This is a genomic window from Methylobacterium sp. E-066, from assembly GCF_022829635.1.
GTDB lineage: Bacteria > Pseudomonadota > Alphaproteobacteria > Rhizobiales > Beijerinckiaceae > Methylobacterium.
Genome location: NZ_JAKSYO010000069.1, coordinates 1 through 86,456 on the forward strand (window position 1 = coordinate 1; position 86,456 = coordinate 86,456).

At 64.1% G+C, this 86,456-nt stretch carries 74 protein-coding genes and 2 pseudogenes; 40 read left to right on the top strand and 36 right to left on the bottom strand.

Going from position 1 to position 86,456, the window contains the following annotated elements; genetic code table 11:
• The 3 genes and pseudogenes from MKL20_RS07790 to MKL20_RS07800 form a co-directional block, all read left to right on the top strand.
• Positions 1 to 475 (top strand): annotated as a pseudogene (locus MKL20_RS07790) (sugar transporter); the annotation flags it as partial.
• Positions 476 to 753: 278 nt separating this feature from the next.
• Positions 754 to 1,041, top strand: a complete 288-nt coding sequence (locus MKL20_RS07795) for a DUF1778 domain-containing protein (protein WP_244036202.1) — start codon at positions 754 to 756, stop codon at positions 1,039 to 1,041.
• On the top strand, positions 1,038 to 1,553 hold the full coding sequence (locus MKL20_RS07800) for a GNAT family N-acetyltransferase (protein ID WP_244036203.1): 516 nt from the start codon (positions 1,038 to 1,040) through the stop codon (positions 1,551 to 1,553). The genes MKL20_RS07795 and MKL20_RS07800 overlap by 4 nt, the downstream gene beginning before the upstream one ends.
• 132 nt (positions 1,554 to 1,685) lie before the next feature.
• Here the strand turns inward: MKL20_RS07800 and MKL20_RS07805 are convergent, their stop codons facing one another.
• The 3 genes from MKL20_RS07805 to MKL20_RS07815 all read right to left on the bottom strand — a co-directional run bounded on the left by MKL20_RS07805 (position 1,686) and on the right by MKL20_RS07815 (position 12,217).
• Positions 1,686 to 3,053, bottom strand: coding sequence for an aminotransferase class I/II-fold pyridoxal phosphate-dependent enzyme (locus tag MKL20_RS07805; RefSeq protein WP_243968875.1), 1,368 nt, complete (start codon positions 3,051 to 3,053; stop codon positions 1,686 to 1,688).
• Positions 3,050 to 10,492: a type I polyketide synthase gene (locus MKL20_RS07810; RefSeq protein ID WP_244036204.1), complete on the bottom strand. Its 7,443-nt coding sequence runs from the start codon at positions 10,490 to 10,492 to the stop codon at positions 3,050 to 3,052. Before MKL20_RS07810 ends, MKL20_RS07805 begins: the two co-directional genes overlap by 4 nt.
• A gap of 369 nt (positions 10,493 to 10,861) precedes the next feature.
• Entirely contained in the window at positions 10,862 to 12,217 is a 1,356-nt protein-coding gene (locus tag MKL20_RS07815) for a UDP-glucose dehydrogenase family protein (protein ID WP_244036205.1), read from the bottom strand.
• A 310-nt stretch (positions 12,218 to 12,527) separates the two neighbouring features.
• Here MKL20_RS07815 and argB point away from each other — a divergent pair, with 310 nt between their 5' ends.
• The 3 genes from argB (at position 12,528) to rplS (ending at position 14,945) form a co-directional block, all read left to right on the top strand.
• On the top strand, positions 12,528 to 13,421 hold the full coding sequence (gene argB / locus MKL20_RS07820; protein WP_243968881.1) for an acetylglutamate kinase: 894 nt from the start codon (positions 12,528 to 12,530) through the stop codon (positions 13,419 to 13,421).
• Between the two features lie 243 nt (positions 13,422 to 13,664).
• Positions 13,665 to 14,420 carry a pyrimidine 5'-nucleotidase gene (locus MKL20_RS07825; protein WP_244036206.1) on the top strand — a complete coding sequence of 252 codons (756 nt, stop codon included), beginning with the start codon at positions 13,665 to 13,667 and terminating at the stop codon, positions 14,418 to 14,420.
• A gap of 135 nt (positions 14,421 to 14,555) precedes the next feature.
• A complete protein-coding gene (gene rplS / locus MKL20_RS07830; protein ID WP_092040614.1) occupies positions 14,556 to 14,945 on the top strand; it encodes a 50S ribosomal protein L19 in 390 nt (129 codons plus the stop codon).
• A 174-nt stretch (positions 14,946 to 15,119) separates the two neighbouring features.
• Here the strand turns inward: rplS and MKL20_RS07835 are convergent, their stop codons facing one another.
• Positions 15,120 to 16,691 carry a methyl-accepting chemotaxis protein gene (locus MKL20_RS07835; RefSeq protein WP_243968885.1) on the bottom strand — a complete coding sequence of 524 codons (1,572 nt, stop codon included), beginning with the start codon at positions 16,689 to 16,691 and terminating at the stop codon, positions 15,120 to 15,122.
• A 618-nt stretch (positions 16,692 to 17,309) separates the two neighbouring features.
• Positions 17,310 to 18,506, bottom strand: a complete 1,197-nt coding sequence (locus tag MKL20_RS07840) for a lytic murein transglycosylase (protein WP_244036207.1) — start codon at positions 18,504 to 18,506, stop codon at positions 17,310 to 17,312.
• Between the two features lie 396 nt (positions 18,507 to 18,902).
• Here MKL20_RS07840 and MKL20_RS07845 point away from each other — a divergent pair, with 396 nt between their 5' ends.
• Positions 18,903 to 20,585 (top strand): methyl-accepting chemotaxis protein, encoded by a 1,683-nt coding sequence (locus tag MKL20_RS07845; protein ID WP_279594604.1) that lies wholly within the window; start codon positions 18,903 to 18,905, stop codon positions 20,583 to 20,585.
• A gap of 81 nt (positions 20,586 to 20,666) precedes the next feature.
• Here the strand turns inward: MKL20_RS07845 and leuD are convergent, their stop codons facing one another.
• Positions 20,667 to 21,269, bottom strand: a complete 603-nt coding sequence (leuD, locus tag MKL20_RS07850; RefSeq protein ID WP_244036209.1) for a 3-isopropylmalate dehydratase small subunit — start codon at positions 21,267 to 21,269, stop codon at positions 20,667 to 20,669.
• A gap of 65 nt (positions 21,270 to 21,334) precedes the next feature.
• Complete coding sequence (locus MKL20_RS07855) at positions 21,335 to 22,048, bottom strand: HisA/HisF-related TIM barrel protein (protein WP_244036210.1); 714 nt, start codon at positions 22,046 to 22,048, stop codon at positions 21,335 to 21,337.
• A 27-nt stretch (positions 22,049 to 22,075) separates the two neighbouring features.
• Between MKL20_RS07855 and MKL20_RS07860 the strand changes: the two genes are divergently transcribed.
• From MKL20_RS07860 to MKL20_RS07880, 5 genes are all read left to right on the top strand, one after another.
• Positions 22,076 to 23,119 carry a hydantoinase/oxoprolinase family protein gene (locus MKL20_RS07860; RefSeq protein ID WP_409568132.1) on the top strand — a complete coding sequence of 348 codons (1,044 nt, stop codon included), beginning with the start codon at positions 22,076 to 22,078 and terminating at the stop codon, positions 23,117 to 23,119.
• Positions 23,116 to 23,316, top strand: coding sequence for a hypothetical protein (locus tag MKL20_RS07865; protein WP_243968902.1), 201 nt, complete (start codon positions 23,116 to 23,118; stop codon positions 23,314 to 23,316). Before MKL20_RS07860 ends, MKL20_RS07865 begins: the two co-directional genes overlap by 4 nt.
• 10 nt (positions 23,317 to 23,326) lie before the next feature.
• Positions 23,327 to 24,112, top strand: a complete 786-nt coding sequence (locus tag MKL20_RS07870) for a hypothetical protein (RefSeq protein ID WP_244036212.1) — start codon at positions 23,327 to 23,329, stop codon at positions 24,110 to 24,112.
• 105 nt (positions 24,113 to 24,217) lie between these two features.
• Positions 24,218 to 24,667, top strand: coding sequence for a hypothetical protein (locus tag MKL20_RS07875; RefSeq protein ID WP_244036213.1), 450 nt, complete (start codon positions 24,218 to 24,220; stop codon positions 24,665 to 24,667).
• Between the two features lie 23 nt (positions 24,668 to 24,690).
• A complete protein-coding gene (locus MKL20_RS07880; RefSeq protein WP_244036214.1) occupies positions 24,691 to 24,999 on the top strand; it encodes a type II toxin-antitoxin system RelE/ParE family toxin in 309 nt (102 codons plus the stop codon).
• 153 nt (positions 25,000 to 25,152) lie between these two features.
• On the opposite strand, the gene MKL20_RS07885 is transcribed toward MKL20_RS07880, so the two are convergent.
• Positions 25,153 to 25,938: a septal ring lytic transglycosylase RlpA family protein gene (locus tag MKL20_RS07885; RefSeq protein ID WP_244036215.1), complete on the bottom strand. Its 786-nt coding sequence runs from the start codon at positions 25,936 to 25,938 to the stop codon at positions 25,153 to 25,155.
• Positions 25,939 to 26,219: 281 nt separating this feature from the next.
• Positions 26,220 to 27,383 (bottom strand): adenosyl-hopene transferase HpnH, encoded by a 1,164-nt coding sequence (hpnH, locus tag MKL20_RS07890; protein WP_243968912.1) that lies wholly within the window; start codon positions 27,381 to 27,383, stop codon positions 26,220 to 26,222.
• A 618-nt stretch (positions 27,384 to 28,001) separates the two neighbouring features.
• Here hpnH and MKL20_RS07895 point away from each other — a divergent pair.
• A complete protein-coding gene (locus tag MKL20_RS07895; RefSeq protein ID WP_244036216.1) occupies positions 28,002 to 30,665 on the top strand; it encodes an MMPL family transporter in 2,664 nt (887 codons plus the stop codon).
• Between the two features lie 15 nt (positions 30,666 to 30,680).
• On the opposite strand, the gene MKL20_RS07900 is transcribed toward MKL20_RS07895, so the two are convergent.
• The 6 genes from MKL20_RS07900 to MKL20_RS07925 all read right to left on the bottom strand — a co-directional run bounded on the left by MKL20_RS07900 (position 30,681) and on the right by MKL20_RS07925 (position 37,102).
• Positions 30,681 to 31,556 (bottom strand): helix-turn-helix domain-containing GNAT family N-acetyltransferase, encoded by an 876-nt coding sequence (locus tag MKL20_RS07900; protein WP_244036217.1) that lies wholly within the window; start codon positions 31,554 to 31,556, stop codon positions 30,681 to 30,683.
• A 63-nt stretch (positions 31,557 to 31,619) separates the two neighbouring features.
• On the bottom strand, positions 31,620 to 32,462 hold the full coding sequence (hpnK, locus tag MKL20_RS07905; RefSeq protein WP_244036218.1) for a hopanoid biosynthesis-associated protein HpnK: 843 nt from the start codon (positions 32,460 to 32,462) through the stop codon (positions 31,620 to 31,622).
• A gap of 121 nt (positions 32,463 to 32,583) precedes the next feature.
• Positions 32,584 to 34,017: a hopanoid biosynthesis associated radical SAM protein HpnJ gene (gene hpnJ, locus MKL20_RS07910; RefSeq protein WP_243968924.1), complete on the bottom strand. Its 1,434-nt coding sequence runs from the start codon at positions 34,015 to 34,017 to the stop codon at positions 32,584 to 32,586.
• 56 nt (positions 34,018 to 34,073) lie between these two features.
• Positions 34,074 to 35,282 carry a bacteriohopanetetrol glucosamine biosynthesis glycosyltransferase HpnI gene (hpnI, locus tag MKL20_RS07915; protein ID WP_244036219.1) on the bottom strand — a complete coding sequence of 403 codons (1,209 nt, stop codon included), beginning with the start codon at positions 35,280 to 35,282 and terminating at the stop codon, positions 34,074 to 34,076.
• Between the two features lie 102 nt (positions 35,283 to 35,384).
• Positions 35,385 to 35,999 carry a phospholipid-binding protein MlaC gene (locus MKL20_RS07920; protein ID WP_244036220.1) on the bottom strand — a complete coding sequence of 205 codons (615 nt, stop codon included), beginning with the start codon at positions 35,997 to 35,999 and terminating at the stop codon, positions 35,385 to 35,387.
• Positions 35,990 to 37,102 (bottom strand): flippase-like domain-containing protein, encoded by a 1,113-nt coding sequence (locus MKL20_RS07925; RefSeq protein WP_243968930.1) that lies wholly within the window; start codon positions 37,100 to 37,102, stop codon positions 35,990 to 35,992. Before MKL20_RS07925 ends, MKL20_RS07920 begins: the two co-directional genes overlap by 10 nt.
• 210 nt (positions 37,103 to 37,312) lie before the next feature.
• On the opposite strand from MKL20_RS07925, the gene MKL20_RS07930 reads away from it, so the two are divergent.
• Entirely contained in the window at positions 37,313 to 38,488 is a 1,176-nt protein-coding gene (locus MKL20_RS07930) for an amidinotransferase (protein WP_243968932.1), read from the top strand.
• A 258-nt stretch (positions 38,489 to 38,746) separates the two neighbouring features.
• Here MKL20_RS07930 and MKL20_RS07935 read toward each other — a convergent pair whose 3' ends face one another.
• Entirely contained in the window at positions 38,747 to 39,757 is a 1,011-nt protein-coding gene (locus MKL20_RS07935; RefSeq protein ID WP_244036221.1) for an alpha/beta fold hydrolase, read from the bottom strand.
• Between the two features lie 171 nt (positions 39,758 to 39,928).
• On the opposite strand from MKL20_RS07935, the gene MKL20_RS07940 reads away from it, so the two are divergent.
• Both MKL20_RS07940 and kdsA read left to right on the top strand, forming a co-directional pair.
• The gene (locus MKL20_RS07940; protein ID WP_244036222.1) at positions 39,929 to 40,414 is read left to right on the top strand and encodes a hypothetical protein; all 486 of its coding nucleotides are present in this window, start codon (positions 39,929 to 39,931) and stop codon (positions 40,412 to 40,414) included.
• 10 nt (positions 40,415 to 40,424) lie between these two features.
• On the top strand, positions 40,425 to 41,279 hold the full coding sequence (gene kdsA, locus MKL20_RS07945; protein WP_244036223.1) for a 3-deoxy-8-phosphooctulonate synthase: 855 nt from the start codon (positions 40,425 to 40,427) through the stop codon (positions 41,277 to 41,279).
• Positions 41,280 to 41,285: 6 nt separating this feature from the next.
• On the opposite strand, the gene MKL20_RS07950 is transcribed toward kdsA, so the two are convergent.
• The gene (locus tag MKL20_RS07950) at positions 41,286 to 41,954 is read right to left on the bottom strand and encodes a class I SAM-dependent methyltransferase (RefSeq protein WP_244036224.1); all 669 of its coding nucleotides are present in this window, start codon (positions 41,952 to 41,954) and stop codon (positions 41,286 to 41,288) included.
• Between the two features lie 379 nt (positions 41,955 to 42,333).
• On the opposite strand from MKL20_RS07950, the gene MKL20_RS07955 reads away from it, so the two are divergent.
• The gene (locus MKL20_RS07955; RefSeq protein WP_243968941.1) at positions 42,334 to 42,675 is read left to right on the top strand and encodes a hypothetical protein; all 342 of its coding nucleotides are present in this window, start codon (positions 42,334 to 42,336) and stop codon (positions 42,673 to 42,675) included.
• A 64-nt stretch (positions 42,676 to 42,739) separates the two neighbouring features.
• Here the strand turns inward: MKL20_RS07955 and queF are convergent, their stop codons facing one another.
• Positions 42,740 to 43,192, bottom strand: coding sequence for a preQ(1) synthase (gene queF, locus MKL20_RS07960; protein WP_243968943.1), 453 nt, complete (start codon positions 43,190 to 43,192; stop codon positions 42,740 to 42,742).
• A 296-nt stretch (positions 43,193 to 43,488) separates the two neighbouring features.
• Here queF and eno point away from each other — a divergent pair, with 296 nt between their 5' ends.
• Positions 43,489 to 44,778 (top strand): phosphopyruvate hydratase, encoded by a 1,290-nt coding sequence (eno, locus tag MKL20_RS07965; RefSeq protein ID WP_243968945.1) that lies wholly within the window; start codon positions 43,489 to 43,491, stop codon positions 44,776 to 44,778.
• A gap of 226 nt (positions 44,779 to 45,004) precedes the next feature.
• On the opposite strand, the gene MKL20_RS07970 is transcribed toward eno, so the two are convergent.
• Positions 45,005 to 46,186 (bottom strand): adenylate/guanylate cyclase domain-containing protein, encoded by a 1,182-nt coding sequence (locus MKL20_RS07970; protein ID WP_244036225.1) that lies wholly within the window; start codon positions 46,184 to 46,186, stop codon positions 45,005 to 45,007.
• A 102-nt stretch (positions 46,187 to 46,288) separates the two neighbouring features.
• On the opposite strand from MKL20_RS07970, the gene MKL20_RS07975 reads away from it, so the two are divergent.
• The 12 genes from MKL20_RS07975 to MKL20_RS33250 all read left to right on the top strand — a co-directional run bounded on the left by MKL20_RS07975 (position 46,289) and on the right by MKL20_RS33250 (position 59,295).
• Positions 46,289 to 46,600: an FtsB family cell division protein gene (locus tag MKL20_RS07975; protein ID WP_243968950.1), complete on the top strand. Its 312-nt coding sequence runs from the start codon at positions 46,289 to 46,291 to the stop codon at positions 46,598 to 46,600.
• A 127-nt stretch (positions 46,601 to 46,727) separates the two neighbouring features.
• Positions 46,728 to 47,816 (top strand): pyruvate dehydrogenase (acetyl-transferring) E1 component subunit alpha, encoded by a 1,089-nt coding sequence (pdhA, locus tag MKL20_RS07980; protein WP_409568133.1) that lies wholly within the window; start codon positions 46,728 to 46,730, stop codon positions 47,814 to 47,816.
• A 54-nt stretch (positions 47,817 to 47,870) separates the two neighbouring features.
• Positions 47,871 to 49,316, top strand: a complete 1,446-nt coding sequence (locus tag MKL20_RS07985; protein WP_244036226.1) for a pyruvate dehydrogenase complex E1 component subunit beta — start codon at positions 47,871 to 47,873, stop codon at positions 49,314 to 49,316.
• Positions 49,317 to 49,386: 70 nt separating this feature from the next.
• Positions 49,387 to 49,674: a DUF5076 domain-containing protein gene (locus MKL20_RS07990; RefSeq protein ID WP_058191992.1), complete on the top strand. Its 288-nt coding sequence runs from the start codon at positions 49,387 to 49,389 to the stop codon at positions 49,672 to 49,674.
• A 77-nt stretch (positions 49,675 to 49,751) separates the two neighbouring features.
• On the top strand, positions 49,752 to 50,282 hold the full coding sequence (locus tag MKL20_RS07995) for a Uma2 family endonuclease (RefSeq protein ID WP_244036227.1): 531 nt from the start codon (positions 49,752 to 49,754) through the stop codon (positions 50,280 to 50,282).
• Positions 50,283 to 50,286: 4 nt separating this feature from the next.
• Positions 50,287 to 51,702: a pyruvate dehydrogenase complex dihydrolipoamide acetyltransferase gene (locus tag MKL20_RS08000; RefSeq protein WP_244036228.1), complete on the top strand. Its 1,416-nt coding sequence runs from the start codon at positions 50,287 to 50,289 to the stop codon at positions 51,700 to 51,702.
• A 13-nt stretch (positions 51,703 to 51,715) separates the two neighbouring features.
• Positions 51,716 to 53,155 (top strand): dihydrolipoyl dehydrogenase, encoded by a 1,440-nt coding sequence (gene lpdA / locus MKL20_RS08005; RefSeq protein WP_244036229.1) that lies wholly within the window; start codon positions 51,716 to 51,718, stop codon positions 53,153 to 53,155.
• A gap of 703 nt (positions 53,156 to 53,858) precedes the next feature.
• The gene (locus MKL20_RS08010; RefSeq protein WP_244036230.1) at positions 53,859 to 55,067 is read left to right on the top strand and encodes a hypothetical protein; all 1,209 of its coding nucleotides are present in this window, start codon (positions 53,859 to 53,861) and stop codon (positions 55,065 to 55,067) included.
• A 63-nt stretch (positions 55,068 to 55,130) separates the two neighbouring features.
• Entirely contained in the window at positions 55,131 to 55,667 is a 537-nt protein-coding gene (locus MKL20_RS08015) for a hypothetical protein (RefSeq protein WP_244036231.1), read from the top strand.
• A gap of 309 nt (positions 55,668 to 55,976) precedes the next feature.
• On the top strand, positions 55,977 to 56,309 hold the full coding sequence (locus MKL20_RS08020; RefSeq protein WP_279594609.1) for an acyl-CoA thioesterase: 333 nt from the start codon (positions 55,977 to 55,979) through the stop codon (positions 56,307 to 56,309).
• 202 nt (positions 56,310 to 56,511) lie between these two features.
• Positions 56,512 to 57,927, top strand: coding sequence for a hypothetical protein (locus tag MKL20_RS08025; protein WP_244036233.1), 1,416 nt, complete (start codon positions 56,512 to 56,514; stop codon positions 57,925 to 57,927).
• Between the two features lie 486 nt (positions 57,928 to 58,413).
• Positions 58,414 to 59,295 carry a DNA N-6-adenine-methyltransferase gene (locus MKL20_RS33250; protein WP_409568134.1) on the top strand — a complete coding sequence of 294 codons (882 nt, stop codon included), beginning with the start codon at positions 58,414 to 58,416 and terminating at the stop codon, positions 59,293 to 59,295.
• 305 nt (positions 59,296 to 59,600) lie between these two features.
• Here the strand turns inward: MKL20_RS33250 and MKL20_RS08030 are convergent, their stop codons facing one another.
• From MKL20_RS08030 to MKL20_RS08050, 5 genes are all read right to left on the bottom strand, one after another.
• Complete coding sequence (locus MKL20_RS08030; protein WP_244036234.1) at positions 59,601 to 59,813, bottom strand: hypothetical protein; 213 nt, start codon at positions 59,811 to 59,813, stop codon at positions 59,601 to 59,603.
• Positions 59,814 to 61,902: 2,089 nt separating this feature from the next.
• Positions 61,903 to 62,601, bottom strand: a complete 699-nt coding sequence (locus MKL20_RS08035; RefSeq protein WP_244036235.1) for a haloacid dehalogenase type II — start codon at positions 62,599 to 62,601, stop codon at positions 61,903 to 61,905.
• A 97-nt stretch (positions 62,602 to 62,698) separates the two neighbouring features.
• Positions 62,699 to 63,805: a hypothetical protein gene (locus tag MKL20_RS08040; protein WP_244036236.1), complete on the bottom strand. Its 1,107-nt coding sequence runs from the start codon at positions 63,803 to 63,805 to the stop codon at positions 62,699 to 62,701.
• 394 nt (positions 63,806 to 64,199) lie between these two features.
• Complete coding sequence (locus tag MKL20_RS32935) at positions 64,200 to 64,799, bottom strand: ComEA family DNA-binding protein (RefSeq protein WP_313902710.1); 600 nt, start codon at positions 64,797 to 64,799, stop codon at positions 64,200 to 64,202.
• A gap of 491 nt (positions 64,800 to 65,290) precedes the next feature.
• The gene (locus MKL20_RS08050) at positions 65,291 to 67,756 is read right to left on the bottom strand and encodes a primase-helicase family protein (protein WP_244036237.1); all 2,466 of its coding nucleotides are present in this window, start codon (positions 67,754 to 67,756) and stop codon (positions 65,291 to 65,293) included.
• A gap of 1,447 nt (positions 67,757 to 69,203) precedes the next feature.
• Here MKL20_RS08050 and MKL20_RS08055 point away from each other — a divergent pair.
• From MKL20_RS08055 to MKL20_RS08070, 4 genes are all read left to right on the top strand, one after another.
• Positions 69,204 to 69,905, top strand: coding sequence for a GAF domain-containing protein (locus MKL20_RS08055; protein ID WP_244036238.1), 702 nt, complete (start codon positions 69,204 to 69,206; stop codon positions 69,903 to 69,905).
• 33 nt (positions 69,906 to 69,938) lie between these two features.
• Positions 69,939 to 70,169 carry a hypothetical protein gene (locus tag MKL20_RS08060; RefSeq protein ID WP_244036239.1) on the top strand — a complete coding sequence of 77 codons (231 nt, stop codon included), beginning with the start codon at positions 69,939 to 69,941 and terminating at the stop codon, positions 70,167 to 70,169.
• A 153-nt stretch (positions 70,170 to 70,322) separates the two neighbouring features.
• A complete protein-coding gene (locus MKL20_RS08065; RefSeq protein WP_244036240.1) occupies positions 70,323 to 70,586 on the top strand; it encodes a DUF6894 family protein in 264 nt (87 codons plus the stop codon).
• 72 nt (positions 70,587 to 70,658) lie between these two features.
• Entirely contained in the window at positions 70,659 to 70,901 is a 243-nt protein-coding gene (locus MKL20_RS08070) for a hypothetical protein (protein ID WP_244036241.1), read from the top strand.
• 35 nt (positions 70,902 to 70,936) lie between these two features.
• Here MKL20_RS08070 and MKL20_RS08075 read toward each other — a convergent pair whose 3' ends face one another.
• Together MKL20_RS08075 and MKL20_RS08080 are read right to left on the bottom strand one after the other, a co-directional pair.
• Complete coding sequence (locus MKL20_RS08075; protein WP_244036242.1) at positions 70,937 to 71,350, bottom strand: SRPBCC family protein; 414 nt, start codon at positions 71,348 to 71,350, stop codon at positions 70,937 to 70,939.
• 488 nt (positions 71,351 to 71,838) lie between these two features.
• Positions 71,839 to 72,390, bottom strand: a complete 552-nt coding sequence (locus MKL20_RS08080) for a PAS domain-containing protein (protein WP_244036243.1) — start codon at positions 72,388 to 72,390, stop codon at positions 71,839 to 71,841.
• 196 nt (positions 72,391 to 72,586) lie between these two features.
• Here MKL20_RS08080 and MKL20_RS08085 point away from each other — a divergent pair, with 196 nt between their 5' ends.
• Complete coding sequence (locus MKL20_RS08085; protein ID WP_244036244.1) at positions 72,587 to 72,817, top strand: hypothetical protein; 231 nt, start codon at positions 72,587 to 72,589, stop codon at positions 72,815 to 72,817.
• Between the two features lie 53 nt (positions 72,818 to 72,870).
• Here MKL20_RS08085 and MKL20_RS08090 read toward each other — a convergent pair whose 3' ends face one another.
• Positions 72,871 to 73,449 (bottom strand): recombinase family protein, encoded by a 579-nt coding sequence (locus MKL20_RS08090; protein WP_244036245.1) that lies wholly within the window; start codon positions 73,447 to 73,449, stop codon positions 72,871 to 72,873.
• Between the two features lie 326 nt (positions 73,450 to 73,775).
• On the opposite strand from MKL20_RS08090, the gene MKL20_RS08095 reads away from it, so the two are divergent.
• Positions 73,776 to 74,504, top strand: coding sequence for a substrate-binding periplasmic protein (locus tag MKL20_RS08095; RefSeq protein ID WP_244036246.1), 729 nt, complete (start codon positions 73,776 to 73,778; stop codon positions 74,502 to 74,504).
• 567 nt (positions 74,505 to 75,071) lie between these two features.
• On the opposite strand, the gene MKL20_RS08100 is transcribed toward MKL20_RS08095, so the two are convergent.
• The 5 genes from MKL20_RS08100 to MKL20_RS08120 all read right to left on the bottom strand — a co-directional run bounded on the left by MKL20_RS08100 (position 75,072) and on the right by MKL20_RS08120 (position 78,968).
• Positions 75,072 to 75,422 (bottom strand): MmcQ/YjbR family DNA-binding protein, encoded by a 351-nt coding sequence (locus tag MKL20_RS08100; RefSeq protein WP_244036247.1) that lies wholly within the window; start codon positions 75,420 to 75,422, stop codon positions 75,072 to 75,074.
• Positions 75,423 to 75,517: 95 nt separating this feature from the next.
• Positions 75,518 to 76,555 carry a YihY/virulence factor BrkB family protein gene (locus tag MKL20_RS08105; RefSeq protein ID WP_244036248.1) on the bottom strand — a complete coding sequence of 346 codons (1,038 nt, stop codon included), beginning with the start codon at positions 76,553 to 76,555 and terminating at the stop codon, positions 75,518 to 75,520.
• A gap of 193 nt (positions 76,556 to 76,748) precedes the next feature.
• Positions 76,749 to 77,741: a site-specific integrase gene (locus tag MKL20_RS08110; RefSeq protein WP_244036249.1), complete on the bottom strand. Its 993-nt coding sequence runs from the start codon at positions 77,739 to 77,741 to the stop codon at positions 76,749 to 76,751.
• Between the two features lie 544 nt (positions 77,742 to 78,285).
• Complete coding sequence (locus MKL20_RS08115) at positions 78,286 to 78,471, bottom strand: hypothetical protein (protein ID WP_244036250.1); 186 nt, start codon at positions 78,469 to 78,471, stop codon at positions 78,286 to 78,288.
• A gap of 284 nt (positions 78,472 to 78,755) precedes the next feature.
• Positions 78,756 to 78,968, bottom strand: a complete 213-nt coding sequence (locus tag MKL20_RS08120) for a hypothetical protein (RefSeq protein WP_244036251.1) — start codon at positions 78,966 to 78,968, stop codon at positions 78,756 to 78,758.
• A 262-nt stretch (positions 78,969 to 79,230) separates the two neighbouring features.
• Between MKL20_RS08120 and MKL20_RS08125 the strand changes: the two genes are divergently transcribed.
• Both MKL20_RS08125 and MKL20_RS08130 read left to right on the top strand, forming a co-directional pair.
• Positions 79,231 to 80,217 carry a threo-3-hydroxy-L-aspartate ammonia-lyase gene (locus MKL20_RS08125; RefSeq protein WP_244036252.1) on the top strand — a complete coding sequence of 329 codons (987 nt, stop codon included), beginning with the start codon at positions 79,231 to 79,233 and terminating at the stop codon, positions 80,215 to 80,217.
• Between the two features lie 131 nt (positions 80,218 to 80,348).
• A complete protein-coding gene (locus MKL20_RS08130; RefSeq protein WP_244036253.1) occupies positions 80,349 to 80,726 on the top strand; it encodes a HesB/IscA family protein in 378 nt (125 codons plus the stop codon).
• 9 nt (positions 80,727 to 80,735) lie between these two features.
• On the opposite strand, the gene MKL20_RS08135 is transcribed toward MKL20_RS08130, so the two are convergent.
• From MKL20_RS08135 to MKL20_RS08145, 3 genes are all read right to left on the bottom strand, one after another.
• Complete coding sequence (locus MKL20_RS08135; protein ID WP_244036254.1) at positions 80,736 to 81,797, bottom strand: sensor domain-containing diguanylate cyclase; 1,062 nt, start codon at positions 81,795 to 81,797, stop codon at positions 80,736 to 80,738.
• 94 nt (positions 81,798 to 81,891) lie between these two features.
• Positions 81,892 to 83,499, bottom strand: a complete 1,608-nt coding sequence (locus tag MKL20_RS08140) for a DEAD/DEAH box helicase (protein ID WP_244036255.1) — start codon at positions 83,497 to 83,499, stop codon at positions 81,892 to 81,894.
• A gap of 185 nt (positions 83,500 to 83,684) precedes the next feature.
• Complete coding sequence (locus MKL20_RS08145) at positions 83,685 to 84,056, bottom strand: hypothetical protein (protein WP_244036256.1); 372 nt, start codon at positions 84,054 to 84,056, stop codon at positions 83,685 to 83,687.
• A gap of 420 nt (positions 84,057 to 84,476) precedes the next feature.
• Here MKL20_RS08145 and MKL20_RS08150 point away from each other — a divergent pair, with 420 nt between their 5' ends.
• On the top strand, positions 84,477 to 85,343 hold the full coding sequence (locus tag MKL20_RS08150) for an outer membrane protein (RefSeq protein ID WP_244036257.1): 867 nt from the start codon (positions 84,477 to 84,479) through the stop codon (positions 85,341 to 85,343).
• A gap of 176 nt (positions 85,344 to 85,519) precedes the next feature.
• Complete coding sequence (locus MKL20_RS08155; RefSeq protein ID WP_244036258.1) at positions 85,520 to 86,011, top strand: PRC-barrel domain-containing protein; 492 nt, start codon at positions 85,520 to 85,522, stop codon at positions 86,009 to 86,011.
• Positions 86,012 to 86,209: 198 nt separating this feature from the next.
• On the opposite strand, the pseudogene MKL20_RS08160 reads toward MKL20_RS08155, so the two are convergent.
• Positions 86,210 to 86,456: pseudogene (locus MKL20_RS08160) on the bottom strand (DNA topoisomerase IV subunit B); the annotation flags it as partial.

Sequence of the window (86,456 nt, forward strand, 5' to 3'; positions counted from 1 at the left end):
GACCGTGGTGTCGAACCCGAAGGAAAACATCTACCTGCGGCCCAACGACGTGCTGACCCTGGTGCGCGATCCGCAGACCTTCCTGGCGGTGGGCGCGCTCGGCCAGGCGACCGAGCTGCCGTTCCAGGCCGACGGCATCACCCTGGCCCAGGCGCTGGCCAAGGCGCGCGGCCTGTCGGACTTCGCCGCCGACCCGGCCGGGACGTTCATCTTCCGGTTCGAGCCCGCCAGCGTGGTGCGCCGCCTGAACCCGGCCACGAAGCTGACCGGCACGCCGCTGGTCCCGGTGGTCTACCGGATCAACATGCGCGACCCCAACAGCCTGTTCACCACCCAGGCGTTCCGCATGCGCAACCGCGACCTGATCTACGTCTCGAACGCCCCGTTCACCGAAGTCCAGAAGGTGTTGACCGCCTTCAGCGGCGTCACCGGACCGCTCAGCTCGGCAGCCACCGCCTACGCCTACGCGAAGTAGGCCGGGCGAGCAGCCGAGCCGGCCTCCGGGCCGGCGGACCGGATTCCTGAAAACGAAACAGGGCGCGGATGCCATCCGCGCCCTGTTTCGTTTCGCGTGTCGGGATCCCGGCAGGGCATGTCGCACAGGCAGGGCCGGGCTATCGAACCGATCGATCAAACCCATCGAAAGACGTGAACCGGGATCGCCACATCCTGTTCGACAATGATGGCCCCGATCGTCGAGTCTTTGCGTTTTACGGCATTCTGCCGTACATCGGGAGGCCACGGAGGTGCTCCATGGCGGCGAGACGCGACGACGGAATGGCACGGCTGGAGGCCAGGGTCCCAGTGCCGGTCTACGACACGCTGCAACGCGCGGCGCAGCTGCGCGGCATGACCCTGACCAGCTACCTGATCGCAACGGCCGGCGAGGATGCAAGGCGCGTGGTCGAGGAGGCCGAGATCCTGCGGCTGGCCCGCGCCGACCAAGTGCGGTTCGCGGAAGCCTTGATCGACCCGCCTAAGCCAACCGATCGTCTGAAGCGCGCCGCCGAGCGCCATGCGGCTCTGATCCAGCCTCGGTGACGGCGCCGTTCGTTATCGAGCCGTTGTCCAAGGCCCACGACCGGAGCGGCTTTGCCAGCGGCAACGACCGTGTCGATGCCTATTTCCGCCAGACCGTCTCCCAGGACGTGAAGCGCCGATATGCGGCCTGCTTCGTGGCCCGCGAGGTGGCGACCGGGCGGGTCGGGGGATTCTACACCCTGTCTTCGAACAGCGTGCCGCTGACGGACCTCCTCGACGTGCTCGCCAAGAAGCTGCCGCGCTACCCGACCGTGCCGGCCGCCTTGCTGGGCTGGATGGGACGGGACGAAGCCTTCCGTGGGCAGGGGCTGGGGGAGGTACTGGTGTTCGATGCGATCCGCACCGTGGCCTCGGCCGCCATCGCCAGCCACGCGATCTTTGCGGACGCCATCGATGAACGCGCCGCGACGTTCTACGCGGACCTCGGCTTCATGCCGCTGATCGACAAGCCGATGCGGCTGTTCCTGCCGATCGCGACCGGCCTCACCGTGCTGAACCGAGGCGGGGCATGACGGGCGTTCAGCACACCATGCTTACGGCATCATGGCTTACAGCATCATGCCGGCAAACCGATCCGGCCTGATGCTCACGTTTGAGCTCGTCGAACGTGTGCGACGAACCCTTCCGGCGCAGCCCGAAGAAACTCAGCCGCGTTTGGCCAGCAGCTGCTCGATCAGCGAGCCGCCCTTGTCGATCGCCGCCATCTCCTCGGCCACCGCGTTCACGGTGTCGCGGATCTGGTCGGCGGTGTGCTCGGAGGTCAGGAAGAAGCGCAGGCGCGAGGCTCGCTCCGGCACCGCCGGGTGGATGATCGGCTGGACGTTGATGCCGCGGCGGAAGAGCCGGTCCGACAGGGTCACGGCCTTCAGCGAATCGCCCACGATGATCGGCACCACCGCAAGGCCGAGGCTGAAGCCGGTATCGAGGCCGAGCTTCTTGGCGGTGGCCAGGAACAGCGTGCCGTTCTGGCGCAGGCGCTCGACCCGCTCCGGTTCGGCCTGCATCACCGCAAGCGCCGCCTCGGCGGCGGCGGCCAGCGGCGGCGACATGCCGACGCTGTACACGAAGCCGCCGGCCGTGTGCTTGAGGTACTCGATCAGGGCGATCGGGCCGCAGATGTAGCCGCCGCAGGTCGAGAGCGTCTTCGACAGCGTGCCCATCCAGATGTCGACCTCGTTCGGGTCGACACCGCAATGCTCGAACAGGCCGGCGCCGGTGCGTCCGGTGACGCCGAGGCCGTGGGCCTCGTCCACCATCAGCCAGGCATCGTAGCGCTTCTTGAGGGCGACGAGCCCGGCCAGGTCCGGCGCGTCGCCGTCCATGCTGTAGAGGCCCTCGACCACGATCAGCGCCCGGCGGTGCTCGTGGCGGGTGTTCTGGAGCAGGCTCTCCAGGGCATCGAGGTCGTTATGCGCGAAGGAGCGCCGCTGGGCACCGGAGAGCTGCGCGCCGGTGACGATGCTGTTGTGGGACAGCGCATCGTGGAAGATCACGTCGCCGGCTTCCAGCAGGGCGCCGATGGTCGTGACGTTGGTGGCGTGCCCGCTCACCATCACGATGCAGCCCTCGGTGCGGTAATGCTTGGCCAGCGCCTGCTCTAGGCTGATGTGCCCCGGCCGCTCGCCCGCCACCACGCGGCTCGCCGACGCCGAGGTGCCGTAGGCCTCGATCGCCTCCCGGGCCGCGTTGCTGACCCGGGGATGGCCGTTCAGGCCGAGATAGTCATAGGACGAGAAGTTGGTGAAGCTCTTCTGGTCGATCCGGGTGGTCGCGCCGGCCTTGGCGTCGTGGACGCGGAAGAACGGGTTGCCCAGTCCGATCAGCTGCGCCGCCTGGCGCTGCAGCTGCAACTCGCGGTAGCCGGGCAGGTTCTCGAAGTTCTGCGCGGCCGATTTCCCGGCCGGGGACGCCGCCTTGGCGGGCGCCGGGCGCGGCGTCGCGCGTCCGAGGCGGTTCGTCACGAAGCCGGCGAGCGCCGCGCGCCCACCGTCAGGCCGTGCCGTATCGGTCATGGGTTGGTCTCTTTGATCTCGCTGGAAGTCTGCGCGATGAGTTCCCGGAGCGGCGCCATCATCTGCGCGTCGATCTCACCACCGATATGCTTCGAGACGAGGCTCATCGCGACACCGGCGGCCTCATCCATGGGGGCCGAAACCGCCTGAATTAAGGACTCCGACAGTTCGTTGACCGTCATGCCGGACGAGAGACCGGCCGGCGGTGCATCGAGGGCGAAGCGCTCCTGCAGGCTGGCGCCCAGCTCGACGCCCATCAGCGAATCAAGGCCGATCTCGGAGAGCTGGCGGACCCGGCTGATATCGTCTTTGGGCAGGCGCAGGATGCGGGCGATGTCCTCGACGATCGCGTCCGACACGGTCTTGCGGACCGCATCCACGTCGCCGCCCTTGAGCAGGGCGCCGATGTTGATCGCCTGGACGCCGCCGGCCTCCACCTGCTGATCCGACCCGAGGTCGGCGTAGCTCGGCGAGCGCATGGTGGCGAGCCGCTCGCGCGCCTTACCCCAGTGCATCGCCGCGATGGCGATCACCGCCTCGTCCGGCGACGCGCCCTGAGCCTCCAGCGCATCGGCCATCAGCTCGAGGCAGCGACGCGCCTCCATCGGGGTGACGCCGACGCGGCCGGCGAGCCCTTCCATGACCGCCTTGTTGCGGGCGAGCATGCCGACATCGCCGATCGCGCCCCAGGCCACCGCCAAAGCGGGCAGGCCGCGGCGGCGGCGCTGCCGGGCCAGACCTTCCATGAAGCCGTTGGCGGCGACGTAGGAGCCCTGGCCGGGATTGCCGATGAACGTGGTCGCCGAGGAGAACATGACGAAGTAGTCGAGGCTCCGGTCCCGGGTCGCGGCATCCAGGTGCTGGGCGCCGATCACCTTCGGGCCGATCACCGCGTCGAGCGCAGCCGCGTCGATGTTGGCGATCAGGCCGTCCTGGAGCACCGCCGCGGCGTGGAGCACGCCGGCGAGTGTCTTGCCGCCCTGCTCGATCTCCGCGATCAGGCGGTCCACCGCCGAGCGGCTGGTGATGTCCACCGCCTTGGCTTCGACCTTGACGCCACGCCCGGCGAGCTCGGCGACGATCGCCTTGGCCTCGTCGGTGGTCGCGCCCTTGCGGCCGGCGAGCACGAGATGCTTGGCGCCCTTGTCGACGAGCCAGCGCGCCGCCTCCAGGCCGAAGCCGCCGAGGCCGCCGGTCACCAGGTGGACGCCCTCGGTCGAGACCGTAAACGGCCGCTTCGTGTCCTTGAGGATCGTGCCGGCCTTGGGCGGGCTGATCACGATCTTCCCGATGTGACCCGATTGCTGCATCAGCCGGAACGCGTCCGAGGTCTCGGCCGCCGTGAACGGCTGGTAGGGCAGGGGCTTGAGGCCGCCATCGTTGAACAGCGCCATGACCTCGCGGAACATCCGCGCGCCGTCGTCGCCCTGATGCTGGATCACCTGATCGAGGTCGACGCCGAAATAGCTGAGGTTCCGCCGGAACGGGCGCAGGCCGATATGGGTGTTGGCGACGTAGTCGCGCTTGCCCAGCTCAACGAAGCGACCGAACGGCCGCAGGGCGTTGAGCGAGCGCTCCATCGCCTCGCCGAACAGGCTGTTCAGGACGATGTCGACGCCGTCGCCGGTGATCGCCCGAACCTCGTCCACGAAGGCGAGGGAACGGGAATCGAGCACGTGCTCGGCGCCCAGCGCCTTCACCAGGGCCCGCTTCTCGCGGGAGCCGGCGGTGGCGATGACCCGCGCGCCCTTCAGCTTGGCGATCTGCAGCGCGGCGAGGCCGACGCCACCCGCGCCGCCATGGACCAGCACCCACTCGCCGCGCCGCATCCGGGCACAGGAGACGAGGCCGTAATAGGCGGTGAGGAACGCCACCGGGACGGTCGCCGCCGCCATCGGGTCGAGACCCTGCGGCATCGGCGCGACCACGAGCTCGGGCACGACGATGTGGGTGGCGAAGCCCGACTGGGCGAAGGCGACGACGGGATCGCCGGCCTTGAAGCCCTTGACGCCCGGACCGACGGCCGTGACCCGGCCGGCGCATTCGAGGCCGAGGCGGGGGCCGGCGAAGCCGTCCTCCAGGATCTCCTCGGGGAGCATCGAGAGCGCCCAGAGCACATCGCGGAAGTTGAGGCCGGTGGCCTCGACCGCGATCTCGATCTCGCCCTCGCCAGGGGTGCGGCGCTCGGCCGGACCCCAGACCATCTCGTTGAGGCCGCCGGTGTTGCTGCGCTCCAGGCGCGCGGCCTCGGCCGGGACGGCATCTGCCGGATCCCGATGCTTCGGCCGGCCGGCATGGAAGCGCACGACCTGCGTCCGCTCGTCGTCGAGCACGATCTCGGTCTCCGGCGTGCCGGAGAGGATGAGGTCGCGCAGGCGCTCGGAGGCGCGCTTCGACGACATCTCGGGCGAGAGGTCGATGCGGCGCACGTCGAGATTCGGGGCCTCGTTGGCCAGGGTGCGCGAGAACGCCCACACGCCGGCCTCGATGTTGGTGGTCTGGCCGCCGCGGTCGCGGGTGGCACCGGGTGCCACGACCCACAGGCGGGTCTGGCGGGCACCGAGATGCTCGATGCAGCGCTTCAGGCTGAGGCAGCGGTCGCGTAGCCGCTCGGCCGCCTCGCCGCCGCGGGTGAAGGCGCCGGCCAGGAACACCACCGTGTCGGGGGTCTCCTTCTCCAGCTCCATCAGCGAGGTCTCGGAGTCGAGGATGATCGAGACATGCACGCCGCCCGCGACCAGCAGGGTCGCCAGGGAGGAGGCGGTCTCGGCCGCGAACTCGTCGTCCGAACCGATCACGAAGGCGAAGCTCTGGGCCGGGGCCGGGCCCGGACGCACCGGGGCCTCGGCGACCAGCAGCAGGTCGTCGCCATTGGCCGACGCCGCGCGCTCGACCGCGACCTTGACTAGGCCGTGGGCGCTGAGCGTGCGCTGCCAGCCCTCGATATCCTCGAGGCGTCCGACCGGCATGCCGCCGACGGCTTCCTCGAACCAGCCGCCCGTGAGGCCGAATACGAGGTCGCGGAACAGGGACGCGCCCGGCTCCACGGCCACCAGCAGGCCGCCGGTGGCGAGCGCCCCGGCGAGCTGACCCGGGAGGGCGCGCTCACCGCGATGCAGGCTGCCGGCCGCCAGGATCAGGTCGAAGCTGCCGGGGGCGAGTTCGTCGGCCGCCTCGACGATAGTGGCGCCGTGGGTGAGCGACAGGCGGGCGCGCTCGGCGAGCCGGCGGTCGGTCTCGAACACGGTGAGCCGGGCCTCGGCGGCGGCAGAGAAGGCTGCGGCCTGGGCCGAGAGCGGGCCGAAGCCGACCTGCAGCACCCGCAGGGCGCGCTCCTTCGGGAGCTGGCCGCGGCTCTTCTCGATCAGGTCGGCGACCAGATCGGCGGTGTGGCGCGCGGTGGCCGAGCGCATCACGAAGGCGTCGATGGCGCCCTGCGGCAGGGCCGGGGCGTCGCTCAGCTTGCCCGCGAGCAGGCGGTCGACCATGGCACCGACATCGGCGATCAGCACCAGCTCGGCGGAGAGATCGGGATGGTCGCCGGCGATCCAGCGCATGATCTCGTCGGGGGCCGGCAGCGCGGAGCCGTCGCCCAGGGTCCAATTCGGACCGGCGCGCTCGGCGAGCCCGCTGCTCTCCAGGGCGTAGAGGGCGTTCAGCAGCCAGGGGCGCAGGGCCTCCGGCACGCGCCGGTCGGTGACCGAAACGGTCTCGCCCTCCGCCAGCCCGGAGGCGAGACGGTAGGCCAGCGAGGTCGCCCAGCCTTCCAGCAGAAGGTGGCCCGGCGACAGGGCGGCGTCGGCCGGCCCCTTCGCCTCGGCGGTGAGCGGCCGCAGGCGCGCGGCCACGCTCGGCCGGCGCTCCATCGGGATCGCGGTCGGCTCGGTGGCGAGTTCCGGCACCTGCGAGATCGCGAAAGCCGAGAGGTCGCCGCCTCCCTTGGCGCGCAGGGCCTGGAAGCGGCCCTCGCGGATCGTGGCGACCACCGCGCCGTCGGCGTCGAGCAGGGTGAAATCGGCCAGGATCGAGCGCTCGTTGCAGCGGCGCGTCCGGATCACCGAGCGGGTGATCACCGCGCCGGGGCGCAGCAGCCGGACCTCGCCGAAGCGCACCGGGATGTAGGCCTTGCCGGCATTCTCGCCGAGCAGGTCCGCGAACAGCAGGATCAGCCCGTGGAAGCAGGCATCGAGCCGCGCGGGCACCAGCGTGAAGCGGGCGTCGGCCTCGGCCGGCAGCAGGTCGGACACGATCGTCGCGTCATCGAGGCGGGCGCTCATGGCGACCTGCCGGAAGCTCGGGCCGAACGCCAGGCCGGAGGCCCGGGCGCGGGCGTAGAGCGCCTCGCCGGTCAGGACCTGCTCGCCGGCGCTGTCGAAATCGAACCCGTTCAGATCCGGCGCCTTGGGGGCCGTGAACGTGCCGTCGACGATCTTGGCCTGGGCGTGGAGCTGCCAGGGGGTCTGGGTCAGGCGCGGACGGCTGAGGACCTGGATGCCGTTGCCGGTGCCCGAGAGGCGCACCGCGACCTCGCGCAGGGCCTCCTCGGCGAACACCATCGGCGACAGGATCTCGAAATCCGCCAGCACCACCTCGTCGTGGCGCATCGCCTCGCGAACGCAGGCCAGCGCCATCTCGACGAAGCCGGCGCCGGGCATGATCACCTGGCCTTCGACGCTGTGGTCCTCGAGTTCCGGCAGGGTCGCCGGATCGACGAAGCCGTTCCACTCCAGACCGTCGAAGGTGGTCCGCGAGCCGATCAGCGGGTGGTAGGGGCGGGCGCTCATGGCGCCGACGCTCTCGGGGGTGTCGGCCAGGCGGAACGGGCGCCGCTGCCAGGGATAAGTCGGCAGGCGCACATCGCCCCGGGGCGCGTCACCGAAGAGCAGCGCCTCGTCGACCTGCGCGCCCTGGACGAGGGCGGCGCTGACCGCCTTGGCGATCGGGTCGCCGCCGGATGCCTTGCGGTGCATGACGCCGACCGTGGCGGTCTCGATGCCGAGCGGCTCGACCGCGTCGCCGACATGGGACATCAGGGTCGCGCGCGGGCCGACCTCCACGAACACGCGGGCGCCGCGACGGGTGGCATCCTGCACGGCCTCGCTGAAGCGCACCGGCTCGCGGATGTTGCGCCACCAGTAGCCGGCGCCGAAATTGTCGCCGTCCAGCACGCTGCCGGTGACGGTCGAGACCATCGCGGTGGTGCCGGCGCGGGCCTTCAGCCCTGCGAGATCGCGCAGCAGCGGCTTCTCGGTCGGGTCCATCAGCCGGCCGTGGAAGGCGTAGGCGAGGTCGAGCTTGCGGCCGCGGCGGCGCTTGCGCGACAGAGCCTTCAAGGCAGCGTCGATATCGGCCACCGGCCCGGCGACCGTGACGGCCTTGGGGCTGTTGTAGGCGGCGATGTCGAGGGACGGGTAGTCCTTGAGGAAGGGCTCCACCTCCTCGGCCGGCATCAGCAGCACCGCCATGGTGCCCTGGCCGTGCGTCGTCTCCTGGTGGTGGCTGCGGTAGTAAATGACCCGGACCGCATCCTCGAGGGTGAGGATGCCGGCCGCCTCGGCGGCGGCGATCTCGCCGACGCTGTGGCCGAGCACGTAGGCCGGGATCAGGCCCTTGGCCCGGAGTGCGGCCGTGGAGGCGCTCTCGATGGCGAAGATCAGCGGCTGCGAGACGCTGGTGAGCGCCAGGCGCTCGTCCAGATCCTCGGCGTAGAGGGCCTGCTTCAACGACCAGTCAGCGTAGGTCTGGAACAGGGTGTCGACCCGGTCGAAAGCGGCCCGGAAGGTCGGGTTCTCCTCGTAGGCCTCGCGGCCCATGCCGGCCCACTGGCTGCCGTTGCCGGAATAGACGAACGCGACCTCAGCGGCGCGGTCGACCGCGGTGCCGGTGAAGGCGTCCTGGGCGTCCTCGCCCTCGCCGACGGCGCGCAGAGCCGCGGCCACGTCGGTCTTGCCGTCGAGCGCGATCGCCAGGCGGGCGGGCAGGCGCTCGCGCCGATGCGCGACGGCGGCTGCCACCGTGACGACCCGCTCGGGCTCGGCCTCGAGGCGCTCGGCATAGTCGAGGGCGAGCTCGTTCAGCGCGGCGCGGGTCTGGGCCGAGAGCAGCAGAACCTGAGCGGACGGCGCCGGGGCGACGGTGTCCGACTGCGACCCGGAATTCCCGTCGGTGATCACGACGTGCGCGTTGGTGCCGCCGAAGCCGAAGGAATTCACGCCGGCGTAGCGCTCGCGCGGGCCGCGGGTGATCGGCAGGGCCTCGCGGACGACGCGCAGGTTGAGCTCGTCGAACGGGATGTCGGGATTCAGCTCGGCCGCGTGCAGCGACGGCGGCACGAGGTCGTGCTCCAGCGCCAGCGTCGCCTTCATCAGGCCGGCGAGGCCCGAAACCGGCTCGGTATGGCCGATGTTGGTCTTGATCGAGCCGATCGGCAGCGGCGCCTGGCGGCCGACGCCGAGCTTGGTCCCGATGGCCGAGGCCTCGATCGGATCACCCACCGGCGTACCGGTGCCGTGCGCTTCCATGAAGGCGAGGTCGTCGAGGCTGATGCCCGCGTCGCGGTACACCCGCTCCAGCAGGGCGCCCTGGGCGTAGCCCGAGGGCAGGGAGATGCCGGTGGTGCGTCCGTCGGAATTGATGCCCGAGGCCACGATCCGGGCGCGCACGGTGGCGCCGTTGCGCCGCGCGGCCTCGGCCGATTGCAGCACGAACACCACGCCGCCCTCCGAGCGCACGTAGCCGTCGGCGTTCTTCGAGAACGCCTGGCACAGGCCGGTGCGCGAGAGCATCTGCGCGGTGGAGAAGCAGATGAAGTTGAACGGGCTCGCCAGCACGTTGACGCCGGCCACGACCGCCGTGTCCACGCGGCCGGACTGGATCGCCTGCACGGCGTTGTCGAAGGCGACGAGCGAGGACGAGCAGGCGGTGTCGACCGTGAAGCTCGGGCCCTTCAGATCGAAGATGTACGAGATGCGGTTCGAGATGATCGAGAGCGTGTTGCCGGTCGCCGCGTAGGCGTCGCCCGAGGCCGCATCGAGGATGCGCAGGTTGCCGTAATCGAGCGAGGAGGCGCCGACGAACACGCCGATGTTGCTGCCGGCCACGCTCGACGGGCGCAGGCCCGCATCCTCGAGGGCTTCCCAGGTCAGCTCCAGCAGCATCCGCTGCTGCGGATCCATCTGCTCGGCCTCGCGCGGCGAGATGCCGAACACGGCGGGGTCGAACGACCAGATGTCGTCGATGATGCCGGCGGCCCAGGTGTAGCTCTTCCCGCGCTCCTGGGCGCGCGGATGCGCGAACCGGTCGAGGGAGAAGCGGTCACTGGGGACCTTGCTGACGGCGCAGCGGCCCTCCGACAGGAGTTGCCATAGCCCGTCGACGCTGGGGGCCCCGGGCAGTCGGCATGCGCGTCCGACGATCGCAATGTCTGTACGTTGTGTCACGTTCGGTTCGCACACGCTCGTTATCGGAAGTCGGCTCGGCTCGCGACGAGTGAGTACCGTCTCACCCCTTACTGTGGCACCATTGCGGTGTCCAACCTGCCCCCAGGCAAGGTCATCCCTGCCCGGCCAGATTGCGCTGGGCTGTGACATGTATTCATCAGACCGCAGTCCAATGACGACGGCCGAAATGCCAAGTCTGCACCATTTGACCGCCTGTTGAGACGGTCAAGCGACCATCGAAATGCCACAGTTGCGCACCGGCGAACGGAGCCCGTCTAGCGGTGCCGCCAGGGTTTTCCAAAGAGATCTTTGCCGCAGCCTGCAGATCTAAGACCGCAATGCGGCGGCTCGACGCCGTCCGGCCGACGGTCAAGACGCGGCCGGACCAACCTTATCCTTGGCACTATCCTTGGATCGTCCGATGCCGCGATAGGTGAAACCGTGGCGCTCGGCGGTCTCGGGATCGTAGATGTTGCGCAGATCGACCAGCACGGGCGCGGGCCCCGCGGACGCCATGGTCTGGCGCAGCCGGTCGAGATCCAGCGCCCGGAACGCGTTCCACTCGGTGACAATCACCAGGGCGTCGGCGCCCTCCGCGCAGGCATAGGCGTTCTCGGCATAATCCACCTCCGGCATCAGCGCACGCGCCTGCTCCATGCCTTCGGGATCGTAGGCGCGCACCTTCGCGCCGGCATCCTGGAGCCCGGCCACGATCGACAGGGATGGCGCCTCGCGCATGTCGTCGGTATCCGGTTTGAAGGTTAGGCCGAGCAGCGCCACGGTCTTGCCCCGGACGCTGCCGCCGCAGGCCTTGATCACCTTGCGGGCCATCGCCCGCTTCCTCTGGTCGTTGACCGCCACCACGGTCTCGACGAGCCGCAGCGGCACCCCGGCATCCTGGGCGGTCTTCACCAGCGCCAGCGTGTCCTTCGGGAAGCAGGAACCGCCGTAGCCGGGGCCGGCATGCAGGAACTTGCCGCCGATGCGGTTGTCGAGGCCGATGCCCCGGGCGACCTGCTGGACGTCGGCGCCGACCTCCTCGCACAGGTCGGCGATCTCGTTGATGAAGGTGATCTTGGCCGCCAGGAACGCATTGGCGGCGTATTTGGTCAGTTCCGCGGTGCGTCGGCTCGTCACCACGATCGGCGCGGCGTTGAGATAGAGCGGCCGGTAGACCTCGCGCATCACCGCCTCGGCCCGGGGATCCTCGCTGCCGACCACGATCCGGTCGGGACGCTTGAAGTCCGAGATCGCCGCGCCCTCGCGCAGGAATTCCGGGTTTGAGGCCACGGCGACGTCCGCCTCGGGGCGGATCTCGCGGATGATGCGCTCGACCTCGTCGCCGGTGCCCACCGGCACGGTCGATTTGGTCACAACCACGGTGAAGCCCGACAATGCGCCGGCGATTTCCCGGGCGGCGTCGAACACGAAGGACAGGTCTGCGAAGCCGTCGCCCCGGCGCGAGGGCGTGCCCACTGCGATGAACACCGCGTCGGCCTCGGCCACCGCGTCCCGCAGGCTCGTCCCGAAGGCGAGCCGGCCTTGGCGGACGTTCTCGGCGACCAGCGCGTCGAGGCCGGGCTCGTAGATCGGCATCGTTCCGGCGTTCAGGCTGGCGATCTTGGTCGGGTCGCGGTCGATGCAGACCACGCTGTGGCCGAAATCGGCGAGGCACGCCCCGGATACCAGGCCGACATACCCGGCCCCAATCATCGCAATCCGCATCCGGCCCTCCCGGCAGCAAGCCGCGCGGCTTGCTGCAATGCAGCATGATCCGAGACCGGCACTGATGCAACCGGGGCCGCTCGGCAGCGCCCTATTCTGTCGCGACGATGCAACACCGCGGAAACGCGACTGTTTTTTGACAGCTCCCCGGGATCAGCTTGACGACGGCCGGATCCTGTCGCCGTAGCGACACCGAAAACATGTCCCTTGGCGGCTTCGCAGCGCGGGCGGCTTCCTGTAGAAGCGCGGCCGCCGGCCGGGCGAGGCCGGGCGCCGCGAAGCCCATTCCAAGGATCGGCGAAGGACTGCGATGACCGAACTGCCGAACGTGCACGTGCGCGCCGAAGTCCTGGCGCAGGCGCTGCCCCACATGCAGCGCTACGACCAGGAGATCGTGGTCATCAAGTATGGCGGCCACGCCATGGGCGACCGCGCCGCCGCCGAGGATTTCGCCGAGGACATCGTCCTCCTGGAGCAATCCGGCCTGAAGCCGATCGTCGTGCATGGCGGCGGACCGCAGATCGGCAAGATGCTCGACCGGCTCGGCATCCAGTCCGAGTTCCGCGGCGGCCTGCGGGTCACCGACGAGGCCACCGTCGAGGTAGTCGAGATGGTCCTGGCCGGCTCGATCAACAAGCAGATCGTCGGCTGGATCTCGGCCGAGGGCGGCCGGGCGATCGGCCTGTGCGGCAAGGACGGCAACATGGTCCGCGCCAAGCGGGCGATGAAGACCGTGGTCGATCCCGAGAACAACACCGAGCAGGCGATCGACCTCGGCCTGGTCGGCGAGCCGGAGCATGTCGAGCGCGGCGTCCTCGACGCGGTGCTGAAGGCGGAGCTGATCCCGGTTCTGGCTCCGGTGGCCTACGGGGCGGACGGGCAGACCTACAACGTCAACGCCGACACCTTCGCGGGTGCCATCGCGGGGGCGCTGCGGGCCAAGCGCCTGCTGCTGCTCACCGACGTTCCGGGCGTGCTCGACAAGGACAAGAAGCTGATTCCCGAGCTAACCGTGGAGGATTGCCGCCGCCTGATCGCCGACGGCACCATCACGGGCGGCATGATCCCCAAGATCGAGACCTGTATGTACGCGATCGAGCGCGGCGTGGAGGCGGTCGTCATCCTGGACGGCAAGGTCAACCACGCGGTGCTGCTGGAGCTGTTCACCGATTACGGGGCCGGCACCCTGATCCGCCGGGGCTGATCCCCGGCGGGACGACGGTGGGCGGATCGGACGCGGCAACGCCCGCTCCGCTCGCGCATTGTCGTCGTCCCGGCTCAGCCTGGCGCAAGCCTGGCTTGCCAGCTTGACCGTTCCACGCCGTCGATTCCGCAAGGGATCGGCGGACGAGGCCGCGTCGCACCACGGGTTCGGGGCCGCATCCGATTGCAACGCGATCGGTCATGGCCCTAGAATCCCGCGGTTTCAGGATTTCAAAGGGACACGGTGCACCACCCGGAGAAAGCCCAGTTCACCACGCCCGCGTCCCGTGGGTTTGCCGATGTCGACACCTGGGTGTTCGACCTCGACAACACGCTCTATCCGAGCGACGCGCAGGTCTGGCCGCAGGTGGACGAGCGCATCACCCTCTACGTCATGCGGCTCTACGGGCTCGACGGGATCTCGGCCCGCGCCCTGCAGAAGTATTTCTACCACCGCTACGGCACGACCCTGACGGCGCTGCTGACGGAGGAGGGGGTCGACCCGCACGACTTCCTCGATTTCGCCCACGACATCGATCACTCGACGATCAAGCTCGACCCAAGTCTCGGCGACGCGATCGAGCGGCTGCCCGGCCGCAAGCTGATTCTCACCAACGGCTCGCGCCGCCACGCCGAGAACGTCGCGGCCAAGCTCGGGATCCTCGACCATTTCGAGGACGTGTTCGACATCGCCGCCGCCAATTTCGTCCCCAAGCCCGAGCGCTCCACCTACGAGCGCTTCCTCGAGACCCACGGCGTCGAGCCGACCCGGGCGGTGCTGTTCGAGGACATCGCCCGCAACCTCACGGTGCCGCACGATCTCGGCATGGCGACCGTGCTGGTCGTCCCGAAGGTCATCGACCCCTATCGCGAGGCCTTCGAGCAGGAGGCGGTGCGCGAGCCGCATATCGACCACATCACCGACGATCTCGCCGCCTTCCTGTCGGCCTGCGTGCTACCCGAGACGAAACGGGGTGCGATGGGCGCGACGCGGCCCTGACGCGGGCACGCGCATCCGCAATCGACAAGCCGGCGGCGATCCTGTAGAGAGCCGCCCAACTCACAACAGGATCGCCGAAATCCTGGTGCCGGACGCCCATGAGGGGCGACACGGCGCAACGGCTGGAGCTATGCCATGAACATCATCGAGCAGCTGGAGCGCGAGGAAGTCGCGCGCCTGGCCAAGACCATTCCCGATTTCGAGCCGGGCGACACGCTCATCGTCAACGTCCGCGTGAAGGAAGGCGAGCGCACCCGCGTTCAGGCCTACGAGGGCGTCTGCATCGGCCGCCAGGGCGGCGGCCTCAACGAGAGCTTCACGGTCCGCAAGATCTCCTACGGCGAGGGCGTCGAGCGCGTCTTCCCGGTGCACTCGCCGATGATCGATTCGATCAAGGTCGTCCGCCGCGGCAAGGTGCGCCGGGCCAAGCTGTACTACCTGCGCGACCGTCGCGGGAAGTCGGCCCGCATCGTCGAGCGTACCGACCGCTATAAGGCCAAGGAAGCCCCGGCCGCGGCCGAGTAAGCGTCCGGGTTTTCAGAGGGCTCGCAGCCCTTCGGCGGGTCGTCAGGGCGGAGCCCTGATGAAGAAGCGGGCCCTGCCCGCACCCGCAAAAGGTCCCGGACCTTTTGAAACCAGACTTTGACCGAGAATCGACCGGTCCGGCTCAGCCCGGACCGGTTTTTTTGTGCGGGCTGGTCAGGCGGCCCGGACCCGGTCGAGGAAGTGGGTAATCTCCGCGGAGAGCCGCCCGGATTTCTGCGACAGCTCGGCCGCGGCACCGAGCACCTGCTCGGCTGCGTCTCCGGACTCCTTCGCGGCGGTCGAGACGTCGGCGATGTTGCCCGTCACCGTGCTGGTGCCGTCCGCCGCCTGCGCGACGCTGCGCACGATCTCGCCGGTGGTCGCCTCCTGCTCCTCGATCGCGGCGGCGACGCTGGTGGCGAGGGTATTCACATCGGTGACCGTGCGGCCGATCTCCTGGATCGCCTCGACGGCCTGCCGGGTGGAGGCCTGCACCGCTTCGACCCGGGTCGAGATCTCCGCCGTCGCCTGCGCGGTCTGGTTGGCGAGTTCCTTCACCTCCGCGGCCACGACGGCGAAGCCGCGCCCGGCCTCGCCGGCCCGCGCCGCCTCGATCGTGGCGTTGAGCGCGAGCAGGTTCGTCTGGCTGGCGATCGCCGCGATCATGCTCGCCACCGCGCCGATCTTCTCCGCGCCCTCGGCGAGGTCGCGCACGATCGCATCGGTGCGCTGCGCTTCCGTCGCCGCCTGCCCGATCATGGCCGACGAGCGCGCCATCTGGCCGGAAATCTCCCGGATGGTGGTCGACATCTCCTCGGTCGCGGCGGCCACGGTCTGCACGCTGGCCGAGGTCTCCTGCGCGGCCTCCGAAACCTGGGCCGAGCGCGCGCTCGTCCGCGCCGCCGTCTGCGCCATCCGGGCGGCATTGGCCTGCATCGCCGTGGCGGCGGAGGTCAGGCCCTGCATCAGGGTCCCGGCATTGCCCTCGAACTGCCGGGTGAGGGCGTCGAGGGCCTGCGCCCGCTCGATCTTGGCCTCGGCGTCCCGTGCGGCGGCGACGTCCATTTCGCCCTTGGCGACCAAGGCCTGGCGGAACACCTCCACGGTGCCGGCCATCCGGCCGATCTCGTCGCCCCGCTCGGTATCGGAGACCGGGCTCGCGATGTCGCCCTCCGCGAGCGCCTGCATCCGCCGGTGGAGGCGGCCGAGCGGCCGGGTAATGCTGCGCCCGATCAACAGGGATCCGAGCACCGAGACGCCGACGATGCCCAGAAGCAGGCCCAGCACCGTGATCGCCAGCGACCGGAACGACGCCGCGATATCGTCGGTATAGGCGCCGGTGACGATGAACAGATCCCAGGGCTTGAACCGGACCGCGATGGACACCTTCGGGTAGACGCCCTCCCGCCCGGGACGGAGATAGGCGTATTCCAGCATCGCCGTATCAGATGTCTTCAGGAGATCGATGAACGAGCGGATGATCGGCAGGCCGTTGACCGTGAGATCCAGTTGGCTCGTACCGATGATCTGGCGGTTCGGCACGGCGACGGCGACACCGTCCATCGTGTAGATCGAGATGTAGTTGGTTCCGCCGCTGTAGCGCATCGCCATGGTCGCCTCGGCCAGCTGGGACAGGGCGGCCTGCTTGGTCAGGGCGCCGGCCTTGACCCGTTCATCGAGCGCCTGGGCATGCGACTGGACCAGCTCGACCATGGCGTGCAGAGACTGGACACGCTCATCGAGCATTTCACGGTAGTATAGTTTTAATCCGACGCCGCCAATCAATGCAATAATAAAGCAGGTCAACAACGTAAGAAGCGAAAGCTTACGTGATAATGTCAAATTCGCGAGTGAGATGCGCATATCAATCTCAACTTAAAGAGCTGGCGCATCTCCATAACTCGTCATCACTACAAAACTCAAGATTATATTCCAGGAAAGCGTAATACCGTAGTAAAAATTTCTTCCTATTGAGAATTTCGATTTGACTTCATATTATATCAAAATACTCGAAAATTTCATATTTATCATATGGTTTTTAACATCCATCGATAAATTGTATTAATGAATACGACATTTTGGATACGGTGCATCGGATCCATTTCATCGCTGCATGGCAGATCTGCGGGCGGGGCGGATACAGGAATGCCTGCTCGGATCGGGTCGCGCAGAACCGTCTGCGCGAACAGCACCATAGGGATCGAATCCGAGGAGGTGCTCCGGATCGGCGAGGAACGCCCAAGCCGAAGCGATGATCGGGGCCGCGATCGACGGAGCCGGCAGCCGCGATCGCCATGCGGCCGACCATCGTCCCCGCCGCGCAGAAAGCGCTGACCGCCCGCAGGAACCGCGCGCGGCCCGGGCTCAGCCCCCGCGCAGGGCCTCGAGAACCTTGCCGCCGGGGCGGCCGGTGGGGGTCATGCCGAGCTTGCGCTCCACATCCTTGATCGCGTCCCGGGTCTTCTGGCCGACCTTGCCGTCCGGCTCGCCGACATCGTAGCCGCGGGCGGCGAGGCGAGTCTGGAGATCGCGCCGCTCGGCCCGGGACAGGGGCGGATCGTCGGTCGGCCAGGCGGCCTGGACGCCCGTCTTGCCGCGCAGGCGGTCGGACAGGACCGCGATGGCGAGCCCGTAGGATTCGGCCGCGTTGTACGAGTAGATCGCGTCGAAGTTCTTGGTGACCAGGAAAGCCGGCCCGTCGATGCCGGCGGGCGCGATGATGCCGGCCGCGCCCTCGCCCGAGAGCGGGCGCCCGTCCACCCGGGTCACGCCGAGGGAGGCCCAATGGGCGATCGGCTTCTTGTTCTTGCGCCCGGCCGCGCCGACGCTGAAGCTGCGGGGCAACTTCACCTCGTAGCCCCAGACCTGGCCGTTCTGCCACTTGGCCACGTGCAGGAAGTTGGCCGTGGAGCCGACCGCATCGGCCACCGAATCAACCACGTCGCGCCGCCCGTCGCCGTCGCCGTCGACCGCGAGCCGGTGATAGGTGGTCGGCATGAACTGGGTCTGGCCGAAGGCGCCGGCCCAGGAGCCGGTGAGCCGCTCCGGCGCGATGTCGCCGCGCTCGATGATCCGCAGAGTCGCGATCAGCTCGGACCGGAAGAAGTCGCGGCGGCGGTTGTTCGAGCAGGCGAGCGTCGCCAGCGACTGCACCAGCGGCATCTTGCCGAGGTTCTTGCCGAAATTCGATTCGACGCCCCACACCGCCGCGATCGTGTAGCGGTCGACCCCGTAGCGCGACTCGGCCTGGGCCAGGGCGGACGCGTTCTGCCGCATGGCCGCGCGCCCGTCCTCGACCCGCTCGTCGTCCACGAGTGCCGCCATGTAGTCCCAGATCGGCGTCTTGAACTCGGGCTGCGCCTGCGAGAGTTCGATCACCTTGTCGTCGAAGCTGATGCCGCGGGTGGCCGCCTGGAAGGTCTGGGCCGACACCCCGGCCGCCGCCGCCTGCCCCTGGATACCGGCGAGGCAGGAGTCGAAATCCGCGCGCGCCGGCACCGCAGCGAGGCCCGCGAGCAGACCGAACCCGAGCGCGACGCCCGATCCGAGGTGATTCCGCATCCTGGCGTTCCCGTTCGACGTCCGTTGTATGGGGGTCGAATCAGGCAATACCAGGGTTAAGGACCGGTTAGGCCGCACCGAATCCACCGGCCTGGCTGACTGGCCGGACGCCGCGGCGCGGCTCCCGTAGTCCGTGCCGTGAAATTCAGTCGTCCGGTCGCGGCCTCGCAACGGAATGAGATTTGACGGCAGATTTAGTTTGCGAATGATCGATATATTGATTGTTGCAAATTTCTCTCGACGAATACTTTTTCAAAGTGCCAATAAAGTAAAATATCGACCATTGTGTAATCGGGGATCCGGTCGGATTGCGCCGATTCTTGACGGCAACTTATTAATCCACGACTGTCTATATGAAAGAGAATCAATTTCGGACATTGGGAGGAAATCTGGACCATGCGCCTTGCAGATCTATCGATTGCGAAGAAAGTCGTTGGCGCATTCGCGATATTGATCATCATCGCCCTTGGAGGTGGGATTATCAACCACCGAAAACTATCCTTCATCCAATCCTCGATCGGATGGTCGAAGCATACTTACGACGTCCTGAACGTGAACGCGTCCCTGATCACCACGATGGTCGATCGGGAGACCGGCCTGCGGGGCTATCTGGTGACCGCCGACCCGGCGTTCCTCGCGCCGTATCGCAGCGGCACGCAGGCCTTCGACGCGACCCTGCAGCGGCTCCGGACGCTGACATCGGACAATCCGGCGCAGCAGGCCCGCATCGCCGAGGTCGAGACCCTGGCGAAGCGCTGGCAGGCCGACATCGCCGAGCCGGAGATCGCCCTGATGGGTGAGCCGAGTACCCAGGCGGAGGCCCGCGCACGCGTGGGTGCCGGCGCCGGCCGGGCGCTCATGGACGCCATTCGCGCCAAGGGTGGGGAGATCGAGGCGACCGAGCGCACCCTGCTGACGGCCCGGCAGGCCGACGAGGCCGACGCCTTCTCGACATCCTACGCGGCGACGCTGCTGTCCCTCGTCGCCCTCCTGGCGACCGCCATCGCGGGCGCCCTCCTGCTGACCCGGCTCATCGCTATCCCGACGCGCGCGATGACGCTGGTGATGGGGGAGCTCGCCCGGGACAATCTCGACATCACCGTCCCGAGCAGCGAACGCCGCGACGAGATCGGCCGGATGGCCGCGGCGGTCGAGGTGTTCAAGCAGGCGCTGATCGCCAAGCGCGCCGGCGACGTGGCGGCCGCGCAGGAAGCCGACGCCAAGACCCGCCGCGCCGCCCATCTTGACGCGGTGGTGCACCGCTTCGAGACTGAAGTGTCCGGATTGACGCAAGCGCTGGCGGGCGCCGCCACGGAACTCGAGGCGACCGCGCAGTCGATGACCGGCATCGCCGAGGAGACCGACGCGCAGGCGCAGACGGTGGCGGGCGCCGCCGAGCAGGCCTCCTCAAACGTGCAGACCGTGGCCGCCGCGACGGAGGAGTTGTCGATCTCGATCCAGGAGATCAACAGCCAGGTCACCCGGGCGGCCCAGGCCGCGAGCGCGGCCTCGGACGAGGCGATCCAGACCGACGGCGCCGTGCAGGTTCTGGCCGAGAGCGCCGAGAAGATCGGCAGCGTGATCGCCCTGATCTCGCAGATCGCCGGACAGACGAACCTGCTGGCCCTCAATGCCACGATCGAGGCGGCCCGGGCCGGCGAGGCCGGGCGCGGCTTCGCGGTGGTGGCGAGCGAGGTCAAGGAACTGGCCGGCCAGACCACCCGCGCCACGGAGGAGATCGGCGCGCAGATCGGCGCGATCCAGACGGCGACCGGCCACGCGGTCTCGGCGATCCGGTCGATCGCCCGCATCGTCGGCGAGATCGCCACCAGCTCGACCGCGATCGCGGCCGCGATCGAGGAGCAGGGTGCGGCGACCCAGGAGATCGCCCGCAACGTGCAGCAGGCTTCCTCCGGGACGGACCGGGTCACCGGCAACATCGTCGAGGTCCAGCGTGCCGCCGGCGAGACGGGCTCCGCGGCCTCTCAGGTCCTCGACGCGGCCCAGGGTCTCTCGCAGAACTCGAACGACCTCAGCCGTGTCGTCGCCACCTTCCTGGCGGACGTGAAGGCGGCCTGAGCGGCGTGCACTGGATCGAGCCGGAAATCGCCCGATCGCACAGCGATCGGGCGAAGCTCTATTGACCCTGGACTGGCCCGATCAGGCCCATTCCCGCGCCGCAAGCTTCTGCTCGTAGGCGTCGATCGCCGCGCCGCGCTGCAGGGTCAGGCCGATCTCGTCGAGGCCGTTCAGCAGGGTGTGCTTGCGGCCGCTGTCGATGTCGAAATGCAGGGTGCCGCCATCCGGCCCCTTGATCGTCTGGGCCGCCAGATCCACCGACAAGGTCGCGTTCGAGCCGCGCTCGGCATCCTCGAACAGCTTCTCCAGATCCTCCGGCGAGACCGTGATCGCCAGGATGCCGTTCTTCGCGCAATTGTTGAAGAAGATGTCGGCGAAGCTGGTGGAGATCACGCAGCGGATGCCGAAATCGGTGAGCGCCCAGGGGGCGTGCTCCCGGGAGGAGCCGCAGCCGAAATTGTCGCCGCAGACCAGGATCCTGGCGTTCCGGTAGGCCGACTTGTTGAGCACGAAGTCCGGGTTCTCGGAGCCGTCGTCCTTGTAGCGCATCTCGGCGAACAGGCCTTTGCCGAGCCCGGTGCGCTTGATCGTCTTGAGGTACTGTTTGGGGATGATCCGGTCGGTGTCGACGTTGATGATCCGCATGGGCGCCGCGACGCCCTCCAGCGTGGTGAATTTTTCCATCGTTCGAGGCTCTTGGAGGCTGGGTCTGGCGCCGGTTTAGCAGCCTCGGGGGCGGCCCGGAAGCGTCAGGCCAGATCCCCGGCCTCGGCGCGGCGCAGGGTGCCGTCGTGGAGCGCGGAGGCGACCAGCGCCCCGGCGATCCCGGCCGCGCGCAACGCCCGCAGGTCGTCCGGCCCGCGCACGCCCCCGGCCGCGTAGACCCGGCGGCCCGGCGCCCGCAGGGCCTGAAGGGCGTCGAGATCGGGGCCGGCCCCGGCACCGACCCGGGCGAGCGTCATCGCGATCACGTCCGGCGGCCAGAGGGACGGATCCTCGTGCAGCGCCGCCGGGCCGAGGCGCTCGGCGCCGCGCGTGTCGAGGGACAGAACGGCGCGATCCCCGAGACCGACGACCAGCCCGGTATCCGTCTGGCTCTCGCTGCCGATCACCGGCCGCCCCAGGCCGGCTGCGAGGAACGCCGCGATGCCGTCCTGTTCGGAAAACCCCGCATCCATCCAGAGGCCGACTCCCGGGCAGGCCCGGGCGATGGCCTCCAGCGCTGCCAGATTTGGCGCGGCACCGTCCATAATCGCGTCGAGATCCGCGACGTAGAGCGTCTGGGCCGGCCACGCATCGAGCAGCCCGCGCGCCACGGCGGCGGGCTCGGATCCCTTTGCCAAGGGCGTCTCGATCGGGGCATAGGAAGTTCGCTCGCCCCGGCGCGCCCGCACCACGCGGCCGCCGCGCAGGTCGAGCACCGGGATCACCGCAAAGCCGGGGCGCCCGATTCCGTCATTCATTGAGGCGCTCGTCGCGGTCATATGCGTATGCCAGGGGCAAAGACGATCGGGTGGGACCTCGGCGGGGTCCACGTCAAGGCCGCTTTGGTCGAGGATGGCCGGGTGGTCGCGGCGGCCCAGGTCCCGTGCCCGCTCTGGCAGGGCATCGCCGCCCTCGACGGGTCCCTGGCGGCCCTGCCGGACTGGGCGCGCGGCGCAGCGCAGCACGCCGTGACCATGACGGGGGAGCTGACGGATTGCTTCGCCGACCGGCGCGAAGGCGTCGCGGCGCTCTCGGGCTGGGCGGACACGCACCTGGCCGGCGGCGTGCGGATCTATGCCGGCCGCTCCGGCCTCGTCGCCCCGGAGGCCGCCGCGGCGGTGTTCGCGGACGTAGCCTCGGCCAATTGGCACGCCACCGCGGCGCTCGCCGGGCGGCACGCCCCGGACGCGCTGCTCATCGATATCGGCTCCACCACCGCCGACCTGATCCCGATCGTCCACGGCCACCCGGCCGCCACCGGCTACAGCGACGCCGAGCGGCTGGAGACGGGGGAGCTGGTCTATACCGGGATCGTGCGCACGCCGGTGATCGCGCTCGCCGACCACGCCCCGTTCGCGGGCCGCCGCACCCGGCTGATGACCGAGACCTTCGCGCATATGGCGGATGTGTACCGGATCCTCGGCCTGCTCCCCGAGGGCGCCGACCAGCAGGCCAGCGGCGACCGCAAGGGCAAGTCGGTCCCCGAGAGCGAGACCCGGCTCGCCCGGATCGTCGGGCGCGACCGGGGGGAGGGCACGCCTGAGGCCTGGGCGCTGCTGGCGGCCTACTTCGCCGAAGCGCAACTGCGGCTGCTGCACGACGCCGCCGCCACCCTGCTCAGCCGGCCCGAACTGGCCCCGGGGGCGCCGCTCATCGTCTGCGGTGCCGGCGCCTTTCTCGGGCCGCGCCTGGCCGAACGGCTGGGGCGCGAGGCCGTCCGGCTCGTGAGCCTGCTGCACGACCGGATCGCCGGGGAGCCCGACTGGATCTCGACCTGCGGGCCGGCCGTCGCCGTCGGCCTCATTGCCTCGGAGGACGCATTCGCATGAGCGCCATCAAGATCCTGGCCCGAGTCCTGACGACCCGGGTCGGGCCGCATATCGAGCTGGCCGTGGAGACCGAAACCGGCGAGGTCCTGAAGGTGCTCGCCACCGAGGACCAGATCGACCGGCTCGTGGACGAGTTGGAGGACATGCTGAATTCGCCCGCCGAGCCGGATGACGGGGAGCCGCCGGAAGCGGCCTGAGAGTTGGGGCATGAGCCTGATCGCCGCCAAGATCGCCATCACGCCGACGCTGATGTGGGCGGTGTCGGCGGCGTCACGCCGCTGGGGCAGCCTGGTCGGCGGCCTGCTCTCGGGCCTGCCGCTCACCTCGGCACCGATCTCGATCTACCTCGCCGTCGAGCAGGGCGAGGGCTTCGCCGCCGACGCCGCCATCGGCTCGGTGGAGGGGCTCGGGGCGGTGACCCTCTGCTACCTCGCCTACGCCCTCTGCGCCCCGCGAATGGGGCCGGTCGCGTCCCTCAGCGCCGCTTTGTCAGCCTTCGTGCTGAGCGGGATCGTGTTGCACGGGCTGATCCGGCCCGGCCTGTGGCTCGCCACAGCGATCGACGTTCCGGCCATGGCGCTCGTGGTGGCGCTGTGCCCGCGGGCGGCCGACCCCGATGCGCCGCGCCAGCGACCGCGACCGCCGCGCTGGGACATGCCGGCGCGCCTGGCGGCGGCGACCGCCCTCGTCCTGATGGTCTCCGGGCTCGCACCCTATCTCGGCTCGGGCCTCAGCGGGCTTTTGGCGCCGATCCCGATCATCTCCTGGCCGCTCATCGCCTTCGCCCGGTTCCAGGACGGCGTCCGCGCCTCCCTCGACGTGGTGCGCGGCAGCGCTCAAGGCGCGTTCGGCGTGCTGGCCTTCTACGTGTGCATCCACCTGTTGCTCGGGCAGACCGACATGATCACCGCCTACGCCGTGTCGATCGCCCTGTCGGCGGCCTGCGTGCTGCCGTGGCTGTTCGTGGGGCGACGCATCCGGGCAGCAGGGTGAGGTTGGCAAAGGGTGGCCTGCGTTCAACCCGCGGTCAGTTGCACGTGTCCTAGGAAACATGCGTAGCTGTCCTCCATCGAGAGGATCGTTTCGGGAGCGCGACTCATGCGGAGCATGACCATCGAGCAGCTCCGCGCCACCAAAGTTGCAGGCGGGGTGGCGGGCGTGACGCTGAAAGGCGAGGGTGGGACGTTCCTCGTGGAGATTGCCACACGCAGCGGAAAAGCCGCCGTGCTGGCAAAGGCTCGTAGCAACGAGCCGCGCCGCTTCGGCAATCCGCTCGCGGCCTTGAACGTGCTGCGCGGCCTCGGCATTACCGTCGGCCATTTCGATGCCAGCGCCTGGAACCCGGCCGAGAAAGTACCAGCACCCGGCAATCGGGGCCGGGCCGAGGCCATGCGCAAAGCCCACCAAGCCGCCGCCTATTCGGACTGGCTCGCCGCCGAAATTCAGGACTCCATCGACGACCCGCGGCCGAACCTCTCGCACAATGAGCTCATGGCCGAGCTGCGCGACGACCTGGCCGAGCTTGCGGCCGAGTCCGGGCGGACCTGAAGAATCGCCGCCGGGCCTGACCGATGCCGCCCGCGAAGGCGTCCTACCGGATCGCGTGGCGACCGAAGGCCCGCGAGGATCTGCGCGGCATCGTTCGGTACATCGGCCAAGACGATCCGGCCAAAGCCCGAGCCTTTGCGCAATCGCTCCACGACAAGACCTTGCCGCTGGCACGACACCCAAATCTCGGCCGACCGGGGCGGTCTGGTCTGCCGGACGCCGTGCGCGAGCTGATCGCGCATCGGAATTACATCGTCTTCTATCGGGTGCTTCCCGAAGCGCGCATCGTGGAGATCCTGCGCGTGAAACACAGGGCGCAGCAGGCGCCGTGACATGAGACGAGGCCAGAGTCCCTTCGTTCGAGATCCGGGCGAGCGCGACCCGGGCACCTGGCATGATCATCGCCGACTCGGTCTCAGTCGCCCGGGCAGCGGGATCACAGGCTCGACATCACCCCAGTGTCCGGTTGAAGAACGCGGTCCGCTTCAATCGACCTGGTACAGGGCGACGCGGCCGATACCCTCGATGCCGAGCTTCTGAGCGCTCGCGCGCGACAGATCGATCATATAGTTCCGCTTGGCCTTGGTGTGCTCGTTGGTCCGATCCGTGATCTGAACGATGACCGAGCGGCCGTTACGGGTGTTGACGACCTTCACCTTCGTCCCGAAGGGCAGGGTGTGGTGCGCGGCCGTCAGCTTGTTCGGGTCGTAGGTCTCGCCGCTGGCAGTCCGGCCGGAGTGCTTGTACCAACTCGCCCGGCCGCTCCCGAGAAGTTTCGGCTTGGCCGTTGCCGCATCGTGTCCGGTCTGAGGATCGGGCGGTGCCGGCTGCTCCGCGACGGCTGCCGTGGTCGACGGCTCGGCACTGGAAGGCTCGGCGCTCGAAGGCTCCGATCGCGCTCCGGCAAGCCCATCCTGTGCCGACACCGGATCCACAGTCTGGCCGAAGCGCCCCATGAGACCTGCCTGTTCCTGGCCAGCCGGATGAACCGAGGCCGGAAACGTCGGCTGTGCCGGCAGGCTGAAGGACGACGCCTCCGGCGGATCCGTATCCTCGAGCGATGAAGACAGGGAAGGCAGCTGCGTGGTGAACTGGCGGTACGTGAAGACCGGTGCTTCCCGCTTCAGGACGTTCACCTGTTCCAGGCCTGATCGGCTTTCCATGCCCGGCGATGGATCAGCCCGAGCCTCGGCGACGGGAACCGAGAGGATCGAAGCTAAGATCAGGACGCGAGCGACGCTTCGTCTGTTTTCGCCGCCAGGCCCGATCATAGCATTCACCCGTGATTATTGATAATCGACGGACGCATAAATCGTTTCAGTCGCCTGAGTTCCACACAACTGCTAAAACCGCCGTTTGAGCGGCATCATCCTTCGGACGTAGCCCATCGGCCGAGCTTCCCGATCGGACAGCCGGACGTTCGCCCCCGTGTCGACCGCACCCCATACGGTGTGCTCGACCGATGTAGCCGCCTGTCGCGATCGAGTCGCGCAAAGAAAAACCCGCGGCCATGAGGCCGCGGGTTTTTCCCAACACATCCGATGCGCGTGGATCAGGCCGCTGTGCGCTTGCGGGCTTCCTGCTTGGTGTCGACGCCGGCCGCTTTGATCTCGGACAGCTTCTGGGCGACGTTGCGCGAGAACACGAACTCGGCCGGGCGCTGGTTCTCCAGGCTGACCTCGGGCGCCATCGCGCCGTCGGTCTTGATGCCGCGGATCGCGTGGACCAGCGGCTTCCACGGCTTGCGGACCGAATCGACCACCGAGGAGGCCTCGTAGCCCGAATGGACCATGCAGTCGGCGCACTTCTCGTAGTTGCCGGTGCCGTAGGAATCCCAATCGGTCTCTTCCATCAGCTCCTTGAAGGTCGCCGCGTAGCCCTCGCCGAGCAGGTAGCAGGGCTTCTGCCAGCCGAACACGGTGCGGGTCGGGTTACCCCAGGGGGTGCAATGGTAGGTCTGGTTGCCGGCCAGGAAGTCGAGGAACAGGCCCGACTGCTGGAAGGTCCACTTCTCGCGACCTTTTTCCTTCCCGTGACGGAAGACGCCGCGGAACAGCTCCTTGGTCGCCTTGCGGTTCAGGAAGTGCTTCTGGTCGGGGGCGCGCTCGTAGGCGTAGCCGGGGGAGACGGTGATGCCGTCGATGCCCATCCGGGTCACGCTGTCGAAGAAGTCGGCGATCTTCTCCGGCGCGGAGTTGTTGAAGAAGGTGCAGTTGATGGTGACCCGGAAGCCCATCTCCTTGGCCTTGGCGATGGCCGCGACGGCCTTGTCGTAGACGCCGCGCTGGCACACCGACTGGTCGTGCATCGACTGGTCGCCATCCAGGTGGATCGACCAGGTGAAGTACGGGCTCGGCTTGTAGTCCTTGATCTTCTTCTCGAGAAGCAGCGCGTTCGTGCAGACGATCGCGAACTTCTTCTGATCGATGATGCCCTGGACGATCTGCGGCAGATCCTTGTGCAGCAGCGGCTCGCCGCCGGCGATCACCACCACGGGGGCGCCGCACTCGCGCACCGATTCGAGCGCGTCGGCGACCGGAAGCCGCTTGTTGAGGATCTCGTCCGGGTAATCGATCTTACCGCAGCCGGCGCAGGCGAGATTACAGCGGAACAGGGGTTCCATCATCATCACCAGCGGGTAGCGCTTGCGGCCCGTGAGGTGCTGCTTGAGGATGTAGCCGCCGATCTTCGCGACGTACCGGAGGGGGATACCCAAGATTGCGGCTCCTTACTGCGTCGGCCCCGGGGCGTCGGGGTGCTTACCGCGAAAAACACGCGAATTCCAGCACTCTAGCTTGGAACTCATCTGAACCGGCCCCGTTTCGCCGAGGCCATGACGACTTATTCCGCTCCTGACGTAACCGCGCCACATGGCTTGTCTGCAGCGGGGCGGGCGGATCAGATCGCCTGACGGTTGAGGACAGCACGTGCATTGCGTCCGCAATGCGACCGAAATCCCAAGATTTTGGTGCCCATCCCGGGATTGCCGTGCGCCATCGCACATCCGCCTAGGCAACGACCCAGCCGGGGCCATCGCGTTGCAATCTGAGACCACGCTCTTTACTGAGCCCTGTGGCCGCGATGCAAGGGGTGGCCTGCGGCGGGCGATCCCGCTTCGGACAGATCCGGCTTGCGCATGCGCGCCGCGCGACCAGATTGGGCGGGGCGGCGTTCCCAGACACCGAAGGGCGCACGCGCGGATTAGCGGAGCGGCCTTCCCGCGCGCATTCGAGCGCCGCTCGCGCCGATCCGGCCGGGATGGATTGCCGGCCGGGATGGATTGGATGAGCCGGTCGCGCATGGGGCGCGTCCGGGGCGAACAGGCAGGGTGCTCGTGATCGAAGGTCTCGTCGCGTTCTCGGTGCGGTATCGGTGGATCGTGATCGCCCTGATGGCGTTCGTCACGGTCGCGAGCCTCGGAGTCGCGGCGCATCTGTTCCGCATCAACACCGATGTCGAGCGGTTGATCGATCCCAAGGAGCCCTGGCGCCAGGACGAGATCAATTTCGAGAAGGCGTTCCCGCAGCGCGGCAACACTCTCGTGGCGGTGATCAACGGCGAGACGCCTGAGGAGACCGAGGAGGCCGCCGCCAACCTCGCCAAGGCGCTGACCGCCCACAAGAACCTGATCGAGACCGTCTACCGGCCCGACGGCGGTCCGTTCTTCGACAAGAACGGCCTGCTGCTGATGCCTCAGGCCCAGCTCGACAAGACGCTGGAAGAACTCACCCAGCAGCAGGGCCTGCTCGGGCCGCTGGCCGCCGATCCGTCCCTGCGCGGCGTGATGCGGGTGCTGTCGCTCGGTGCGCGCGGCGTGAAGACCGGCGACGCCAAGCTCGAAGACCTCGACAAGCCCATGGGGCAGATCGATGCCACCCTGCAGAAGGTGCTGGCCGGCAAGCCCGCGCGCATGTCCTGGCAGGAATTGCTGGCCAACGGCGAGAGCAGCGTCACGGACAAGATGAAGTTCGTGATGATCCAGCCGGTGCTGGACTTCAACGCCCTCGAGCCCGGCTACCAGGCGACCAAGCTGATCCGCAACGTCGCGCAGGACCTCAAGATCGACGCCGAGCACGGCCTGCGCATGCGGCTGACCGGCACGGTGGCGGTGGCGGACGAGGAGTTCGCGACCCTCTCGGAGGATGCAGGCCTCAACAACAGCATCATCGTCGGCGCGATCGTGCTGTTCCTGTGGCTGGCGCTCCGCTCCGGCAAGCTCGTCGGCGCGGTGCTGATCACCACCTTCGCGGGCCTCATCGTCACGGCCGCCCTCGGCCTGATCATGGTCAAGGAGCTGAACCCGATCTCGGTGGCCTTCGCGGCCCTGTTCGTCGGGCTCGGCATCGATTTCGGCATCCAGTTCTCCGTGCGCTACCGGGCAGACCGCTACGAGCAGCCGACCCTCCAGAGCGCGATCCGGGCCGCCGCCCGCGGGGTCGGCTGGTCGCTGACGCTCGCCGCCGTGTCCCTGGTGGCCGGCTTCTTCGCTTTCCTGCCCACCGCCTTCAGGGGCGTCTCGGAGCTGGGCCTGATCGCCGGCGTCGGCATGGTCGTGGCCTTCCTGTTCGCCCTGACCCTGCTGCCGGCGCTGATCGCGGTGTTCAAGCCGGGCGGCGAGAAGGCGGCGGTGCAGACCGAGTGGCTGGTCGGCGTCGACCCGTGGATCATCCGCAACCGCAAGCCGATCCTGATCGCGGTCGGCCTGGTGACCCTGGCCGGCGCGCCGCTGCTCTGGCACCTGCCGTTCGATTCCAACCCGATGCACCTGCGCAGCACGAAGACGGAATCGATCGCCACCTATCTCGACCTGATCAAGAATCCCGAGACCAGCCCGAACCTGATCGACGTGCTGGCCCCCAGCGTCGACGCGGTTCCGGCCCTGTCGAAGACCCTGGCGGCACTGCCGGTGACCTCCTCGGTCAACAGCATCGACACCTTCGTGCCGCGGGACCAGGACAAGAAGCTCGCGGCCATCGCCGATACGGCGCAGCTCCTCGATCCGGTGCTCAATCCCGGCCGCAAGCCGCCGCCGCCGACCGATGCCGAGAACGTCAAGGCGCTCAAGGATGCCGCCATGGCGCTGAACGGCGTCGCGGGCGACGGCAAGGAAGCCGCGGCCGCGCAGACCGCCAAGCAGCTGGCCGGAACTCTCGACAAGCTCGCCGGCGGTCCGGTGCAACTGCGCGAGGCGGCCTCGGTCGCCCTGACCAAGGATCTCGTGCCGCTGCTGCAGCGCCTGCGCGACCTGCTCCACCCGGAGAAGATCACGCTCGATAACCTGCCGCCGCAGCTGAAGGCCGATTGGGTCGCGGCGGACGGGCGCGCCCGCATCGAGGTTCATCCCAAGGGCAATTCGAACGACGACGAGGTGCTGCGCACCTTCTCGGACGAGGTTCTGAAGGTCGCGCCCCACGCCACCGGTGCACCCGTGGCCACGACGCAATCGACCTACACGATCCTGGGCGCCTTCGTGCAGGCGGCCGTGACCGCCTTCGTGCTGATCTTCGTCATCCTGTCGGTGGCCCTGCGCAAGCCCTGGGATGTGGCGATGACGCTGGGCCCGCTGGTCATCGCGACCCTGTGGACCCTGATGGCCCTGCGCATCATCGACATGCCGTTGAACTTCGCCAACATCATCGCATTGCCGCTGATGCTCGCGGTCGGCGTCGCGTTCCACATCTACTACGTGATCGCGTGGCGGGCGGGGGTGACCGACATGCTCGCCTCCAGCCTGACCCGGGCGATCTTCTTCTCGGCGCTGACCACCGGCAGCGCCTTCGGCTCCCTGGTCTTGTCGAGCCACCCGGGCACGGCCAGCATGGGCAAGCTGCTCGCGCTGTCGCTGTTCTTCACCCTGATCGCGGCGTTCTTCGTCGTGCCGGCGACCCTGGGCGAGCCGCCCACGCAGGCCGACGACGACCGCCCGGAGGGTGAGAAGGCCGCCGCGGCCGCACTGCGGAAGAGCACCGCCCCGGCGGATCCAGTGCTGGCCAAGTAGGCCGGCCCGGACCCTTCAGAGAACCTTCTCGAAGAAGTGGTCGGGGTAGGGGTCGTCGTTGAAGCGATCGATCTCGACCCAGCCTGCCTTGCGGTAGAGTGCCAGGGCTTCCGGCAGGGCGCTGTTGGTGTCGAGGCGCAGCACCGCGATCGACAGGTCGCGGGCGGCGGCCTCGACGGCCTCCATCAGGCGCCGGGCGAGGCCGAAGCCCCGGGCGGCGGGGTCGATCCAGAGCCGCTTGATTTCGGCAACCGGGCCGCCGCTGCCCTTCAGGCCGACGCACCCCACGGGCAGCCCGTCCGCGATGGCGAGCAGGAACGCGCCGCGCGGCCGGATCATGGCCTCCGCCTCCGGATCGCAGGACAGCTTGACGTCGAACCCGGTCTTCAACCGGCGCGCGAGTTCGGCATAATACGCCTCCAGGCAGGCCCGGGCGGGCTCGCTGCGCGGATCGACCACCTCGATCGCGATCCGGTCGCGGCCGAGGCTCAAGGCAACGAGATCCATGGCGCGAAGCAACGCGTCCGCGTTCGGCGAACGCGCCAGCAGCGACGCGGCACGCGCGTCGGAGATCTCCTCGTAGGCCGAGAATTCTCGTCGTCCCGCCTCCGTCAGGCGCGCCACCCGGCGGCGGGCATCGTCGGGATGGGGCTCGGTGGTGATTAGGCCCTCCTCTTCGAGGCTCCGGAGCAGGCGGCTCATCAGACCGGAATCGAGGCCGAGATAGGCGCGGATCTCGGCCACATCGGTTCGCCCCGCACCGATCGCGTTCACCACGCGGGCCGCCCCGAGGGGCCGGCCCCGGCCGAGGAACGAGCTGTCGAGGGCGCCGACCTCCGCGGTGACGGCCCGGGCGAAGCGGCGGAAACGGGCGGTGGAATCAGGCGTCATAATAGCTGACTTTAGTCAGACATTATGAGCGGTCAATGGCAGGGGCCGAACCAGGCTCGGCCGCTATCCGACGAAATCGGAAAACCCACCCCTGACCGCGCCAGACGCGTCCGCCGCCGCCCGGGAGGCTGGGTCGATCAGCGCGTCGCGCTCGTCGACGTAGAGGTAGCCTGGCGCCTCACCCGGAAAGCCGCTCGCCGTGGCCGGGTGAGTGTAGAGTTCGGTCAGACCGTTCGGAAGCTGCGCCAGGAGGCCTGCCACGCGCGGCGGGGTCATCGCCCCGGACCAGGCGAGCCCGAGGGTCCGGTCGGGGATCAGCAGGCCGGCCTGACGGGCACGCACGGCGAGCAGGGCCGCCCAGGGGGCGATGTCGAGGGCCGGACGCGGCCGGGCACTGGGCTCGGCCCGGCGGAGCAGCTGGCGGGGCTCCCGGGGGACGCGGATCGCCCGCATGCCGTAGCCGCGTCCGATCCGCAGCACCGCGCCGGCGATCAGCGGGTGGACGTGGAAGTGTTTGTGGGCGTTGACGTGGTCGAGGGGCAGGCCGGTCGCCCGGTAGACGTCGAACTGCGCCGTGATCTCGGCGGCGAGCTGGCGCCGGGCCGCGGGCTTGCGGGCGAGGTCGAGGCCGACAAGCGCCATATCGGCGCGCATCAGGCCAGCGGCATCGGTCAGGTCGGGCAGCTGCGTCGCCGGCACGGTCGGCCAGGCTTCGACCAGGACGAGGTGGAGGCCGACCCGCAGGGACGGCATCCGCTTCGCCCGGGCCACGGCGTCGGCGGCGGCGGGCGCCGAGACCATCAGGCTCGCCGCGGTGAGAATCCCGGCGCAGTGGGCCTGCTCGACGGCTTCGTTGACCTCGAGACTCAACCCGAAATCATCGGCCGTAACGACAAGACGCTTCACAACAACCTCGTAAGGGGTGTCGAGAGGGCAAGCCCTCTCGCGGGTCCAGGGCGGAGCCCTGGGAAAGGTGCGGGGCGCTGCCCCGCTCCCCGCCGGGGCCGTGGGCCCCGGACCCCTGAGGTTACGCTGCCTTGGCGGTGCCCTGACGCTCCTTGAGGAAGCGGTAGAACTCCACGCCTTCGCGCAGACGGCGCTTCATCATGTCGGGGGAGCGCACCATCTCGCCGACGATCGAGGCGATCTTCGGAGCGCGGAAGTAGAACTTTTTGTAGAACTCCTCCACCGACGTGAAGATCTCGGTGTGCGACAGGTGCGGGTAGTGCAGCGGCGCGACCTGCACGCCGTTCTCGTCGACCAGCTCGGCGTTCTCGATGTCGAGCCAACCGTTCTCCACCGCCTGCTTGTACAGGAACGTGCCCGGGTAGGGGGCCGCCAGCGAGACCTGGATCGTGTGCGGGTTGATCCGCTTGGCGAAGGCGATCGTCTCCTGGATCGTCTCCTTGGTCTCACCCGGCAGGCCGAGGATGAAGGTGCCGTGGATGGCGATGCCGAGCTCGTGGCAATCCTTAGTGAACTTCTCCGCGACCTCGACCCGCATGCCCTTCTTGATGTTGTGCAGGATCGTCTGGTTGCCGGACTCGTAGCCGACCAGCAGCAGGCGCAGGCCGTTCTCCTTGAGCACCTTCAGGGTCTCGCGGGGCACGTTCGCCTTGGCGTTGCACGACCAGGTCACGCCGAGCTTGCCCAGCTCACGGGCGATCTCCTCCGCACGCGGGAGGTTGTCGGTGAAGGTGTCGTCGTCGAAGAAGAACTCCTTGGTCTGCGGGAACTCCTTCAGGCAGTACTTGATCTCCTCGATCACGTGGGCGACCGAGCGGGTGCGGTAGGTGTGCCCGCCGACCGTCTGCGGCCAGAGGCAGAAGGTGCAGCGGCTCTTGCAGCCCCGGCCCGAATAGAACGAGATGTAGGGGTGCTTCAGGTAACCGATGAAGTACTTCTCCATCTCCAGGTCGCGCTTGTAGACGCTGGTGACGAAGGGCAGCTGGTCCATGTCGGTCATGATCTCGCGGTCCTCGTTATGGACCACGACGCCGTTCGCATCGCGATAGGACAGACCCTTGATCTCGGACATCGGCACGCCGTCGGCGACTTCCTTGACGGTGAAGTCGAACTCGTTGCGGGCGCAGAAATCGATCACCGGGGCCTGGGCCATCGCGCCGGCGGCGTCCACCGCCACCTTGGCGCCGATCAGGCCGGCGATCAGCTTCGGGTTCGCGGCCTTGAGCGCCTCGATCGTCTTCACGTCGGACTTGAACGACGGCACCGAGGTGTGGAGCACGACGAGGTCGAAGTCGTTGGCCTGGGCCACGATCTCGGGGAGCTTGATGTTGTGCGGGGGCGCGTCGATCAGCTTCGAGTTCGGCACCAGGGCGGCCGGCTGGGCCAGCCAGGTCGGGTACCAGAACGACTTGATCTCGCGCTTGGCCTGGTAACGGGAGCCGGCGCCGCCGTCGAAACCGTCGAAGGTGGGGGCCTGGAGGAAGAGCGTGCGCATGGGGTTCAAGGCCTCAGGGCGTTGCCGGGGGAGGGGTGAGGAAGCGATGGCCGCGTTCAACGTGTGGGTGCGCCGGCGTCGCGGCCGAGTTCGGCGTCCGGGATCAGAGTACCGTCCGCAACCACGTGATAATCATGACCTTTCCATGTCACCGCCCCCGACACGAAGGCCCAGGAGAAGTTCAGGAAGGAGAGGATGTCGCGGATCGGCAACAGTCCGTAGGGGTGCGGAGCGAGGCCGAACGCCCGTTCCAGTTGCCGGCACAGGATGATCCGGCCGGCGAGCGCTAGGCCCGCCACCACCAGGGCGCCGGTGCCGGCGCCGGGCAGGAGCGCGCCGATCAGGGCCAGGGGCAGGGCGTGGGTGACGATCGAGCCGGCATACCCGGCCGGATCGACGGTGCGGATGGTGCGGTTCCAGCGCAGCTCGTGCCGCCACAGGCCGGGAAGCTCGGTGTCGACGCTGGTATGGCCAATGGTGAAGCTCGGGATCACCACCCGGCCGCCCAGACCGCGGAGCGCGGCGCCGATCGCGTAATCGTCGGCCAGATCGTTGCGGAAGCTGCGGAAGCCGCCGACCGCGTCGAGGCTCGCCCGGGTGAACGCGATGGTCGAGCCGAAGCACGGCTTGGCCAGCCCGAGGCTCAGGCCCATCACCACGTTGGGCAGGAACTGGGTGTCGATGGCGAGCGCCGAGAGCTGGTCGTAGACGCCGCGGAAGGCCGGGACGCCGTGATACAGGCAGGTGACGCCGGAGACGCCCTCCTGCGACAGCTCGGCGACGAGCCGCTCCAGATAATCGGGCCGGACCACCATGTCGCTGTCGGCCAGCACGATCACGTCGTGAGCGATCCGCTCGGCCATGTTGATCAGGTTCGAGACCTTGCGGTTCGAGCCGTGCTGGCGTCCGTCGATCACGAGGTCGATGCGGGCGGACGGGTAGGCCTGCTTCAGCCGTTCGACGACGGCGATGGCCGGGTCGGCGGCCTTCTGGACACCGAACACGACCTGGACCGGGCCGGCGTAATCCTGCCGGAGCACGGTCTCGAGATTCTCGTAGAGATTGGGCTCCAGGCCGCAGAGCGGCTTGAGCACCGTCACGGACGGACGGGGCGCGCCCGCTTCCAGCGCGGGCACGGGCCGGGCGGCGAAGCGGCCGGCCAGATAGGCGGCGGCCAGCGCATAGAGACAACCCGCCGCCGCCAGGAGAAGGCAAAGCAGCGAGAGCCACGAGAATGCGGTGAGCGCCAGGGCGGTGAGATCCATCCGGTCGGGTCCGTGCGGTCGTCCGGCCGCTTCAGGCGGCGATGGCCGCGTGCGGCCCGGTCAGGGCGGCAGGCACAGCTGTTGTATTCACGGCGTCGATGGTCACGGTGTCGGTTTTGCGGCGAGCATGCCGTCGGCGCGCTGGCGAAGGAACTTCACCACCGCGTCGGCACCGCCGGCCTTCAGCGGCGCGGACAGCGCGTTGCGCTGGGCCGCGATCTCGCTGACGTCACCGTTGAGCAACACGTCCTGAATACGGTTGCCGGCATTGACCACGAAGTCGACCGCCGAATCGTCGCCGTCGGCGGCGGTGACGCGGGTCGGCACCACGCGCTGGCTGCCGCGCTCCTCGACCTTCGGGGTCACGTCGAACTTGCCGCCGGCCGCCCGGGCCAGGCGATTGGCGTAGGTCACGGTCAGGCTGCGCTTGAACGCGTCGGTGACCGCCTCCTGCTGCTCCGGGGTAAAGCTCGACCATTTCGAGCCGACCGCGACGCGGGCCATGGCCGGGAAGTCGAACGCCTTCTCGAGGGCCGGCCCCACCGCCGCGACCCGCGCGGGCAGGGGGCTCGGGCCGTCCTTCAGGGCGGCGGTGAAAGCCGCGTAGAGATCGCGCACGGTCTGCACCGCGGGATCGTCCGCCGCCCAGGCCGAGACCGGAGCGAGGAGGGGGGCGGCCAGCAGGGCTACGGCCGCGAGCCGACGGGTCAGGCGCACTTCTTCAACTCCTCGCCCTCGCCGATCCGCGAGCCCATGCGGGGCGGGGCGTAGCTGTAGAACGGGCCGAGCGTCGCCGGCTGCGGGACCATCTTGGCGGAACGGCCAATCGCGGCCTCGGGCTCACGCTCCGCATCGGCGGCGGTCTCGGCCGTGAGCTTGGCCTCGATCCGGTGCCAGAGCAGCAGGCCCGGCACGCCGACGCCGAGATCGGCGAAGCGCTTGACCAGCGACAGGGCCAGGGCCGCCTCGGCGGGAATATTGAACAGGCCGCAGAGCGCGATCAGTCCACCCTCCTGGGCCCCCAGGGCGCCCGGCACCGCGAAGGCCGCGCCACGGACCGCCTGAGCCAGGCTCTCGATCACCAGAGCCTGCGCGAAATCGACCGGATAGCCCATGAAATGCAGGCAGACATAGACTTCGAGGGTGCCAATGACCCAGCCCGCCAGGTGGATGACCAGGGCCGCGACGAAGCGGCCGTGGTTGCCGTACATCCGGCGCAGGCTGTCGTAGAGCTGGTCGATCGCGCCGAAGGCGCGCCATTCGCGACCCGAGGCGAAGCGGCTCATCAGGCCCTGGATGATCCGGTGCCCGGCCCGCCGCTGGATCAGGTAGAAGGCGCCCAGCGCCGGCACCGCGACCGCGAGGCCGCCCGCCACCGTCCGGGCGATGGGTCCGTCGCCGGCGATCAGGACCAGCAGGCCGAGGCCGATCACCGTGAACAGGAGCTGCGTCAGCGCCTGCGTCATCAGGTCCACGAACATGCTGGCGCCGGCCATAGCGCCCGGGACGCCGCGCTTGGACATCAGCCGGGCGCCGACGAAGTCGCCGCCCACCGTCGCCACCGGCAGCAGCGTGTTGATTCCCTCGCGGACGAACCGCAGCGACACGCAGTCGCCGAGCCTGGCGGCGCCCGCCGGGAACACGACGTGCCAGCCGAGCCCCGCCCAGGCGACGGCGGCGACACGGGCCACCACCACCAGGGCGGCGCCCCAGCCGGCGCTCATGACGGCGGCCGACACGTCCTCCAGGCCGGAGGACATGAACAGGCCGACGACCGTGCAGAGACCGGCGATCGAGGCCAAGGTCGTCAGGCGCTTCATAATGGTCTTTCAAGCTCGCAAATGGCTTGATGCGGGAAATCGGTCACGGTCGCGGCAGAAATAGGTCCGGGCGACCAAGAACGTTTCTGCCACGTTGCAGCACGGATTACCGGTGTCTATCACCCGTTTGACACACCGGGAGCCAAAGCGGTGGCCGGGCCGAAGCGCCCGAGCAGAAGACCGCGGCACGTCGCAGAAGGGGCACACGTCATGGAGCGCGAATCACCGATCACGGCCGTCGAGGCCGTGAGCGACGACACGCATGCCGGCGGCCTCCGGGGCGGAATGGAGCCCGGCATCCCGGCGCCTCACTCCCCGGTCATGGCCTGGAACGAGTGGGACCCGCTGGAGGAGGTGATCGTCGGATCCCTCGACGGCGCCACCATCCCGACTCACCACCTGACGGTGATCTTCAACCTGCCGCGGGCGGCCCAGCCGTTCTACCGCTTCGCCAGCGGCTGGAAATACCCCAAGTTCATGAAGAAGCTGGCGCAGCAGGAGCTCGACAACTTCATCAAGATCCTGGCCGGCGAGGGCGTCAAGATCCGCCGCCCCGACGCGGTGGACTTTTCCCGCAAATTCAAGGCTCCGCGCTGGACCTCCCGGGGCTTCTGCGTCGCCTGCCCGCGCGACCCGTATCTGGTCATCGGCGACGAGATCATCGAGAGCCCGATGTGCTGGCGCTCGCGCTACTTCGAGGGCGACGCCTACCGGTCGCTGTTCAAGGAGTATTTCCGCGCCGGCGCCCGCTGGACCTCGGCCCCGCGGCCGCAGCTGACCGACGACCTCTACAATTACGATTACCGGGTGCCGAACCTGAAGGCCGGCGAGCCGATGCAGTTCACGGTCAACGAGTTCGAGCCGGTCTTCGACGCCGCCGACTTCGTCCGCTGCGGCCGCGACCTGTTCGTGACCCGCTCGAACGTCACCAACCTGATGGGCATCGAGTGGCTGCGCCGCCATCTCGGCCCGGGCTTCCGCATCCACGAGATCGAGAGCCGCTGCCCGCAGCCGATGCACATCGACTCGTCGTTCATGCCGCTGGCCCCCGGCAAGGTGCTGGTGAACCCGGACTATATCGACGTCGAGAAGCTCCCCGCCGTGCTCAAGAAGTGGGACGTGCTGATCGCCCCGCGCCCCGACCCGGTCGAGGGCTTCATGAGCAAGATCTCGATGTGCTCGCCCTGGACCTCGATTAACGTCCTGGCGATCACCGAGAAGAAGATCGTCGTCGACCAGAGCCAGCCGACGCTGATCAAGGCGCTCAAGGATTGGGGCTTCGACCCGATCCCGGCGCCGTTCCTCAGCTACGGCCCGTTCGGCGGCTCGTTCCACTGCGCCACCCTCGACGTCCGCCGCCGCGGCGTGCTGAAGTCGTATTTTTAGGGTCTGTTCGCACTGACGACCTCCATCGCGGGTCGTTGGCGATCACCGGACATCCGAACCTCTCCCCTCATCCTGAGGTGCCGAGCGATCAACGATCGCTCGTCCTCGAAGGAGCCCTCCATGATCCACCGCGAACTCTGGAGGGCTCCTTCGAGGGCGCCGCTGCGCGTCGCCACCTCAGGATGAGGTCGAGGATGGGATAGACCGGTCGAGCATGCCTTCCGATGAGTCCGCTCCGGAAAGCAGACGACCGCACATTCACGGCGCCGAAATCCCCGCGATCAGTGCCTTGTTGAACCCCTCGGGGTCGGACATCTGCGGCGCGTGGCCCAGTGCCGGGAACTCCACGAGCCTAGCCCCCGGGATCGCCTTGGCGGCCGCCTTGCCGAGTTCCGGGTAGTTCCCGAGCGACGCCCGCACCTCCGGCGGGGCGAGGTCCTTGCCGATCGCCGTGTTGTCCTTCTGGCCGATCATCAGCAGGGTCGGCACCGCGATCTGCGGCAGCCGGTAGACCACCGGCTGGGTCAGGATCATGTCGTAGAGGAGCGCCGAGTCCCAGGCGACCGCCTCCTTGCCCGGGCCGGCGTTGAGCCCCGCCAGCATCGTCACCCAGGGCTCGTAGCGCGGCTCCCACTGGCCGGCGTAGTAGGTCGCGGTCTCGTAGGCGCGGATCGACGCCGCCGAGACCTTCAGCTCGCGCTGGTACCATTGCTCCACGGAGGTCGGCGGCACGCCCTTGGCGCTCCAATCCTCCAGCCCGATCGGGTTGACCAGCACCAGCTGCGCCACGTCCTTCGGGTAGAGCAGGGCGTAATGCGCGGCCAGCATGCCGCCGGTGGAATGGCCCACCAGGATCGGCCGCGCGATCCCGAGCGTGTCGAGCAGGGCGCGGGTGTTCTCGGCGAGTTGCCGGAACGTGAACTGGTAGGCGGCCGGCTTGCTCGACTTGCAGAACCCGATCTGGTCCGGGGCGATCACCCGGTAGCCGGCGCCGATCAGCGCCCGGATCTGGCTCTCCCAGGTCGCCGCGCAAAAGTTTTTGCCGTGGAGCAGCACGACGGTGCGACCGTTCGGTTTTTCTGGCCGGACGTCGAGATAGGCCATCTGCAAGGGCTGGCGCTGCGACGTGAAGGCGTAGCGCTCCACCGGGAACGGGTACGCGAACGCGTCGAGTTCGGGGCCATAGGCCGGATCCATCAGCGGCTCGGCGCCGGCGCCGGAGAGCGTCAGGGCCAGCAGGACAGCGGATGCAAGCGTCGATCGGAGCATGGATGGCCTGAATGCCTCAGCGACGTGAGGCGCCGCGCTGGCCGCTCAGATCGGGCATCGGGGCCGTCCTGTCCAATCGGCGAGGGCGCGCATCTTCGCGGCTGCGTCGGCCCGCGCTATCTCTGGGGCGTATCGCCGGTCCCCGATGCGGTGCGCAGGAGCTTAACCCCAATGCGTCTCCCCACCCTGGCCGTCCTCACGGGCGCCCTGGTCCTCGCTGCGATGCCGGCCCGGGCCGTGGATGCCTGCGACGCCCTCGCCGCCAAGGTGATCCGGATCACCGGCGCCTCGCTCGCCGGGCGGGAGGGCCCGTTCGCGGTGTTCCGGGCGCAGGATGCCGAGCGGATGAGCCTCGATTGCCGGGCGCCGGCCCGGATCACGATCGCCTCCCGCGACCGGGAGCCGCCTCCGGCCTACTTCACCCTGGTGGGGCTGGCCGCCCAAGCCCTCACCGGGGCGGATGTCCCCGCCGCCGAGGTGCTGGCGCTCAACCTCCATCAGGACAGCCTGCTGGCCGACGCGCCGCAGCGGGGCGGCACCGGCCGGGCGTTGATGCTGTGCGAGACCGGACCCCGGACGGATGCGCTCCGGGACGACCTCACGGTCTGCCGGGTCGCGCCCCGGGCCGGGGTTTCGCGAATCCGCCGCGCGGGGTAGAGCGCAAGCCATGTCGACACGCGAAACACCCGGCCCCGTCGTTCAAGTCGGCGAAGCGCGCTTCGCCAACCACCTGCCGCTCACGCTGATCGCCGGGCCATGCCAGCTCGAAGGGCGTAATCACGCCCTGGAGATCGCCGCCGCGCTCAAGGAGATGGCGGCGGGCCTCGGGATCGGCCTCGTGTTCAAGACCTCGTTCGACAAGGCCAACCGGACCTCCGGCACCGCGGCAAGGGGCATCGGCCTCGAAGGCGCTTTGCCGGTCTTCGCCGAGATCCGCGAGAGCCTTGGGCTGCCGGTGCTCACCGACGTGCACGCCGCCGAGCACTGCGCCCCGGCCGCCGAGGCGGTGGACGTGCTCCAGATCCCGGCCTTCCTGTGCCGCCAGACCGACCTCCTCCTGGCGGCCGCCGCCACGGGCCGAGCGGTCAACATCAAGAAGGGCCAGTTCCTGGCGCCCTGGGACATGAAGCACGTCGCCGCCAAGGTGACGGAGGCCGGCAACCCGAACGTCATCGTCACCGAGCGGGGCGCCTCGTTCGGCTACAACACCCTGGTCTCGGACATGCGCAGCCTGCCGATCATGGCGCAGGTGACCCACGGCGCGCCAGTGGTGTTCGACGCGACCCATTCGGTGCAGCAGCCCGGCGGGCAGGGCGCCAGCTCCGGCGGCCAGCGGGAATTCGTCGCCGTGCTGGCCCGTGCCGCGGTGGCGGTCGGCGTCGCCGGGGTGTTCATCGAGACCCATCCCGATCCGGACCGGGCGCCCTCGGACGGCCCCAACATGGTCGCCCTGCGCGACATGCCGGCCCTACTCGAAGAGCTGATCGCCTTCGATCGCCTCGCCAAGAAGCGCCACGCCTGATTGGCGTCAGGCCGGCTGGAGCACGTGGATGCGCAGGGGCTGGACCAGGGCGTAGCGCCCGTCGGCCTCGCGCTCGGCCGCGGCGCGGAACGCCGCCTCCACCACCGGCCGCCGCGCCCTTATCGTCGCCTCGCGGGCCGGATCGACTGCGCTGACCCGCGCCAGGAAGGCGTCGAGTGCCGCGAAGGTCTCACGCCGCGCCACCGTCACGTCCTGCCGGCATAGAAAGGCGCCGCTCGCGAGCGCCGCCGCGATGGCGTCTTGAGCGGCGGCTCGCACTGCGGTCTCGTCCTCGATCGGCCGCAGGGCGTCGAAGAAGCTGCCCTCGGCCAGTGGCTCGACGACCACCAGGATGCCGTCCGGCACCAGGATCCGCGCGGCCTCGGCCAAGGCGGCGGCCGGGTCGGGCACGTGGTGCAGGGCGTTGAGCATCACGGCCCCGTCGAAGCTCCCATCGGGAAACGGCAGCGCCTCGGCCGAGGCGGCCTCGAACCGCGCGCCCGGCACCGCGAACCGGGCCTTCTCCAGCGCTGCCGCGCCCGGATCGACGCCGGTGACCGCCGCGCCGTCTTCTGCGAGCCGCTGCGCCAGGGTCCCGGCACCGCAGCCGATATCGAGGACGCGCTTGCCCGGAAGCGGTGCGAAGGTCTCGCGGATCAGCGTCAGGGCATCCATCGCAGGGCTCTCCGGACTGGCGCCAGTCATGGGCGCCGGCGGACCTAAGCACAGTCCCGCTTGGAACGGGATGCACGGATCGGCGTCATACCCGCTGAGACCGCCCGGCCGCCGAAGACTTGAACCGGCCGCCGCGTCACGAGCGCGAAGCCGGCCAAGACCCGCCGATCCCGGCGCTACGGTGCGGAAAATATTCGCAAGTCCAGCGACGGACAGTTTCGCAAACTCAGGACCGGTGAGGCGCAGTGTCAGCGCGCCGCGGAGATGAACCGCCGTTCACCAAATCATCATCATCCGAAATGGCCCGCGAAAACTTGGAACCCTCCGCCCAGCGGCCACGTTAATGGGCATGTTCGATCGAGGATCGAGAAGGTACATTATGCGCAAGATTGGTATCATCGCCACCGCCGCCGCCCTGGCTCTCGGCAGCGTCGCTGCCACGACCGGCGCCGAGGCCCGTCCGTACGGCTTCCATGGCGGTTACGGCCATGGCGGTGGCTACGGCTACCGGGGCGGACGTCGCGGCATCGGCACCGGTGCGGCCATCGGTCTCGGCATCGCCGGCTTGGCGGCTGGTGCGGTCGCCGCCGGTGCGGCCAACAACTACTACAACGGCGGCTACGGTGGGTACGGCGGCGGTTACGGCTACGCCCCGGCCTATGGCGCTCCGGCTTACGGGTACGGTGCTCCCGCCTACGGCTACTATGGCTCGCCCTACTAAGGGCAGCGATCCGGACGGATCGGAGGGCGACCGGCGCGAGCCGGTCGCCTTTTTCGTATGTGGCTCAGCGCCCGCGATAGGGTGCGACCCCGGTCTCAGGCAGCCAGATCGTCTTGGGCGGCTCGCCGGTCTGCCAGAACACGTCGATCGGAATGCCGCCGCGCGGATACCAATAGCCGCCGATGCGCAGGTAGCGCGGCTCGAGCAGGTCGCGCAGCCGCTTGCCGATCGCCACCGTGCAATCCTCGTGGAACGCCCCGTGGTTGCGGAAGGCGCCGAGGTAGAGCTTCAGCGACTTCGACTCCACCAGCCAATCGCCGGGCACGTAATCGATCACCAGGATCGCGAAATCCGGCTGGCCGGTGACCGGGCAGATCGAGGTGAACTCGGGCGCGGTGAAGCGCGCCACATAGTCGGTGTCGGCATGCGGGTTCGGCACCCGGTCGAGGCGGGCCTCAGTGGGCGAGGCGGGCAGCGGCGTGGCCTGGCCGAGTTGGAGCGTCTCAGATGTGGTCATGCCGCCCGTATAGATCCGGACAGTTTTGGATTCAAAAGGGCTGAGCCCTTTTGCGGGTCGAGGGTGGAGCCCCGGTTCATGGGGGCTCTGCCCCCATACCCCGGCCAAAGGGCTGAGCCCTTTGGGATCCGCGGACCCTGAGTGCCGGCACGTGGGGGTTGTCATGACGCGTGCACAGGCAGCGCCTACGCTGGTGCTTGCCGCCGAACGCGGCTTGACGGATAAGCCGCCGCGATGCGCCGCACCCCGGATCGGGGCTGCCGCCGCCGAACAGCGGCCCCGCGAGAGGACGTTCCATGACCGCGATCACCAATATCAGCGCCCGCGAGATCCTCGACAGCCGCGGCAACCCCACGGTCGAGGTCGATGTCCTGCTGGAGGACGGCTCCTTCGGCCGCGCCGCGGTCCCGTCGGGCGCCTCCACGGGCGCGCACGAGGCGGTCGAGCTGCGCGACGGCGACCAGAGCCGCTTCCTCGGCAAGGGCGTTCTGAAGGCGGTCGAGGCTGCGCAGACCGAGATCCTGGACGCGATCGGCGGCATGGAAGCCGAAGAGCAGGTCGCCGTCGACGAGGCGATGATCGAGCTCGATGGCACGCCGAACAAGGCGCGCCTCGGGGCCAACGCGATCCTCGGCGTCTCGCTGGCGGTCGCCAAGGCGGCGGCCGAGGCCTCCGGCCTGCCGCTCTACCGCTATGTCGGCGGCGTGCAGGGCCGGGTCCTTCCGGTGCCGATGATGAACATCATCAACGGCGGGGCGCACGCCGACAACCCGATCGACTTCCAGGAATTCATGATCCTGCCGGTGGGCGCGGAGTCGCTCGCCGACGCCGTACGCATGGGCTCCGAGGTGTTCCACACCCTCAAGGGCAAGCTGAAGAAGGCCGGCCACAACACCAATGTCGGCGACGAGGGCGGCTTCGCCCCGAACCTGCCGTCCGCCGAGGCCGCCCTCGACTTCGTGATGGACGCGATCACGGCGGCCGGCTTCAAGCCTGGCACCGAGATCGCCCTCGGACTCGACTGCGCCGCCACCGAGTTCTTCAAGGACGGCGCCTACGCCTACGAGGGCGAGGGCACGAACCGCTCGATCGAGGCCCAGGTCGATTACCTGGCGCAGCTGGTTGCCAACTACCCGATCCTGTCGATCGAGGACGGCATGTCCGAGGACGACTGGGCCGGCTGGAAGCTCCTGACCGAGAAGATCGGCGATCGCTGCCAGCTCGTGGGCGACGACCTGTTCGTGACCAATGTCGAGCGCCTGTCCCGCGGCATCGCGGAGGGCACGGCCAACTCGATCCTGATCAAGGTCAACCAGATCGGCACGCTCACCGAGACCCTGGCGGCGGTCGATATGGCCCAGCGCGCCGGCTACACCGCGGTGATGTCCCACCGCTCGGGCGAGACCGAGGACTCGACCATCGCGGATCTCGCGGTCGCCACCAATTGCGGGCAGATCAAGACCGGCTCGCTCGCCCGCTCCGACAGACTGGCCAAATACAACCAGCTGATCCGCATCGAGGAGGGCCTGGGCCCGCAGGCGCTCTACGCCGGCGCTTCGGCGATCAAGCATCTGGCGCGGGGCTGAATGCGCACACGTCTTCCCTCCCCAGCTTGTGGGAGGGAAGACGTGGGCCGTCTCTCAAATCGCCGCTGATCTCGAAACCATCGTCGAAACGGTCTCCATCAGGATCGCCGGCCTAAAACATCCCGCACCGTCATTGCGAGCGCAGCGAAGCAACCCAGGGAACCGCAACATTCTGAGATCGCGCGCTGCACTGGGTTGCTTCGCTGCGCTCGCAATGACGGTGACATCACTCCGCCGGCAGGGTCCAGACCTTCTGCGGCCGCGCCAGGCCCCGCAGCTCGATGATGCCCACGGCTTCCAGCGCCCGGCTGCACCGCTCCGCGAACGAATCCGAGATCAGCAGCGCGTGCCCGAGCGCCTCGCACTGGCTCTCGATCCGGCTGGCCTCGTTCACCGCGCGCCCGATCACCGTGAAATCGAGGCGTCGCTCGGTGCCGACATTGCCGTAGACCACCGTGCCGAAATGCACGACGCAATCGGCCGTCAGCTCCGGTAGCCCCGCTTCGCGCCGCCGCCCGTTGAGCGCGGCGTTGGCCGCGAGTCCGTCCGCGGCGGCGTCGAGGGCGCGGCTGCAGACGGGGCAGGGGAGGATGCCGGCATCCGGGACCGGGAAGATCGCCAGGAAGCCGTCGCCGAGGAATTTCAGGATCTCACCGCCGTGCCGGGCCACCGGGTCGCCCAGCGCGTCGAAATGCTCGTTGAGCCACGTGACCATGTCGTAGGGGTCGGCCCGGTCGGACAGGGCCGTGAAGCCGCGCAGGTCCGTCAGCAGGATCGCGGCCGGAACGGCCCGTCCCTGGCCGCGCTGGATCTGGCCGTCCAGCACCCGATCCGCGGTGGAGCGCCCGAGATAGGTCGCCGTGACCTCGCGCAGGGTATGCCCCAAGCCGAGCTTGGCCACCGCCAGAGCGAGCACCGGCAGCACCTCCGCTATTGCTCTCAGGTCGGCCTCCGAGAAGCCGGACCGCGCCCGCGTGCAGAACGAGATCGCGACGCCGCGGAGCGCCGTGCCGGGCGCGAAGCCGACGATGTGGACCGCGTATTCGGTGCCGCCCTCGGCGCGGAGGTCGTGCAGGACTGGATAGTCGGTCTCCGGGCCGGAGATGTCGAGGCGCCAGCGCCCGAAGGTCTGCTCCCGCTCCAGCATCGCGAAGATCGGGCTGCGCAGCCAATCCGCCTCCTGCTCGGCGCCATGCGGGTTGGGCACGAAGCTGAGGCCCTGGCCGAGATGCCAGTTCAGGCTGACGCCGCGCACCATCGGGTCGATGGCCGGCGTCATGACGCTGACCCGCCAGAGCGGGACGCCGGACGCGCACAGGCCCTCGCAGACCCGGGCGAGCAGCGTGTCGTAATCGTCGGTCGCGGTGGCGTGCTCGGCGATCCAGCGCGTCAGGTCCGTCATGTCCATCTGTGCGCGTGGGCTCCCGAGGTTCGGGCCGGATCATAGCCGAAGAGCACGATCCCACAGCCTCGAAAAGCTCCGTTAACCTTTCCGCGCGAGGCTCCCGCCATGGTCGTCCGCCGCCGCGTCAGAATGGTCGTCTTGCCCCTGGGTCTCTGGACCCTGTCGGCGCTTGTGGTCGGCTTCTTCGTCTGGCAGGCCGAGAGCGGCAATCGCGGACTCGAAGCCAAGAAGGTGCTGAAGATCCGCGCCTACGGCCTCACCCAGGAACTCGCCGCCGTCCGCGCGGAGCGCGCGACCTGGGAGCACCGGGTGGCGCTGCTCAAGAGCGACCAGATCGACCGCGATCTCCTGGAGGAACGGGCCCGGATCGTGCTCGGGCGGGTCCACGCCAACGACGTGGTCGTCATCACACCCTGACCGACACGCCGCGACTTTAGATCCCCTCTGACAAGAGCGGCGACCTGTCAGAGCGTCCACCCTCGCTTTCCCAACGGTGCTGTCCTACACCCCGTTCCAGTCGCGTGGAATCACGGGGAGAGCGCCGATGGACGCCGCCAAGGAGCCTGCGAAGGACGCTTCGTCCTCGCAATCGCAGGTCGCGAGCCCGGAGGCTGGAAGCTCGCAGGCTGTCGAGGCGCACAAGCCCGCGCCCAACATGCCGCAATTCACCCGCGAAGAAGACCTCCACGCCTATCACGAGATGCTGCTGATCCGGCGTTTCGAGGAGAAGGCCGGCCAGCTCTACGGCATGGGCCTGATCGGCGGCTTCTGCCACCTCTATATCGGCCAGGAAGCCGTGGTAATCGGCATGCAGATGGCCTCGATCGACGGCGATCAGGTCATCACCGGCTACCGCGATCACGGCCACATGCTGGCCTGCGGCATGGACCCGAAGGGCGTCATGGCCGAGCTGACGGGCCGCCGGGGCGGCTACAGCCGCGGCAAGGGTGGCTCCATGCACATGTTCAGCCGCGAGAAGCAGTTCTTCGGCGGCCACGGCATCGTCGGCGCGCAGGTGTCGCTGGGCACCGGCCTCGCCTTCGCTGACCATTACCGGGAGAACGGCAAGGTCAGCCTCACCTATATGGGCGACGGCGCGGCCAACCAGGGCCAGGTCTACGAGAGCTTCAACATGGCGGCCCTCTGGAAGCTGCCGGTGGTCTACGTGATCGAGAACAACCGCTACGCCATGGGCACCTCGGTGGCCCGGGCCTCGGCGCAGACCGACTTCTCCAAGCGTGGCCTCTCCTTCGGCATTCCCGGCGAGCAGGTCGACGGCATGGATGTGCGCACCGTGCGCGAGGCGGCGGCGCGGGCAGTCGAGCATGCCCGCTCGGGCCAGGGCCCCTACATCCTGGAGATGCAGACCTACCGCTACCGCGGCCACTCCATGTCCGATCCGGCCAAGTACCGGACCAAGGACGAGGTCTCGAAGATGCGCGACGAGCACGACCCGATCGAGATGGTGCGCAAGCGCCTGCTCGAGCTGCACGGGGTGCCGGAGGCGGAGATCAAGGCGACCGACGCCAAGGTCCGCGAGACCGTGAACGCGGCGGCCGAGTTCGCCACCAACGATCCCGAGCCGGATCCCGCCGAGCTCTGGACCGACATCCTGCTGGAAGCGCACGCCTAGCGCGTTCCCGAAACACTGGCCGCCCCTACCGAAAAGACGACCGCAGAGCTGAGCATGGCGACCGACATCCTGATGCCCGCCCTCTCGCCCACCATGGAGGAGGGCAAGCTCGCCAAGTGGCTGAAGAAAGAGGGCGATCCGATCAAGTCCGGCGACGTGCTGGCCGAGATCGAGACCGACAAGGCGACCATGGAGGTCGAGGCCATCGACGAGGGCGTGCTCGCCAAGATCCTGATCGAGGAGGGCACCGAGGGCGTCGCGGTCAACACGCCGATCGCGATCATCGCCGGCGAGGGCGAGGACGTGTCGGAGGCGGCCGCCAGCGGCGGCAAGCCGAAGCCCAACGGCGCCGGCGGCCACCCGGCCCCGACTCCGGACATGCAGGCCGAGGGGATGGCCGACAAGCCGGCCCCGGCGTCGAAGTCCGGCGAGGATGCGCAGAAGGCCCCGGCGGCGCCGGCCGTCATCACCAACAAGGCCGACGAGCCGGTGATGGAGGAATTCCCGGCCAACACACCGATGGTCACCACCACGGTGCGCGAGGCCCTGCGGGACGCCATGGCCGAGGAGATGCGCCGCGACGGCGACGTCTTCGTCATGGGTGAGGAGGTCGCCGAGTATCAGGGCGCCTACAAGATCACCCAGGGGCTGCTGCAGGAATTCGGCGCCCGGCGGGTGGTCGACACCCCGATCACTGAGCACGGCTTCGCCGGCATCGGCGTCGGCGCGGCGCTCTCCGGCCTGAAGCCGATCGTCGAGTTCATGACCTTCAACTTCGCCATGCAGGCGATCGACCACATCATCAACTCGGCGGCCAAGACCCTGTACATGTCCGGCGGCCAGCTCGGTTGCCCGATCGTGTTCCGCGGCCCCAACGGCGCCGCCGCCCGGGTCGGCGCCCAGCACAGCCACGATTACGCCGCCTGGTACTCGAACGTGCCGGGCCTTAAGGTGATCGCCCCCTACACGGCCTCTGACGCCAAGGGCCTGCTCAAGGCCGCGATCCGCGACCCGAACCCGATCATCTTCCTCGAGAACGAGATCCTGTACGGCCAGTCCTTCCCGGTGCCGCAGCTCGACGATTTCGTGCTGCCGATCGGCAAGGCGCGGGTCCACCGCACCGGCAAGGACGTGACCATCGTGTCCTTCGCGATCGGCATGACCTACGCGCTCAAGGCCGCGCAGATCCTGGCCGAGGAGGGCATCGAGGCCGAGGTCATCGACCTGCGCACGATCCGGCCGATGGATTCCGATACGGTGGTGCGCTCGGTCAAGAAGACCGGCCGCTGCATCACCGTGGAGGAGGGGTTCCCGCAATCCGGCATCGGCGCCGAGATCGTCGCCCGCCTGATGGTCGACGCCTTCGACTATCTCGACGCCCCGGTCCTGCGCATCACCGGCAAGGACGTGCCGATGCCCTACGCGGCCAACCTCGAAAAACTCGCCCTGCCGAACGTGGCCGAGGTCGTCGAGGCGGCCAAGAGCGTCTGCTACAAGTGACGGGCGTCGCGGGCGGACAGGCCGCCCCGTCCTCCCGCCCCGTCCGGGTTCGGAGACCAGCCGGCGCACCATGAGCCAGGATCCCACACAGGACTTCGTCGAACTCGCCATCCCGCCGGACGCCCGCGCGCAGGGCGGCATCGAGGTGCTGCGCGCGGCCGTGGTGGACGGGGCTGTGAGCGTGGCCCTGCGCCGGTCCTTCGACGATCCCGCGACCTGGGGGCGGCTGCTGATCGACCTCGGCCGACAGGCGGCCCGCGCCTACGCGCTGGAGACCGACATGTCGGAGGAGGAGGCGTTCGAGCGCATCCGCGCCGGCTGGGAGGCCGAGGGGCTCGACCCCGGCGGCTTCAACTAGCGATGGTGCCGACCATGGCTGTGGCCGCTCTCCGTTCGGCGACCTACGCGGATCTCATGGCGGTGCCGGAGCATCTCGTGGCCGAGATCATCGATGGGGTGCTGGAGACGCATCCGCGGCCATGCCCACAGCATGCGCTGGCGGCATCGGATCTCAACACTGTGCTGGGTCCACCTTTCCGCCAGGGACGCGGCGGTCCCGGCGGCTGGCTCTTTATGGTCGAGCCGGAGCTTCATCTCGGCCCCCATGTGGTCGTTCCGGACCTCGCCGGATGGCGCCGCCATCGGATGCCATCCATGCCGGAGGCCGCTTTTATTGAGACCCCGCCGGACTGGGTGTGCGAAATCCTCTCGCCGTCCACCATGAGCCTCGACCGCGGTCCCAAGCGCCGCATCTACGCCGAGGCCGGGATCGGCCACCTCTGGCTGCTCGATCCGGGCGAAGGTTTCCTGGAAGGCTTTGCCCTCGCCGACGGGCGCTGGGTGGTTTTGGCCACGATCCAGCGCAGCGAGACCGTGGCGCTCGCGCCGTTCGACGCTGTCCCGTTCCCCCTCGACGACTTGTTTCCCTTCGACGATCCGGCCGCCCCGGCCTTGCCCGAGACCTGATGCCATGCCGATCAACGTGCTCATGCCCGCCCTCTCGCCGACCATGGAGAAGGGCAACCTCGCCAAGTGGCTGAAGAAGGAGGGCGACGCCGTGAAATCCGGCGACGTGCTCGCCGAGATCGAGACCGACAAGGCGACCATGGAGGTCGAGGCCATCGACGAGGGCGTGCTCGCCAAGATCGTCGTGCCCGAGGGCACCGCCGACGTGCCGGTCAACGACCTGATCGCGGTGATCGCCGCGGAGGGCGAGGATCCGTCGAGCGTGCAGGCCGCGAGCGGCACCAACGGCAAGGCTGCGCCGGAGGCCAAGTCCGAGGCGAAATCCGCCGCCGCGCCGGCCCCGGCCGACCAGAACACCACGCCCGGCGGCGGCCACATGTCCTACGAGCGGGTGAACGAGGCGCCGGAGGGCGCTCAGCCCGGCGGCAGCCCGCAGCCCCAGGGGGCAGGCGGCCGGGTGTTCGCCTCGCCGCTCGCGCGCCGGATCGCCAAGCAGGAGGGCGTCGACCTCGCCGCCGTGGAGGGCAGCGGCCCGCACGGCCGGATCATCGCCCGGGACGTGCAGGCCGCCAAGGCCTCCGGCGGCACCAAGGCGCCGGCGCCGCAGGCCGCCGCCGAGGCGCCCAAGGCGGCCGCCCCGGCCCCGAAGGCCGCCTCCGCGGGCGGGGCGCCGGCCGGCCTCAGCCTCGATCAGGTCCGGGGCTTCTACGCCAAGGGCTCCTACGAGGAGGTGCCGCTGGACGGCATGCGCAAGACCATCGCCAAGCGCCTCACCGAGGCGATGCAGGTGGCCCCGCACTTCTACCTCACCGTGGATTGCGAGCTCGACGCGCTGATGAAGCTGCGCGAGACGCTCAACGCCTCCGCGGGCAAGGACAAGGACGGCAAGCCGGCCTTCAAGCTCTCGGTGAACGACTTCGTCATCAAGGCGATGGGCCTGGCGCTCACCCGCGTGCCCGCCGCCAACGCGGTCTGGGCCGAGGACCGGGTGCTGCGCTTCAAGCAGGCCGAGGTCGGCGTCGCGGTGGCGATCGACGGTGGGCTGTTCACCCCGGTGATCCGCCGGGCCGACGAGAAGACGCTGTCCACCATCTCGAAGGAGATGAAGGACTTCGCCGCCCGGGCGCGTGCGAAGAAGCTCAAGCCGGAAGAATACCAGGGCGGCGTCACCTCGGTGTCGAACCTCGGCATGTTCGGGATCAAGCACTTCACCGCGGTGATCAACCCACCGCAATCCAGCATCCTGGCGGTGGGCGCCGGCGAGAAGCGCGTCGTCGTAAAGGATGGCGCCCCCGCGGTGGTCCAGGTGATGACCGCCACCCTGTCCTGTGACCACCGCGTCCTCGACGGCGCGCTCGGCGCGGAGCTGATCGCGGCCTTCAAGGGGCTGATCGAGAACCCGATGGGCATGTTGGTCTAAGCCGGAGCACGCAATGTCCGACACCTACGACATCCTCATCATCGGCGCCGGGCCCGGCGGCTACGTCACGGCGATCCGGGCGGCGCAGCTCGGCTACAAGACCGCCGTGGTCGACCGGGAGCATCTGGGCGGCATCTGCCTGAACTGGGGCTGCATCCCCACCAAGGCGCTGCTGCGCTCGGCCGAGATTTTTCATTACTTCCAGCATGCCGGCGATTACGGCCTCACCGCAGAGAAGGTCGGGTTCGATACGGCCGCCATCGTGAAGCGCTCGCGGGGCGTCTCGGGCCGGCTCAACGGCGGCGTCGGCATGCTTCTGAAGAAGAACAAGGTCGACGTGATCTGGGGCGAGGCCGCGGTCGACAGCGTGGCCAAGGGCAACCAGCCCGGCCAGGTCACCGTCAAGGAGTCGAAGCGCGCCGAGCCGCCCAAGGGCGCCAAGGGCGCCGGGACCTACCAGGCCAAGCACATCATCGTCGCCACCGGCGCCCGGCCCCGGGCGATCCCCGGGATCGAGCCCGACAAGAAGCAGATCTGGACCTATTACGAAGCCATGGTGCCCGAGGCGATGCCCAAGAGCCTGCTCGTCATGGGCTCCGGCGCCATCGGCATCGAGTTCGCCTCGTTCTACAAGACCATGGGCGCCGAGGTGACCGTGGTGGAGCTGCTGCCGCAGATCCTGCCGGTGGAGGATGCCGAGATCGCGGGCCTCGCGCGCAAGCGCTTCGAGAAGCAGGGCATCAAGATCCTCACCGGCGCCAAGGTGACCAAGGTCGAGAAGGGCGCCGATTCCGTCACGGCGACCATCGAGGGCGGCGACGGCAAGACCCAACAGATCACGGCCGAAAAACTGATCTCGGCGGTGGGCGTGGTCGGCAACATCGAGAATATTGGCCTCGAAAAGCTCGGGGTTAAGATCGACCGCGGCATCGTCGTCACCGACGGGCTCGGCCGGACCAACGTGCCCGGCCTCTACGCCATCGGCGACGTCGCCGGCCCGCCGATGCTCGCCCACAAGGCCGAGCACGAGGGCGTCATCTGCGTCGAGACCATCAAGGGCCTGCACACCCACCCGATGGACAAGGCCAAGATCCCGGGCTGCACCTATTGCCAGCCGCAGATCGCCAGCGTCGGGCTCACCGAGGCCAAGGCCAAGGAGCTGGGCTTTGCCGTGAAGGTCGGCCGCTTCCCGTTCGCGGGCAACGGCAAGGCGATCGCGCTGGGCGAGCCGGACGGGCTGATCAAGACGGTGTTCGACGCCAAGACCGGCCAGCTGCTCGGCGCCCACATGATCGGCGCCGAAGTGACCGAGCTGATCCAGGGCTACGTGGTGGCGATGAACCTGGAGAGCACCGAGGAGGAGTTGATGCACACGGTGTTCCCGCACCCGACGCTCAGCGAGATGATGCACGAGAGCGTGCTCGACGCGTATGGCAAGGTGATCCACACCTGAGACCTGAAACGGGCTGAAAGCTCCTTCAAAACAAGCTGTTAGCCGCAACAGGGTAAGCAGCAGATTGCTCAACGGTCAAGGCTCGGAGGGGTGCGTAGCGTCCCTCCTGCGGCCCTTCAGTGTGCCCAGATTGTGCCAGCGGTGTGCTTCGGTGCTAGTCCGTGGCGTCCCGGATCGGGTTGTTTGCAGCCGGACATTCCGCGATTCTGGCCAGCTTATTGGTTGAGCGTCTTGGCCGTTGTTGAGCGCCGCTCCGCCGTTTGAAACCCAGATCGGAGGTATTCGGGAGGCAGCAGGATGCCGACGTTCCCCTTCATGAAGCGGCAACCCAAGCGCCACGTAGGATGAGTATCAAGCCTAGAAGAAGGGTCAGGCCGAAGCCATGACACATTGGCCTCAGATGGCTCGCTCTTAACCCTCCAGCTGCGAGAACAGCGCATCGCTGTCCCCGCTCGTCAGACGCGGAGAGAGTTGACGGAAGGACCACCGAGCATCGGGCGAAGCCCTATCGAACCGGAGCACCGCGTCTGAGCGGTTCGAGTCCCACTTGGTCGGAACGACGGGTGTGATCTGATCACCCTTCAAGGACGGGATTAGGTCTATAGCGGAGACTTTGTGCTTTCAGCGGACGATCCGAAGCACCTTCAACTATGTCGATTGCCACTTGGTACAGGTTTGCAGCATGCACTGAGAAATGTGGGAGATGAACACCACACCCGCTCTCAGGGGCGATAACCGATTGGGCTCTGATGAGGAGAGCACGAGCGATCCCTCGCTGACCAGACATCTGGGGGTGAAGTTCGACGTGCTCAGCGATGCCCTTCTGTTCAAACTTACGTGGGGATGCTATCCATCCGCACAAGAACAAAAAGCGAACATCTCTTGTGATGGGAGCGGGTGCTCGCTAAGGTTGTCGCAGGTCAATGCATATTCGATGGCACCCATGCGAGCAGACGAGCGACGGATTTACTATTATGATCTGATGATCGGCAAGCGCGAAAAATCCTCACATGTGCCAACTCTGAGAGAGTTGTTCGACTTATGGCAGGAACGGACACAAGCAAAAAATGCATTTCACGTGCTTCAGGACGAAAAAGTAATATATCAAATCAATGATGCGAGGCTCAACAATACGCAGGACAAGATCACGCTACTGATCTCAGTAATTGATAAACTCATGCCCGACGCCGCCTATGCAGACATGCAAACCCGTGTGACAACTGTCATGAAGAAAACAGCACAGCAAGGCGGGAACTTGTCTGCGCATCTTGTAATAAACATCGACCCTTACAAGACTAACACGCATTTATGCTTGCTAGAAGGCGTAAGAAGGCTCAATGCAACAAGCATATATCGGTTGCTCAACAGACTGATCCGGGATGCGCATCAAACAGATAACATGCGCTTTTCATACCCTGATCCGGGCGGCGCCAAGACGCGCGACGGCGCACCCAAGCGCCACTCCTATTTACCTCTGGTCCGTTTGAACGGACATCCCTCGCCAACACTAATCCGCGACCTCGAAAACGGACACATTCGCAACATCAAACTTACCAAAACTAAAGAAGCCACTGCATTCTCGGACAGTGAGTTTCTGACTGAAGAAAGTTATGAATTGACCTTGGGCATAAAGCCAGAGGTCGATCGCAAGGGCCTCTTTGCCAAGATATTGGGCGCCGTAACCAAACACAAAGACGATTACAAGACCGGACGAATTGCTTTCACCGATCAAAACAGAAATAATCACAATTTGGAATTCGATGTCGAAACGGGCGAGCCTGCATCGGAGGATTTTATCAAGTACACGACCTTGAGGAAGATTAACCCGCCATTGGCTGATGCCTCCCCCACCATAGTCGGGCATATGGAAGCAGAAATGCTGGCCCTGCTGGCCGTCGGCCCCGGAGCGTGAGCGGTGATCTGGTATCAAATAAAGCGACCATTTGCATTCCTTCGGATCAGGAACACTGAGTTGATGGTGTTGCGCACCACCATTCCTGCGGTTGTTACCGCGTTTGCTTGCATTATATATTGGGCGTCACCGTACAAACCAGAAATTATAGGCGACAAGCATTATGTCGATTACGTTCTACAAATTGTTGGCAGCCTGCCCGGGTTCTACATTGCGGCTTTGGCCGCGGCCGCCACATTCAGCAACAGAAGCCTAGATGAGGAAATGGGCGGCAAAAATGTTCCTATGCTCGACATTCAAAGAGGCGGGGAGACGTTCAACGTAGCACTCACACTCCGCGTATTCATGTGTCATCTTTTCGCCTATCTATGCGCGTTATCTTTCCTCACTTGTGTTATCGGCGTTTCCATTATGGAGTTTGCGCCAATACTAAAGCAAATCGAGGCCGAAAACGCTCATCATTCGGTCGCCGCGCCGGTTGCGTTTACGTTTAAGTATGCAGTCGTCGGCTGGTTTACTTTTTGCCTGGTGCGCATCGTCACGATAACGCTCCACGGCCTGTTCTTTCTGATAGAGCGGATGCATCAGGAGAACCGCTAAAACCTTCCCCAAACGATTAAGTCGCGTCCTCTAGCAGGTACGACTCTCGTTAACTCACGTCGCTCCTTTTCAGGAGAAGGATGGCTCGGTCCGGATGAGCGGGTTTACTGCTTGTGAACGTCATAGCCGCGACGGATAGTGGCCTTGTTCCGACAGCCGCACCACGTAGATTTGCTGAGAGGGAACCAACAGCGGTTCACATGATGCGTCGACAAACGTTTTCCGGAGCAGTCCTGGTGTGGATCATAAGCCCTGCATAGCTTGGGCGGCAGGCAATCCGGCTTCCGTACCAGCCAAGTACGACGGCCGATGGAATATCGATGTGACCACCATATCTTTGAAAGTTGGACCGTCTCACAGATGGATCTTGCCGGAAGCACCTTCGTCGCTCAACGCGCCCCATGGCGCTTCGTGACCGTAAGCATTGACGCCATGCGCTTCCTCAGGCCGATCGAGGTTGGTGACGAGGAAAGCGTCTACTGCATTCTTCAGGAGGAAGGCGACACGTCCATAGCGGTGAAGATCGAGACCTGGGTTCGGGACCGGTCCGGCACAAACCCGGAGAAGGTAACCGAGGGCGTGTTCACCTACTTATTTTTGAGTGAAAAGGAAAAAGCTTATAATATTGATGTCGGCCGATAACGGAAAGTCGAAGAGGCGGCTGTCGTTAACAAGGGTGTACTCTCAAACAAATACGCAATTAACAGTGATCGAAAAAGACCGAGATTTTTTGAATTGCCCCAAGGGAGATCGATGACCTGTATTCGAACATGGGTCTGATCACAATCCGCTTATATAGTAATAGAGTGTGATTTTGCAGATATACACATCAACAAGATTTGATATGCTTGCTGTTGTAGCCGCATTTATGTTAGTGCTAAAAATAGCTAAACGGTTGACGGGGCAATATATGAGTAAAGACGTTGTCGTATTCGCCGTTCCAGGCACCTGGGCAGATTTCTTTGCCAAGCCGTCCATGTTGGGCATTGCGAAGCAAAAATTTGCATCGTTAATATTTGGGCCGATAGAGCAGACACCACAAGTCTCTTGGTTTGAAGAAGGCTCAAGATTCAACATAGAACTTTCGTTTCTTTTAAGCCAAAACTCAATTTGCATTAAGCAAATACCAATCAAGTGGGCACAGCACAATACTTTCACAAGCAGGCGGCAAGCGTCGGAGGAGATCATCAGTAGAGTGGTGACGCACGTAGACAACCAAAGGAATTCTACAGAATCATATCTGACGCCTGTATTCATTATTGCACACAGCCACGGGGGAAATGCTGCAGTTCTAGCTGCAAAAAAACTTCGAGATAAAGGAATAGCTACGCAAGTCATAACGCTTGCAACTCCTTTTATATCCGTTGCTCGACCGGAGAGCAGCTTCATCTATCAGTCGTTTTCGCTGAATAAAACTGCTAGAATAATATATTATTTTATCGCTATCTACCTCATTGGCATATGTACTGCCTTATATTTTATGCCGGACTTCGCCGGCGTTAGACTGTTTTTTGATAAAAGACCACTCCTTATCGGTGACGCCGATGGCGCTGGGCTTATAATCGTGACTCTTCTGGTTGCGGTCTTGCTCGAGATTACAATATTGCACCCTGCAATAAAGAGATTTTTCCTCCAAAAAAGAGATGCAACTGACCAAAATATAGAGCCTTTTTTGGAAGAGTGTTCGTACGCGCGTCTCGACGTAAATCCATTCGTAATCCGTATGGCGGATGATGAAATGAGTCTTCTTATTTCTGCTAGTAGCTTTTTTTCAAGACCCTTTAATAGTTTGCTGCGCAAAACGTCCGGGATTAGCCGCCCTAAAAAAATCGCTATTCAAACTATTCTAGTCGCAGTTTTCGAAGCTTTCCCTATCGCCCTCGCAATTAACATACTTAAAGGCTCAATCGATGCGAAATCCGCACTTCCCTTAGCTTGCTTCCTTATTATGATAATCCCACCGCTTATTTTTTCTGGAATAAAATTCTATAGAGGATTGATTGGACTTTTGAATTTTCTTTTGAGAGCCGCCGCGGGATTTGAATTCATTTACAATCGCCAACAGTTTGAAATTAGCACGCAAACCGTCCCTGACGGAAGTAATATCAGGGTGAAAAGCCTTAAGGTAAGCCGACACAGGACAGGATTTCGTCACTCCATATATGAGCACCCAGATTGCGCGCCAACTATTGCCTGTTATATGCAAGAAAATTGCCTTAAATACTGGGCGCCTCAAGCCAACAAGCGATCACAACACTAGATCGGCCACTTGAGTGGGAGGGCTGAGATGCAAAACAAAATTATTAAGAGTGGGATAGAATCTCAATAATCGCTGCAGGCTCTCGTCACGGCCAAGGGTGCACCGCCTATCATCGATGCAGACTTCTTTGGCGCGGGGGTGAGTGCGCTTCGGTGAGCGGTGGCGTTCCAGGAGGATACTGAGACAAGCGCGTAAAGGAGCAACGCGAGTCGAACGTAGCTTATCGAGGATAGCGCGTCGCACGAGTATGTGCCGGATAGGCAGGTCAAAAGCGATGACCACCCGAACGGGAGCATGGCCCGAGGACGATAAAATGCGAATCTGAAAGCATGAGGGCAGCACCGAAGGAGATGTTCAACAGACTAGCCGTTGACACCAGCGCGCCCGTTTGGCCCAACTATCGGAGCATTTTATCGTCGAGCTACGAGCAGAATGGCACAACTATCCTCACTTGGGACTGCGTTGAGGGCGACGCGGCTTCCAATCATGACGCAAGTTCAACTTGCTGAAGCGGCCGGAATTAGTGTTGCGACCGTTCGCAACCTTGAACGGGGTCGAGGCACACTCTCGAGCTGGTCGACGGCGTTGGGGGCACTTGGGCACGAACTGAGGGGTCGCAGCCTAGTCGCTGGCCCCATAGGTGCTGCTTTGGTCAACTTACGAGAGCGCCGTGGACTGAGCCGGCGGGCGCTCGCGCGCATGCTTGGAGTATCCCGCACCACGTTGTCCGCGCTGGAAGCCGGCGGACCCGGTCGTTTGGAGACCCTGGAAACCTACGCGGCTACAATCGGCGCCGGCCTTTACCTGACGCCAATCGGCGCGACGGCTGGGTTTTATACCACGGTCGGCAATAGCTCAGCCCATCACGGTTGGGAGACCCCGCCGGAGCTGGTAGCCGCCTTGGAAAGCGTGTTCGGCCGGTTTGACCTGGACCCATGTGCGGCTACGGCGGACGCTAGTCGGGCGCGGGTGAAAGCTCGGGTTCGGCTGACTGTCCACGACAACGGCCTGACCCTTCCCTGGCGGGGGCGGATCTTCGTAAATCCACCTTACGGGAAGCAACTGGGCACCTGGGTGGCGAAGTGTGCCGGCGAGGCGTCCGGCGGTGCGATGGTGGTCGGCCTGGTGCCGGCCCGTACCGATACCCGCTGGTGGCACCTCTACATAGCTGGTGCAGCGGACGTATTTATGCTGCGGGGACGGTTGAGGTTCGGCGACGGCGCGATGCCGGCGCCATTTCCGTCGGCGGTCGTGGTGTGGGGTGCGAGCGCAAAGCAGGCAGCGCAGGTCGGCGCTGCTCTACCGGTGGCGTGGCATGTGCCTGCCCCTATCAAGGCACCTCCGCGCGGCAGGGCTCGTGAGGCATAGTTACATCTTCGCATTGGCGGTGACGTCGTGGGCCGCCCACCCAGGGCGTCATCAAGGCGGTGGCGCTAAAATAGACCTTTCGCGGCCATGGCGCCAAAATCGGGCGGAGCTGAGGAAGTGTCTTTGGCTGGAAAGCAGAGCGACTGGAACGTCTATCACTGCAGCTGAAAGTGGCGATGCCTGAAACGATGATACCTCAAAAGATTCTAGGTCGAGTGGCGACTTGGAAAGTCCTATGATGTCTCCCGAAACAGTCTTAGGTAGCGAATCCAAAAGGCAGGCCGGAGAAGCGCTTCGGAATTTGTTCAGCTATCGACCTGCTTAGCGGTTACTTCCACAATCTGATCGTTGGCATCGAGCACCTCGAAGGCCACCTCGATCGAACGGAGCTGATAGGCCAAAACCTCGGCTGTCCCAGCCTCCCACGCTCCCTGCAGATCAGCGAATGAGCCGTCCAACTTTCTGGACGGCAGCGGCTCAGTTTGGTTGAGGAAGAGGATTCGGACGCTGTAGCTCATCTACCAGTCATGGCACGGTCATCTGCCAGGACCAAGCCACTGACAGGGCGATGTGATTTTATCCCGACTCACATCAGCCTGGGCAAATGCACAGGGTCCATAGGGACCTTGCGGATCACTTGGATGTCGGAACCACTCCGGACGGCTGGAGGTTTCTGCCCGTATTCCCGATCCATACCATTTACGAAACGAGGGCTCATGAGTGTGCCGATTAAGCCGCTTTTGGCCCTTGGGATCGCCTTCGCTGCTGGGGTTGGAGTGACTGCCGCCTATGTCAGCGCCAGGCCTGAAAGGGCTATGGTCCACGAAGGAAAGTCCAGCGGGATTTCGGATGGAGTTGCAGCATCAAACGCTGCGAAGGTGGCTTCTGCAACAGGTTCGAATGAGCGTCTAGCAGCGACGGCACCTGATACCCGATCTGCGACGAACGGGTGGGTTGATCCGGTCAAAGAGCGTTCAGTGGCTACGCCTACTCGTCAGCCTTTACCCCCCCTCGTGTTCAACTTGGACAATAAGCAGGTACACGGGCCTGACCGAGCTTCTAAAGAGCCGGAGCAAAAGAGCCTGAGACAGGTCGATCAATCCATTGTTGCCCAAGCCATCCCGCCCCGACGGCCGGGTGTGTCGGAGCTTCTAGCTAAGTCTGAAAACCGTCCCACTGACGCCGGATCTAGTACTACTGATCGAACTCTTCTGTCGCAACGAGTAGCTGAAGCAACGTCACGTCGAACGCAAACGCTTCCCTCTGCAATTAAACCAAACCGTAAGCCCTCCACTGACAGAGTCGCTTCCCTAGCGGAAAAGCAAGGTGGCCCATTCCCTTCTACGACCAAACAATCTCAGCATGTAGATGTGATGCGTGATGCATACCCCGATGCATCGAAGCACTACTATCCATCCAGTCGAAATGGATATGTGGATTTCCATCAAAGAGTTCCGCAAGTCGATCGCAGGGATTACAGGCAGGCATCTACCTCTGAGACATCCTCAGGGGTCATGCGCTGGCTGAACCAGTGATAAATTTTTTCGATTTTAACAGGCTCTAGTCGAATGATTGGCACGAAACATCTGGCGGCAGTTGGCTTGATTGCCGTCGCCTTTGTTTCTCCTGCAAAAGCAATTGCTCCGCAGGAGATGAAGGACCGCACAGCATTCATCGCTGATCGCTACCTGCAGATTTGGTCATCTAGCAATGTGAGTCCGGTTGCAGGTGTGCCTTACATGTATGGGCGAACAGTCCAGTTTTACGGCAAGCCATACTCCCAAGCAGATCTACAAGCGGAGAAGCGACGAGCTATCTTACAGTGGCCAATCCGGCGTTACGTTCATCGACCAGGCACTATGCGCATAGATTGCAACTATGCATCACAAAAGTGTGCAGCTCGATCGACGATCGATTTCTCTGTTTCCAATCCGAGCCGGGGCACTCGAAAGACTGGATCAGCAAAATTTGATTTGGGAGTTAGCTTTGCTGGACCTCATCCCGTAATCCTTTATGAGGGCGGCAGCTCAAACAGAAATCGAGATCTCTAACGAGCCTGTGCAACCACTATCTAGGAACAAGACAGTCTCAGTCAAATCCAGACGTTAAACCTGGTCAGATTCCTGTCGAAGACCTATAGCCGCTTCGGTGATGGATGGGGTTCCGCAGGGATCGTGAGGGTTGGCAGGGCTGCAGATGAACCGCCGCCCCGCCTTAAAGATCTAACGGCCTGATGCAGCACCACTCGTCGGTGATCCTGAACCCGAGCCATCCTGCTTGAAGCCTGCAGCGTTTGGCGGCCCTTTCATTCGGCCATCTTGGTTCGGCGTCGAGTCCGGTGTTTGAGCACCAGCTGTTCCCGTAGTTTCCGCCTTGCCAAAGCCTGCGGCGTTGGGTGATCCCTGCATCCGAGGGGTGGTACCCGAGCCACTAGTGGCACCCTGGTTCTCAGCGGCCAAGCTGGCAGTTCCCATCGACAGCAAGCTTATTGCTGCGATCACAGCGGTCTTCCGCATGGCAGATTTCCTCAGGCGTTCCTCGGTCACTTCTCGTGAGTGACCTCCTTACCAACGCCTGTGATGTAGCTCTGCTCCTCACGAGAAGGGCTCATGGGGCAGATAGGAGCTGCGGCAGATCAGTGAGGTCGCTCAGGACAGCATGTGGCTGCCAGCGAGGATCGAGGGTCTCACCGACACGGTCTATCCACACGGATCGGATGCCACGCTCATGGCAGACCTTCATGTCTGTGACTTGGCCCATCCCTACGTGAACGGTCTCGTCCTTGTTAACCCCCATCGCATCGTAGGCGTGTTGGAAGAGACGGTGATCCGGCTTGTAGGCCCGAGCCTGCTGAGCCGTGATTACGAAATTGATTGGGACACCAATAGCCTGGACTGTCTCAGCGATCAGATCATCGTCCGTGTTGCTGATGATGGCAAGCTTGTAGCGTTCACGTAGGCGTTCAAGAGCGGCCGGCACCTCAGTATGTGGCTCGATCCGTCGGAGGATGGATAGCAGCGTCCGGTGGTCATCCTCGGTGCATTGAAAGCCAGCTTCGGCGAGTACCTCATCGAGGCTCAAGCGGAGGATGGCCTTGTAGTCCTGAAACGGGGGGCGGTCCTGGTGCGATACTGCTGCGCTACGCAATCCATCTGACAAGGCGGCTGACCACTTTTCTAGATCATCCCCAGACGCGTGTTTGGAGAGAATCGCTTCAGCCGCCTCTCTCACAGCTCGATGCCATTGGACCAGAGTGCCGTAACAATCGAAAGTGATCACCTTCGGGGAAGGATCAAGCTTGAGCATGAGCCTCAGATACCTTCATTCGAACGCCTTGCACTACGTAGCCATGCGATTGGGTCAACGCATATGCCGTCAGACAACCCAAGCGTCGATCGGTAAGTCAGTTCAAGGCGTATCCCAGCAGCCCTTCGGTCGTTTGGCCTTCACATCCAGAGTCGGTCGAGACGAAGTGGTCATGCCCGCCTGCGTTGCAGCGGTAGATCGGGTGAGTGCCCGTCTGTTGATTGTCATAGACGTAGCCGGTCTGGCCTAGAGGGGTCTGGCCCTCGCAACTCGGATCATGGCTGAGGAAGTGATCGGAGCCTACCACGCAGCTCATGAGCTTGGAGGTCCCGGGTTTCGTTAGAAGGAACAGAGAGCCGATGTTCGTTTCGAAGGCATAGCCGGGATCGGTGTAGCCCGTAGTCACCCAATGACCATTCGGTCCGAGGGTCCGCTTGAGTGGGGCACGCTCTGACGTATTTGTCTCGGTAGCAGTAGCGATCTGCCAGGTGCCTGGATATGGATCACCGCCCGAGAAGAAGACGGTCACGTTTGGCAGGAATGACGTGAGGTTGCCGTAGGGGTCACGCTGGAAGCCTGGGCTGTGGTTCAGATAGAAACCCGTGACGTCGGAGTTCAGGTAGCCGACTGGCGTCCACTTCGCTGGCGTCCCATTTAGGAGGGCTTTCAGCGGCATCTTGAAGAGGCCAAGCTGGTAAGTCTCCCTGTCCGGATTGCGAGCTGGGTCCTTGCAGGTCACCTTCTGACAGTTCCGGCCTGGTAGACCGGTAATGACGTAGACATCACCTTTGGCTGAATCGTAGGCAAAATCCGAATTCGGGTTGACGGTAGTCCCGTCAGTTGCCTCGTTCGGTATCCGTATCGGGGGATCGAAATTCACACCGTCCGCAGTGCGGCGAACGTAAAGATCGCCAAAGCCAGCAATGCCCTGGGGACCGCCTAGATCCGTTGTGAAGACGAGCAGATTGGATCGACCATCAGTGTTGATCGTTGCCGGCTGCCCATTGCCGTAATTTCCTTGGGCAACCGCGGGATTGAGCGGTGAGATGACCGGGCTAGGATAGTCTGCCCAGTTGATTTTGTCGTTTGAGAAAGCTAACCCGGTCTGATTGTTGTTCCCCGGCGCATTATCGACGCCAGAATAATACATGGCGTAGATGTAACGCTGACCGTCTGCTGGGTTGGTAAAGCTGCCTTTGATCACGCTTGGATCGCAGACGTGCACCCGGTTCCAGGAACCAGGTGTGGGTTGAAAGACAACTTGAGCAGGTGAGAAACCCGTCTGAGAGCTGAAGGACCGGTGGAATATGACGTCTGTTTTGCCTTGACCACACCACCAAAAATCGGTCGTTCCGTTCTCGGTAATCACGCTTGGGGCGTAGTTGTAGCCCTTAGGATTGGCCTCGTTGGCTAAGAGAGACGTTGCCCCTGGTCCGGTCCATTCGGCGTGTGCAGGGTTCAGGAAGCTGGGAACAGCGAGTAGGACTGTAACGGACAAGGCAGTAGCCAACATCCGTCTCACATGACCTCCAAAAGGCTCTAGTTAGCTGCGTCAAACAGGTGAAGGCTCTAAGCCAGCCCATTTAAAACGAACCGAGCTACCGGATCGTCACCGCCCCTTTGATCGCTTCGTAATCGCTTCGCTTAAGGACACGTCGGGCAAGAAGATCGTCCACTGACGTGTAGGGCCTGAACTCGATGATCCTTTTTCCGATCATTCCAGCACCAAGGGCGTTCAGTTGCTCCACGGAAGCCGAGTTGAGATCGACGCTGCCAGCTGGGGCAGCAGACTGATCCACGGGACTGGTTGTTGTCGTGGCGGCGTTTAAGCCGGAAGGCGATGTAATCTCAGGCGATTTGGCGGGTGATCGGATATCCGCCGTTGCAGAGGGACTTACCGTTTCCGTTGAAGGTGATGGCACAGCAGGGGTTGCGACAAAGGAAACCGACCCTGACGATTCTCCGCTTAACGACGGTGGGGAAATGCGCTGAGACAGTCCCGGGACGGCTCCAGGGGAGACGTTGCGAATCGTCTTGCCTTCCGGGTTTGTCGTTGGCTGCTGAGAAAGCGGGACAACGGTAGCAGCCTGCTTGTCCCGCCCTGATTGAAGACGGGGACCATATCCAACCCATAAGCTGGTCAGCACCAATGCGATTACCGCCAGAGCGGCACTGATGGAAAGTGTCGATTTGCCCACTGACGAACCCGGTCTGTCTCTGGAGGTATGATCACCGCCTGCCGTGGTTCTATCATGGCAGCTCGGGGTAGCCGACCGCCGAGCGGGCCTTCGTCATTTATCAGCCAAATGAGTATTCCGAAGGAAGACGCCATATAGCGTTTAGAACTTTCTTAAGCGATGGATTTGGAAAGCCTGAACAGCTAGCACCGTTTATTTGAAATCGGATGGTTCGCACCCGATACTCGCAGCCAACCAACCCGTTTGTGGTATGACCGGAAATGCAGAGACTGGCCGGGCCATCCACCAAAACCCACAGGAGGTCGTCGGAAAGATGCGACAAAAATCTCATATCGCACATCGCAGTACTTTTTAATTAGATAGAAGTAAAAATATTATACAATAAGTCAAAGCCTCCGCTCAGGAGCCTCCTAACCATTGCATAGATCACAGCAACCTCCTAGTCTGGAAGTGCTGCGATCTGCGATTTTTAGGATATCGAACCTGAGATCCTAGCCAACGTTTAGCTTAATGAGCGCCTTGTCCTCATCCTGATTGTAGAGAAACACAGCCGTGTCAGAACGCATAAACTCAGACTTGAGAGCTTCACGATCTGCAAGCACCCATTGAGCCACATTCCTTATAGCCCAAGGACGGACTTTCGATCGATCTGGCAGAACAAGCTCCAGATGCTTACCATCTGAATCCATGTTCACTTGTTTGAGACCAAGTGATCTGAGAGCCTGAGCTAATTTCTGAGGCGTAACATTAGTAGTTGACCACTCTGACATAGTAATGGCATACTGAAGGTTACCCATTGAAACCACGTCCTTGTGAAGCGGGTAATTTCCCGATGAGATCAGCTCATTTAAGATATTTGCGAGAGGTGTCCGACTATTTTCCGTGGCCACCTCTTTGGCAACAGTCACCGGAGGTGCGGCATTGGGCTTAAAGTTAGCAAGGTCCAAATTTTGAAGATAGTGGGAGAACGCGGAGATAGCATCGTCATTTTTTTGAAGTGCGTCATGAAGTTCTTCGAAGAAAGAATTATGAGCAGCGACTTCGTCTGGAATTTCCGGTCTGTCGCAAGACCGTGCAACAAACCATCGTCGCTCATTTTGCGGCAAAGCGATTGGCGAGAGATGATTAGATGATATAAACGTTCCCCTTGGCGTATAACCAGGCGCAACGTCATAGTGTTTTCTTTCCGCTGAAAAAGTTTCCGCAGTGATGATTTCTTTCAGTTTTTCATAAGTTTCCAATCGTTCGCCGTGTTGAGCCTCTTCGACTAACAAGATCTGCGTATTGACAAGTCTCGTGTTAAATTTACTACCAAGCTCTTCACCCTCAAGTTTACGAGCATTTTCACTTCCGAACAACTTTTCCATGATAAGGTACAACGAGCTTTTACCCGTTCCCTGGTCTCCTGTAATGATTACTCCATGCGTGATCTTAGTAGCGGGAAACTGAAGCAGGTGAGCGATGTACTGGATGATATGAAGCCGAGAGTCATTGTCGGGTATAAACCTTTGAAGATAGCGGCTTATTATTTCAAAATCACCCTGTTTGGAATCTACGCCTCCCTTCTTCCAAAGATTAGCGACGAGTCCCAGGCTCCCATAAAAGATGAGACGATCGTCTCCCGCCCGATATTCTGCTAAACGGACTTTCGGCGTTGTAACAGAAGACATCATTCTGCTGTGAGGTCCCTCGCCGATTAGATGCTGGATGCTATCAGCGAATTCGCTGATTTTCAGAGTATCCCCTGTATTAAGATCAAGATACATCTGGCCTTTCACAATGTAAATGTGTTCTTTCTGCGCTTTAACAATCTGAAGAGGTTGTTTAGCTAAATTAATTGGACTTCGAATAGAGGCGCGAAATGGGCAGCGACCGCAGCCATCAAATCCGATGCGATCTGCGATGTGTTCACAGGTAGCGGGCCCGGCATCAGCGAGAGCATGCTCGATCTTGGTATTTGTTTCTTCAATCGAGTAGCCAGGATAAGCTTTAGAGCAATCGTGAGCCCAGTCATGGCCAAGAGCAGTTCTGCAAACAATGCCGACCATCGCATGCCATTCAGGCTCCGACAATCTACTAGCATTGACGATTGCATGTTCGATGAAAGAACAGCCCGCAATTATAGGCGACAGCAAGTCTTCGCTGACACCAGTCGATTTCTTTGTCCTCATCGATTCCGTATAGGCTATACGGGCTATGAGTGCGACCGAATGAGTTGTATCTATAGCTACTAACGCAGTTGTTGCGGAGGAAAATTGACAGTCTAGCCATTTCTGAATGACCGACCGGCAAATTCTTTCTGATATTTTTGCAAGAGAAACAGCTTTAGCAGGGGAAGTTTTGTGATTGAAAGTTCCGGGAGCCTTACACATTCTCGATAAGTCGGCTGTCCCATCGAGCTTATAACCGACTTTCTGAAAGCCCCTCCGGACCGCGATCTGGAACTGTTGGGAGAACTTCTTTTCAGCCTTACGCTGCTGCTCTGTGATGATCATCTCCGCTTTAGCATAGACCCAGTAAAGGTGGTACCCGCCACCAGTGCGAACTATCATAGTGGGATCCGGACAGCCGATGTCGGAAATTATTTCAAGGGTTTCATCCAGATTTTCTGGCATCGTGAGCGGATCAGCCGGATTCTCCGGTGGCCCGTGCGGCCCCTCTCTTGTGTCTACATCAAGCATAAGATGGCTAACAAAAACTACGGTGTCCTGTTTGCCGCGGGATCGCGGTCCTGGCTTAGATCCCTGAAGACCACGGCCAACATAGGTATCGCCTCTTTTGCTAAGTTCTTGAAGTTTATTTGCTACTTTCTCAAGTTCGTCGTTTCGAAACGCGAAAACATCCACGTTAAAGTCCGACCAAATGACGGCATAACCGCTTGTTGAGCTGTGGAAAAGTTCCGTTAAAAATTTTAACGTATCAGAAGCGTTAGCTATAGCAGCGGTGTTTTTAGTCATGACTTTTTCCTATCTATTTGTTTGATTGCCTAAATCTCATCAGGCGTTGTTGTGTGCTCGTTGTCCCGATGACCAGCGCTTACTAGCGACAGTCAACGTTTTCATCCTAGTCACCAGCGAACTTTCTGAAGATCATTCTCTACCTATATACTGACTTAGTTTTGTTAAATCGTTTTACGGGGCGATTTGACGACAGCATGATTTGTACCTTCGACCAATTTCCCACCTTTCTACAGAGAGAACTCTTTTTTATTCCGCACTGAATGCATGAGATCTCGATTGAAGTCCCGAGTGGGGACGTCATTGAAACAATGTCTAGGCTGGAACGATCACCGATCGGTTCTGCAGCGGAGAGGTAACAGTTCTACGGGCCCGTTTGGTCAATATGGCGACGGCGTCTCAATTGTCTAGTACCAATCTGCAAACTGTACTGAGAAATATAGGCGCGGAGCGGAATTTTAACTTCCATAATCATGAGGAAAATTCGGTATGTACGGATCTCATCTTTCAGAACGATCTGAATGCTTCATAGCGAATGCCGATTTTAAGGGGCTTCTGAATGTTCAGTGAAAACCCCTCGAAGAATGGGAAACATGATGTTTTCCAAGAAAAGGGGAGAAAGCGTGCAAGTGCGACGATAAAGCAGCCGCCGTAGGGCTTTTTCACTGGATCGTGTTTGGGATTGCGCTTGACAACCGCAGTGACTGTTCGGGAGTTTTCATTCGGGGGGCAGCAGCGTATTCCCGCGCTCATTTCAACCGTTGGAACAACAGGAAACAGCGGCTTTCTGACAAACTTTGAAGTTGGCAGGCGCCCTCTGATATCGCCTTCATCTGAGGCGGCTCAGGACGCTGGTGCTCGTCGCACTTTTCTACGAAGCGACACGACAATTCGCTTTAAGCAAAAATCTGGTCAACGGGAGCAACTTACCGCCAAGCTGGGAATGGCAGGAGTAAGCGCCGTGAATGGCGGCATCCGCTGACGCTGTGCAGTTGCCTATATATAATGAGTGAGAGTGCCTCTCGTCGCTCTTCACCGCTGGTGTTCACACCCACCTAACTGCCGAGCTTCTTAGTCACGCTTCGTATGTTCAGCCATGTGAGAGATCGAGCTGCGGGCCACCTCATCAGCTTCTCAGCTGGTTCACCCCCCAATGCAGACTGCGGTGATCAACCGCCGAATTGAAAATCCTCGGCGCCATCGAGTAGGGTGCTTACCCTAGCGACGCTTTCCGATGCAGCGTCGATCATCGAGACTCTCAGCGAGCCGGCAACTCCGTCGTGGTGCAGCTCAGCCTATCATTTGGTAGGGAGGGCACGTGATGAACTCTGTCCGTTCAGGACAGGCGATCGCTACGGATTTACAAATCCAATCAGATCGCCTTGGTTTCAACCCGAAGTTCGAGCACACGGCAAATTCCCCCGTTGCTACAGGAACGTGAATTCGGATGAGTGTTATTCCATGGTCGATCATCCTCGACCCATTGAGGCTGGAAGAACTCAGCGCCCTAAATATACTTGATACAAAACCTGAGCAGTCTTATGACGATCTTGCATCAATCGCTCGTCTAATCTGTGGCACTCCAGTTGCAAATGTAACGCTGGTTTCAGAAGACCGACAGTGGTTCAAGTCTGCTATCGGCAACGATGTGCTAGAAACCCCGATTGAGCAATCTGTATGCGCTCATACCATCGGTGAAGAGGAAATCTTAATCATCAACGACCTCACGGATGATGTTCGAACTGTCGATAATACGCTGGTAACCGGGAGCCGTTCGCTCCGGTTCTATGCAGGAGTTCCGCTTCGCCTTGAGGGTAGCTTCGGTGTAGGCACACTCTGCGTACTCGACACTAAACCACACCCCGAGGGACTCAACCCTTATCAGGTTGAAGCGCTCAAAGCCCTAGGCCGACAAGCGACCATCCTGCTTCAGATCCGAAAGTTTCTAGCGACACACGAGCAAGCTGAGCACTACGAGGGCGTTATCAGCGAACCAATCGAGGAAATATCCGACGCTTTGCTGAAGGCATATAAGCTAAATAAGGTCTACAAGGATAGCGTCCTAGAGAACTTGCTTTTTAGTAGCTTAACCCACATAGCGATTGGGATTGCCCGCTCCGGTAAATCAGTAGAAACAATTCTGAATTGATGCTCTGCGATCGTTGATGCTGGGAGCATCGTGATGACTGAAAATCTTTCCGACAAGAGCCGCATTCTTATGAGCATCGCTGATGCCCTGGGAACAGAACCGTCGGCATTCTTCACTGGTGATGGCTTGCCAACGAGATCGTTAGAGACCCAGGAGCTGCTGAGTGCGTTTGCTCGCATCAGAGATCCGAAGGACCGGCGCACCTGCATCGATTTCGTCAACTCGGTTTTGGCTAGGCAGGGAACGACGGACAGCGGAGCTTGATATGGGAGCCGTCAGGCAGTCGATGCAGCCAGCGTAAGGATGAAAGCCTTCCGGCTGACAAAAGCTTCAATCAGGGTTTGTCCGCTTTCAGACAGAACCCTATTGCTTTTCGTTGGTTGGTCGTATGGGGGGAGCAGACAGCATGAGGCTGCGATGTCCCGCTTCTTCTTCGACATACTGAACGGTGACGTTATTGAAGATAATGAAGGGATGGAATTTCCCGAAGCACAAACAGCCTGTGACGAGGCTCTTCGTTCACTGCCAGATATGGTCAAGGGCCACGATCTGTGTGACGGCGGTAAGGACGTCACTATCATAGTTCGGAGTGAGCACGGCCGGCCGATCTATCGAGCTACACTCACTATTAAGGAACAGTGGCTGGCTGACGTCATCTCAACCTTCCACAACATGCGGTAATCTGATGCACCGACTTCGGTAGCCATCGTTTTACAAGTCGGGAATAAGCCGTGTCGTCAAATGAGGCTCGGCATGCATGATAACCGTCGCAACCTGATGGATGCGTATCTCAGGTGCATCGTGATCGATGAAGGCTTCGCTCGTGAGATCGCTGCCATAGCGGACGAATGCGTGCGGGATAGGAATCATGCCGTCGCTAAGACGATGCGAGACATCAGCCGCAATCATCGCATCAGAGGGATGGAAAGCAGGGCTCAGATTGCTGCTCTGAAGGCTGAGTATGACGGAACTTATGGTGAACCTGTGGACTACTAACAGTCCAGTCTTAGGCTTTGCACCTTCAACGTAGCTCAGTGTCCTTCGACATGCTTGCAGAGGTTATTGAGAATGGCTGTCCAACCGCTGCGCTGCTGCTCGATGGGAAACTGATTTTCGGGGTCGAACGAGACCTTTAAGCTTGTTTTCTCGCCTTCCGGGGTGAACTCGACCACTGCACTACGATCCCCGAACGCATACTCGATCCGTTCGTTCGGGATGATTTTGGTGAAAATGCCCTCAAAATCGAAGCCCATGCTGCCGTCCTTTGCCTCCATACGAGAGGTGAACTTGCCGCCTTCTCGAAGATCGACGCTTGCGTTCGGGCAATGCCAGTCGTCGGAGGCAAAATTCCACTGCGTAATCTGGTCCGGTGTGGTATAAGCTTTCCAGACGGCCTCAATGGGTGCATTGACGATTGCTTCCACGGTAATTCGTTCTTGAGCCATCTGCGGTCTGCGTCCTGCTGATATTGAGTTTGCAACTAGCATACTTCACATCAAAGCATTCGTAGAATCAACCTCGAAAATGACGTCAAATCGGATATGAACTGTCTAAATTCGATTACTAGTGATCGAAATCTGACATCTGGTATCTACTCATGAGGTTTACTCACGGTGGGAAGCAGACCTCGTTCACCTAAGGTAACTGCCTTCGGTGTCTCTATGGTCCACTGCCGGGTGTTTGCGGTTGAAGCAGCGGCTTTCGCAGATCGACCCAGGCCCAGTTGGCTTCCTCGATCCGACCACGCTCATAGAATACATACCTCTGTGGGAAATACCATCAACCGTCCGTCTTCTGCCCATGGTGCCTCCGGCGTGTCCGCTCCGGGTAGCAAGCGTCAGAGTTGAACCACTTGCTCCAGTCATGCCGAAGGGTGAGGATCTGGGTGCGAGAACGGCGACCATATCCTGTCAGTTGGCATTCATTTCGACAGTCAGGAGCGACGTAGCGCTAGCGTTCGGCCAATCCCAACCAGGAGCATTTCGGAGAGGTGACGGAGGTCGGGATAGTCGCCTCGCTTGAGTGTCGTATGGACCTCAACGCAGTGGTCAGCAGCAGCAATCAACGGATCTTCGATATCCTGCGTGATCGAGGCAGCAGGCATGAAAACGTCCGAGTGAGTGTTGGTGGTATCGATGTACGCACCTTGGCCGTGCATCCTCCCAAATTCATCCGGCACGAGGGTCCCACGGTTCAGGACCCAACGAACCCCTGTCTCAGTCACCACTCGGAACTCAGCCGAGAATGAACCTCCCGTCTGCCTCACACGACGGATGCGGTCAAAAACCCATCCTTTGTCGTCCGTATGGATACGTCCGAGTGCCACTTCCATAGGGAGCGGCTCACCGGCCAGGCTTGGATTGCCTGCCAACAAAGCGGCTGCTCCTTCATCGAGCAAAGATCGTCCGGCTGTGACGTTGGTATTCCAAATACCAATGAATCCAGCGGCTTTTAACGCTGGGGCTGTCAGTGCTAGGGGTATCATCTCGATCTCCAAGCCCACGACAACGCCCGGAGCTAAACCGTCAAACGGACGGCAGGAAGCAAAGTTTCGATAGAAATCAATGACCTCCCTGTAATGCGATGATACATCACAGTTACAGATTGTATTTTGAATTCAGTTGCCAGAAAAGAGAAACGAGATATCCAAATCGTGTTTTCTCATCCACGAGGGATGCAAGATGAACATCAACTGCACCAAAGCTGCATTGCAACGAATAGCTAAGACACTTAATGTTCCTGAAGATACCTTCCTCTTGGGGGGCGGTCACCACCAAAACAACACGTTTTTTGACGTTTCCTTAGAGCAATTGGAAATAATTAATTTATTTCAAAGCATCCAAGATCCGCTTCTACGCCGGTCGTGTCTCGACTTTGTTCGTGAAATAGCAGCTGCATCTGCATTTTTATAAGTATGTTTGATTGAACCTTAGGGTGAATTCGAGCACCGAAAGCCATTCTTTGGTTAGTTGCTAGCCTGGCTGTTGGCCCGTGCTCTTGGGAAGTAGGTGTAGAATGTGTCTCGGTTGACGCCGAGCCGCTTGGCGATATCCGCCACGCTAATCGTTCCAGCCTGAAGCATGGCACGACCAGCTTCGATGTCAGCTGGCGATAGCTTCTTAGGACGGCCACCTCTTCGCCCTCGGGCGAGGGCTGCTTTCAGCCCTTCCATCGTTCTCTCTCGGTTGAGATCGAGAAAATACTCCGCCATGGCTCCGTGGAGTTGAAGGGCGAACCGGCCATGGGCGGTCTCGCTGTCGAACTGTTCCGTCAGACTTTGAAAATGGACGTTCTGCTGTCTCAGACCATCGATGGTCCGCATCATCTCGACCAGGGATCGTCCAAGGCGATCCAGCTTCCATACGACGAGCACGTCCTGTGGCCGTAGGTAGGCGAGGGCTGCTTCGAACTCGGGTCGCTTGGTCCCTGCCTTGCCGGATTTCTTCTCTTCGAACAGCCGTTCGCAGCCGGCCTTGGTCAGCGCATCACGCTGAAGGTGTAGGTTTTGGTCGAGAGTCGAGACACGTGCGTATGCAACAAGCATGTCGGGATCGTATTACGATAGGGTTTACCCGTCAGTAGATTTCCAGACACGGTTTTCCGACAGTTTTCGGGGCGAAATGGCTTGTCCTTGGGAAACCCTAACCAAGCGTCGTGAAAACGGTCGTTTTCCCGTCAAAACCAGGCTGCATGAACCGCTACTGGAGGAGCTGCATGCACACGCTCTCTTGCCTGTGACACGCAGGGGCCTTGTAAGAGCTGACCAAACCTTTTGCCGTAGAGACAATGAGTGCTCTATTCGTTCGCTGATTGAGGCGAAACGATAAGTCATCGGGCTCGGTTGCCCTAACTGCGGTAGGACCATTCGCCATGAACTGGGATCAATCGAACGGGCGGATTACAGCAGGTGTGTCCTTAGATATTCCAGGTATGAGTTATAAGCATCCCGAAACTGGCATCATTTCAGGATTTGAACCTGATTTAGTAAGGCTCGTGGCACACGAGATACTTGGTTCGACAGATGGTGTTGAATTTCTTCAGGTCAAGGATGCCGAGAGGGTTCAGGACCTACGAAGCGGTCGGGTTGATGTGGTCGTATCACAGATGACCATAACTCCAGATCGAGCTGAACAGGTCGATTTCTCAAAACCCTACTGCGTGACACGAGAGGGTCTTCTCGTTCCGAGCGGAAGCTCTATTACTTGTTTTGACGACCTTCGAGAGAAACGGATTGCTGTTACGGAAGGCTCGATCTCACTTCGAAGGATGCGAACGGCAATCCCCTCCCTTCCGGGAGCTACACTCGTCGTTACGCCTTTCAGCGTCGAGAACCTTGAAGCCGTCGTCAAAGATGAGGCCGACGCAGCATCGAACGACATGATCAATTTGACCATGCTGCGAGCTTCCTTAGCGGAACCAGAAGCCTATTCGATTATCGACATTGGGAACAGGTTCGATCTCAAGCCCTTCGGTATGGCAGTCCGAAAAGGCAATTCAGCGCTTCTTGAACTGCTCAATCAAGTGATTGCAAGCCTCCAAGATAATGGAGAGATTGACCGTATGCTAACAAAATCCCTTACAATTTTAAACAAGTTTTGATCATTGGAATCGTCAGTTAGGATGATTAGTGCTAATTGCAGGCATTCGGTATAATGGACTGAAAGGCTTGGAGCCTACTGGGACGGTAGAAGTCTCAAGGTCTCGCATTACCCACGACAGACAGCTCCGCTATTAACTTATCGTTAACTATTATCCACCCATGAAGGACAAGAACGAAATAGGAACTTCGATGCAGCAGCCAGCTACCAATCACTCTTCTGCCCTGTCTGAAGGAACCCGATCAGGCTTCGCAGCCAGCTTTAGGTCGATCTATGCCAGCTTAGGAACTGAGCCGCTTCCAATGGCTCACGTTGACCTGCTACTGACAATGCGGAGACACGAAAGACAACATAGGCCAATCAAGCCGGGCAACTTCCTCCGGTCGTGATGGAAGGTTCAGAGCTGTTCGGCACTTGGAATTCTCAGCGGTTTCATCGAACACAAAGCTCGACGGTCTCGCTCACTATTTCTGCACTTCAGCGATCGGCCTAATGGTCAGAACCGGCCGGTTGAGACCCAAGTTTGAAGGTTCGCTCAAAGTGAAAAAGAGCGTGATATTTCAGTCCGTTAACTCTTTGCCTGCGCTGCATCAAAGCTGATGACAGCACGCTTCGGCGCAACCTCTCGCCAGCGACGTATCAGAAAGGGCCAAAGGCCCTCAGGCTCTAAAGCAGCCAATCGGGCAAGAACGGTTGGGTGTCCAAGGTAGTGGGTCGTGACGTGGAAGACCTGGGGGTTGACTGCGATCAGCATCTCACGTTCGTCTGCGGGCATGCTGTGAAGGACGAGACTGTCGTCCTCAGCACGCAAGCGTGTCACGAGCTTGCCCCTCACTTTGAGGGCCGGCGTGCCGTAGGATGTCGCAGCCTCTACGTTAGGCAGCTTTAAACCCATTGCGAGAACGTCGTCCCAGGTCATTCCCGATCCGTCGCTGATTGATGTCGAAGGCGAAAAATCCTCTCGGTTCGGAAGTAGCTGTCCTACCATCGGTACCGAACGTCAAATTTTGACTACTAGGGAGGTCCAACCGTATCCGCTGCAAAAGCCCTTCGAGATCCTAGGGGTTTCGGTCGACCAACGGTGCTGTCTTTCGCTGTTTGCCGCTCCATCTCGGAGTTCAGTTCAGCACCAAGCAGGACGATCACAATCGAGAGCCAGATCCAGGTCATGAAGCCGATGCCTGCTCCGAGTGACCCATAAATTCGGTTGTAGCTGTCGAAGGTGGCTACATACAGGGTGAACACCGTCGAAGTGCTGACCCAGCCGACGGCGGCAGCGACACTGCCGTAGCTCACCCACCTCCACTTAGCCTCCCGACGGCTCGGGCCATATCGGTATACCAACGAAAGGCCGAGGCTCACGAGAGCGACGAGTGCTGGCCAGCGGATGACCCGGAACAGTGTATCTGTCCGCTCGCCCAATCCAATCCGACCTAGAAAGATCGGCAGTCCCACAACCACGGCAATCGTCGCAACGGTGACGAGGGCTCCGGTGATCGTGAAGAGGAAGGTCGTGAGATAGACCCGTACGAGAGATCTTTTTTCGGCTTCTCTAAATATAACATTAAGCGCATCAAACAGAGCAACGATCCCGGAGTTTGCACTCCAAAAGGCGATCAGGAAGCTCAGCAGTGAGGCTGTGCCCAGGGTCCCCGCTCCCTGCTTGGCCACATGTTGAAGCTGATCACTAATCAGGTTGAGAATGCCATCCGGTAGGACGCCTTGAAGAAGGCTCAGATGCTGGCCGATCACCGTTGGGTCTGCGAACAGGCTGTAGAGCGAGACGACCGTGGCAATGCCCGGAAACGTCGACAGAAGGCTGAAGAAGGCGACACCACCAGCGGTGGACAGCACTCTATCCCGAGGGATCGCCCAAAACACCCGCTGAAGAACATCCTTCCATCCAGCAGCTGGGATATCGGTGGGGCTCTCTGCAGAATGACCACGGCCCGGTTCACGAGCCCTCTCCTGTGCGGTTTTGATCGTCGCCTCGTCGGGAGCCCGAGTGGCCACCGAACGCCAGTCCTCACCCTCTTCCTGGTCCTGGGTCATGCGGCCGCTCATACGGACAGGGTTGTCTCAAGTGAGCCTATTGCCCTTCTGTCCTGCGAACCAGTGAGCTGTTCGGTTTGTGTCCCTTGGGGAAACCTTGTCAGAAATGGATGGCTACCCCAAGGAAGACACCAACAAGCGAAAATTTTGCCTGAGCGAATTCAGTTATGCCAGTTTTGCGCCAAGGTATCGGTCAAGGTAACTTGCCTACCATAGATTCCGCCTTCAAGTGGGTATACCTCATCAGCATTCGGGTATCTCGATGCCCACTGATGAGTGCCACTTCCGGGATACTTAAACCCAACTCAAAGAACCGTGTGACTGCCTCATGCCTTAAATCATGATACCGAAAGTTTGGCAGGTCGGTGCGCCCCATAATGCGCCTCCATGCCATCTTCACAGCATCCTCCGTCGTTGGGAACACAAGCTCATTGTTTGAAGGTGAGTTGGGTCTCCTGGCCAACAGGATGCTTAAAGCCCTGGAGGTGAGCGGGATGGTCCTAGCGTGGCCGTTCTTAGTTTGTGGAATGTGCAGAGTCCGCTTCGCCTCATCGAGGTCGGCCCACCGGACCTTCAGAACCTCTCCACGCCTCATGGCCGTCTCGATGCCAAACTCCACCATGGCAAGAACGTGAGGGTTTCTCGATCGCAGGCAGGCAGCTCGTAGCTTCTCCCATTCTCCAGGCTCCAAGCGTCGAGACCGAGCGTTGAACACCTTTGGCTTCTTGACGAGCGTGAATGGGTTCTCGGAGATCGGATAACCCCATGTGTGCCGGGCCACCTCAAGGGCGTGCCGATAGATTGCCAGCTCTCGGTTTACACTGCCGGGTTTGATGGCTTTGAGCCGTGTGTCTCGATGGTGTGCCACCTTGGCAACAGTGAGCGCACTCAAAGGGGTTTTTGACAGCGGGTGTCTCAACAGGACCCGGATTGCCATGGTCTCACGGAAGGCTCCCCGCTTGGTTGGTGACACCTCATCCCGGTAGCGGATCAGCAGATCGCCGACAGTCAGTTCATCAAGGACTTTGCGATTGGCCGGTAGGCCCCTACGATCGGCCTCCGCCTCAATATGTCGCACCCAGACTTGTGCGTCTGTTTTTGTCAGGAAGGATCTGGTGAGAGCAGGGGAACCTTTCCGCCTGACCTGGACGTGCCATTTGCCGTTCCGCTTCCTGATCGTTGCCATCGGTTTGAGTCTCACTGTGCCCAGATTGTGCCAGCGAGTTCCGAAGGAGGCCCAGTGTCAGTTTCAAGTCCGGTACTACGAGCGGTGGTTCTGCCCGCTACCTTGTTGAATCAATTGAACTTTACAACTGCACCACGGACCCTGATGCTCATCATGTAAAGTCAAATGTCCGCACCCGACGCTCAGCGAGATGATGCACGAGAGCGTGCTCGACGCGTATGGCAAGGTGATCCACACCTGACGATCGATACCGGCGCGGAGGCGGCTCGCTCGCCCCGCATCCAGGTTAAGCGCACAAGCAGCCCGGAGACACATCGCGCTCCGGGATCGCTACGCTCCGCTCGCACAGACGATGGCTGTGGCGAAGGCTTCGGAGATTCCAATCTCTCCCCTCATCCTGAGGTGCCCGGCGATCGAAGATCGCTGGGCCTCGAAGGAGGGCTCCAGGGATCGCGGAGACTTCTGGAGGGCTCCTTCGAGGCCTCCGCTTCGCTGCGGCACCACAGGATGAGGGTGAGGGTGGGACGGCCCGCTCAACCCGCCGCTAGGTTGCGGACCCGGTGTTCTGGCGCGACCAAGCCGTCAGGGCGAGACTCACGGCCTGGAACAGGGCGATCACGAACAGGGTCGCGACGCTTCCCCCGATGGGGATCAGGACCAAGGCCCAGGGGTCGAAGCCCCGGACGAGCAAGAGTGTGACAAAGCTCCCGATCACGGATGCGATGATCATGCGAAAAATGCAGCATTCCGACGGTTGCATGATACCTCCCGGTCGGCAGCCCCCTAACTTATAATTGAGATTTCGACCAGATTTCGCAATCGTAAATAGTACGCAGCATGCGATGCCATCGCCATCCGGTCAGGCAACCGCGTCCCCCGATCGATACCGGTCCGACTTGCGCGAACACTTCATCTCGCGGCCGCGGTGCGGTGCCCGATCTCAGCCAGTGGAACCCAATTCCTCGACATCTTCAAGGGATCGCGCGTGCCCGAGCATAAACAATTGAAGGTGCCTCAGCCGTCCCCACGCTCCACCGGTTCGGCCTGGTCCTGCGAGGGCACGTAGGCGCACCATTCGCAGATGCCCCGCTCGGCGCCACGTCTGGCATTGCGCTGCGAACAGAGCGGGCAGACGAGCAGGATCAGCCGGCCTCCGGACCGCAGCGCGAGCCCGCGCCCCCGGAACGTGACCTCCGTCGCCTCGTCGCCGGCCCGTCGATCGCGCATCCGGTCGCTCATCGGGCGCCCGCAAAGCCGTGCGTCATCCCGGCTGGGGCTGCAGTCCCGACCTTCGATTCGCCCTGCATCGCGACGCACCTCCTGAATTCGTCCAGCGATACAAGCTCTGGGCCAATGAATGGCTCCGCTTGGCCTCAAACTTGTCAGGAACCTTGGCCTGTGACCCGGCTTGCGAGCCGACGGGATGCGCCGGAGCCGAATCGTCCGTATTGAGGCGGCTTCGCACAGCGCGGGAGCGGTCGGGAATACGATGCCGGAGCCAGGAGAGACGAAGGCCGCGCGCGGCGTGCCGACCTACGCGGACGTCGCCCAGGCGGCGGAGCGCATCGCCGGAATCGCCCACCGCACGCCGGTGCTGACCTCGCGCACCGCGGACGCGATGACCGGCGCGACCCTGTTCTTCAAGGCCGAGAACCTGCAGCGGGGCGGGGCCTTCAAGTTCCGCGGCGCCTACAATGCGATCAGCGCCCTGCCGGAGGCGGTCCGTGCCCGCGGGGTGCTGTCGTTCTCCTCGGGCAACCACGCCCAGGCGATCGCCCTGGCGAGCCAGCTGCTCGGCATCCCGGCGACCATCGTCATGCCGTCCGACGCGCCCGCCGCGAAGATCGCCGCGACCCGGGGCTACGGCGCCGAGGTCGTGCTGTACGACCGCTACAGCCAGGATCGCGAGGCGCTGGGCCGCGAGCTCGCCGAGCCCCGGGGCATGACGGTGATCCCGCCGTTCAACCATCCGGACGTGATCGCCGGGCAGGGGACCCTGGCGCGGGAGCTGATCGAGGAGGCCGGGCCCCTCGACGTGCTGGTGGCCTGCCTGGGCGGCGGCGGCCAGCTCGCCGGCTGCGCGCTCGCCGCCGCCGCCCTGTCGCCCGGCTGCCGGGTGATCGGCGTCGAGCCGGAGGCCGGCAATGACGGGCAGCAATCGTTCCGCTCCGGCCAGGTCGTCACCATCCCGGTGCCCCGGACCATCGCGGACGGGGCGCAATCGACGGCGCTCGGCGACCTCACCTTCGCGATCATCCGCCGGGACGTCGCCGACATCCTCACGGTCTCCGACGCGCAGCTCGTCGCGACCATGCGGTTCTTCGCCGAGCGGATGAAGCTTTTGGTCGAGCCGACCGGGTGCCTGGCGGCGGCGGCGGTGCTGCACGGGCTGGTCGACGTGAGGGCCAAGCGCGTCGGCGTGGTGATCAGCGGCGGCAACGTCGATCTCGCCACCTTCGCGCAACTTGTCGGGTAATCGGGCTGACGCGCCGAATGCCGCGGCCTTGTGGCCCGGCCGGAGTGGACCGGACGGGGACGGATGCTTATCTTGTGTCTGTCAGAATGCGCGCTCCCGGGCCTTGAACCCGGATGGGCGGGAGGGTGACGATGTTTGCTGGCTTCAAGGTTCTTTCGCTGACCGATCGCGCGGCCGAGCGGATCAAGGCGATCATGGCGGATGCCGACCGGCCGATCGCGGGCCTGCGGGTCGGCGTCCGGAACGGCGGCTGCGCCGGCATGTCCTACACGATGGAATACGCCGAGGCGGTCAAGCCCGGTGAGGATGTGGTCGAGGATCGCGGCGTCCGGGTGTTCGTCGATCCCAAGGCGGTGCTGTTCCTGCTCGGCACCGAGATGGACTTCACCACCGACAAGCTCGCCTCGCAGTTCGTGTTCAACAACCCGAACCAGACCTCGGCCTGCGGCTGCGGCGAATCGGTGGCGATCACGCCGGTCTCGGAAGACCGGATCCCGGCGCGGGTCTGACGCTTCGCGTCAGGCCACCTGCGAGAGCGAGTCGGCCGCGTCATCCACAACGCGGTTCCGGCCGGCGCGCTTGGCCGCGAACATGCACAGGTCGGCCCGCTCGAGCAGCGAGGCCGGGCTGTCGCTGGCGTGCAGCACCGCGATGCCGAGAGAGACCGTGACCTTGCCGAGCGACTCGCCGGTCGAGCGCTTGACCAGTTCCCGACCCATCACGCTGGCCCGGACCGTGTCGGCTACCTGCCGCGCCACGGCGCGGTCGGCGCCGGGCAGCACGATGCCGAATTCCTCGCCGCCGAACCGAGCGAGCAGCGCCTGCTTGCCGGCATTCTCGCGCATGACGATCGCTACGAGCCGCAGCACCTGATCACCCGTGAGATGGCCGTACAGGTCGTTGAACCGCTTGAAGAAATCGATGTCGAGGACGATCAGGCTCATCGGGGCCGCGCCGAGGCGGGCGGCCTCCACGGAAGCCTTCAGCGTCTCCTCGAAATGCTTGCGGTTCGACAGGCCGGTGAGGGCGTCGGTCAGGCTCTCGAGCCGGCTCGCCTCCAGCTTCTCGCGCAGGGTCTCGATCTCGCTGCGGGTCTCGCGCATCCGCGCTTCCAGGACCCGATTGTTCACCACGACCTCGCGGGTGGTGGAGACCAGGGTCGAGACGATCTCGCCGAGCCGCGCCCGGGTCGGCAGGCCCTCCTGCGCGAGATCCTGGGCCAGGCCGCGCAGGGCCTCGCCGTATTGCGCGGTCGAGCCGAGGGACAGGTCCAAAATCTCGGTGACCGCGGCGATCTCGTCGAGCATCCCGCGGCTGATATCGCCGGTGGCGCTCGTGAGCTGCCGGCCATCGAGATAGGTCTCGTGGAGGTCGTCGATGGCGGCGTCCGTGAGGCAGCCCTTCTGCGTGGTCAGGCGCTTGACCGCGTCGCCGAGCAGCGGCAGCTCGCCCGACACGTAGGCGTACCAGACCGCGTAGGCGCGGGGCGTCGCCGAGGGACCGTAATCCCGGATCAGATCATGGGCCCGCTTCGCCAGGGCGAAGCTGCGGTCGCGATCCGAATAGGTCTCCTGGCTCATCCGTAACCCGCGGTCCGGGGCCGCCGGTGGATCACTCATCCACGGCCCAAAACCAGTCTAGTCCCCGTTCGTAGCCGGAACGTTAAACCAGACGTTACTTCTCTTTCTTTGCCAAGACTGGTCGAAGCAAGAAAGCCGGAACATGGGAGCCGAGACCGATCGGCGTATCCCCGTCGGGCTCGTTGCGGCGGCCGCGCTCCTCGCGCACCCGGTCCTCGCGCACGGGCTCGGGACGCGGGGCCGGACGGGCCTCGCCGCGCGGGGCAGCCCCGCGCGAGCGCTGACGGCCCCCAGCCTCACCGGTGCCGCGGCTGTTGGGCTTGGCCTCAGCCCTGGGCTCGGATTTGCTCTCGGTCGACCGCGAGTCCGCCGACCGGGCTTCCGACGACCTGCCCTCGGACGACCTGCCCTCGGAAGCGCGCTTCTCGGAGCGCCCCTCGGAGGATCGGCCCTCGGAAGACCGTCCCTCGGAAGACCGTCCCTCGGACTTGCCGGAGCGCCGCCCGCCGCGGCCCTCGCCCGAACGGCCGCGATGGCGCGTGCCGGTATCGGCGGACGCATCATCGGCGACCGTGGTCAGATCGCCGTCCAGCCAGGGGATCGGCTGCCCGATCAGCGCCTCGATGGCGCTCAGCGAGCGATCGTCCCCGGGGGCGACCAGTGTGTAGGCGGCGCCGCTGCGGCCGGCCCGGCCGGTGCGGCCGATCCGGTGGACGTAATCCTCGGGATGGTGCGGGATATCGAAATTGAAGACGTGGCTGACCGCGGGGATGTCGAGGCCGCGCGCCGCCACGTCACTGGCGACCAAGAGGGCGGTCTCGCCGGCGCGGAACGCGTCGAGCGCCGTGGTGCGGGCGCGCTGGTCCATGTCGCCGTGCAGCGCCGCGGCGTCGAAGCCGTGGCTGACCAGCGACTTCTGCAGCAAGGCGACGTCGCGCTTGCGGTTGCAGAAGATGATGCCGTTGTTGAGCTCGGCCTCGCCGCGGATCAGGCTGCGCAAGCGCTCGCGCTTGGCATGGCCCTCGGAACCGACCGCGACCAGCCGCTGCGTGATGGTCGAGGCCGTGGAGGCCGGCCGCGCCACCTCGATCCGCTGCGGATTGTGCAGGAACATGTCGGCCAGCCGCTCGATCTCCGGCGGCATGGTCGCGGAGAAGAACAGCGTCTGCCGGGTGAACGGCACCATCTTCACGATCCGCTCGATATCGGGGATGAACCCCATGTCGAGCATGCGGTCCGCCTCGTCGATGACCAGGAGCTCGACCCCGGTGAGCAGCAGCTTGCCGCGCTCGAAATGGTCGAGGAGCCGGCCCGGCGTCGCGATCAGCACGTCGGTGCCGCGGGTCAGCTTGGCGTCCTGATCGGCGAACGAGACGCCGCCGATGATCAGCGCCACGTTGAGCTTGTGGTTGGTGCCGTAGCGATCGAAATTCTCGACCACCTGCGCCGCCAGCTCGCGGGTCGGCTCCAGGATCAGCGTGCGCGGCATCCGGGCGCGGGCGCGGCCGTTCTCCAGCAGCGTCAGCATCGGCAGCGTGAACGCCGCGGTCTTGCCGGTGCCGGTCTGGGCAATGCCGAGAACGTCCCGGCGCGCGAGCACGTGGGGGATGGCCTGGGCCTGGATCGGCGTCGGCTCGGTGTAACCCGCCGTCTCGACGGCGTTGAGGACTTTCTCGCTCAGTCCCAGGTCGGAAAAAGGCATCTGCGTTCAGGAACCGTTGCGCGCCCGGCCGGCGCGGTGGACACCGTCGCGGCAACGGCTCGGGAGGGCTCTCGTAAGGCGCACGAACGCACCCGTGGCCGCGGGGCGCATGGGGCAGTCAGTTAGGGGCTTGGCGCAGCTTGTCAATCTCGCAATGCGCGCATCCGGGTCCCACGCACAGCCGATCAGGGCTGGTGGCGATCCAGGGCGGGCAGCAGGCACGGATCGAGGCGGGTCGCCCGCGCGGCGCCGCCCGGTGCGCCCGGTGCGATCGAGCCGGTGGTCTCCGGATCGGCCGGGAGCCCGTGTCCACCCAGGGCGAGCTGTACCGGCGCCGGGTCGGCCTGGCTCAGCCGGGCGAGTTGGTGGGCCGCGAGGATCGCGAGCACCCCGACGAAGGCCGAGATGCGCAGCGCCCAGGTCAAGGATCCCGTCAAGGATCCCGCCGGCCGGTCCGGCGCCTTCGCGCCGAGGTTCGCGGTGACGCGGCTTTCCGTCTCGGCGGCGGGTCGGCGGGTCCCGAACGGTTTCGTGGGCCGTTCGCCGGGCGCGAGCATGGACGATCCTCTCCGCCAAGCCGCGGGACCGGCAACGGGCGATGCCGGCAGGCTTAAACGAACAGGGTTAATCGGCGGCTTACGCAAGACGGGCCGGCGACGCGCCGAGCGTGCCGAAATAAAACGCCACCCCCGGAGGCCCGATCGCGGGACGCTCATCAGTGCGTATTCCGAATCGGCCAGATCCTGCAGCGGGCCGGTACCGCAATGCCAGCTAGTCTTCAGGTTTTGTTAGACGTTCGATGCAGCTTACGATACCCGACCGACTTCCGATGACGGGAATGTGTGCGCGGAACCTTCACCTTTCGTTGACGAGATCGGGCTAGTCTAGCCGAGCTTGTTGCAGGAAAGCGACAGACCCGCCGACCGAGAGCGCCTAGAAGGCAGCCGGCTCAAGCCAACCCCAGGACCTATGGCACCATGAAAAAAGTTCTTCTTGCATCGACCGTTCTCGCCGGCATGACCGTCGCCGCCTCCGCGGCCGACCTGCCGCGTCGCGCTGCGCCGCCGCCGGTGTTCACGCCGGTGCCGGTGTTCACCTGGACCGGTTTCTACGTCGGCGTGAACGCCGGCTACGGCTTCGATGCCAGCAGCCGCAACACCGCCAACTACGCCCTGCCGGCCGGCTCGCTGATCAATTCGGCTGGCACCAACGCCGTCGTCAGCGTCAACAACCGGGGCAACAACGACGGCTTCACCGGCGGCGCGCAGATCGGCTACAACTACCAGTTCACGCCGGGCTCCGGCATCGTGGTCGGCATCGAGGCTGACGCCCAGTACGTCGACTTCGCCCGCCGCGCCAACGCCACCCAGAACTACGGCCTCGTCGGCGCTCCGGGCCTCGCCTTCGCGGCGCCCCGCGCGTTCGTCGCCACCAGCGGCAACGGCCTCGACTACTTCGGCACCGTGCGCGGCCGCCTCGGCTACGCCTTCGACCGGACCCTCGTGTACGCCACCGGCGGTTACGCCTACGGCTCGGGCCAGGACGACCAGAACTTCGCTGGCAACCGCTTCCGTGACAGCTTCCGCTCCGGCTACGCCGTCGGCGGCGGTCTCGAGTACGCCCTGCCCACCGACTCGTTCCTGAACTTCTTCAAGTCCTCGGCCGTGACCCTGAAGGTCGAAGGCCTGTACGTGAACCTCGACCGCCAGAAGAACACCGCCGGTGGCGTGTACTACGGCAACCTGCTGGCCCCGAACGGCACCGCCTACCTCAACGGCGCCGCCGCCAACACCGAGTTCGCCGTCGTCCGCGCCGGCGTGAACTACAAGTTCGGCTCGTACTAAGACCGAACCTCGGCGCCGGCCCAGCCGGCGCCGCAGCGATGGAGGGTCCGGCCGCAAGGTCGGGCCCTTCGTCGTTTCCGGAGGCCCGGTGCGACAGGGACGACAGGAACGGCCCTTCCGGCGTGGGATTATGACCGTAGCGCCCGGATTGCTCGGATGCTCCGGAGCGATCCCTTATGCGATACGCATTCTTATTCCTGCCGCTGACCGTCGTCGTTCTGGCTGGGTCCCCGGCCGGAGCCCAGGACGCCAGCGTGATCGGCAACAAGACGGTGCTGCCCGGCACCGGGCCCGGTACGTCGACCGGGGGCGACGACCGTGGCCGGTTGATGTCGGCGGGCAGCGCCGAGGCCGCGACCAAGCGGCAGGGCCTCAAACCGGTTTCCTTCATGGCCTCCACGATGATCGGCGTCGTGGTGCGCAATCCGGCCGGCGACAATGTCGGCACGATCGACGATCTGCTGATCGCCGATGGCGGTGCCCTGAAAGCGGTGGTGCTGGATGTCGGGGGCGTCCTGGGCCTCGGCAGCAAGCGCATCGCCGTGGCGCCCGACGCCCTCGTGCTGCGGCCGGGCGGGGATCGCTTCTCCGCCGTGCTCAACATGAGCAAGGACACGGTCGCAGCCGCCCAACCCTTCGACCCGGCCAAGGCGATGGCTGCGGATTAGCCTGACCGGCACCGGACTAGATACAGTTGCGATCCAGGCGCGCCACTCCAACGTCCGTCTGCGATTCCCTCCAACGCCGTCATTGCGAGCGCAGCGAAGCAACCCAGTGCGGCGCCACGCATTTCCAAGTCGCGCTGCCCTGGGTTGCTTCGCTACGCTCGCAATGACGGAGCGCAGTTCTGTGGGCGCCTTGTCGCCTCAGATATCCAGATCGACCCCGTCGGCGAAGGCCGCGGGCTCGGTGATGGAGGCGAAGCGGGCCGCCGGCTTGTTCCCCATCAGGCGCTCTACCGTGGCGGCCGTGGATGCCCTTGCCTCGTCGAGGTACCCGACCCAGAGCAGCGTGCGGCTCTTCCCGCCCATCGTTGTCTCCTTCAGCTGGGCCGGCCTCATCTCGCCCAGGCCCTTGAAGCGGCCGATCTCGACGTTGCCGCCCTTGAACCCC

What these genes read in the sequence shown, in the direction of transcription:
- MKL20_RS07795 (WP_244036202.1), top strand. Translation starts at nt 754, where the DNA reads ATGGCGGCGAGACGCGACGACGGAATGGCACGGCTGGAGGCCAGGGTC.
- MKL20_RS07805 (WP_243968875.1), bottom strand. Translation starts at nt 3,053, where the DNA reads ATGACCGATACGGCACGGCCTGACGGTGGGCGCGCGGCGCTCGCCGGC.
- MKL20_RS07815 (WP_244036205.1), bottom strand. Translation starts at nt 12,217, where the DNA reads ATGCGGATTGCGATGATTGGGGCCGGGTATGTCGGCCTGGTATCCGGG.
- argB (WP_243968881.1), top strand. Translation starts at nt 12,528, where the DNA reads ATGACCGAACTGCCGAACGTGCACGTGCGCGCCGAAGTCCTGGCGCAG.
- rplS (WP_092040614.1), top strand. Translation starts at nt 14,556, where the DNA reads ATGAACATCATCGAGCAGCTGGAGCGCGAGGAAGTCGCGCGCCTGGCC.
- MKL20_RS07835 (WP_243968885.1), bottom strand. Translation starts at nt 16,691, where the DNA reads ATGCTCGATGAGCGTGTCCAGTCTCTGCACGCCATGGTCGAGCTGGTC.
- MKL20_RS07840 (WP_244036207.1), bottom strand. Translation starts at nt 18,506, where the DNA reads ATGCGGAATCACCTCGGATCGGGCGTCGCGCTCGGGTTCGGTCTGCTC.
- MKL20_RS07845 (WP_279594604.1), top strand. Translation starts at nt 18,903, where the DNA reads ATGCGCCTTGCAGATCTATCGATTGCGAAGAAAGTCGTTGGCGCATTC.
- leuD (WP_244036209.1), bottom strand. Translation starts at nt 21,269, where the DNA reads ATGGAAAAATTCACCACGCTGGAGGGCGTCGCGGCGCCCATGCGGATC.
- MKL20_RS07855 (WP_244036210.1), bottom strand. Translation starts at nt 22,048, where the DNA reads ATGAATGACGGAATCGGGCGCCCCGGCTTTGCGGTGATCCCGGTGCTC.
- MKL20_RS07860 (WP_409568132.1), top strand. Translation starts at nt 22,076, where the DNA reads ATGCCAGGGGCAAAGACGATCGGGTGGGACCTCGGCGGGGTCCACGTC.
- MKL20_RS07865 (WP_243968902.1), top strand. Translation starts at nt 23,116, where the DNA reads ATGAGCGCCATCAAGATCCTGGCCCGAGTCCTGACGACCCGGGTCGGG.
- MKL20_RS07870 (WP_244036212.1), top strand. Translation starts at nt 23,327, where the DNA reads ATGAGCCTGATCGCCGCCAAGATCGCCATCACGCCGACGCTGATGTGG.
- MKL20_RS07875 (WP_244036213.1), top strand. Translation starts at nt 24,218, where the DNA reads ATGCGGAGCATGACCATCGAGCAGCTCCGCGCCACCAAAGTTGCAGGC.
- MKL20_RS07880 (WP_244036214.1), top strand. Translation starts at nt 24,691, where the DNA reads ATGCCGCCCGCGAAGGCGTCCTACCGGATCGCGTGGCGACCGAAGGCC.
- MKL20_RS07885 (WP_244036215.1), bottom strand. Translation starts at nt 25,938, where the DNA reads ATGATCGGGCCTGGCGGCGAAAACAGACGAAGCGTCGCTCGCGTCCTG.
- MKL20_RS07900 (WP_244036217.1), bottom strand. Translation starts at nt 31,556, where the DNA reads ATGACGCCTGATTCCACCGCCCGTTTCCGCCGCTTCGCCCGGGCCGTC.
- hpnJ (WP_243968924.1), bottom strand. Translation starts at nt 34,017, where the DNA reads ATGCGCACGCTCTTCCTCCAGGCCCCCACCTTCGACGGTTTCGACGGC.
- hpnI (WP_244036219.1), bottom strand. Translation starts at nt 35,282, where the DNA reads ATGGATCTCACCGCCCTGGCGCTCACCGCATTCTCGTGGCTCTCGCTG.
- MKL20_RS07925 (WP_243968930.1), bottom strand. Translation starts at nt 37,102, where the DNA reads ATGAAGCGCCTGACGACCTTGGCCTCGATCGCCGGTCTCTGCACGGTC.
- MKL20_RS07930 (WP_243968932.1), top strand. Translation starts at nt 37,313, where the DNA reads ATGGAGCGCGAATCACCGATCACGGCCGTCGAGGCCGTGAGCGACGAC.
- MKL20_RS07935 (WP_244036221.1), bottom strand. Translation starts at nt 39,757, where the DNA reads ATGCTCCGATCGACGCTTGCATCCGCTGTCCTGCTGGCCCTGACGCTC.
- MKL20_RS07940 (WP_244036222.1), top strand. Translation starts at nt 39,929, where the DNA reads ATGCGTCTCCCCACCCTGGCCGTCCTCACGGGCGCCCTGGTCCTCGCT.
- kdsA (WP_244036223.1), top strand. Translation starts at nt 40,425, where the DNA reads ATGTCGACACGCGAAACACCCGGCCCCGTCGTTCAAGTCGGCGAAGCG.
- MKL20_RS07950 (WP_244036224.1), bottom strand. Translation starts at nt 41,954, where the DNA reads ATGGATGCCCTGACGCTGATCCGCGAGACCTTCGCACCGCTTCCGGGC.
- MKL20_RS07955 (WP_243968941.1), top strand. Translation starts at nt 42,334, where the DNA reads ATGCGCAAGATTGGTATCATCGCCACCGCCGCCGCCCTGGCTCTCGGC.
- queF (WP_243968943.1), bottom strand. Translation starts at nt 43,192, where the DNA reads ATGACCACATCTGAGACGCTCCAACTCGGCCAGGCCACGCCGCTGCCC.
- eno (WP_243968945.1), top strand. Translation starts at nt 43,489, where the DNA reads ATGACCGCGATCACCAATATCAGCGCCCGCGAGATCCTCGACAGCCGC.
- MKL20_RS07970 (WP_244036225.1), bottom strand. Translation starts at nt 46,186, where the DNA reads ATGGACATGACGGACCTGACGCGCTGGATCGCCGAGCACGCCACCGCG.
- MKL20_RS07975 (WP_243968950.1), top strand. Translation starts at nt 46,289, where the DNA reads ATGGTCGTCCGCCGCCGCGTCAGAATGGTCGTCTTGCCCCTGGGTCTC.
- pdhA (WP_409568133.1), top strand. Translation starts at nt 46,728, where the DNA reads ATGGACGCCGCCAAGGAGCCTGCGAAGGACGCTTCGTCCTCGCAATCG.
- MKL20_RS07985 (WP_244036226.1), top strand. Translation starts at nt 47,871, where the DNA reads ATGGCGACCGACATCCTGATGCCCGCCCTCTCGCCCACCATGGAGGAG.
- MKL20_RS07990 (WP_058191992.1), top strand. Translation starts at nt 49,387, where the DNA reads ATGAGCCAGGATCCCACACAGGACTTCGTCGAACTCGCCATCCCGCCG.
- MKL20_RS08000 (WP_244036228.1), top strand. Translation starts at nt 50,287, where the DNA reads ATGCCGATCAACGTGCTCATGCCCGCCCTCTCGCCGACCATGGAGAAG.
- lpdA (WP_244036229.1), top strand. Translation starts at nt 51,716, where the DNA reads ATGTCCGACACCTACGACATCCTCATCATCGGCGCCGGGCCCGGCGGC.
- MKL20_RS08010 (WP_244036230.1), top strand. Translation starts at nt 53,859, where the DNA reads ATGAACACCACACCCGCTCTCAGGGGCGATAACCGATTGGGCTCTGAT.
- MKL20_RS08015 (WP_244036231.1), top strand. Translation starts at nt 55,131, where the DNA reads ATGGTGTTGCGCACCACCATTCCTGCGGTTGTTACCGCGTTTGCTTGC.
- MKL20_RS08020 (WP_279594609.1), top strand. Translation starts at nt 55,977, where the DNA reads ATGGAATATCGATGTGACCACCATATCTTTGAAAGTTGGACCGTCTCA.
- MKL20_RS08025 (WP_244036233.1), top strand. Translation starts at nt 56,512, where the DNA reads ATGCTTGCTGTTGTAGCCGCATTTATGTTAGTGCTAAAAATAGCTAAA.
- MKL20_RS33250 (WP_409568134.1), top strand. Translation starts at nt 58,414, where the DNA reads ATGACGCAAGTTCAACTTGCTGAAGCGGCCGGAATTAGTGTTGCGACC.
- MKL20_RS08030 (WP_244036234.1), bottom strand. Translation starts at nt 59,813, where the DNA reads ATGAGCTACAGCGTCCGAATCCTCTTCCTCAACCAAACTGAGCCGCTG.
- MKL20_RS08035 (WP_244036235.1), bottom strand. Translation starts at nt 62,601, where the DNA reads ATGCTCAAGCTTGATCCTTCCCCGAAGGTGATCACTTTCGATTGTTAC.
- MKL20_RS08050 (WP_244036237.1), bottom strand. Translation starts at nt 67,756, where the DNA reads ATGACTAAAAACACCGCTGCTATAGCTAACGCTTCTGATACGTTAAAA.
- MKL20_RS08055 (WP_244036238.1), top strand. Translation starts at nt 69,204, where the DNA reads ATGAGTGTTATTCCATGGTCGATCATCCTCGACCCATTGAGGCTGGAA.
- MKL20_RS08060 (WP_244036239.1), top strand. Translation starts at nt 69,939, where the DNA reads ATGACTGAAAATCTTTCCGACAAGAGCCGCATTCTTATGAGCATCGCT.
- MKL20_RS08065 (WP_244036240.1), top strand. Translation starts at nt 70,323, where the DNA reads ATGTCCCGCTTCTTCTTCGACATACTGAACGGTGACGTTATTGAAGAT.
- MKL20_RS08070 (WP_244036241.1), top strand. Translation starts at nt 70,659, where the DNA reads ATGCATGATAACCGTCGCAACCTGATGGATGCGTATCTCAGGTGCATC.
- MKL20_RS08075 (WP_244036242.1), bottom strand. Translation starts at nt 71,350, where the DNA reads ATGGCTCAAGAACGAATTACCGTGGAAGCAATCGTCAATGCACCCATT.
- MKL20_RS08080 (WP_244036243.1), bottom strand. Translation starts at nt 72,390, where the DNA reads ATGATACCCCTAGCACTGACAGCCCCAGCGTTAAAAGCCGCTGGATTC.
- MKL20_RS08085 (WP_244036244.1), top strand. Translation starts at nt 72,587, where the DNA reads ATGAACATCAACTGCACCAAAGCTGCATTGCAACGAATAGCTAAGACA.
- MKL20_RS08090 (WP_244036245.1), bottom strand. Translation starts at nt 73,449, where the DNA reads ATGCTTGTTGCATACGCACGTGTCTCGACTCTCGACCAAAACCTACAC.
- MKL20_RS08095 (WP_244036246.1), top strand. Translation starts at nt 73,776, where the DNA reads ATGAACTGGGATCAATCGAACGGGCGGATTACAGCAGGTGTGTCCTTA.
- MKL20_RS08100 (WP_244036247.1), bottom strand. Translation starts at nt 75,422, where the DNA reads ATGACCTGGGACGACGTTCTCGCAATGGGTTTAAAGCTGCCTAACGTA.
- MKL20_RS08105 (WP_244036248.1), bottom strand. Translation starts at nt 76,555, where the DNA reads ATGACCCAGGACCAGGAAGAGGGTGAGGACTGGCGTTCGGTGGCCACT.
- MKL20_RS08110 (WP_244036249.1), bottom strand. Translation starts at nt 77,741, where the DNA reads ATGGCAACGATCAGGAAGCGGAACGGCAAATGGCACGTCCAGGTCAGG.
- MKL20_RS08115 (WP_244036250.1), bottom strand. Translation starts at nt 78,471, where the DNA reads ATGATCATCGCATCCGTGATCGGGAGCTTTGTCACACTCTTGCTCGTC.
- MKL20_RS08120 (WP_244036251.1), bottom strand. Translation starts at nt 78,968, where the DNA reads ATGCGCGATCGACGGGCCGGCGACGAGGCGACGGAGGTCACGTTCCGG.
- MKL20_RS08125 (WP_244036252.1), top strand. Translation starts at nt 79,231, where the DNA reads ATGCCGGAGCCAGGAGAGACGAAGGCCGCGCGCGGCGTGCCGACCTAC.
- MKL20_RS08130 (WP_244036253.1), top strand. Translation starts at nt 80,349, where the DNA reads ATGTTTGCTGGCTTCAAGGTTCTTTCGCTGACCGATCGCGCGGCCGAG.
- MKL20_RS08135 (WP_244036254.1), bottom strand. Translation starts at nt 81,797, where the DNA reads ATGAGCCAGGAGACCTATTCGGATCGCGACCGCAGCTTCGCCCTGGCG.
- MKL20_RS08140 (WP_244036255.1), bottom strand. Translation starts at nt 83,499, where the DNA reads ATGCCTTTTTCCGACCTGGGACTGAGCGAGAAAGTCCTCAACGCCGTC.
- MKL20_RS08145 (WP_244036256.1), bottom strand. Translation starts at nt 84,056, where the DNA reads ATGCTCGCGCCCGGCGAACGGCCCACGAAACCGTTCGGGACCCGCCGA.
- MKL20_RS08150 (WP_244036257.1), top strand. Translation starts at nt 84,477, where the DNA reads ATGAAAAAAGTTCTTCTTGCATCGACCGTTCTCGCCGGCATGACCGTC.
- MKL20_RS08155 (WP_244036258.1), top strand. Translation starts at nt 85,520, where the DNA reads ATGCGATACGCATTCTTATTCCTGCCGCTGACCGTCGTCGTTCTGGCT.